Origin of the sequence: Micromonospora sp. NPDC049171 (assembly GCF_040648275.1) — a bacterium.
Lineage (GTDB): Bacteria > Actinomycetota > Actinomycetes > Mycobacteriales > Micromonosporaceae > Micromonospora.
This window is the reverse complement of sequence record NZ_JBEZDJ010000003.1, coordinates 57,672-149,389: the sequence shown is the minus strand read 5'-3', so window position 1 is coordinate 149,389 and position 91,718 is coordinate 57,672. Positions and strand designations below refer to the sequence as shown.

70 protein-coding genes and 1 pseudogene are annotated in these 91,718 nt (G+C 71.9%); 33 read left to right on the top strand and 38 right to left on the bottom strand.

The features are described from left to right. Nucleotides 1–238: 238 nt before the first annotated feature. Nucleotides 239–2,434: an MMPL family transporter gene (locus AB0B14_RS05415; protein ID WP_357521459.1), complete on the bottom strand. Its 2,196-nt coding sequence runs from the start codon at nucleotides 2,432–2,434 to the stop codon at nucleotides 239–241. A gap of 82 nt (nucleotides 2,435–2,516) precedes the next feature. On the opposite strand from AB0B14_RS05415, the gene AB0B14_RS05410 reads away from it, so the two are divergent. The 8 genes and pseudogenes from AB0B14_RS05410 to AB0B14_RS05375 all read left to right on the top strand — a co-directional run bounded on the left by AB0B14_RS05410 (nucleotide 2,517) and on the right by AB0B14_RS05375 (nucleotide 21,501). Further along, a complete protein-coding gene (locus AB0B14_RS05410; protein WP_357064909.1) occupies nucleotides 2,517–3,158 on the top strand; it encodes a TetR family transcriptional regulator in 642 nt (213 codons plus the stop codon). Nucleotides 3,159–3,451: 293 nt separating this feature from the next. Continuing rightward, nucleotides 3,452–12,724 (top strand): SDR family NAD(P)-dependent oxidoreductase, encoded by a 9,273-nt coding sequence (locus AB0B14_RS05405; protein ID WP_357521457.1) that lies wholly within the window; start codon nucleotides 3,452–3,454, stop codon nucleotides 12,722–12,724. Nucleotides 12,725–12,750: 26 nt separating this feature from the next. Further along, entirely contained in the window at nucleotides 12,751–13,020 is a 270-nt protein-coding gene (locus AB0B14_RS05400) for a DUF5988 family protein (protein ID WP_357521455.1), read from the top strand. Then, nucleotides 13,017–14,822 (top strand): methylmalonyl-CoA mutase family protein, encoded by a 1,806-nt coding sequence (locus tag AB0B14_RS05395; protein ID WP_357521453.1) that lies wholly within the window; start codon nucleotides 13,017–13,019, stop codon nucleotides 14,820–14,822. The genes AB0B14_RS05400 and AB0B14_RS05395 overlap by 4 nt, the downstream gene beginning before the upstream one ends. A 50-nt stretch (nucleotides 14,823–14,872) precedes the next feature. Next, nucleotides 14,873–17,011: a methylmalonyl-CoA mutase gene (scpA, locus tag AB0B14_RS05390; RefSeq protein WP_357064977.1), complete on the top strand. Its 2,139-nt coding sequence runs from the start codon at nucleotides 14,873–14,875 to the stop codon at nucleotides 17,009–17,011. After that, nucleotides 17,008–17,970: pseudogene (gene meaB / locus AB0B14_RS05385) on the top strand (methylmalonyl Co-A mutase-associated GTPase MeaB); the annotation flags it as partial. The gene scpA and the pseudogene meaB, both read left to right, overlap by 4 nt. A 60-nt stretch (nucleotides 17,971–18,030) precedes the next feature. Next, a complete protein-coding gene (gene mce, locus AB0B14_RS05380) occupies nucleotides 18,031–18,477 on the top strand; it encodes a methylmalonyl-CoA epimerase (protein ID WP_357064979.1) in 447 nt (148 codons plus the stop codon). 261 nt (nucleotides 18,478–18,738) lie between these two features. After that, nucleotides 18,739–21,501: an AAA family ATPase gene (locus AB0B14_RS05375; protein ID WP_357521451.1), complete on the top strand. Its 2,763-nt coding sequence runs from the start codon at nucleotides 18,739–18,741 to the stop codon at nucleotides 21,499–21,501. A 4-nt stretch (nucleotides 21,502–21,505) separates the two neighbouring features. On the opposite strand, the gene AB0B14_RS05370 is transcribed toward AB0B14_RS05375, so the two are convergent. Continuing rightward, on the bottom strand, nucleotides 21,506–22,345 hold the full coding sequence (locus AB0B14_RS05370) for a metallophosphoesterase (protein ID WP_357064917.1): 840 nt from the start codon (nucleotides 22,343–22,345) through the stop codon (nucleotides 21,506–21,508). A gap of 176 nt (nucleotides 22,346–22,521) precedes the next feature. Here AB0B14_RS05370 and AB0B14_RS05365 point away from each other — a divergent pair, with 176 nt between their 5' ends. Continuing rightward, nucleotides 22,522–23,028: a SigE family RNA polymerase sigma factor gene (locus tag AB0B14_RS05365; protein ID WP_357064919.1), complete on the top strand. Its 507-nt coding sequence runs from the start codon at nucleotides 22,522–22,524 to the stop codon at nucleotides 23,026–23,028. Continuing rightward, nucleotides 23,025–24,410 (top strand): hypothetical protein, encoded by a 1,386-nt coding sequence (locus AB0B14_RS05360; RefSeq protein ID WP_357521449.1) that lies wholly within the window; start codon nucleotides 23,025–23,027, stop codon nucleotides 24,408–24,410. Before AB0B14_RS05365 ends, AB0B14_RS05360 begins: the two co-directional genes overlap by 4 nt. Before the next feature lie 105 nt (nucleotides 24,411–24,515). Here the strand turns inward: AB0B14_RS05360 and AB0B14_RS05355 are convergent, their stop codons facing one another. Further along, on the bottom strand, nucleotides 24,516–25,718 hold the full coding sequence (locus AB0B14_RS05355; protein WP_357521447.1) for a DUF418 domain-containing protein: 1,203 nt from the start codon (nucleotides 25,716–25,718) through the stop codon (nucleotides 24,516–24,518). A 146-nt stretch (nucleotides 25,719–25,864) separates the two neighbouring features. After that, complete coding sequence (locus AB0B14_RS05350) at nucleotides 25,865–26,158, bottom strand: DUF1330 domain-containing protein (RefSeq protein WP_357521445.1); 294 nt, start codon at nucleotides 26,156–26,158, stop codon at nucleotides 25,865–25,867. A 217-nt stretch (nucleotides 26,159–26,375) separates the two neighbouring features. Here AB0B14_RS05350 and fxsT point away from each other — a divergent pair, with 217 nt between their 5' ends. Both fxsT and AB0B14_RS05340 read left to right on the top strand, forming a co-directional pair. Beyond that, the gene (gene fxsT, locus AB0B14_RS05345; RefSeq protein ID WP_357521443.1) at nucleotides 26,376–32,297 is read left to right on the top strand and encodes an FxSxx-COOH system tetratricopeptide repeat protein; all 5,922 of its coding nucleotides are present in this window, start codon (nucleotides 26,376–26,378) and stop codon (nucleotides 32,295–32,297) included. 208 nt (nucleotides 32,298–32,505) lie between these two features. Next, nucleotides 32,506–33,921: an FGGY-family carbohydrate kinase gene (locus AB0B14_RS05340; RefSeq protein WP_357521441.1), complete on the top strand. Its 1,416-nt coding sequence runs from the start codon at nucleotides 32,506–32,508 to the stop codon at nucleotides 33,919–33,921. Between the two features lie 75 nt (nucleotides 33,922–33,996). On the opposite strand, the gene AB0B14_RS05335 is transcribed toward AB0B14_RS05340, so the two are convergent. Both AB0B14_RS05335 and AB0B14_RS05330 read right to left on the bottom strand, forming a co-directional pair. Then, complete coding sequence (locus AB0B14_RS05335; protein ID WP_357064929.1) at nucleotides 33,997–34,233, bottom strand: hypothetical protein; 237 nt, start codon at nucleotides 34,231–34,233, stop codon at nucleotides 33,997–33,999. 226 nt (nucleotides 34,234–34,459) lie between these two features. Then, nucleotides 34,460–35,704 (bottom strand): PQQ-dependent sugar dehydrogenase, encoded by a 1,245-nt coding sequence (locus tag AB0B14_RS05330; RefSeq protein ID WP_357064930.1) that lies wholly within the window; start codon nucleotides 35,702–35,704, stop codon nucleotides 34,460–34,462. A gap of 568 nt (nucleotides 35,705–36,272) precedes the next feature. Here AB0B14_RS05330 and AB0B14_RS05325 point away from each other — a divergent pair. Together AB0B14_RS05325 and AB0B14_RS05320 are read left to right on the top strand one after the other, a co-directional pair. After that, nucleotides 36,273–36,854, top strand: a complete 582-nt coding sequence (locus tag AB0B14_RS05325; protein WP_357521439.1) for a hypothetical protein — start codon at nucleotides 36,273–36,275, stop codon at nucleotides 36,852–36,854. A gap of 248 nt (nucleotides 36,855–37,102) precedes the next feature. After that, complete coding sequence (locus tag AB0B14_RS05320) at nucleotides 37,103–37,783, top strand: lytic polysaccharide monooxygenase (protein ID WP_357064934.1); 681 nt, start codon at nucleotides 37,103–37,105, stop codon at nucleotides 37,781–37,783. A gap of 89 nt (nucleotides 37,784–37,872) precedes the next feature. On the opposite strand, the gene AB0B14_RS05315 is transcribed toward AB0B14_RS05320, so the two are convergent. The 3 genes from AB0B14_RS05315 to AB0B14_RS05305 all read right to left on the bottom strand — a co-directional run bounded on the left by AB0B14_RS05315 (nucleotide 37,873) and on the right by AB0B14_RS05305 (nucleotide 41,650). Further along, on the bottom strand, nucleotides 37,873–40,713 hold the full coding sequence (locus AB0B14_RS05315; protein ID WP_357521437.1) for a M48 family metalloprotease: 2,841 nt from the start codon (nucleotides 40,711–40,713) through the stop codon (nucleotides 37,873–37,875). Between the two features lie 32 nt (nucleotides 40,714–40,745). Then, on the bottom strand, nucleotides 40,746–40,934 hold the full coding sequence (locus AB0B14_RS05310) for a hypothetical protein (RefSeq protein ID WP_357064938.1): 189 nt from the start codon (nucleotides 40,932–40,934) through the stop codon (nucleotides 40,746–40,748). A gap of 83 nt (nucleotides 40,935–41,017) precedes the next feature. Continuing rightward, nucleotides 41,018–41,650: a TetR family transcriptional regulator gene (locus tag AB0B14_RS05305; protein ID WP_357521435.1), complete on the bottom strand. Its 633-nt coding sequence runs from the start codon at nucleotides 41,648–41,650 to the stop codon at nucleotides 41,018–41,020. A gap of 368 nt (nucleotides 41,651–42,018) precedes the next feature. Here AB0B14_RS05305 and AB0B14_RS05300 point away from each other — a divergent pair, with 368 nt between their 5' ends. Continuing rightward, nucleotides 42,019–44,235 carry an MMPL family transporter gene (locus tag AB0B14_RS05300; RefSeq protein WP_357521433.1) on the top strand — a complete coding sequence of 739 codons (2,217 nt, stop codon included), beginning with the start codon at nucleotides 42,019–42,021 and terminating at the stop codon, nucleotides 44,233–44,235. A gap of 89 nt (nucleotides 44,236–44,324) precedes the next feature. Here the strand turns inward: AB0B14_RS05300 and AB0B14_RS05295 are convergent, their stop codons facing one another. Beyond that, nucleotides 44,325–44,885, bottom strand: coding sequence for a hypothetical protein (locus AB0B14_RS05295; protein WP_357064944.1), 561 nt, complete (start codon nucleotides 44,883–44,885; stop codon nucleotides 44,325–44,327). A 127-nt stretch (nucleotides 44,886–45,012) separates the two neighbouring features. After that, nucleotides 45,013–46,860 (bottom strand): glycoside hydrolase family 15 protein, encoded by a 1,848-nt coding sequence (locus AB0B14_RS05290; protein WP_357521431.1) that lies wholly within the window; start codon nucleotides 46,858–46,860, stop codon nucleotides 45,013–45,015. 180 nt (nucleotides 46,861–47,040) lie between these two features. On the opposite strand from AB0B14_RS05290, the gene AB0B14_RS05285 reads away from it, so the two are divergent. Together AB0B14_RS05285 and AB0B14_RS05280 are read left to right on the top strand one after the other, a co-directional pair. Continuing rightward, nucleotides 47,041–47,793, top strand: a complete 753-nt coding sequence (locus tag AB0B14_RS05285; RefSeq protein ID WP_357521429.1) for an MBL fold metallo-hydrolase — start codon at nucleotides 47,041–47,043, stop codon at nucleotides 47,791–47,793. A gap of 341 nt (nucleotides 47,794–48,134) precedes the next feature. Continuing rightward, nucleotides 48,135–48,908 (top strand): hypothetical protein, encoded by a 774-nt coding sequence (locus tag AB0B14_RS05280; RefSeq protein WP_357521427.1) that lies wholly within the window; start codon nucleotides 48,135–48,137, stop codon nucleotides 48,906–48,908. A 64-nt stretch (nucleotides 48,909–48,972) separates the two neighbouring features. Here AB0B14_RS05280 and AB0B14_RS05275 read toward each other — a convergent pair whose 3' ends face one another. From AB0B14_RS05275 to AB0B14_RS05250, 6 genes are all read right to left on the bottom strand, one after another. Next, on the bottom strand, nucleotides 48,973–49,818 hold the full coding sequence (locus tag AB0B14_RS05275; protein WP_357064950.1) for an oxygenase MpaB family protein: 846 nt from the start codon (nucleotides 49,816–49,818) through the stop codon (nucleotides 48,973–48,975). Then, entirely contained in the window at nucleotides 49,815–51,041 is a 1,227-nt protein-coding gene (locus AB0B14_RS05270) for an MAB_1171c family putative transporter (RefSeq protein ID WP_357521425.1), read from the bottom strand. Before AB0B14_RS05270 ends, AB0B14_RS05275 begins: the two co-directional genes overlap by 4 nt. Nucleotides 51,042–51,048: 7 nt before the next feature. Then, nucleotides 51,049–51,573, bottom strand: a complete 525-nt coding sequence (locus AB0B14_RS05265) for a hypothetical protein (protein ID WP_357064954.1) — start codon at nucleotides 51,571–51,573, stop codon at nucleotides 51,049–51,051. Nucleotides 51,574–51,623: 50 nt separating this feature from the next. Next, a complete protein-coding gene (locus AB0B14_RS05260; RefSeq protein WP_357064956.1) occupies nucleotides 51,624–52,133 on the bottom strand; it encodes a hypothetical protein in 510 nt (169 codons plus the stop codon). Nucleotides 52,134–52,469: 336 nt separating this feature from the next. Then, nucleotides 52,470–53,018 (bottom strand): hypothetical protein, encoded by a 549-nt coding sequence (locus AB0B14_RS05255; RefSeq protein WP_357064958.1) that lies wholly within the window; start codon nucleotides 53,016–53,018, stop codon nucleotides 52,470–52,472. Between the two features lie 337 nt (nucleotides 53,019–53,355). After that, complete coding sequence (locus tag AB0B14_RS05250; RefSeq protein ID WP_357521423.1) at nucleotides 53,356–53,781, bottom strand: hypothetical protein; 426 nt, start codon at nucleotides 53,779–53,781, stop codon at nucleotides 53,356–53,358. Nucleotides 53,782–53,854: 73 nt separating this feature from the next. On the opposite strand from AB0B14_RS05250, the gene AB0B14_RS05245 reads away from it, so the two are divergent. Then, entirely contained in the window at nucleotides 53,855–54,355 is a 501-nt protein-coding gene (locus AB0B14_RS05245) for a MarR family transcriptional regulator (RefSeq protein ID WP_357521421.1), read from the top strand. A 329-nt stretch (nucleotides 54,356–54,684) separates the two neighbouring features. On the opposite strand, the gene AB0B14_RS05240 is transcribed toward AB0B14_RS05245, so the two are convergent. Further along, nucleotides 54,685–55,911, bottom strand: a complete 1,227-nt coding sequence (locus AB0B14_RS05240; RefSeq protein WP_357521419.1) for a hypothetical protein — start codon at nucleotides 55,909–55,911, stop codon at nucleotides 54,685–54,687. Nucleotides 55,912–56,076: 165 nt separating this feature from the next. Beyond that, the gene (locus tag AB0B14_RS05235; protein WP_357521417.1) at nucleotides 56,077–56,721 is read right to left on the bottom strand and encodes a class I SAM-dependent methyltransferase; all 645 of its coding nucleotides are present in this window, start codon (nucleotides 56,719–56,721) and stop codon (nucleotides 56,077–56,079) included. A gap of 110 nt (nucleotides 56,722–56,831) precedes the next feature. On the opposite strand from AB0B14_RS05235, the gene AB0B14_RS05230 reads away from it, so the two are divergent. Then, entirely contained in the window at nucleotides 56,832–57,428 is a 597-nt protein-coding gene (locus AB0B14_RS05230) for an XRE family transcriptional regulator (RefSeq protein WP_357064966.1), read from the top strand. A gap of 113 nt (nucleotides 57,429–57,541) precedes the next feature. Here the strand turns inward: AB0B14_RS05230 and AB0B14_RS05225 are convergent, their stop codons facing one another. Further along, a complete protein-coding gene (locus AB0B14_RS05225; RefSeq protein WP_357521415.1) occupies nucleotides 57,542–57,985 on the bottom strand; it encodes a carbohydrate binding domain-containing protein in 444 nt (147 codons plus the stop codon). On the opposite strand from AB0B14_RS05225, the gene AB0B14_RS05220 reads away from it, so the two are divergent. Then, nucleotides 57,915–58,094 (top strand): hypothetical protein, encoded by a 180-nt coding sequence (locus AB0B14_RS05220; RefSeq protein WP_357521659.1) that lies wholly within the window; start codon nucleotides 57,915–57,917, stop codon nucleotides 58,092–58,094. The two genes, AB0B14_RS05225 and AB0B14_RS05220, sit on opposite strands and share 71 nt — an antisense overlap. A gap of 169 nt (nucleotides 58,095–58,263) precedes the next feature. Here the strand turns inward: AB0B14_RS05220 and AB0B14_RS05215 are convergent, their stop codons facing one another. The 7 genes from AB0B14_RS05215 to AB0B14_RS05185 all read right to left on the bottom strand — a co-directional run bounded on the left by AB0B14_RS05215 (nucleotide 58,264) and on the right by AB0B14_RS05185 (nucleotide 66,333). Next, nucleotides 58,264–60,951: a bpX6 domain-containing protein gene (locus AB0B14_RS05215; RefSeq protein WP_357521413.1), complete on the bottom strand. Its 2,688-nt coding sequence runs from the start codon at nucleotides 60,949–60,951 to the stop codon at nucleotides 58,264–58,266. Continuing rightward, complete coding sequence (locus AB0B14_RS05210) at nucleotides 60,948–62,603, bottom strand: hypothetical protein (RefSeq protein ID WP_357521412.1); 1,656 nt, start codon at nucleotides 62,601–62,603, stop codon at nucleotides 60,948–60,950. The genes AB0B14_RS05215 and AB0B14_RS05210 overlap by 4 nt, the downstream gene beginning before the upstream one ends. After that, nucleotides 62,603–63,010 carry a hypothetical protein gene (locus AB0B14_RS05205; protein WP_357521410.1) on the bottom strand — a complete coding sequence of 136 codons (408 nt, stop codon included), beginning with the start codon at nucleotides 63,008–63,010 and terminating at the stop codon, nucleotides 62,603–62,605. The genes AB0B14_RS05210 and AB0B14_RS05205 overlap by 1 nt, the downstream gene beginning before the upstream one ends. After that, entirely contained in the window at nucleotides 63,007–64,158 is a 1,152-nt protein-coding gene (locus tag AB0B14_RS05200) for an AAA family ATPase (RefSeq protein WP_357521408.1), read from the bottom strand. The genes AB0B14_RS05205 and AB0B14_RS05200 overlap by 4 nt, the downstream gene beginning before the upstream one ends. A 77-nt stretch (nucleotides 64,159–64,235) precedes the next feature. Further along, nucleotides 64,236–64,877, bottom strand: coding sequence for a hypothetical protein (locus AB0B14_RS05195; protein ID WP_357521406.1), 642 nt, complete (start codon nucleotides 64,875–64,877; stop codon nucleotides 64,236–64,238). After that, the gene (locus AB0B14_RS05190; RefSeq protein WP_357521404.1) at nucleotides 64,874–65,623 is read right to left on the bottom strand and encodes a hypothetical protein; all 750 of its coding nucleotides are present in this window, start codon (nucleotides 65,621–65,623) and stop codon (nucleotides 64,874–64,876) included. The genes AB0B14_RS05195 and AB0B14_RS05190 overlap by 4 nt, the downstream gene beginning before the upstream one ends. Next, nucleotides 65,620–66,333: an ATP-binding cassette domain-containing protein gene (locus AB0B14_RS05185; RefSeq protein ID WP_357521402.1), complete on the bottom strand. Its 714-nt coding sequence runs from the start codon at nucleotides 66,331–66,333 to the stop codon at nucleotides 65,620–65,622. The genes AB0B14_RS05190 and AB0B14_RS05185 overlap by 4 nt, the downstream gene beginning before the upstream one ends. 112 nt (nucleotides 66,334–66,445) lie before the next feature. Here AB0B14_RS05185 and AB0B14_RS05180 point away from each other — a divergent pair, with 112 nt between their 5' ends. Further along, complete coding sequence (locus AB0B14_RS05180; protein ID WP_357521400.1) at nucleotides 66,446–67,294, top strand: histidine kinase; 849 nt, start codon at nucleotides 66,446–66,448, stop codon at nucleotides 67,292–67,294. Further along, nucleotides 67,291–67,956 carry a response regulator transcription factor gene (locus tag AB0B14_RS05175; protein ID WP_357521398.1) on the top strand — a complete coding sequence of 222 codons (666 nt, stop codon included), beginning with the start codon at nucleotides 67,291–67,293 and terminating at the stop codon, nucleotides 67,954–67,956. The genes AB0B14_RS05180 and AB0B14_RS05175 overlap by 4 nt, the downstream gene beginning before the upstream one ends. Nucleotides 67,957–68,006: 50 nt before the next feature. Here AB0B14_RS05175 and AB0B14_RS05170 read toward each other — a convergent pair whose 3' ends face one another. Then, nucleotides 68,007–70,169: a UvrD-helicase domain-containing protein gene (locus tag AB0B14_RS05170; protein ID WP_357521396.1), complete on the bottom strand. Its 2,163-nt coding sequence runs from the start codon at nucleotides 70,167–70,169 to the stop codon at nucleotides 68,007–68,009. 273 nt (nucleotides 70,170–70,442) lie between these two features. On the opposite strand from AB0B14_RS05170, the gene AB0B14_RS05165 reads away from it, so the two are divergent. Next, nucleotides 70,443–71,393, top strand: a complete 951-nt coding sequence (locus AB0B14_RS05165) for a hypothetical protein (protein ID WP_357521394.1) — start codon at nucleotides 70,443–70,445, stop codon at nucleotides 71,391–71,393. A 149-nt stretch (nucleotides 71,394–71,542) separates the two neighbouring features. Then, nucleotides 71,543–71,761 (top strand): hypothetical protein, encoded by a 219-nt coding sequence (locus AB0B14_RS05160; protein ID WP_357080329.1) that lies wholly within the window; start codon nucleotides 71,543–71,545, stop codon nucleotides 71,759–71,761. A gap of 50 nt (nucleotides 71,762–71,811) precedes the next feature. On the opposite strand, the gene AB0B14_RS05155 is transcribed toward AB0B14_RS05160, so the two are convergent. Beyond that, nucleotides 71,812–72,693, bottom strand: a complete 882-nt coding sequence (locus tag AB0B14_RS05155; RefSeq protein ID WP_357521392.1) for a hypothetical protein — start codon at nucleotides 72,691–72,693, stop codon at nucleotides 71,812–71,814. Further along, entirely contained in the window at nucleotides 72,690–73,910 is a 1,221-nt protein-coding gene (locus tag AB0B14_RS05150) for a hypothetical protein (RefSeq protein ID WP_357521390.1), read from the bottom strand. Before AB0B14_RS05150 ends, AB0B14_RS05155 begins: the two co-directional genes overlap by 4 nt. 158 nt (nucleotides 73,911–74,068) lie before the next feature. Here AB0B14_RS05150 and AB0B14_RS05145 point away from each other — a divergent pair, with 158 nt between their 5' ends. Continuing rightward, the gene (locus AB0B14_RS05145; RefSeq protein WP_357521388.1) at nucleotides 74,069–74,968 is read left to right on the top strand and encodes an S-4TM family putative pore-forming effector; all 900 of its coding nucleotides are present in this window, start codon (nucleotides 74,069–74,071) and stop codon (nucleotides 74,966–74,968) included. Nucleotides 74,969–75,233: 265 nt separating this feature from the next. Here AB0B14_RS05145 and AB0B14_RS05140 read toward each other — a convergent pair whose 3' ends face one another. Beyond that, on the bottom strand, nucleotides 75,234–76,298 hold the full coding sequence (locus AB0B14_RS05140; RefSeq protein WP_357080316.1) for an SMP-30/gluconolactonase/LRE family protein: 1,065 nt from the start codon (nucleotides 76,296–76,298) through the stop codon (nucleotides 75,234–75,236). A 297-nt stretch (nucleotides 76,299–76,595) separates the two neighbouring features. On the opposite strand from AB0B14_RS05140, the gene AB0B14_RS05135 reads away from it, so the two are divergent. Next, a complete protein-coding gene (locus AB0B14_RS05135; RefSeq protein ID WP_357521653.1) occupies nucleotides 76,596–76,979 on the top strand; it encodes a hypothetical protein in 384 nt (127 codons plus the stop codon). 32 nt (nucleotides 76,980–77,011) lie between these two features. Here AB0B14_RS05135 and AB0B14_RS05130 read toward each other — a convergent pair whose 3' ends face one another. From AB0B14_RS05130 to AB0B14_RS05120, 3 genes are read right to left on the bottom strand one after another with little or no spacing between them, the layout of a single operon-like run. Beyond that, nucleotides 77,012–77,656, bottom strand: a complete 645-nt coding sequence (locus AB0B14_RS05130; protein WP_357521386.1) for a response regulator transcription factor — start codon at nucleotides 77,654–77,656, stop codon at nucleotides 77,012–77,014. Nucleotides 77,657–77,707: 51 nt separating this feature from the next. After that, on the bottom strand, nucleotides 77,708–78,817 hold the full coding sequence (locus AB0B14_RS05125; protein ID WP_357521384.1) for a histidine kinase: 1,110 nt from the start codon (nucleotides 78,815–78,817) through the stop codon (nucleotides 77,708–77,710). 13 nt (nucleotides 78,818–78,830) lie between these two features. Further along, entirely contained in the window at nucleotides 78,831–79,970 is a 1,140-nt protein-coding gene (locus tag AB0B14_RS05120; RefSeq protein ID WP_357521382.1) for a hypothetical protein, read from the bottom strand. A 129-nt stretch (nucleotides 79,971–80,099) separates the two neighbouring features. Between AB0B14_RS05120 and AB0B14_RS05115 the strand changes: the two genes are divergently transcribed. Next, the gene (locus AB0B14_RS05115) at nucleotides 80,100–81,236 is read left to right on the top strand and encodes a hypothetical protein (protein WP_357521380.1); all 1,137 of its coding nucleotides are present in this window, start codon (nucleotides 80,100–80,102) and stop codon (nucleotides 81,234–81,236) included. A 157-nt stretch (nucleotides 81,237–81,393) separates the two neighbouring features. Here the strand turns inward: AB0B14_RS05115 and AB0B14_RS05110 are convergent, their stop codons facing one another. The 3 genes from AB0B14_RS05110 to AB0B14_RS05100 form a co-directional block, all read right to left on the bottom strand. After that, nucleotides 81,394–82,473 carry a glycosyltransferase family 2 protein gene (locus tag AB0B14_RS05110; RefSeq protein WP_357521378.1) on the bottom strand — a complete coding sequence of 360 codons (1,080 nt, stop codon included), beginning with the start codon at nucleotides 82,471–82,473 and terminating at the stop codon, nucleotides 81,394–81,396. A gap of 54 nt (nucleotides 82,474–82,527) precedes the next feature. Further along, a complete protein-coding gene (locus AB0B14_RS05105) occupies nucleotides 82,528–84,267 on the bottom strand; it encodes a hypothetical protein (RefSeq protein ID WP_357080359.1) in 1,740 nt (579 codons plus the stop codon). A gap of 250 nt (nucleotides 84,268–84,517) precedes the next feature. Continuing rightward, a complete protein-coding gene (locus tag AB0B14_RS05100) occupies nucleotides 84,518–84,973 on the bottom strand; it encodes a MaoC family dehydratase (protein WP_357080310.1) in 456 nt (151 codons plus the stop codon). Between the two features lie 184 nt (nucleotides 84,974–85,157). On the opposite strand from AB0B14_RS05100, the gene AB0B14_RS05095 reads away from it, so the two are divergent. From AB0B14_RS05095 to AB0B14_RS05085, 3 genes are all read left to right on the top strand, one after another. Beyond that, entirely contained in the window at nucleotides 85,158–86,045 is an 888-nt protein-coding gene (locus AB0B14_RS05095; RefSeq protein WP_357521376.1) for a helix-turn-helix transcriptional regulator, read from the top strand. 103 nt (nucleotides 86,046–86,148) lie between these two features. Further along, the gene (locus tag AB0B14_RS05090; protein WP_357521375.1) at nucleotides 86,149–87,141 is read left to right on the top strand and encodes a hypothetical protein; all 993 of its coding nucleotides are present in this window, start codon (nucleotides 86,149–86,151) and stop codon (nucleotides 87,139–87,141) included. Between the two features lie 24 nt (nucleotides 87,142–87,165). Next, nucleotides 87,166–88,062 (top strand): MBL fold metallo-hydrolase, encoded by an 897-nt coding sequence (locus AB0B14_RS05085; protein WP_357080301.1) that lies wholly within the window; start codon nucleotides 87,166–87,168, stop codon nucleotides 88,060–88,062. 65 nt (nucleotides 88,063–88,127) lie between these two features. Here AB0B14_RS05085 and AB0B14_RS05080 read toward each other — a convergent pair whose 3' ends face one another. Further along, nucleotides 88,128–88,556: a hypothetical protein gene (locus AB0B14_RS05080; protein WP_357080298.1), complete on the bottom strand. Its 429-nt coding sequence runs from the start codon at nucleotides 88,554–88,556 to the stop codon at nucleotides 88,128–88,130. A 195-nt stretch (nucleotides 88,557–88,751) separates the two neighbouring features. Here AB0B14_RS05080 and AB0B14_RS05075 point away from each other — a divergent pair, with 195 nt between their 5' ends. From AB0B14_RS05075 to trpA, 3 genes are all read left to right on the top strand, one after another. Further along, nucleotides 88,752–89,519: a GntR family transcriptional regulator gene (locus AB0B14_RS05075; protein WP_357080295.1), complete on the top strand. Its 768-nt coding sequence runs from the start codon at nucleotides 88,752–88,754 to the stop codon at nucleotides 89,517–89,519. A 197-nt stretch (nucleotides 89,520–89,716) separates the two neighbouring features. Beyond that, nucleotides 89,717–90,856: a tryptophan synthase subunit beta gene (gene trpB / locus AB0B14_RS05070; RefSeq protein ID WP_357521651.1), complete on the top strand. Its 1,140-nt coding sequence runs from the start codon at nucleotides 89,717–89,719 to the stop codon at nucleotides 90,854–90,856. Next, a complete protein-coding gene (trpA, locus tag AB0B14_RS05065) occupies nucleotides 90,853–91,632 on the top strand; it encodes a tryptophan synthase subunit alpha (RefSeq protein ID WP_357080292.1) in 780 nt (259 codons plus the stop codon). The genes trpB and trpA overlap by 4 nt, the downstream gene beginning before the upstream one ends. The last annotated feature ends 86 nt before the right edge of the window (nucleotides 91,633–91,718 follow it).

Below are 91,718 nucleotides of genomic sequence, written 5' to 3'. Positions count from 1 at the left end.
GCCGTCCCCCGCACCGGTCCCTCGGAGACCGGCCACCCCCCCCGCCCCCGCGCCACGCGCCCACACTCAACCCCCCAACCCACCGGCCCGCCGGACGCGATCGCGCCCGGCGGTCCGTTGCTGCCGTGCTGGCGTGGCAAGAGGTGTGGCCCGGGCGCCGATGAGGCGACCCGGGCCACAGGTCGCCGGTCCGGCCACCGGAGGGGGTGGGGGGAGCCTGACCGGCGGTGCGGGCTGGTCAGACCCGCTGGCTTTCGTCCGTCGTGCCGGGCGAGGACTCCGGCGCCGGTTCCGGCTCGCCGCCGGCACCGTCCACCGGGGCGGGGCGCGGCCGGCCGCGCCCGGGGCGCCACCAGGCCGCGTGACCGAGCAGGCTCATCACGGCCGGCACCAGCACCATCCGAATCACCGTGGCGTCCATGATGACGGCGGTGGCCAGTCCGATACCGATCATCTGGATCAACGTCTCCGGAACCGAGACGAAGCTCAGGAAGACGCAGGCCATGATGATCGCGGCCGCGGAGATGACCCGTGCGGTGGTGCCGATGCCGACCACCACGGCGCGGTGTGGATCACCATCCCGGTCGTACGACTCGCGGACCGCGGAGAGCAGGAACACCTCATAGTCCATCGACAGTCCGAACAGGACGGCGAACAGGATCATCGGCACCGCGGACATGATGGGCACCGTCTTGTCGATGCCGAGCAGGTCCAGGCCCCAGCCCCACTGGAACATCGCGATGATGACGCCGAACGAGACACCGATCGACAGCAGCGTCATCACCGCGGCCTTCAGCGCGACCACCGGCGCCCGGAACATCAGCAGCAACAGCAGCATGCCCGCGCCGACCACGGCCAGGATCACCCAGGGCAGCCGCTCACCGACCACGTCGGCCATGTCGATGACCACCGCCGTCGCGCCGCCGACAAGCGCCGTGCCACCGGACGCGGCCAGCGCCTCGGGCCCGATCGTGTCCCGGATGCGGTGGACCAGGTCGGACACCTCCTGGTCCTGCGGGGCGTACCGGGGGATGGCCGTGACCAGCGCGACCCCGCCGCCGTCCTGGCTGAGCGCCGGCGGCGTCACCAGCTCGACGTCGGGGTCGGCGGCGAGCGTGCGGGCCAGCGTGGCCAGGCCCGTCTCGTCCGCGCCGGTCACGGTGAGCACCAGCGGCGCGTTCCAGCCCGGCCCGTAGTGCTCGGCGATCAGGTCGTACGCCTGCCGCTGGGTGTTCTTGGTGGGCTGGATGCCGTCGTCCGGCGTGCCCAGCCGCAGGGACAGCACCGGCGACGACAGCACCAGCAGGAAGGCGGTCGCCAGCACCGCGTAGAGCACGCGGAAGCGTTGCACGTGCCGGCCCCAGCGGTACGTCGGACCGCTCTCGTCGTCCGGATCGGCGGGGCCCGCCGCCCGGGCCCGGCGCGACAGCTTCGGGATGGCCAGCGAGTTGACCCGGTGCCCCAGCAGGCCGAGCAGTGCCGGCAGCAGCGTGATCGCGGCAACGACCATCACTGCCACCGTCACCGCGCCGGCGACACCCATCGCGCCGATGAAGGGAATGCCCGCGAAGCTGAGGCCGAGGATGGCCACCACGACCGTGCCGCCCGCGAACACCACCGCGTGCCCGGCGGCCGCGGTGGCGTGCCCGGCGGCGTGCACCGGTTCCTCGTGGTGGGCGAGATTCGCCCGGAACCGGCTGAGCACGAACAGGGCGTAGTCGATGCCGGCGCCGAGACCCAGCATCACCGCGATGATCGGCGCGGACGAGGGGATGTCGACGAAGAGGCCGACGAGCAGGACGATCGCGGCGCCGACCACGATGCCGACGCCGGCGACGAGGAGCGGCAGCCCGGCGGCGACAAGCGACCCGAACGCGATGATCAGCACGAGCAGCGCGGCCCCGACACCGACGAGTTCGGCGGCGGACGTGGTGGGTTCGGTGCCCAGGTCGACGACCGCGCCGCGGTACTCGACCTGCAGGCCGGCGGCCTCGGCCGGCTTGGCGGCCTCGCGCAGCCGGTCGTAGTGGGTGCCGTCGAGCTCGCCCAGCTCCTTGCCGTAGTCGACGTTGACCAGCGCGGCCCGCCCGTCCGGGCTCGGGAACGGGTCGTCCACCGCCGCCACGTCCTGCTGGCCGCGGATCGCGGTGATCATCTGCCCGATCGCGGCCTGCCGCGCCGGATCCTGCAGGTTGCCGCCCTCGGCGCTCCAGACGATCGTCGCGCTCACCACGCCGTACGTCGGGAAGTGTTCCCGGGCCACGTCGGTGGCCTGCTGGGATTCGGTGCCGGGCACCCGGAAGTCGTTGACGAACGTGCTCCCGGCCGTCTGGCCGACACCGAGCAGCACGCCGGCCGCGAACAGCCAGAGGACGAGGGTCCGCCAGGGGTGTCGCGCGCAGAGGCGACCGAGCCGGTCCAGTGGGCGTTCCATGCCTTTCAGGGATACAGCATTCGGTGCAAATATGCAACGAGTGCGTTTATTTAGCGAGTGCCGGAAGAGTAGGGTTGGTTGCGTGACACAACCATCCGGCCTGCGCGAACGGAAGAAGCAGCGCACCCGTGCGGCGCTGATCACCGCGGCGATCGAGCTCGTCTCCAGCAAGGGGTACGACGAGACGACCATCGCCGAGATCGCCGCCGCGGCGGACATCGCGCCACGCACGTTCTTCGCCTACTTCCCCGGCAAAGAGGACATCCTGTTCGCCGACTCGCAGTCGCGGGTCGACGAGATCGCCGCGCTGGTCGCCGAGCGGCGCGCCGGGGAGACCGTGGCCGACGTGCTGCTGCGCGCGCTGCGGACGGCGGTGACCTCCGGCGCGGCGACCCGCGACCTGACCGGTGACCTGGCCGTCCGCCGGGTGCACGTAGTGCTGTCCACGCCGGCGTTGCAGGCCGGGGTGCTGCGCCGCATGGTCTCCGCGCAGCAGCAGCTGACCGCCGCGTTGCTGACCGCCTTCCCCGGTGAGCTGGCGGAGGGCGACGCGGCGGCCGCGGTCGGCGCCCTGGTCGGCTCGATGGTCACCGTCGCGTTCACCACCTTCGCCCGCAACCCGTCACCGGAGGAGCTGCTGCGGGTGCTGCTGAGCGCCACCCGCGTAGCCCTCGACGGCATCCGCTCCCTTGGCCCCGCGGCGGAGCGACCCGCGGCGGAGTGACCGTCGGCCCGGTGACCCTGGCCCGGCGAGTCCGGCCCGATGACCCCTGGCCAGGTGGCCTCGGGTTTGTGGCCGGTGGCGCGGTGGTGCCTGAGCAGGTGATCCTCAGTGCGGCCAGGGTCGATGTCTGGGGTCTGGCCGGGGGACCGCACTAGGGCTCCGCGTCCCGCCCCACCCGCAGAATCGACTCGCTATCCCACGGTCGCCGTAGCCCGCCGGTCCACCGGCGTCTGCGGCGGCGGCCGGCTTCGGCCGGACGGGAAGCTGAGGGAGACCAGCGGGGAGCTGACGGAATGACGAGCGACTTCGCCGACGCGCACATCGCGGTGACCGGCATCGCCTGCCGGCTGCCCGGCGCGCCGGACCCGGACCGGTTCTGGGAGCTGCTGCGCGCCGGGACGGACGCGGTGACGGCGCCCGGCGCGGGCCGCCGGGACCAGCCGGGTCTGCCGCCGCGGGCGGGGTTCCTCGACCGGATCGACACGTTCGACCCGGAGTTCTTCGGCATCTCCCCGCGGGAGGCCGCGAACATCGACCCGCAGCAGCGGCTCCTGCTGGAGCTCGCCTGGGAGGCGCTGGAGGACGCCGGCGCCGTGCCGGGCAGCCTGCGGGGCAGCCGGACCGCCGTGCTGACCGCCGCGATCTGGGACGACTACCACGACCTGACGCAGGGGCGCGGCGCGGACGGGCTCAACCACCACTCGTTCACCGGCACCCGCCGCGCCATGCTCGCCAACCGGCTGTCGCACGTGCTCGGCCTCACCGGCCCCAGCCTCACCGTCGACACCGGACAGTCGTCGTCCCTGGTGGCCGTGCACCTGGCCGGTGAGGCGCTGCGCCGAGGCGAGGCCACGACCGCGATCGTGGGTGGCGTCAACCTCATCGCCGGGCCGGGCTCCACGGCCACCTCCGCGCGGATGGGCGCGCTGTCGCCCACCGGCCGGTGCCACACCTTCGACGCGCGGGCCGACGGCTACGTGCGCGGCGAGGGCGGCGCGGTGCTGGTGCTGAAGCTCCTCGACCGGGCGCTCGCCGACGGCGACCGGGTGTACGCCGTGCTGCGCGGGTCGGCCGTCAACAACGACGGTGGCGGCGGTGCCCTGGGCGAACCGCAGCGGGCCACCCAGGAGGAGGTTCTCCGCCTGGCCCACCAGCGGGCCGGGACGGATCCGGCCGACGTGCACTACGTCGAGCTGCACGGCACCGGAACACCGGCCGGGGACCCGGTCGAGGCCGCCGCCCTGGGCGCGGTTCTCGGGTCGGCCCGGCCGGCCGGTGACCCGCTCCCGGTCGGTTCGGTCAAGACCAACATCGGCCACCTGGAGGGCGCGGCCGGCATCGCCGGCCTGCTCAAGGTGATCCTCAGCGTGCACCACCGGGAGCTGCCGCCGAGCCTGCACTTCGAACGACCCCGTGCGGACGTCCCGCTGGAGGCGCTCAACCTGCGCGTCCACACTCGCGGCGGCGCCTGGCCGACTCCCGGCCCGGCACCGCTAGCCGGCGTGTCCTCGTTCGGCCTCGGTGGCACCAACTGCCACGTGGTCGTCGCGGGGCACGCCGACGGGTGGCCGGGAGAGGCCGCGACCGCCGAGCCGGACTCCGGCCGGACCGAGCCCTGGGTCCTGTCCGCCACCAGCGCCCGCGCGCTGCGGGGCCAGGCCGACCGGTTGCGACGTCACCTGGTCGCGCATCCCGCCGCGGCGGTGGCCGACATCGGATATTCGCTGGCCGCCACCCGCACCGCCTTCCGCCACCGGGCCGCCCTGCTCGGCGCCGACCGGGCGGAGCTCACCATGGCCCTGGACGCGCTGGCCGCCGGACTTCCCGCGCCCGGCGTGGTGGAGGACGTCGTGTCGCCGGGTGCGGACCGTCCGGTGTTCGTGTTCCCGGGGCAGGGCGCGCAGTGGGCGGGCATGGGCCTGGAACTCGCCGAGGCGTACCCGGTGTTCGCCGAGTCCCTTGCCGAGTGCGCCGAGGCGTTGCGTCCGGTGGTCGGCTGGGACCTGCTCGCGGAGCTGGCCGGGGACCTGTCCCGGGTCGACGTGGTGCAGCCCGCCTCGTGGGCGGTGATGGTGTCCCTGGCGCGGCTCTGGGAGTCCTCCGGCGTACGCCCGGCCGCGGTGATCGGGCACTCGCAGGGTGAGATCGCCGCCGCGGTCGTCGCGGGCGCGCTGTCGCTGCAGGACGGTGCCCGGGTCGTCGGTCTGCGCAGCCGGCTGATCGCGGCACGGCTGGCCGGCAGCGGTGCGATGGCGTCGGTCGACCTGCCCGCCGAGCGGGTCCGCGGCGACCTCCCGCCCGAGGTCGCGATCGCGGTCGTCAACGCCCCCGGCTCGGTGGTGGTCTCCGGTGAGCCGGCCGCGGTGGACCGACTGGTCACCGGCTGGACCGCCGAGGGTGTCCGGGTCCGGCGCGTCGCGGTCGACTACGCGTCCCATTCACCGCAGGTCGAGCCGCTGCGCGAGGAACTGCTCGACGCGCTCGCCGGCATCACGCCCGGGCCGTCGCGAGTGCCGTTCTGGTCCACCGTCACCGGTGGCGTGGTCGACACCGGCACACTGGACGCCGCCTACTGGTACCGCAACCTCCGGCAGACCGTGGAGTTCGCCGGTACGGTCCGCGCCCTGCTCGCCGACGGCTTCCAGGCGTTCGTGGAGTGCAGCTCGCACCCGGTGCTGACCAGCGCCGTCCGGGAGGCGGGGGCCGGCCTCGCGGCCGCGACGTTGCGCCGCGACGACGGCGGCCCCGCCCGGTTCCGTACCGCCCTCGCGGCCGGCTGGGCCGGTGGACTCACCGTGGACTGGCGCGACCGGTATCCCGGGGCCCGGCGCGTCCCCCTGCCCACCTACGCATTCCAACGGGAGCGTCACTGGCTGCCCCCGGCCGCCAACGCCGCGCCGGCCGCCAACGCCGCGCCGGCCGCCAACGCCGCGCCGGCCGCCAACGCCGAGGCGCCCGCCCACACCGAGGCGCCCGCCGCGCCGGTTGCCCGGACCACGTCGGTGCCCGTACCCGCGGACCTGCGCACGCTCGTCCGGGCGCACGCCGCGGCGGTGCTCGGCCTGCCCGGCCCGGACCGGGTCGACGACGCCGTGTCGTTCCGGGACGCCGGGTTCGACTCGCACATGACCGTCGAACTGCGCGACCGGCTCAGCCGGGCGACCGGCCTCACGCTGCCGTCCGACACGCTCTTCTCGCACCCGACGCCAGCGGCGCTGACCGAGCGGCTCCGCGCCGAACTGTCCGGCGCCCCGACCGCGCCGTCCGGCCCCGAACGGCCGGTGCTCGAACCGGGCGAGCCGATCGCCGTCATCGGCATGGCCTGCCGTTTCCCGGGCGGTGTCCGGTCGCCGGAGGACCTGTGGCGGTTGGTCGACGACGGCGTGGACGCGATCTCCGGCTTCCCGGACGACCGGGGCTGGGACCTGGACGCGCTGTTCGATCCCGACCCGGAGCACCCGGGCACGTCGTACGTGCGGCACGGCGGTTTCCTCGACGGCGCCACCGAGTTCGACGCCGGGTTCTTCGGCATCTCGCCGCGTGAGGCGTACGCGATGGACCCTCAGCAACGCGTCCTGCTGGAGACCTCGTGGGAGGCCGTCGAGCGCGCCGGGATCGCACCGGCGACCCTGGCCGGCACCGCCACCGGGGTGTTCGCCGGCGCCATGGCACCGGAGTACGGCGCCCGCCTCGACCAGGCACCCGACGGCTTCGAGGGTCAGCTGCTCACCGGCACCGCCGGCAGCGTGCTGTCCGGCCGGATCGCGTACACCCTCGGTCTGCACGGCCCGGCCGTCACCGTGGACACCGCCTGCTCCTCGTCGCTTGTCGCGCTGCACCTGGCCGCCCAGGCACTGCGCCAGGGCGACTGCGCGATCGCGCTGGCCGGGGGTGTCACAGTGATGTCCAGCCCGGGCATGTTCCTCGAATTCAGCCGCCAGCGGGGGCTGGCGCCGGACGGCCGGTGCAAGGCCTTCGGGGCCGGCGCGGACGGCACCGGCTGGGCCGAGGGCGCCGGCATGCTGGTCCTGGAACCGTTGTCCGCCGCACGCCGCAACGGCCGCCGGGTGCTCGCGGTCATCCGCGGCTCCGCCGTCAACCAGGACGGCGCCTCGAACGGGCTCACCGCGCCGAACGGCACCGCCCAGCAGCGGGTCATCACGCAGGCGCTGGCCGGCGCCGGGATCGAGGCGCGGGGTGTGGACGCCGTGGAGGCGCACGGCACGGGCACCACCCTCGGCGACCCGATCGAGGCGCAGGCGTTGCTCGCCACGTACGGGCGCGACCGTACCGCCGCCGACCCGCTCCTCCTCGGCTCGCTGAAGTCGAACATCGGTCACGCCCAGGCGGCGGCCGGTGTCGGCGGCGTGATCAAGATGGTGATGGCGATGCGGCACCGCCGGCTGCCGCGCACGCTGCACGCCGCCGAACCGACCCCGCACGTCGACTGGTCCGCCGGGCCGGTCGCGCTGCTGACCGAGGCGCGTCCGTGGCACGATCGCGGGCGCCCGCGCCGGGCCGGGGTGTCCTCGTTCGGGATCAGCGGCACGAACGCCCACCTGATCATCGAGGAGGCCCCGCCGGCCGATCCGGTGCCCGCCCGCACCGGGCTGTCCGGGGCGCCGACGGCGTGGCCGGTCTCCGCACCGGACCCGGAGGCGCTGGCCGGGCAGGCCGCCCGGCTCCACGCGTACCTCCGGGCGCGTGCCGACCTGCCGGCGGCCGACGTCGGCCTCGCCCTCGCCACCGCCCGCGACCACCACCGGCATCGCGCCGTGGTGGTCGGGACCGACGCCGGGACGCTGCTCGACGGGCTCGCCGCCCTCGCCGCCGGGGAGACCACGGACACGGTCGTGTCGGGTGTCGCGGGCGCCGGCCGGCCGGTGTTCGTGTTTCCCGGTCAGGGCGCGCAGTGGCCGGGCATGGGTCTGGAGTTGGCGGAGGCGTTTCCGGTGTTCGCGGATGCGTTGGCGGAGTGTGCGGAGGCGTTGCGGCCGGTGGTGGGTTGGGATCTGCTCACCGAGTTGTCGGGTGATCTGTCGCGGGTGGATGTGGTGCAGCCGGCGTCGTGGGCGGTGATGGTGTCGCTTGCTCGGTTGTGGGAGTCGTTCGGGGTGACACCGGCGGCGGTGGTCGGCCACTCGCAGGGTGAGATCGCCGCGGCGGTGGTCGCGGGTGCGTTGTCGCTCGCCGATGGTGCCCGGGTGGTCGGCCTGCGCAGCCAGGTGATCGCGGCGAAGCTGGCCAGCAGTGGCGCGATGGCGTCGGTCAACCTGCCGGCCGCGGACGTCCGGGCCCGGCTGGACGACCGGGTCGCGATCGCCGCGGTCAACGCACCCGACTCGGTGGTGATCTCCGGCGATCCGGTGGCCGTCGACGACCTCCTGGCCGGTTGGGAGCGGGACGGGGTGCGGGCACGCCGCGTCGCCGTCGACTACGCCTCCCACTCGCCCCAGGTGGAGGTGTTGCGGGACGAGCTGCTCCGGACGCTCGCGGGCATCACCCCGCAACCGTCGCGGGTGCCGTTCTACTCCACCGTCACGGCCACGGTCGTGGACACGTCCACTCTGGACGCCGACTACTGGTACCGGAACCTGCGGCAGACCGTGGAGTTCACCGGCGCGGTGCGCGCGCTCGTCGCGGACGGCTACGGGCTGTTCGTCGAGACGAGCACGCACCCCCTACTCGGCGGCGGCATCGCGGACATCGCCGCCGACGCCGGACGGGACGTGACGGCGGTCGGGACGCTCCGCCGCGACGACGGCGGCGCCGCCCGGTTCGTGCGCTCGCTCGCCGAGGCCCACGTACACGGCGGCTCAGTCGACTGGACACCGTGCTACCCCGGCGCGCACCCCGCCGACCTGCCCACGTACGCGTTCCGACGGACCCGCTACTGGATGACGGCGGCCCCCGCGTCCCGGACCGCGCCCGCGCACCCGCTCACCGCCAGCGTCACCCCGCTGGCCGGCGACGGCGGCGCGGTGCTCACCGGCGAGGTGTCCCGGGACACCGTGGCCTGGCTCGTCGACCACGCGGTGGCCGACGCCGTCCTCCTGCCCGGCGCCGCCCTCGTCGAGCTCGCCCTGCGTGCCGGCGAGGAGAGCGGCTGCCGCACGCTCGCCGAGCTGACCCTGCAGGCGCCGCTCGTGCTGCCCGAGCGGGGTGGGGTGTCGCTGCAGGTCGTGGCCGGCGCCGCCGAGGACGGCACCGGTCGCCGGCCGGTCACCGTGCACTCCCGGCCGACCGCGGACGGGTCCTGGACCTGCCACGCCACCGGCGTGCTCGCCCCGGACACCGGGCCCGGTCCGAACCTCGACGTCGCGTGGCCGCCACCGGCCAGGTCCGTCCCGGTCGACACGCTCTACACCGACCTCGCCGGACTGGGGTACCAGTACGGCCCGTCGTTCCGCGGCCTCCGGGCCGCCTGGCGCGACGGCGAGGACGTCTACGCCGAGGTCGCCCTGCCGGCCGGCGAGGAGCTCACGACCGCCGGGTACGCCGTGCACCCCGCCCTGCTCGACGCCTGCCTGCACACCGCGCTGCTCGGCCGGATCGGGGGACCGCACCACCGGCCGGCGCTGCCGTTCGCGTTCACCGGCGTCCAGGTGCACGCCACCGGCGCCGCCACCGCACGGGTACGCCTGCGCCCGGCCGGTCCCGACGCGGTCGCGCTGTCCATCTGGGACGGCACCGGCCGGCCGCTGGCCACCGTGGAGTCCCTCGTCCTGCGCGACGCCCCGGACCTCGCCGCCACGACCAGCGACCTGTACCGCCTCGACTGGATCCCGGTCGATGCGGCCGCCGGCGCCGGCGAGTGGGTCGTGCTGCCCGCCGGGGCGACCGACACCGGCACGCTCACCGGTCCGCCGCCCGCCTCGGTCATTGCCCCGGTGGGCACACCGGACACGGTCACCGGCGCCGTGGACACCGCCCTCGCGCTGCTGCGCGGCTGGCTGGCCGACGAGCGGCTGGCCGGCACCCGGCTGGTGTGGCTGATCGGCGGGGACAGCCCCGCCGAGGCCGCCGTCGCCGGCCTGATCCGTACCGCCGAGCGGGAGCACCCCGGCCGGTTCCTGATCCTGCACACCCCCGAACCGGACCGGTTCCTCGCCGACCACCCCACCGTGCGCGCCGCGCTCGCCACCGGCGAGCCGGAACTGCGGGTCACGGCCGGCCGGCACGCGGTGCCCCGGCTGGTACGCACCGGCCACCGGCCGCCGCTCGACCTGCCGGCCGCGGGACCCTGGCGGCTCGGGCTCACCGGGCGCGGCACCCTCGACCACGTGGCGCCGCTGCCCGCGCCCGCCGCGGCGGCACCCCTCGACGCCGGCCGGATCCGGATCCGGGTGGCCGCCGCCGGCCTCAACTTCCGCAACGTCCTGGTGGCGCTCGGCATGATCCCGGGACACGACGGCATCGGGCTGGAGGGGTCCGGCACCGTGCTGGAGACGGGTCCCGGCGTCACCGGCATCGCGGTCGGTGACCGCGTCATGGGCCTGTTCCCGGACGCGATCGCGGACGTGGCCGTGGCCGACGCCCGCACGGTCGTGCCGGTGCCGCCGGGCTGGACCCTGGCGCAGGCCGCGGCCGTGCCGGTGGTGTTCGTCACCGCCTGGCTCGGCCTCGTCGAGCTCGCCGCGCTGCGGCCCGGTGACCGGATCCTGGTGCACGCCGCCACCGGCGGCCTCGGCCAGGCCGCCGTGCAGGTGGCCCAGCACGTCGGCGCGGAGGTGTTCGCCACCGCCGCCCCCGCCAAACAGCACCTGTTGCGCGCGCTCGGGCTGCCCGCGGACCACATCGCCTCGACCCGCGACCTGGACTTCCGTGACCGGTTCCTGGCCGCCACCGGCGGCGCCGGGGTGGACGTGGTGATGAACGCCCTCAGCGGCGAGTTCACCGACGCGTCGCTGGCGTTGCTGCCCCGTGGCGGACGCTTCGTCGAGATGGGCCGGACCGACGTCCGCGACCCGGCCGACGTCGCGGCCGCCCATCCCGGCGTCGACTACCGGCTCTTCGACCTGCTCACCGAGCCCGCCGACCGGGTGGGCGCGGCGCTGCGTACCCTGGCGGAGCTGTTCGCCGCGGGCCGGTTGCGCCCGCCCGGCATCACCACTTGGGACGTCCGGTCCGCGCCCGAGGCGCTGGAGACGCTGCGCGGCGCCACCCAGCCTGGCAAGATCGTTCTCACCCTGCCCCGGCCGTGGGATCCCGGCCGGACGGTCCTGATCACCGGCGGCACCGGCACGCTCGGCGGCCTGCTGGCCCGGCACCTGGTCACCCGGCACGGCGTCCGCCACCTGCTGCTCACCAGCCGGCGTGGCCCGGCCGCCGAGGGCGCCGCGGACCTGACCGCGGAACTGACCGCGCTCGGCGCCGACGTCCGGATCGCCGCCTGCGACGCGGCCGACCGGGACGCGTTGCGCCGTACGCTCGCCGACATCCCGGCGGACCGCCCGCTCGGCGGTGTCGTGCACGCGGCCGGTGTCCTCGACGACGGGCTCGTCGAGTCACTGACCACCGAGCAGGTGCACCGGGTGGTCCGGGCGAAGTCCGACGCCGCGGCGCACCTCGACGCGCTCACCGAGGGCCTGGACCTGGACGCGTTCGTGCTGTTCTCGTCGGTCGCCGGCACGCTCGGCACCGCCGGTCAGGGTAACTACGCGGCCGCGAACGCCGCACTGGACGCCGTCGCGCGCCGCCGCCGGGCCGCCGGCCGTCCGGCCGTGTCGCTGGCCTGGGGGCTGTGGCGGGAGGCGAGCGGCATGACCGGGCACCTGGCCGGGCGCGACGTCGGCCGGCTGGCCGGCGCCGGGGTGGCGCCGCTGGACTCCGCGACCGGCCTGGCGCTCTTCGACGCCGCCCTCGCCGACGGGGCGCCGCACCTGGTCACCGCCCGCCTCGATCTCGGCGCGATCGCGGCGGACACGGGCGTCGGCGAGCTTCCGGCCGTCCTGCGCGGGCTGGCCGGGCCGGCCCGGCGCCGGGCCACCGCCCCGCCCGCCGGTGCCGCGGAGGCGGACACCGGGCCCGGTCTCGCCGCCCGGCTGGCCGCCGCCGCACCCGAGGACCGGCGGCACGCGTTGCTCGATCTGGTGCGCACGCACGCCGCCACGGTGCTGCGCCACGGCACGGTCCGGGACATCGGACCGGACCGGCCGTTCCGGGAGGTCGGGTTCGACTCGCTGACCGCCGTCGAGCTGCGCAACCGGATCAATACGGCCACCGGGCTGCGGCTGCCCAGCACGGTGATCTTCCGGCACCCCACGCCGGCGCTACTGGCCGACCGGCTCCAACTGGACCTGTTCCCCGCGGCGTCGGACGACCTCGCCGCGGCGTCGGACGGGAGCGCGGCCGCGGTGCTGTCCGACCTCGACCGGTTGCGGTCCCGCCTCGCCGGCATCGTCGCCGACGCGGCCGGCCGCGACGAGATTGCCGACCGGCTCCGGCTGCTGCTCCGCGAGTTCGACGGGGCCAGCGCCGACGCCGCCACGCTCGAGGACGAGCTGGCGGCAGCCACCGACGACGAGATGTTCGCGCTCATCGAGAAGGAGCTCGGCCTCGACTGAGTCCCGACCCCTGCGGAGGTTGTGCTGTGACGTACCAAGTAGATCCCACCATCGACGGCGACGCGACCGCGCTCGGCATCGCCCCCGACCTGATCGACGCCGTCCTGGAAGGCGGACCCACCTCGTTCCCGGCCCATCTGCGCAGCCACCGGGTGCCCCGGTCGGAGCAGAAGGTCAAGATCGCGCACTACGGCGGCTACGAGCACTTCGAGCGTGGCCCGGACACCGGCGACCCGCTGGTGCGCGGCGGTCCGGTGGTGTTCCGGTGGACGACCCGTACCCGGGTGGCCGAGTGACTGCCGCGCCGGTCGGCCCGCCCGTGGACTCGCCGCTTGTCAGCCAGTGGCGGCGGGCGGCTCTGGGCGCGCTGCGCAAGGGCGGCCGGGCGAGTCCGGACGACACGCCCGACGACGTCGAGACCCGGCTGTCGCACACCACCTACGACGGCCTGACCATCGCACCCCTGTACGCCGGTCCGGCCGCCGTGCGCCCGTCCGGCGTACGGCCCGGTGCCTGGGAGGTGTGTCAGTGGCACGCCGATCCGGACCCGGCGGTCGTCGCCGCGGCGATCGCGGCCGACCTCGGCGACGACGTCACCGCGCTCTGGCTGACCGTCGGCGGCGGCGCGCTGGGCCTGGACCGGCTCGGCGAGGCGGCCGACCCGATTCCGCTGGACCGGGTCGCGGTCACCTTCGACGCGGGCGACCAGCCGATGGTCGCCGCGGCCATCTGGCTGGACCTGGCCCGGCGCCGCGGGGTGCCGGGCACCGCCCTGCGGGGCGGGTTCGGCGCGGATCCACTGGCCGAGCACGCCCGCACCGGTGAACCGGGCGACTCCGGCGCGCTCGCCGCGCTGGCCCGCCGGTGCGAGGTGGAACTGCCCGGCATGCGGGCGGCGATGGTCGACACGACAGTGCACCACGACGCCGGCGCGTCGGACGCCGACGAGCTCGCGGCGTCCCTGGCGACCGGCGTGGCGTACCTGCGGATGATGACGGACGCCGGGCTCGGCGCCGCGGCGGCGCTGGACCGGATCGAGTTCCGCTACGCGGCCACCGCGGACCAGTTCGCCACCATCGCGAAGCTGCGGGCCGCCCGCCGGCTGTGGGCCCGGGTCGCCGAGGCCTGCGGCGCCGCCGGGCACGGCCGGCAGCGGCAGCACGCGGTCACCTCGGCGGCGATGATGACCGTGCGGGATCCGTGGACGAACATCCTGCGTACCACGGTCGCCGCGTTCGCGGCCGCCACCGCGGGCGCCGACGTGATCACCGTGCGACCGTACGACTCGTGCCTCGGGCGGCCGGACGAGACCGCCCGCCGCCTCGCCCGCAACACCCACCCGCTGTTGCGCGAGGAGGCCCACCTGGCGCGCGTCGCCGATCCGGGCGCCGGCTCCTGGTACGTCGAGTCGCGCACCGAGGCCCTCGCACTGCGGGCCTGGGAGCGTTTCGTCGAGATCGAGCGGGCCGGCGGGATGGCCGCGGCCGTGGACTCCGGCCTGCTCGCCGGCTGGTACGACGAGACCTGGGCGGCCCGGTCGGCGAACATCGCCCGGCGGGCCGACCCGATCACCGGAGTGAGCGAGTTCCCGGACCTCGGCGAGCGGTTGCCGGTCCGACCGGCCGCTGCGGCGGTCACCCGGGCCGGTGGCGGGTTGCCGGTCCGGCGGCACGCCACGGTGTTCGAGGAGCTGCGGGACCGCTCCGACGCACACGTCCGGCAGACCGGTGCCCGCCCGACGGTGTTCCTCGTGCCGAACGGCTCGCCCGCCGCCCGGGCGGCCCGGGTCGCGTTCGTGACGAACCTGTTCGCGGCCGGTGGCATCGCGGTCACCGAGGCCGACGGTTCCGCCGATCCGGAGACGATCGCCAAGGTGTTCGTGGACAGTGGCCTGCCGGTGGCGTGCCTGTGCGGCCCGGACGCGGACCGGGACGCGGTCGGCCCGATCGCCGCCGCGCTGGCGTCCGCCGGCGCGACCCGGGTGTGGTGCGCCGGCCCACCCGGCGACCATCCCGGCGTACACGGATATCTGTACACCGGCTGTGACGTCGTGGCGGCGCTCACGGTCACCTTGACCGACCTGGGGGTGGCACAGTGATCCCGGACTTTACCGGCCTGGTGCTCGGCGACCGGCCGGCGCCGGTGACGGTGGCCGCGGACGGTGGCGGGTGGCTGACCCCGGAGGGGATCACGGTGCGCGGCGCGTACGCCGCCGCCGACCTCGACGGCCTGGACCTGGCCACCATGCCGGGCCTGCCACCGTACCTGCGCGGACCGTACCCGACGATGTACACCACCCAGCCGTGGACGATCCGGCAGTACGCCGGCTTCTCCACCGCGGAGGAGTCGAACGCGTTCTACCGCCGCAATCTCGCCGCCGGGCAGAAGGGCCTGTCCGTCGCCTTCGACCTGGCCACCCACCGCGGCTACGACTCGGACCACCCGCGGGTGGCCGGTGACGTCGGCATGGCCGGAGTCGCCATCGACTCCATCCTGGACATGCGGCAGCTGTTCGACGGCATCCCACTGGACCGGACCAGTGTGTCGATGACGATGAACGGCGCGGTGCTGCCGATCCTGGCCCTCTACATCGTGGCGGGGGAGGAGCAGGGCGTACCGCCGGAGAAGCTGGCCGGGACCATTCAGAACGACATCCTCAAGGAGTTCATGGTCCGCAACACCTACATCCACCCGCCCGGCCCGTCCATGCAGATCATCTCGGACGTGTTCGCCTACACCGCGGCGCGCATGCCGAAGTTCAACTCGATCTCCATCTCCGGCTACCACATGCAGGAGGCCGGTGCCACTGCCGACCTTGAACTGGCCTACACGCTGGCCGACGGGGTGGAATACCTGCGCGCCGGTCGCCGTGCCGGGCTGGAGGTGGACGCGTTCGCACCCCGCCTGTCGTTCTTCTGGGGCGTCGGCATGCCCTTCTTCATGGAGGTGGCGAAGCTGCGCGCCGCCCGGCTGCTGTGGGCCCGGCTGGTGGGCGGGTTCGGCGCCACCGATCCCCGGTCGCTGAGCCTGCGCGCGCACTGTCAGACGTCCGGTTGGTCGCTGACCGCGCAGGACGTGTTCAACAACGTGGTACGGACGTGCGTGGAGGCGATGGCCGCGACCCAGGGGCACACCCAGTCGCTGCACACCAACGCGCTGGACGAGGCGCTGGCGCTGCCCACCGAGTTCTCCGCCCGGATCGCCCGCAACACGCAGTTGCTGCTGCAACAGGAGTCCGGCACCGCCCGCGTCATCGACCCGTGGGGAGGCAGCGCGTACGTGGAGCGGCTCACCCACGACCTGGCCGCCCGGGCGGCGGAGCACCTGGCCGAGGTGGAGGCCGCCGGCGGCATGGCCGCGGCCATCGACGAGGGACTGCCCAAGTTGCGCATCGAGGAGGCGGCCGCCCGCGCCCAGGCCCGCATCGACTCGGGCCGGCAGCCGATCATCGGAGTGAACAGGTACCGGCCGGAGACCGAGGAGCAGATCGAGGTCCGCAAGGTCGACAACTCTGCGGTCCGCCGCCAGCAGATCGCACACCTCGCCACCCTGCGCGAGCAGCGTGACAACGCCTCCTGCACCGCCGCCCTGGCCGCTCTCACCGGCGCCGCCGGCCGGGCCGAGTCCGGCGCGCGTGGCCCGGGGCTCTCGGACAACCTGCTCGCCCGGGCGGTCGACGCCGCCCGCGCCGGCGCCACGGTCGGCGAGATGTCCGACGCGCTCGAGCGGGTGTACGGCCGGCACGTCGCGCGGATCCGTACCGTGTCCGGGGTGTACCGGTCGGAGGCCGGCGACACCGGCGCGGTCGACGCCGCAAGGGCCGCGACCGACGCGTTCGCGCGCGCCGAGGGTCGCCGCCCCCGCATCCTGATCGCCAAGGTCGGTCAGGACGGCCACGACCGGGGCCAGAAGGTGGTGGCCACCGCGTTCGCCGACCTCGGCTTCGACGTCGACATCGGACCGCTGTTCCAGACCCCGGCCGAGGTGGCCCGCCAGGCCGTCGACGCCGACGTGCACATCGTCGGGGTCAGCTCGCTCGCCGCCGGGCATCTCGCGCTGGTGCCCGAGTTGCGCCGTGAGCTCGTCGAACTGGGCGGACCGGACATCATGATCGTGGTGGGCGGGGTGATCCCGGCGGACGACCACGAGCCGCTGCGCGCGGCCGGCGCCGCGGCGATCTTCGTGCCCGGCACCGTGCTGGCCGAGGCGGCGATGACGCTGGTGGCGGACCTGGCGGCTCGGCTCGGCCACCGGACCGGCGACGTCGCGGGTGGCGATCTCCGGTGACCCGCCGCGCGGTGGACGCCGACGCGTACGCCGCCGGGGTGCTGGCCGGGCAGCGGGTCGCGGTGGCGCGCGCGATCACCCTCGTCGAGTCGGCGCGAGCGGCCGACCGCGACGCCGCCCGGCGGTTGCTCGAGCTGTTGTCCGCACGCCCCGGCCGCGCGCACCGGGTCGGCGTGACAGGTGTGCCCGGCGCGGGCAAGTCCACGTTCATCGACGCGCTCGGCGCCCACCTGACCGGCGCCGGGCACCGGGTCGCGGTGCTCGCTGTGGACCCGTCGTCGGAACGCACCGGCGGCAGCATCCTCGGTGACCGGACCCGGATGGCGCGGCTGGCCGCCGACCCGGCGGCCTACGTGCGGCCCACCCCGAGCGCCGGCGCCCTGGGCGGGGTCGCCCGCAGCACCCAGCACGCGATCGCCGTGGTGGAGGCGGCCGGGTACGACGTGGTGATCGTGGAGACCGTCGGCGTCGGCCAGGCCGAGACGCTCGTCGCCGACCTGGTGGACACCTTCCTGCTGCTGGCCGTGGCCGGCACCGGCGACGACATCCAGGGCATCAAGATGGGCGTCCTGGAACGCGCCGACGTGATCGCCGTCAACAAGGCCGACGGGCCGGGCGCCGACGCCGCCCGGCGCGCCGCGCGGGAGATCGCCGGGGCTCGCCGGCTGTTGCCGCATTCGGCCGGCCGGACCACTCCGCCGGTGTTGACCTGCAGCGCCCGCGACGGATCCGGCATCGCCGAGGTCTGGGAGCGGGTCCGCGGCCACCACGACGGCCTGGCCGCCTCCGGTGCGCTCGCCGGGCGCCGCCGGGAGCAGGCGGTGGCGCGCATGCGAACGGTGCTGCACGCCACCGTCCAGGATCTGGTCAGCACCCATCCGGTCCTGGCCGCCGCCAGCACGTCGCTGGAACGGGCGGTCCGGGCCGGTCAGCTCGGCCCGGCCGACGCCGCGGAACGGCTCGCCGCCCTGCTCGTACCCCCGGATCGCTTTCCCTCAACCCACGAAAGGCCACACCTGATGCCGTACCAGAACGACAACGCCCTGGGCCTGCGCGGCATCGACCATGTCGGTGTCGCGGTGGCGGACCTGGACCAGGCGATCGCCTATTACGCCGACGTCTTCGGCATGCGCTGCGTACACCGCGAGGAAAACCAGGAACAGGGGGTTCAGGAGGCAATGCTGGAGGTCGGCGGGCCGGGTGGCGCGCGCGTGCAGTTGCTGGCGCCGCTCTCCGAGCAGTCACCGATCGCGCGGTTCCTCGACCGGCGCGGCCCCGGCGTGCAGCAGGTGGCCTACGAGGTCGCCGACATCGAGGCGGCGAGCGAGCTGTTGCGGGAACGGGGAGCACAACTGCTGTACGAGGCCCCGCGGACGGGCACGGCCGGCTCCCTGGTCAACTTCGTGCACCCGCGCTCGGCGGGCGGCGTCCTGGTCGAGCTGGTGCAGCCACACCGTCCCGAGTAGCGACCGGTGGATTCCCCGCCCTACCGGATAACCACCCAAATGCGAGGTCGACGGCAAAAGCCGCAGATATGCATTCGTTGTATTGGGCAACAATTCCTGAGGTCCTCCGCGTGGACCGAATCAGAAGTTACCCAAGGGTTTTCCGATCTCGCGGATAGGATCTCCGGAGTACCCGATGCGGGGAACGTGCCGCAGAAAGCGGAGTGATTCGCGTCAAATTGGATTCGACATTCGAACCATGTGCTGCGGGGGGCCCGGAACATGTCACTGAGCGAACGTCGAGAGCAACTGCTGACGTTGGAGGATGCCTACCGGAGTTGCGTCCGCGGACACGGCCGGGTCGTCGTCGTCAGCGGCCCGCTGGCCGGCGGCAAGACCGCGCTGCTGCACGCCTTCGGTAAGACGGCGGTCGAGTCGGGCGCCCGCTACATCGAGGCGAACGCCTCGCGCACCGAGCGGCGGCTGCCGCTGGGCACGGTCGCCCAGTTGTTCCGTGCCACCCGCCAAGCCGGCGTCGAGGCGGCGGAGTCCGGCCGCATGCTCGACGACGGCGTACTGGCCGCGGTCCTGCACGACGGTGAGCCGGAGGCGCTCGAGGAGGCGCTCGCCCCGGTCCTGCGTGGACTCACCCAACGCCTGCTGGCGCTCGCCGAGCACGAACCGCTGGTGATCGGCATCGACGACGTCCAGTACGCCGACGTACCCTCGCTGCTCTTCCTGGCGCAGCTCGCGCGACGTGCCGAGACCGCCCGGGTGCTGGTCGTCGTCACCGAGGGGCTGCTGGTCCGGCCGGGCCATCCGCTGCTCGCGGCCGAGTTGAGCCGCCGTCCGGGATGCGTGTCGATAAGCGTCGGGCCGCTGTCCGCCGAGGGCGTGGCCGGTCTGCTCGGTGAACTGCTGGACGACGAGCGCGCCACCGTGCTCGCGCCGGCCTCGTACGCGCTGACCGGCGGCAATCCGCTGCTGGTCCGGGCCCTCGCCCACGACGTCCGCTTCGGCGCGCCCGGCGATCCGGTCGAGCCGGTTCCCGGCCGGGCCTTCGAACGGGCCGTGGTGTCCTGCCTGCACCGCGGCGACACCCTGATGCGGCGTACCGCGCAGTGCCTGGCGGTGCTCGGCGAGCCCGCGCCCGCGGAGCGGATCGGTCACATGCTCGACATGCCGGCCGACGTCGCCCGGCGCGCGCTCGCCGAACTCGAGCGCGCGGCGCTGCTGGACGCGTGCTGGTTCCGGCACCCGCGGGTCGCCGCGGCGGTGCTCGACGACATGGACCCGGCCGAACGCGCCGACGTCCACGAGCAGGCGGCGGCCGTACTGCGCCGCGAGGGAGCCCGGGCCGGGCACGTCGCCCGGCACATCGCCGCCACCGAGCGGATCGGCGCGCCCTGGATGGCGCCGGTGCTGCGCGAGGCGGCCGAGCACATCCTCACCGCCGGGGGCGACACCGAGGACGCGTTCGCCTACCTGCGGCTGGCGGCCGGCGCCGGGGACGAACGACACCGCGCGACCATCGCGTCGATGCTGTTGCGCGCGGCGTGGCGGATCGACCCCAACGGCGCGATCCGATACCTCGACGACGCGCTCTCGTACGCCCACCAGGGTCTGCTCGACGAATCCGACACCGTCGCCGTTGCCCGCTACCTGCTCTGGTACGGCCGTCTCGACGAGGCGCTGCGCCTGATGGCCGACCTCGACGGCCGGCACGCCGACCCGACCGGAGCCGACCCGACCCGGCAGGACACCCGCCAACTCCCGGCGTTCGCGTTCCCCGGGCACACCGACGCGCTGCGCGGTTGCGCGAGCGGATCGGCGATGCATCCGGCCGCGGCCTCGATGCGGCAGGTCCTCAAGTCACTGTGGACGGTGCTGGAGGACGGCCCGGACGGCTCGACGGTGCAGCTCGCCCTGCAACTGCTCCAGCGCAGCCACTGGGACGGCGCGATGATCGCCGGATCCACGATGACGCTCACCTCGCTGCTGCTCAGCGACCGGCTCGACATGGCCGCGGTCTGGTGTGACCGCCTGCTGGCCGCGGCCACCCCGGCGCGGGCGCAGACCTGGCGGGCGATCCTGACCGCGATCCGGGCCGAGGTCTCGCTGCGCCGGGGCGACCTGCGCGGCGCCGAGTCACAGGCCCGGGCCGCGCTGACGCTGCTGCCGCCGAGGAGCTGGGGCATCCTGGTCGGGGTGCCGCTGAGCACGCTGCTGCGGGCGGCGACCGAGGCCGCCGACTTCCGGCTCGCGGCGGGTCAGCTCAACATCCCGGTGCCGGCGGCGATGTTCGAGACGCCGCTCGGGCCGCACTATCTCTACGCGCGGGGCCTGTACCAGCTGGCCGGCGGGGATCCGGAGGCGGCACTCTCGGACATCGAGACCTGCGGCACGCTGCTGATCAGGTGGCAGCTCGACCTGCCGGCGCTGATCCCCTGGCGGACCGCTGTCGCCCGGGCCTACGCCGCCCAGGGCCGCACCGGCCAGGCGCGGGCCCTGGTGCAGGATCAGCTGGCCCGGCTGCGCCCCGGGCACCTGCGTACCCGCGGCATGTCGCTGCGGATCCTCGCCGCGGTCAGCGACGAGGCGATGCGACCGGCGCTCCTGAGCGAGGCGACAAGTCTGCTCAAGGCCGCCGGCGACCGGCTGGAGCTGGCCTACGCGTACGCCGATCTGAGCGTGGCCCTGGACCGCACCGGGGAGACCCGGCGGGCCGAGCTGGTGCGCCAGCTCGCCCAGCAACTCGGCATCGAGTGCGGGGTGCCGATGCTGCCGCAGCGGTCGCCGGCGTCCAGCCGGGCCCCGGAGGCCCATCCGGGCACGATGCTCAGCCGGGCCGAACGACGGGTCGCGGCGCTGGCCGCCCTCGGCCACAGCAACCGGGAGATCGCCGGTCAGCTGCACCTCACCGTCAGCACGGTCGAGCAGCACCTGACCCGGGTCTACCGCAAGCTGCGGGTGAGCCGCCGCACCGACCTGCCGCCGGGGCTGCACGTCCACGCCCATCCACGGCGAGTACGGAAGGAGAAGTGAGCGGTCAGCTCCGGGGCAGGATCTGCCGCGGCCCCGGCGGGCGCGAGCCCCGCCGGCCCCACTCGCGCGGATAACCGACCGAGACCTCGGTGTGCGGCACCCCGCCGTGCCAGGTGACACGCGGAATGTGCAGGTGGCCGTACACCACCGCGGCGGCCCGGTAGCGCAGGTGCCACTCCGCTGTCCGGTCGGTGCCGCACCACTGCGCGAACTCCGGGTAGTGCAGCACCCGGGTCGGCTCCCGGACCAGCGGGAAGTGATTGACAAGTACGGTCGGCAGGCCGGGGTCGCAGGCGGCGAGGCGGGCCTCGGTCTCCACGACCCGCCGGTGGCACCACGCGTCCCGGCTCGGGTACGGGTCCGGATGCAGCATGAACTCGTCGGTGCAGACCACGCCGGCGTCGTACGCCAGCTTCAGGCCCTCCTCCTTGGTCCGCGCGCCGGCCGGCCGGAAGCTGTAGTCGTAGAGCACGAACAGCGGTGCGACAGTGACCGGCCCGCCCGCCCCACGCCACACCGGGTAGGGGTCCTCGGGTGTGTGCACGCCCAGCCGCCGGCACACCGACACCAGGTGCCGGTAACGCTCCTCGCCGCGCAGCTGCACGGGATCGTCCTTCGTCGTCCACAGCTCGTGGTTGCCGGGCGCCCACACCACTGTCGCGAAGCGCTTGCTGAGGAGTTCGAGCGCCCACTCGACGTCGGCCGCCATCTCACCGATGTCACCGGCCACCAGCAGCCAGTCCGCGCTGGATTCGGGCCGCAGTTCGTCCGCGACGAACCGGCGATTGTCCGCATATGACACGTGCAGGTCGCTGATCGCCAGCAACTTTCCGGGCGCTTCCACCCGGCCACCCTAGCCCGTCGTGGCGGTGCACTCTCATCGCCGTGTAGCCGTCCCGGCCGAGCGGAGTGCGGCGAGGCTCGGATGAGCCTGGATGCGGCTGGCCGCGCGGCGTCGTTCACAAACGGCCACAACCGATAGGGGGCTCGGGCCACTCCTAGTATTGCGGGGAGGCCGGGTTGCGGAGTGAACGAGAGTACGTCGAGTACGTGCAGGCACGCATGCCGTGGCTGCGGCGGCTGGCGTACCGACTGTGCGGACAGTGGTGGGCCGCTGACGACCTGGTGCAGGAGTGCCTCGTCGCGCTGTACCGGCATTGGCGAAAGGCGTCGGCAGCGGACTCGCTCGACGCCTACGTCCGGGCGATGCTGGTCCATGCCTACCTGGCCGAGCGGGAGCGGTCCTGGAGCCGGCGGGTCCGGCTCGTGGCCGACGTGGTCGGGCCCTCGACAGTGCCGCTGTCCGGCGCCGAACACCACGTCGACCTGCTGGCCGCGCTCACGAAGCTGTCCCGCGGGCAGCGCGCGGTGCTGGTCCTGCGGTACTGGGAGGACCTGGACGTCGGTCAGACGGCGGCGGTGCTGGGCTGCTCGACCGGGACCGTCAAGAGCCAGACCTCGTATGCCATCGCGGCGCTGCGCCGCCTGCTGCCGAACTACGTGCCGGGAGGCTCGGACATCCCATGAGAGAACTCTTCGCCACCCTGCCGGATGATCCTCCGCCGTTGCCACCCGGCTACCTGGACGCCGTGCTCACCCGGGGCCGCCGCTCGGTTCGGCGCCAGCGGATCGGCATCGCGGCGGTAGGGATGGTCGTGGTGCTCCTCCTGGCCGTCCTGGTCGTGCCCGGCGTTCAGCTTCCCCTCCAGACAGCAGCCCCGTCGACGAAGCCAAGCCTGCCGGACCGCTTCGCCGGGTACTCGATGCTCACCAGCACCGTCACGTCGGGTCCACCCGGCCGGGCGATCGCTCTGTACGGCTACGGCAACGGCGAGGCGTTCAACATGTTCCAGTCACTTGTCGTCGGGGCCCACCGGGACACGTACCGGCGCGTCGACGCCATGGAGCAGCGGGACCGACCGTCGGCGCTGCTCGCCCCGGACGGCACCCGCGTACTGACCGGCGACGAACGTGGCGCGACCGGCGACCTGGTCCTCGTCGACCTGACCACCGGCAGGCGCCGGTCGATCCCGCTCGGCGACCCGGTCGGGGTACGGCTGCTCGCCTGGTCCCCCGACGGTCGCCACGTCGCATACAGCGCCGCGCCCCTCACCGGCTCCGGCGAGTTCGGCACCGTCAACGTCGTCGAGGCCGAGGTGGCCCGCATCGGCACGCTGCGGCTGCTCGACCTGTCGACCGGACGCAGCACCGAGGTGCCGGCGATCAAACCGGCCTGGACGGCGTCGTTCGCCCCGGACAGCCGCCGGCTCGCCGTACAGGTCGGCCAGGCGGCCCACCTGATCGACATCGACGGCCACGAGTACGGCAGCGTCCAGATCACGGCCGGACGCGAGCTGGCCGCCAACGTCGCCTGGTCGCCGGACGGCAGGTTCCTCGCCACCGTGCCATGGCTCTACGACGGGCCGTTCAACGGCACCACCGGCGGCGACACCGGCCATGGCACCTTCCTGTGGAAGGTCGGCAACGTCGAGTTCCTGCCTCTCACGGGCGCCGACACACCACCGGCACCGGTCACGGACGTCGTGCAACTGCTCGGCTGGCGCTCTGCGGGCAGTGTGGTCGTCGCGGCCACCAACGACGCCGGTCACGCGTCATTGGCGGAGGTGCGACTCGACTCCGGCAACCGCCGGACGATGTCCCGCTTCGACACTGGCCACAGCTGCGAACTGGGCACCCAGCCCTGCCAGCTGTTCGACCTGCACCTCGCCACCGGTCTGCTGCCCGACCTGACCGTCCGGACCGCCGGCCGCCCGCGGCGGGGCCCATGGCCGACGCCCGTGAACGCCGTCCTCGGCGTCGTCGTCCTCGGGGTCGCCCTCCTGCTGTGGCGCCGGAGACGTGCGCGGACGCGTTCCCGACGGCCGGGAGGGGACTCGCCTCGGGCCTAGGGTCTGTGTCAAAGCCCCTGGCCGGCCTGCGGCGGGCCCAGACGACGACCGGCGGAGATCCGGCCGAGCCGGCACCGGGGCGGCAGGCCGCCCCACCGGGACCCGTCATGCCGGGTCCCCGGCCCGCAGGCGTGGCCACCGCTGCTCGGTCCAGGCCCGCAACAGCCACTCCATCGGGCCGTACCGGAACCGGGCCATCCACACCGCGCTGAGGGCGACCTGCACACCGTAGATCGCCACCGCGATGAGGACGACGCCCAGGGGCGCGACGGTACCGGCGAGTCCCAGCCCGACACCGGTGAAGACCAGCACGCAGAGCAGCGACTGACCCAGGTAGTTCGACAGGGACATCCGACCCGCCGGGGCGAGCACGGCGACGACCCGGCGCCCCCGGTCGGTCTGGAAGAACTGGAGCAGGCTGGCGGCGTACGCGGCCGCGAGCAGCGGCGCGGTGAGCACACCCGCCGTCAGGCCGGTCAGGTTGGCGGTGCCGCCGCCCGATGCGAAGATCACCCCACCGGCCAGGCCGACCGGATAGCCCACCTGCTGTACCCGACGCAGGAGCTGCCGGTTCCCGGCGACGTTGGTGAGGAGCCGCCGCCGTCCGGCCGCGTAACCGAAGAGGAAGGCCGAGAGGGCGAGCGGCCCCTGCACGAGGAGGGCGCCGAACATCGCCGGCAGCTGACGTACGTGCTCGGCGATCACGGAGCCCAGCCCGCCCTGTAGTGCCTCGGTGGACCGCTGCCCCGCCGCGAGTGCGGTCGCCGGATCGGTCACCAACTGGGTCCCGGCCGTGGCGGCGAGCGCGAGGACGAAGCCGATCCCACAGGTCACCAGCACGGCGGTGCGCAGCGCGGTCCCGACGCTGACTCGCCGCATGGCGAGCAGGACCAGGCCGAGCAACGCGTACGTGGTCAGGATGTCGCCCTGGAACAGCAGCACCGCGTGCAGGATGCCGAGCACGAAGAGCCCGGCCAGCCGGCGCCGGAACCGTGGAGCGAAGTCGACGCCGCGCCGCGCGGCGGAGTCGAGCTGGAGCGTGAAGCTGTAGCCGAACAGAAAGGAGAAGAGCAGGTACGCCTTCATCGCGAGGAACATCTCGACCAGAAACCGGACCGAGTGGTCGCTCCACGAGTCGTGCGTGGGATCCGGAATGAGCTGGAAGGAATAGCCGGAGGCGAAGTAGGCGATGTTGACGATCAGGATGAATAGCAGCGCCACGGCGCGCAGGGCGTCGACGTCGACGATCCGGGAGAGCGTCCCGGGCGCTCGATTCTCGACGGTCGGGTCTTCGATGGAAGGATTCACGTGACTACCTCCGGAACGGACAGGAGCAGTGTGAGACAACTCTCCTGTGACCCTAGGAAGTGGCCTGTCCGGATGACATCCAGTGAGCGGGAAGGTCGCCGGTGGGGTAGGCCCTACCCCGGCTCCCGGCCAGCATTGGGCGTCGGTCAGTCGACGCCTTCGACGATGCGGAAGTCACGTTCGACGCCGTCGGAGAGGGCGACCAGCGCCTCCTGGTAGGCCGCACTCTCGTATGTCGCGACGGCCTTTTCGAAGCTGTCGAACTCGACCAGGACGGTACGTTCGGCGATCCCGGCGTCGTAGGCGGCGACTCGGCCGCCACGGACGAGGGTCTGCCCGCCCCCGGCCCTGGCTGCCGGACCGGCCAGCTTGTTGTAGGCAGCCAGCTTCTCCGGGTCGGAAATGGTGCGGTAGACGCTGACCCAGTAGCCCTTGGGCATGGAACCTCCAGTGTGGGGATGAGTGCATCTGACTTACGGTTCTCCGGCTCCGGATTGTATTCGCGCGGCGAGAGGATGGTCGTTCGGTTAGGTGTGGGTAACGCGACGCAGCTCGGTGTCTGTTCGCGAGGGATTGTCGGTGACACGTATCCGTTGGCCGTGGTGCGCCATCCGTCAGGTCGATCCCGGGGGAGGTCATCCACGCTAACCTCTGGGCATGAGTGGGCCGGCGTGGCTGGAGTTCGCCGATCACCTTGGCTCCATCGTCGGGGCGGCAGCAGGCGTACTCAGCGTGGTCCTCGTCCTTCTGCACGCCCGGACGGCGTCACCCAGGCGCAGCGCGGTCGCCGCACCGTCACGCTGGCTGTGGGTCAGCGTTGTCTGCGGGCTGCTCGCGCTCCTCGTCGCCGCGCTCCACTTCCTCGGGGGTAGGACGTTCGGGCTCGTGGTGCCGATGTCCGTGGCAGCGCTGGCCCTCGGGGCTGCCTCCACGGCGATGCATCTCGTCGACCGCCGCCGGCCACTGCTCGCCGATCAGCATCCGCTGCGTGCGCTGCTGACCGCGCAGTGGGAGGACGCGGCGACGCACAGGTACCAGTTCTTCTCTGGCCACGCACCGGCCCTGCCGAAGATCTACGTCGAGCAGCGGGCCATGACGCCGGCCGACCTCACCGGCGAGGCGCAGCCCGCGGTGCTGACCGTTCCGCAGCTGCTGGACCGCCCCGACAACGCCCTGGTTGTGGCCGAGCCGGGCATGGGTAAGTCCACGATGGTGGCTCTCATCCAGCACCTGCAGTCGCGGTGGTGGCTCGACGCCAAGCGCGGCACCCGGCTCAGCCGTGCGCCGTTCGGGCCGGTCGTGCCGGTCGCGGTGCCGGCCACCGCTCTGGTCGACAGCCGCCTTCCCGACGCCTTGGCGAGGGCCCACCGGCAGGGGAGCCGGCTCGACGTCGACGCCGTGAACTTCACGGTGCCCCCGCTGCCCGGCACCCGGTGGTTGATCCTCATCGACGGGGTCGACGAGGTGCTGAGCGGCAACGACCGCTCGGACGTGGTCATTCGAATCGCGGGCTGGTTGCACCAGTCAGATCCGGCGCAACGGTTCCTGGTGGCCACCCGTCCGCTGCTCTTCGGCGAGTTGGCCGAGGTCAAGGGCCGTTCCGTGGCGGAGTTCGCGCTGCGCCGATTCGATTCCACCGACCTGGAGACGTTTGCCGAGAGGTGGTTCGCGGCGCGGACCGAGAGCGGTGACGGCGCTGCGGCCGCGCAGCGGTATCTCCGTGCGATCGCGGCGGCCCGGCTTGGCGCCGTCGTCGAGGTGCCGCTCCTGGCCACCATCGCGGCGCTGGTCTTCGAGCATGATCAGCAACGACCGCTACCGAGTAGTCGCACCGAACTGTACGCGGAGTTCGTCCGTCATCTGCTCGCTGGCAGGCCGGCGGCCGTCGAACAGCGCGACCGGATCCGTGCCGAATTCGAGCGCTACGGCGATCCCGGCCGGCAGTTCTGGACCTGGCTCGACAGGCAGCTGAAGAACCTGGTCGAGCACCTCGCTGACGCGCAGTTGACCAACGACACGCTGTCGCTTGTCGAACAGGCCCGTACCTGGGTGCGTGACCACGCGTCGCCGGACACGCTCGACGCGGTCCCCGACTGGGACCGGCACGTCCGCGCGATGCTGACCAGCACGTCCGTGCTCGTCGAACGAGGCTCGGGCCTCGCCTTCACCCACCGCAGTCTGGCGGAGTTCCTCGCTGCCGGTGAGCGGGCGAGGCACTTCGACGAAGCCGCGTGGCTGGCTGACGTGCGGGCCCCCAACCGGCGCAACCTGGCGTTGTTCGTGCTCGGTCGTCGACAGTACGTACCGGCGGACCCACTCGTCGAGACGCTCCTGAACAGTCAGGACACCGACGTCGCCATCGCCGGCGAGATCCTCGCCGAGGGCATCGACGTCGCCGGGCCACTGCGTCGCCGGGTCATCGATGCCCTGCTCGCCCAGCTCGCGGCCGAGGATCCGACCGCACCCGAGGCGCTGCGGGTGCTGATCGCGCTCTGCCGTGACGAGGATGTCGTCGCCGCGCTGCGTGCGATCGTCGCGGACGTCGCGGCGCGGCCCTGGGTGCGGTTGCTGGTCGCGGACGCACTCGACGAGGCAGCCGTGACCTCGGGCAGCGTCCAGTCGCTCGTCGCGGACCCGTCGTTGCCCGGCAGTGTCCGCCACTGGGTGCAGCGGGCCGCGCCGGAGCGGGCCGGTGCTCGTTCCACCGACGCCGAGGCGGCCTCGGCGCCGAGCCATCTCCAGGCGTTCGCGTACCGCCGAGCCCTCACCGAAGGCCACAGCGAGCCGGGATACCGGCTGGCGGTCGCGCTCGAACTCGCCGATGCGGGCGACCCGTCGGGAACCACGGCGCTGCGCGGCTGCTGCGTCGACAGTGCCCTGCGGGTCGACCTGCGGTTACAGGCGGCCCGTGCGCTGCTTCGGGTCGCCGCCGCCGATCAGCTCGATTGGTTGCGCGGGCTGTCCGCCGACGAAAACCGTGAACTCGATTCGCGGGCGGCGGCGGTGACGGCGCTGCTCGAACTCGACGACAACGACGCCGAGCCGCTGGTCCGTCAGCTGCTCGCGATGGACGACACGCTCGCCAGCCGGTTGCCGGCCATGCGCATCGCGCTCGACCCGGCAGCCAGGCCCGGCCGGAGCGGTCGCGACCGTATCGAAGAGGGACTGTTCCGCGTCGGCGGCAGGAGCCTGGTGGACGGCGGCGCCTCCCGGTCCGGGGAGGCGACGGGATCCGGGCAGATCATTACCTTCTACTCGTACAAGGGCGGCACCGGCCGGACGATGGCACTGGCGAACGTCGCCTGGATCCTCGCGAGCAACGGCTACCGCGTCGCCGTGCTCGACTGGGATCTGGAGTCGCCAAGCCTGCACCGGTACTACCGACCGTTCCTACCCGATCAGGCGCTGAGGACGTCGCCTGGCCTGATCGACATGCTTCGCACGTTCGCCGCGACAAGGATGGAGACAGCTGACGACCTCGCCGCGGTGGCGGAGGCGTCGGCCGACGTCAGTTCCTACGCCCTCAGGCTCGGCTGGGCCTTTCCGGACAACGGCCTGATCGACCTCATCCCACCCGGGCGGCAGGACGCCGCGTACTCGAGATCCGTGGCCACGTTCGACTGGAGCTCCTTCTACGAACGGCTCAACGGGTACGCCCTCTTCGAGGCCCTCAGGGCGCACCTGCGCCGCAGCTACGACTTCGTGCTGATCGACAGCCGAACGGGCCTGGGTGACTTTGCCGGTATCGCCACCGTCCAGCTCCCCGACGCGGTGGTCAACTGCTTCACGATCAGCGAGACGAGCGTCGAGGGCGCTGTCGCCGTCGCCCGGTCGATCAGCCAGCAACGGCCAGGTGATCCGGTGCGGATGTTCCCGGTGCCGATGCGCGTCGAGGACGGCGAGCGGGCGAAGGCCGAGGCCGGCCGTGTCTACGCCCGAGCGCGATTCGACCCGATGCTCACGTCGTCGGGCCGCGCCGACCTCGACCGATACTGGGCCGAGATGGAAATTCCCTACAAGCCGTTCTACGCCTACGAGGAGATCCTGGCGGCCTTCGGCGACGTGCCCGGGGTGAGAAGCTCGCTGCTCGCGGCGTACGAGCGGCTCACCAGCGAGATAACCGGCACCCGTCTGAAGCTTCCGCCCATGGATGACCGGGATCGCCTCCGCTGGCTGGCCGACTTCACCCGCTACCCGACGCGATCCGCATCGATGGCATTGACGATCAGCTACGCGGCGTCAGACCGGATGTGGGCCGAGTGGATACGCGCCGAGTTGGAGTCGGCAGGTCAGCCCAGCACCCTGTTCGAGGTCCGCGACTGGAGGGCGGCGATGATTGACGCCGACCGGATGGTGGTGGTGTTGACACGCGACTACCTGGACGCCCCGGAAGCTGCCGATGTCGGGCGCGTCGGAGGCGAGCGACCGCCGCACGGGCCCGCCCCGTATCTGCTGCCGATCCGGGTCGGCGCGGTCCGACCACCGCGCGCCTTCGCCGCCATTCCCTCCATCGACCTGGTCGGCATGTCCGAGGGCCCGGCACGTGAGGCGCTGTTCGCCGCACTGCAACCGCCGAACCCGGTTCGTCGCGTCCCGGGAGCCCTGCCCCGAATGCCCACCGTTGCGCCGGAGGTGTGGCAGGTACCGCCGCGCAACCTCGAATTCGTCGGCCGAGGCACGATTCTGGAGGCGCTGTACGAACGATTGGCCGAGCACGGCACCGCGGTGGTCCAGGGCATGGCCGGCACCGGCAAGACCGAGCTGGCGAAGGAGTACGCCCACCGCTTCGCCTCCGCGTACCGGCTCGTCTGGTGGGTGTCGACCGACGATTCCCGATCCATCCCGGCTCAGCTCGCGCAGCTCGAAGCGGCGCTCGGCCTCACGGGCAACCTTCTGGATCACCTCGGGCGGACTGACCACTGGCTCGTCGTATTCGACAACGTGGACGACCCGGAGACCCTGCGACAGTTCCTGCCCCGTGGCCCCGGCAGCGTGCTGATCACCTCGCGCAGCGCGGCCTGGCGGGACGAAACCGACGTCCTGGACCTCGCCGGATTCGACCGGGCCGAGTCCGTCACACTGATCACGCGCCAAGTGCCTGGCCTCGCGCCGAGCGACGCCGCGACGATCGCCGAACGCCTCGGCGACCATCCGCTTGCGGTGAGCCTTGCCGGGTCGTTGCTCGCCACCACGGCCACGCCGGTGCCGGAGTTTCTGGAGCGCCTCGACAGCATGCCGACCCGCCACGGGGTCTCGTCCACGTTGGGGCTGACGGCTCAGCGTCTTCGTGCGCAGCGGCCGGCCGCCTACCGACTGTTGGAACTCATCGCCTGCTTCGAGCAGGAGACGATTCCCATTCGCGCGCTGTCGTCGCCGGTGTTCCTGGACGAACTCGACAGGTACGAACCCGACCTCGAAGGCTCCACCGCGGCGTTGATTCGCGACATCGCCCGGCTCGGCCTGGTGCGGATCGACACCGACGCCGCCACGGTCAGCACGCATGATCTCGTGCGGCGCGTCATCCAGGAGATGATGCCCGACGAGCAGCTTGCCGCCACCCGAGCCATCGTCGGACGGCTGTCCGCCGAAGGCGCGCCGGAGGACCGCCCCGACCTGTCCGGCGACTTCCAGCGCGCCGTGGAGGTGGCGCGCGACACGTGGGAGAAGCGCCTGTCGACCGGCGGCGTCAACGATCCGCAGACCCTTGCGGCCAGCCACGACCTGGCCGTCGCTCTGCTGCTCCTCGGCGAGCACACCGAGGCGACCGAGAGGGACTGGGACACTTACGGCCGCAGACTGCGTAGCCTCGGTCCGCGGCACGCGGCGACACTGCTGAGCGAGGACAGCTACGGTCGCGACCTGCGCGAGCTCGGCGACTACGACGGCTCGCGCAGCCAGTTGGCCCGGACCCTGGAGATCGCCAGCAGCGAGTTCGGCACCGACCATCCGCTGAGCCTGCGCGTCGCCAGGAACCTCGCGCTGAGCCTGCGGCGTCTGGGAGACCTCGAACAGGCCCACCTCCTGGTCACACACGCGCACGACCGCTGGGCGGCGACACTGGGTCGGCAACACCCCGAGACTGCCGCCTGCGCGGCGGAACTGGCCTGCATCTGCTCTGCCCTGGGCGACAGCCACCAGGCGGAGTGGCAGGCCACTGCCGCGGTCGCGGCGTACCGCAACACGTACGGGAAGGACCATCCGCTCACGCAGGTGGTCGCGAACACGCTGGGTGTCGTCCTGATCGGTGCCGGGGACCGCACGGGTGCCCGCGGGGTGTTGGAGGAGTGCGTGGGGCGCCTCCGCGAACGGCTCGACGAGCGCCATCCGTACGTGTTGGCCGCGGAACTGAACCACGCCGCCACCCTGGATGACAGCGACCAGGCGAGACGCCTCGATGAACAGGCCCATACCCTGCTGGCCGCCCGCTACGGCCCGCACCACCCGCTGACCACAGCGGCCGCGACCAATGCCGCGCGTGCAGCGGATGACCGGGCAAGACTCACTGTCGACCTCGAACCACTTGTCATCGGCAGAGCAACGGCTCCCTGGACCGATCTGGACGGTCGTCGTCGCGGATGATCTACCTTCCGTTCCGGTTGGATACCCGTGCGGAACGCCCCCGGTGGCGACCGGGCCGATGAGGGCTCCGGCGTCGCCGCGATGCCGGTACCGGGTCTGGATGACCCCGCCGGCCGGCCGCGCCACAGTCTTGACAGCGCCGTGGTACCGCCAAATAATTCAGCCGTTGAACAAATTTGGCCGGTGATCGACAACCCCGGGAGGAACGGTGCCACTCGTCGCCGGGGTCGACTCGTCGACCCAGTCGTGCAAGGTCGTCATCCGCGACGCCGAGACCGGGGAGTTGGTGCGCGAGGGCCGCGCACCGCACCCGCACGGCACCGCTGTGCCGCCGGCCGCCTGGGAGGCCTCGCTGTCCGACGCGCTCGCACAGGCTGGCGGTCTGGACGACGTGGCGGCCCTTTCGGTAGCCGGGCAGCAGCAGGGCATGGTGTGCCTGGACGCCGAAGGCGCCGTGGTTCGGGACGCGTTGCTGTGGAACGACACCCGCTCGGCCGGCGCCGCCACCGACCTGATCTCGGATCTCGGTGGGGGCGAGGCCGGGCGGCGAGCCTGGGCGGAGGCGGTCGGCCTGGTACCGGTGGCCAGCTTCACCGTCAGCAAACTGCGCTGGCTGGCCTCGGTCGAGCCCGAGAACGCCGCCCGTACGGCTGCGGTGTGTCTGCCGCACGACTGGCTGACCTGGCGTCTGGGCGGCGCGCCGGGGCTGGATGCGCTGTGCACCGACCGCAGCGACGCCAGCGGGACCGGGTACTGGTCGGCCGCGGCCGGTGCGTACCGGTCGGACCTGATCCGGTTGGCGTTCGGTCGCGATGGCCTGCTGCTGCCGCGGGTGCTCGGGCCGACCGGCCGGGCCGGTCACCTGCGCACCGGCGCGCCGCTGGGTCCCGGCGCAGGCGACTGCGCCGCGGCGGCACTGGGCGTCGGCGCCGAGTCGGGCGACGTCATCGTGTCGATCGGCACCTCCGGCATCGTGTCCACCGTTTCTGATGTGCCGGCCGCCGACGCGAGCGGGATCGTGGCCGGGTTCGCCGACACCACCGGCCGTTTCCTTCCGGTGGTGTGCACGCTCAACGCCGCCCGGGTGCTGGACGCGGCCGCGACCATGCTGCGGGTGGACCACGCGGCGCTGTCCACGCTGGCGCTGTCCGCCCCGCCGGGCGCCGACGGGCTGGTCCTGGTGCCCTACCTGGAGGGCGAGCGCACACCCAACCGCCCGCACGCCACCGGAGCCGTACACGGCCTGACCCTGCGGACCTCGACCCCCGCGCACCTGGCACGTGCGGCGGTGGAGGGCATTCTGTGCGCACTCGCCGATGGGCTGGACGCGATGATCGCGCAGGGCACGACGGTCAACCGGATCATCCTGGTCGGCGGCGGCGCCCGCTCGGAGGCGGTCCGCCGGATCGCGCCCACGGTCTTCGGCTGCCCCGTGCTCGTCCCCCCACTGGGGGAGTACGTCGCGGACGGTGCCGCGCGCCAGGCGGCCTGGGTGCTGTCCGGCGACCAGCGGCCGCCGGCGTGGACGATCGGGCAGGTCGAGGTGTACGACGCGGACGCCGTGCCGGCAGTCCGCGAACGGTACGCCGCCGCCCGCGCGAACGTCTCCGACCGCGCTGACTGACGGCGCGTTCGCCGCGGTCGAGGCTGGTGGGTGGGAGTTCGTCGGCTCAATGATCCGGTGTGGGAGGCGGGGTGGTCAGCGGGGTAGGTCGTCCGGCACCGGCAGGTCCAGCGCCCCGAGAAACCGTGCCGTCCTGACCTCGACGAAGACGTCGGCGTCGTCCAGGTCGTCGTCATCGTCGTCGAGATCGATGTCTGCCGGGTCGAGATCCTCGGCGAGGTGGGCGGCCACCTCGTCTTCCTTCGCGCCGCGCTCGGTGGCGCTGGCCCCGCCACGCTGCTGCGCCCACCAGAAGCTCAGACCGGCAGCCACGGCTCCGCAGGGGGCGGCTGTTCGCCGGGCTCCGGCGTCGTCCACCGGCCCGCACTGAGGAGGTAGGTGCCGAAGAATCCCACGACTGATCTCCTCTGCCGGCCGCGGCGGCTCCTCGGCCCCGAGCACGCCGATCATCGCACGGTGGTGACAACGCCATCGGGGACGGCCGCATCCGTGCGGCCGTCCCCGGCGGTATCGCGGCTGCGCAGGGGTTGCCCGAGGCTCAGCCGTTTACCGTCGCGCCGCCAGCGGCCGGCTGGACCCGCTCGAACCGCACCCGGCTCAGCCACCCCGGGAGGTCACTGAGCACGTACAACTCGCCGTGCACGTCGGGGGCGATCGCGGTCGGCTGGATGGGGAAGTTGCCGATCGTGGCGGACTCGTAGCCGCCGGTGGACTTGGGGCGCACGGCGAAGGCGAGCGTCGAGCAGTAGTCGCTCGCGACGTAGGTCCCCCAGGCCTCCGGGGTTTCGGACCCTCGGTACACCACGCCGCCGGTCACCGAGCAGTTCTCCGTGAGGTAGTGCTCGTACTCGAAGACCGGGTCGGTCAGCCGCACGCCCGGGCGGCACTGCGTCTGGTCGAAGACGGGGGTGCCCTCCCGGCAGGACCAGCCGAGGTTCGCCCCACGCTGCGACGGGCGGATGTGGTTGATCTCCTCGACCAGGCCCTGGCCGACATCACCGATCCACAGTGAGCCGTCGACCGGGTCGACGGAGAACCGCCACGGGTTGCGCAGCCCGTAGACCCAGATCTCCGGCCGCGCGCCCGGCGTGCGCACGAACGGGTTGTCGGAGGGTACGCAGTAGCGCTTCCCCCCGCAGTTGCGGTTGACGTCGATCCGCAGGATCTTGCCGAGCAGGGTGCCGAGGTTCTGACCGCTCTTGAACGGGTCGTTCGCGTGGCCGCCGTCGCCGAGGGACCAGTAGAGGTAGCCGTCGCGGCCGAACGCTACCTGTCCGCCGTTGTGGTTGCCGTACTCCGCGTGCTCCTGGGTGAGCAGGACCTGCAACCGCTCGGGAGCGCTGATGGGCACCCGCGCCAGGGTCAACGCGCCGGCCGGCAGGCTCGTGTAGGCCACGTAGAGGATCCCGTTCCGCGCGAAACTCGGCGAGGGCGTGATGCCGAGAAGCCCACGCTCGTTGTCCGAGGTGTCGATCCGGGCGCTCAGGTCGAGCACCGGCTCGGCCGCCAGGCCGGTGTCGGGGTGGTAGGCGCGGACGGTGCCGTTCTTCTCCGCGATCAGCATCCGGCCGTCGGGCAGCCCGGTGAGCGCGATGGGACGCTGCAGACCGTAGGCCACCTGTTCGGATGTCACGGTCAGTTCGGTGAGTGGAGCGGCGCGGGTATGGGATGGCCCGGCCGCGGCGGCACCGGCCACCGGCGACGGTGGCAGGAGAGACACAGACAGGGCCAGAGCGAGCAGCCCGGCCAGAACGGAGGCCGGGCGATAACGCCGTCGCGACATGTGTGGGCTCCTCAAGCAGGTGGAATGGTGGTGGCAATCTGGGAGCGTTCCCAAGATACATCGACTCCCACGAATGGCAAACCTGCCGCGTCGCTGCCTCCGGTCGGCGGGGGAGCTGCTCGTCTGGGTGGTCGTGCTGCTTGCGGCACCGACAGCACGGCTCCCGGCGGTCTGTCCCTGACCGTCTCGCGGCCGGCCACGCTCGGTCGATGATCAATTGGTGGAGTTACCCCTGCTGGCGTCGAGAGCGGCCCGCGCTGATGCTCGTCGATGTTGCCAGAACGGATCCAAACGTGTTGGAATGGCTCACATCGCCGCAGCGCGGGGGCAACCGCGCTGAGAACGGCCAGCACGGGAGCATCGCAGTGTCGGCAGCGCGCCGCCTTGGCAGGCGCTCGCCTGCCGCATCGCCGGGCCCTCCCCATGGCCGCGGGCATGTCCCGGGTAGGCAGCCCTGGCCGCCGTACGCACCCCTCGGCCGGCGGCCACGCGCTCGACGTCTGACCTGCCGGGGACGTCCGATCCGGTCTGCCAACCACCAGTACCGGCGACGAGGTGAGAAGCAGTCATGATTTCCCGAGAGAGTTTCGCGGGTTGGTACCGAAACCGCTTCGTGTGGGTGGCGGTGATTCTGCTGGTGGTGTCGGTCGGAGCGGTCGTACTGCTCAACCGGGCCGACCCGGCGGCGGAGCCGGCGGATCTGCAGGGGCAGATCACGGCCCGGATGCGTACCACGCTCGAACAGGCGGACCCCGGGCAGCACAACCACGCCGGACACGGTGCCCAGCAGGCGGCCGCCGCGGAGGTGAAGCCGCAGGTGATCTGTGGGGTCCGCGTCTACGGCTACGAGCCGGCCGAGGTGACCGCGCTCGCCGATGTGCGGACGGTGTACGGCTTCCACCTCTGCGGGGTCGCCGAGCAGAAGCGCCCCTGGGACGTGGCGGTCAAGCTGGCCGGCCCGGTGATCATGGACATGTCCACCGACCCCCCAGGCATCCAGGTGGTCGAGGCGACCGCCGACGTCAGGTTCGTCGACCGGCTGCGGGAGATGTTCCCGGACAAGTACGAGGAGTTGGCGCTCAGGGAGGCGCTGACCGAGTCGGAGATGGCCGACCAGCGCCGTCGGTACGACGCCGCAGCCGGGATGTGACCACGCCGGGCCGCCGGGCGTCGCCGTCGTGTCCGGTGAAGCCAGAGGCTGGACAGCTCGCGCACCGGACCCTGCGGTAGGTGTGGACCGTCCGCGTGCCGCGGTGGACGCCGTTGCGGCGATCCGGTCACCTCGATCCACATCAGACCGTAAATAGATCAGTATTGATATCTAAGCTCATAGATGTAACAGTTGGTTTGGGAGCGTTCCCATTGTGATCTCTAGTACCGAAGAGCGGAGGATGAACAGTGCGTTCACACACGTCCGATCTATCCGGCGGGCGAACCCGGTCAACCGTCCGCCGACCCCTCCAGGTGGTCGTCCTGCTGGTCGCCATGGTGATCGGCACGCTGCCCTTCACCGGGGCGGCCCAGGCCCACGGCACCATCATCAACCCGGCGAGTCGTGCCTATCAGTGTTGGAAGACCTGGGGCAGTCAGCACATGAACCCGGCCATGCAGCAGCAGGACCCCATGTGCTGGCAGGCGTTCCAGGCCAACCCCGACACCATGTGGAACTGGATGAGTCAGCTGCGGGACGGCCTCGCCGGTCAGTTCCAGGCTCGCACCCCGGACGGGCAACTGTGCAGCAACGGCCTGACCAGGAACAACAGCGTGAACCAGCCCGGTGCGTGGAAGCGGACGAACGTCAGCCGCAACCTCACGGTTCAGCTGTACGACCAGGCCAGCCACGGCGCTGACTACTTCCAGGTCTACGTCACCAAGCAGGGGTTCAACCCCGCCACCCAGCAACTCGGGTGGGGCAACCTCGACCTGCTCACGACGACCGGGCGCTACGCGCCGGCGCAGAACATCTCGTTCAACGTCTCGCTCCCGTCACGCAGTGGGAACCACATCCTCTTCGTGATCTGGAGGGCGTCGCACCTGGACCAGACCTACATGTGGTGCAGCGACATCAACGTCACCTGATCGGCAAGACCGCGAGCTGTGACACCAATCCGGCCCAGGGCGTTGGCGCCCTGGGCCGGACTGCGGCCGTCTCCCGCACCATTGGGGCGCTAGCGGCTGAGGGCGGCCACCGTCGAAGAGACCGCCGCTTCGAACACCGCCTCGTCCGGCGGCTCCGCGATGGCGGTCAGTTGCACCACCACGAGGTTGTGACCGAGCCGGACCAGGCTGTACAGGGTGGTACCGGTGATCTTGCTCGAGCCGCTGCCGCTCGCGAGGTCGTACCGTACCCGCCAGGACTCCTCTCCCACCTGGGGCGTCGGCTGGGCGCTCACGGTGAACCGCACAGGTGAGCCACCGGGGGTGGTGGCGGTGAACCGGGTGCAGGCGGCGCGGGCGGCCTCGGCCTCGTCGATAAGAGTGTCGGGCACGGGGTGGGCGTACGAGGTGACGATCACGATGACTGTCGACCCGCTGATGCTGCTCGGCGACTTCCTGGTGGCGAAGCCGCGAATCTCGTCGACCCGTTTGTCCGGCGTGATCCGGCGCAGAAAGTCGTCAGTGGCCAACTGCCGGCAGGCCGCCGGCTTGACGACGCTTCGGGATTCACCGGTGTCCTGCTGCTGCGGCTCTGGCTTCCAGAACGCCGGCAGTTTCGCCCGGACCGCGCTGGCGGCGGCGCCCGCCTCCGCGGCGGTGAGCACCCGGCCCGGATCCGCACCGGCCGGCGTACCCGGCGAGGCGTTGGCGCTCGGAGCGACGGTGGTCGGTGACGGCACCCCCACGACCGCCGGGGCGGTGGTCGCCGGCGTCGCGGTGGGCAGCAGCACCGGCCCACCGGGCAGGCCGACGAGCGCCGCGGCCCCGACCAGGAGCGCCGCCGTGACCGGAGCGAGCACCTGCCACACCCGTGCTCGCGTGCCATCCCGGCGGGCCGGCTGTCCGATCGGGCCGGGTCGTTGGCCGAACCGTCCGGCGAGAGCGGAGAGCCCGATCAGGATGGGCGTCGTGAGCACCGCGAGGTAGAACCACCAGATCACCGGCACACCGACATAGAGCCGGAGCAGTGTCGCGTCCACGGTACGACTGGAGACGACCTGGTGCACGAACTGCGAGGTGCCGGTCAGCGCCGCGACGCCCGCCCCGGCGACGAGGGCCCTCCCCACACCGGGGTCACCGCGTCCGACGGCGAGCACCACGAGTGCCGCCCACCCGGCCAGGGTGCAGATCCATCCTCGTTGCTGGAGGAGGGCGACCGCGGCGTCCAGCGTGGCCGGTGGATGCGTGAGCGCCTGTGCCGACGCGAGGCTCGCACCGATCAGCCCGGTCACCGCCACGACGGACAGGACGGCGCGGGTGGCGAGGCGACGCCAGCCGATCAGGGCCACGACCGCCGTCGGCAGGGCCAGGCCCAACCACGGCCACGGCGCGTCGGGCAGCGCGTAGACCAGCCAGGTGCGTATCGAAACCGGCCATTCCAGGCCGGGGGCGAGCCTCGGCAACGGCCAGCAGATCGCCGTGACGGTCGCGGCGGCCGCCAGGTAGGTGAGCCCTCGCCGGAGGCGGGTGAACCGATCCGGGCCCCGGCGGGCCGCCAACCCGGCCAGCACGGTGCAGGCGGTGCCGGCGACCATGCCGGCGAGTGCGGACAGGATCGCGCCCCACAGGCTGACGCCCAGGCTGTTGGTGCCGGTGGGGAACGACGTGCCGGCGCTGGCCGTTCCGGTGGGGAAGACGAATCCGCCCACGGCGAGGCCGGCGGCGGCCGCGACGATCGGGAGCCAACGCCGCGACGGCGCACCGGTGAGCGCCCGGCGGTGCAGCGCGGGGGTCAGCCCGAACCCGAGCAGCACACCGACCAGAGCGGCCGACAGCACGGAGAGGTCCCGGTCGAAGGCCAACGTGAGTGCCGCCGGGGCCGCCGCCCCCGCGACGATCGCCGCCACCGCCCCGGTCACCGCGGCCTGCAGCGGGCCATCCACCGACACCCGCTGCCCGGCACGCAGCGCGGCGGCCCGCCGCTGCGGCGTCGGGTGCCGGGCGAACAGTCGGCGCAGCCACCCGGGGTGCTGCGGTCGGGTCGCGGCGGCGGCCTCCAGCAGCCGGACCAGCGCGGTGGCGTCACCGCTCCGGCTGACCTGCTGATCCGCCTCGTGTTCGCGCAGTCGCAGCACCAGTGCCCGCAGGAGGGCGCTCACCAGCACCAGCACCAGCGCCCGGATGGCCGTGACGACCGTGATCTCGGGCAGCCCCACCGCGCGGATCTCGGAGACACTGGCCACCGCCACCGCCGGCACGACAAGCCACAGCAGACCACGCACGGCGGAGACCCACCGGACGTCCCGACCTTGCACGTGCGCCAGCTCGTGCTGCATGACCGGGTCGAAGCGCGCCGGATCCCGGTAGGCCACCGCCACCGCGGCCGGCAGCACCACGAGTGGTCGGCCGCCGGGCCGGACGGTGGTGAACGCCTGCCGCACCGACGGCCCTGCCACGAACAGTGCGGGCCGGTGCCGGCCGTGCAGGCCGTGCAGGCCCTGCCGATCGCAGAGCTCGGCAAACCGCTGCTCGGCACCGGCGACGGGGCTCGCGAGTCGGTGGCGGCGCAGCCGCCACCGATCCACCACCGGGGTCAGTGCGACGATCAGGGCCAGCCCGGCCAGCACCAGGACGCCACCGGTGAGCATCACCAACCCCTGCACCCGGGCCGGGTCGGACATGCAGGTCAGGTACTGCATCGTCCGGGTGGCATCGAACTCGGCGGGTTTGCTCAGGTCGACGTCGTAGGCCCTGATGCAGCGAAGCGCCGCCTCCCGGTAGGGCTGCGCCAGGGGACGGTTGCCGTGGAAGAACATGCTGCCCACCACGACACCGACGGCACCCACCAACCCGACGACCTGCAGATAGAGCCAGAGCAGGGGGGTTGGCGGCCCGGCGGGCCCCCGGGTCACCGGATCAGCGGGCGGCTGCCCGTCGGCGCGGGTCACTCCGCTGTGGAAACGCGGTCGTGCGGGCGGCGCCCGCCGCGCCACCAACCGGCACCGGCCGCGCTCGCCTCGGCCGGGAGAACGTCGCCCAGACCCGACCTGACGGCCTGCGGAGCGAGCCGGGGCACCCCGGCACGGGCGGCGGCCTCGACGAGGTCGGGCATCCGCGTGTACGTGTCGACCATGCCACCCCTCCAGAGAGTAGGCATCAGGATACGCAACGTCCGCCAACCCGTCGGTGACGACAGTGGACTGTCGGTTCGGCTGCCTACAGACCGAAGCTGCTGTGGGCCTCCAACTCGGCCAGGGTGGAGTCCAGCATGGTGGGGAGGTCCCTGCCTGGATCGTCGGTCACGGTCAGATAGGAACTGGTGACCAGACCCATGACCGCGCCCACCAGGGTCCGCACGGTGATGTCGTCCCTGTCGCGTCCGACGCGCTCCGCGAGGACCTCGGTGATCGCGCCGAACGCCTCCGCGAAGTCGTCGAGGATCCGTGCCCGAAGCTCGGGAACGGAGAGGATCAACGCGTGCCGCTCTCGTGCCAGCACCATCATTCCTGACTGGTCCTGCTGGTACGCCTCGTTCTGGTCGTTCTCGTACAGGGTCCGGATCGCCGCGCGAAGCGCGCTGATCGAGTTGACCGTCTCCGGCTGACTGCGCAGAGCGTCAATGAACAGCGGCGCCAGATCGTCGTGCAGGACGACGTCTTCCTTGGTGGGGAAGTATCGGAAGAAGGTGGTGTGTGAGATCTCCGCGGCCTCGGAGATCTGATCGACGGTCGTCGCGTGATAGCCCTGCTCCAGGAACAGGCGAATCGCGTGCTCCCGGATCGTGGCGCGGGTCTTCAACTTCTTCCGCTCGCGCAAACCCGGTTTGGACGGGGTCCCCGGTGAGGTCATGACGGACGATCCCTTCCTCGGCACCGTATCGGGGACGTCCGCTGGGGTGGGGTTCGGGCACGCCACGTGGGCCGTCGTGGTGCTGGTCCGACAGGGCTGATCTGGTCAGATCACGTTACCCCGCTGGCGCTGTGTCAATGCGAGCCGGTTGCCTCGTCCGGCGAGGGCGTGCGGCAACCGAGGCGGGCGTGGCCCGGTGCCCATCGCCGCGGCAGGCGCCGCACCCGGGCGGCTGTACGGGCTGCTCCGCTGCCGTGGTCGCCCCTCCGGCGGGCCAAAAACGTTATCGACTAACAATTGATACGGGCTAACTAAAGTTAGTAGACTCTCGTCTGGGTGGGCCACGCCTGTCTGATCGGAGGGTCGTCATGGGAGCACTGCTCTACCGGGTGGGCCGCCTGTCGTTCCGGCGGCGAGGGCTCGTGCTGTCACTGTGGCTCGCCGTGCTGGTCGCGTCCGGCGCGGCCGCCGCCGCACTGTCGCAGGAGTCCACCGCGGTGGGTTCCGCCATCCTTCCGGGCACCGAGTCGCAGCAGGCGCTCGACCTGCTCAAGGAGCGCTTCCCCGAGCAGCCCGTCGACGGCGCCAGCGCTCGGGTCGTCTTCGTCGCTCCCGAAGGCGGGACGCTGCGGGACCCGGGGCCTGGCGCCACGCTCCAGAAGGTGATCGAGGCGCTACGGGCCGCGCCGCAGGTGGCGCACGTCGTCGAGCCGGTCGAGGCCGGCGTCCTGTCGGAGGATCGTCGAGTGGCCTACTCCGAAGTCACCTACCGCGTGTCCGGTGACAAGGTGACCGACGAGGCGCGGACCGCGCTGACCGAGGCGGCCGACCTGGGCCGCGAGGGCGGGCTGCGGGTCGAGGTCGGCGGCGACGCCCTGGAGCCGCAGCCCGAGACGGGCCTCCTGGAGATCGTCGGTGTCGCCTTCGCCGGCCTCGTGCTGATCGTCGCGCTGGGCTCGCTGGTCGCGGCGACGCTGCCGCTGCTGACGGCCTTCGTGGGGGTCGGGATCAGCCTGCTGACCATCACCGCCGTGGGTGGCGTCATCAACCTGAACCGCGACGCGGCCGTCCTGGCCCTGATGCTCGGCCTGGCGGTCTCCATCGACTACGCGCTCTTCATCGTCATGCGTTACCGCAACGAGCTGGTCGCCGGCCGTGTGCCGGCGGACGCGGCAGGGCGCGCGACGAGCACGGCCGGATCGGCGGTGGTCTTCGCCGGCCTGACGGTGATCATCGCCCTGGGCGGGCTGGCGGTGCTCGGCATTCCGCTGCTGACGGAGGACGGTCTCGCCGCGGCGGGCGCCATCGCGGTCGTGGTGCTCGTGGCGCTGACGCTGATGCCCGCGCTCCTCGGCTTCGCCGGCCGGCGAGTTCAGGGACATGGCGGCCGGTTCCTCGGGATCTTCCGCGGACCCGGTGCCGGCAGTGGATCCACCCGGACGCTCGGCCAGCGGTGGGCCGAGTTGGTGACCCGTCGACCGGTGGCGATGGTGCTGATCGCCGTGGCCGCGCTCGTGGTGATCGCGGTGCCCGCCACGGATCTCCGGCTGGGCATCCCCGACGACAGCACGGCCGCCGAGCACAGCACCCAGCGCAAGGCGTACGACCTGATCGCCGACAACTTCGGCGCCGGTGTCAACGGCCCGCTCATCGCGGTCGTCGATGCGGCCGGAGCCGGCGGCGCGCAGAGTGTGGCCGAGCAGGCCAGGGCGGTGATCCTGGACCTGCCCGACGTCGCCGACGTCGCGCCGGCGGCGGTCAACGGTCGCGGGGACACGGCACTGCTGCAGATCGTGCCCGACAGCGGCCCGGCCAGCGAGGCCACCGAGAACCTGGTCGCGGACATCCGTGCGCAGGCCGACCAGGTGGAGGCGAAGACCGGAGTCAACCTCTACGTCACGGGCCAGACGGCGATGAACATCGACTCCTCCGACCGGATGGGGGAGGCCCTGCTGCCGTACCTGACGATCATCGTCGGGCTCGCGTTGGTGCTGCTGCTGCTCGCGTTCCGATCGGTGCTCGTCCCCATCAAGGCCGCGGTCGGCTACCTCCTGACGGTCGCCGCGACCTTTGGTGCGGTCGTCGCGATCTTCCAGTGGGGCTGGCTGTCCGGCATCACGGGCATCGAGGACACGGCGCCGATCTACAGCCTGATGCCGATCCTGCTCGTCGGCATGTCCTTCGGGCTGGCCATGGACTACCAGGTCTTCCTCGTCAGCCGCATGCGGGAGGAGTACGCGCACGGGGCGGAGCCCACAGACGCGATCGTCGGCGGCTTCCGGTACAGCGCGCGGGTGGTGACCGCCGCGGCGATTATCATGATCAGCGTCTTCCTGGGGTTCTTCCTCTCCGCGGACCTCTCGCTCCGGCTCTTCGGGTTCACGCTTGCCGCTGCCGTCCTGTTCGACGCCTTCCTGGTGCGGATGACGCTCCTGCCGGCCGCCATGGCACTCCTCGGCCGAAGGGTGTGGTGGCTGCCGCGCTGGCTGGACCGCGTGCTGCCGAACGCGAACATCGAGGGCGGACAGGAACGGCCCGAGACGACGACGCCGCGCCTACCCACTTTCGGCGAGAGCGTGTCCTGAGGCGACCAGGCACCCGAGAGCGCCGCGTCAGGGCTTCGAGTCCGCGCGGGCACTGGCCGACCACCGAGCCTGCGGGGCCAGCGCCGCGCTCAGCTCAACGTGAAGGACACGTCGTCCACGTCGAAGGCCGTGACGCCGTTGCCGGCCGTCTCGCTGGCGAGGAAGCTGGCCGTCGCGGTGCGCTCGGTCGTCGCCGTCCCGGTCGACATCCCGTATTGCCGCCACTGCGCCCCGCCGTCGAAGGCCAGCGAGAACCTCGTCTTCGGCGGCACCCCGGTGACCGCCAGCCCGACGTTCAGGTAGTCACCGCGGCGGGTCTCCGTGGTGAGGGTCCGGACCCAGAAGCGAACCGTCAGCTCGCACCCGGCCGGCACCGTGACGCTGGTGCGCAGCAGGTCGCCACGCGTCACGTCCAGCCCCGCGAAGGCGGCGTACGCCTGACCGGTGTGTGCGGGACGGGTCGCGTCACCGAAGACGACGACGCGAGGGCCGGCGGTCCAGCCGGTGGTGCCGAGCTCGAACCCTGGGTTGGCGTGGATCTGTCCGGTGCAGGGCGGGTCGTCGGCTGCCTGCCGGTCGGATGATCCACCGCCCGACGGCAGGAGGAGCAGCAGGACCGCGGCCGAGACGGCGGAGACGAAGGCTTTCATCAACCCTCCCCAAGGTCAATGCATTCAAGGAAGTCTATTCAAGCTGACGATGCGTGATGGACGCCGGCCCGTCAAGCCCGTCCCAACGTTCGCCCGGTGCGGGCGGCTGACCGGAGCGGCCCCCGCGCTACCGGCGGCGGCGGGCGTCGGCCTCGGTGTCGAGCAGGTCGTTGAGCGTCAGCGCCGAGTTGATCAACGAGAGGTGGCTGAACGCCTGGGGGTAGTTGCCGATCTGCTCCCCGGTCGCGGCGATCTCCTCGGCGTAGAGGCCGAGGTGGTTGCTGAAGGTGAACATCTTCTCGAACGTGAGGCGGGCGTCGTCGAGGCGTCCGGAACGGGCCAGCGCCTCGACGTACCAGAAGGTGCACATGTTGAAGGTGCCCTCGTGGCCGGGGAGACCGTCGGGGGAGTGGACCGGGTCGTACCGGTGGACCAGGCTGTCGGACACCAGTTCGCGCTCGATCGCCTTCAGGGTGGACTGCCACAGCGGGTCGCTCGGCGTGACGAAACCGACCGCCGGCATGGCGAGCAACGCCGCGTCCAGCACGGTCTCGTCGTACGCCTGCACGAAGGTGCCGCGGCCCCGGTCGTAACCGCGGTCCATGACCTGGTTGTAGATGCGGTTGCGTTGCTCGGTCCAGCGGGTCATGTCCCCGGGGCGGCCGGTGCGGGTGGCCAGCCGGATGGCCCGGTCCAACGCGACCCAGGACATCACCCGGCCGAAGGTGTAGTTGCGGGGGTGGTGGCGGCTCTCCCAGATGCCGGCGTCGGGCTGGTCCCAGTGCTGGCAGAGCCAGTCGACGAGCCGCACGGTGCTCTTCCACACCTGGTGCGAGACGCGGATGCCCTGCTCGTCGGCGAGGTGCATGGCGTAGAGCGCCTCGCCGTGGATGTCGAGTTGGAGTTGGTCGGCGGCGCCGTTGCCGATCCGCACCGGTCGTGAGCCGCGGTAACCCTCCAGGTGGTCGAGGACCTCCTCGTGCAGGTCGGACGAGCCGTCCACCCGGTACATGATCTTCAGTGGATCCTGGAGGTCGCCGGCCTCACGGATCCGTTCGTCCAGCCAGTCCATGTACCGGCTGACCTCTTCGGTGAAGCCCAGGCCGAGCAGCGCGTGCACCGAGAACGACGTGTCCCGTACCCAGGTGTAGCGGTAGTCCCAGTTGCGGGTGCCGCCCACCAGCTCGGGCAGCGCGGCGGTGGGCGCGGCGATCATCGCACCGGTCGGTGCGTACGTCATGAGTTTCAGTGTGATGGCGGAGCGCTCGACCATCTCCCGCCAGCGGCCGGTGTAGCGCGAGCGTTCAAGCCAGCGCCGCCAGTAGTCCCGAGTCCACTCGAACATGCCCTGGATCTCTTCGGCCGCGATGATGCGTGGCTCGGTGCCGCCGGTCTCCAGGACCACCCCGCCGGTGTCGCCCTCGTTGAGGGTGCCGTACGCGACGAGGTCGTCACCCTCGAAATGGATGTCGCCGTGATCGGAGATCAACCGCCGGGTGGGGTCGACCGGGTTGAAGGTCAGCGACGCCGACCGGCCGCGGAAGACGTAGCCGTTGGGGTGGCGCTCCAGTTGGTGCCCCTCGCGGGCGTAGTCGAACCGTGGCCGGCACTCCACCTGGAAGCGCATGCTGCCGCGGACCATGGTGACGATGCGGACCAGGCGGTGCGCGTCGGTGGCCCGCTCACCGGTGACCGGCATGAAGTCCATCACCTCGGCCACGCCGTCGGCGCTGATGAACCGGGTGATCAGGATGGGGGTGCCGGGGAGGTAGAGCTGTTTGGTCACGTACCGCACGTCGTGCGGCGCGATCCGGAAGTAGCCGCCCTTCTCCTTGTCCAGGAGCGCGGCGAAGATGCTCGGCGAGTCGAAGCGCGGCGCACAGAACCAGTCGACGGTCCCATCACACGTCACAAGCGCGGCGGTCTGCAGGTCGCCGATAAGTCCGTGATCTTCGATCGCCGGATAGTTGTCCACGTCTCTCCCCGGTTCGGCGGCGTCCTGCGCATCGAACCTAAGGGGTGAATTGTCGAGTTAGGCGAGATTCACGTTTCAGCCACCCTGTTGCGTGCCCCGGTGTGCCCGACCCGCCCGGCGTTACCGCCGGTCGCGTGACCCCGGCTGGCCAGCCGGCTGGAGGTCGGGCATGGTGGGCGGATGCGACAGGTCACCGTGCTCGGCAGCTCCGGTGCCTTTCCCGAGCCGGGCCGTTCCTGTAGCGGTTTCGCGGTGGACTGGGACGGCTACCGCCTGGTGCTCGACCTCGGCTACGCCACGCTGCCGCGGCTGCTCGGGCACTGGCCAGACGGTGCCCTCGACGCTGTCGTCATCACCCACGAGCATCCTGATCACTGCATCGACCTGCACGGGCTGTTCCGGATGCGGCTCTACGGTGGCCACGGTGGGCCACGGCTGCCGTTGTACTGCCCGCCGGGGGTGCTCGACCGGCTCCGCGGCCTGGAGCCGGACGTCGACCTGCACGCGGTCTTCGACGTGCATCCGCTGCCCGGCACCTACCGGCTGGGGCCGATCGCCCTGACCGGGCTGTCGCTTCCGCACCACGTGCCCACCGCGGGCATCCGCATCGAGGCTGACGGGACGGCCCTGGCGTACACCGGTGACACCGGCCCGACCCCCGTGCTTGCCGAACTCGGCCGCGACGCCGACCTGTTCATCGTCGAGGCCACCGACCACGACGGCGAGACCAACCAACCCACCCGCAATCTGATGACCTCCACCGAGGCCGGCCAGTGGGCTCGGCGGGCCGGCGCCCGCCGACTGCTGCTCACCCACTTCTGGCCGGGCAACGACCGAGCAGCCGCGGTGGCCGCCGCGCAGCTGGAGTTCGCCGGTGCGGTGCTGGCGGCCGAGGAGGGCCTGACCGTCCTCCTCGGGGCGGCAGATCACTGACCGCCCCCTCGGCACGGCGTGTACGGGCGCCCGTCATCGATATTGCTGGATCGGCCGCGGGTGTGCTGGAATGGCTCACATCGCCGCGGCACGGGGGCAACCGTGCTGGCAACGGGCAGCACGGGAGCAGCGCAGTGCCGGCAGCGCGCCACTTCGGCGGACGCGCGCCGCATCGCCGGGCCATCGACGACGGGCCGGTGCCCGCCGTACGTGCCTTGACCACGCAGTTCCGCGACACCGAGACGATCGCCCTCGCGCAGCGAAGGCGTCCACATCGTGATGTCCGGAAAATACTCCGGCCCCGCCCGCGCGGTGGGCGCCCCACGTCATGGAGGATGACCATGCGCCGTTCCCTCGCGGTGATCACCGCCGCCCTGCTCCTCGGCACCACGGCCGGCAGCGTCCCGGCCGCCGCGTCGGGCGCCCCCCAGCGCTCGTGCACCCGTGGCCTGCTGTTCTGTGAGGACTTCGAGCGGCTGCCGCCTGGCGGTGCCAGCACGTTGGACTGGGGCGTCGACACCCGCAACGGCACGCTCACCGTCGAGCGCGCCCGGCACGGCAACCAGGTGCTGCACGTCCACACGGTGGACAACGGGCGTGCCTTCCTGCGCGTCGACGACTTCGCCGCACCGGGCAACCGCTTCTACGGTCGGATGCGACTGCGCGTCGATGCCTTCCCCACCGCCCCCGACTGGGCGCACTTCACGTTGGTGGAGGCGACCGGCACCGGGAGTCCCGAGGTCGTCCGTCCCGTCGGCGGCCAGTACGCGCCCACGGTCCCCGGGACCTTCTGGGGTGTGGGCGCCGACGGTGGCCCGACCGGCGACTGGACCAACTGGCGGGAGTCCGCCCCGGTCACCGAGGACACCTGGCAGTGCTTCGAGTGGAAGCTCGACCCCGCGGACAACCGCGTCGCCGTGTGGATCGACGGCGTGGCCAACCCGGAACTGACCGCTTCCACGACCGAGCACGGCGGCAACGACGTGCCCTTCGTCCTGCCGACGGTGAACACCGTGAAGGTCGGCTGGCAGCTCTACCAGGGTGGCACCACGCCGGGCGAGTTCGACCTCTGGATCGACGACATCGCTCTCTCCACCAAGAGACTCGGCTGCTGACGGGTCGCGCTGGGGCGTGTTGTGGACGTGTCGATTCCCCCGACACCTTCCGCAACACGCCCCGTCAGTGCCGCGGACCGAGCTGGCTGATCTCGTACCCGTCGGGGTAGCTCCTGGCGGTGATCCCGTCGGCGAACAGCGCCGTCGTCCGTGGCGCCCCGAACCAGCGTTGCAGCCGCGAGCGCGTCCGCAACGCCAGGTGCAGGCCAGCCCGGACCGGCCACGCCGGCTCGTCGACCTGCGTGGCGCGCCGCAGCGGGGCGTCGTACATGGCGCTGACCAGCGCGTTTCCCAGCGGTGCGAGCATCCGCGGGATCCGGGTGAGCAACAGCATCCGGGTGGCCCGCTCGATGGCCGCCGCATCGTCGCTGGGCCGCAGGTGCGCCGCGTCGTGGGCGGTGAACCAGGTCTCGAACTCGTCGTAGGACCCGGGGATGTCCGTGATGCCCATCCGCCGGCCGAGCTCCCGGTAGAACAGGTAGGTGGCCTGCCGCTCGTGGCAGCAGGGCGGGCGCCACCCGTACTCCTGCAACCACCGCGTCGGGACCACGACCAGGCAGCCGAGGACGTAGCGGAAGTCGTCGTTGCCGATGTCGTACGGGCGGTGGATCTGGTTGACGCGCCGCAACGCGTCCCGGCCACGAGGATTCTCGAACCCGTTGAGCACCATCTCGTACATCAGCAGGCCGGTGTCGTCGATCCGCTTCTGGGTGCGCTCGGTCAGCTCGCCGGTGGCCGTGTGCACGGCGGCGATGGCGGGGATGGAGAAGGACCTGTTGAATGCCAGGTTGAGCCCGAGCTTCATGTCCCACGGGAACTCGTAACGCAGCATGGTCTGGTAAATGTCCAGGTAGTCGCGCTCCGGCAGCAGAGCACGGGTCCGGGTCAGGTTCGCGTAGCGGCCTCTCATCGGCGGGTGTCTCCAGCAGTGGGATGCGGGGTGCTCTCGTCGGTGGCGGCGAGTGTCTGAGCCACCACCGGCGAACGGGCGTAGGCGTCGGTGACGAGCGTCAGCCACGCGACCTCGCCAGCGTAGCCACCGTCCGGGCGGTGCAGCTCGTCCGCGGGCTGTGGGACCGCGGCCACGAGACCTGCGCCATGCCGACGCAGCGCGCAGGCCAGGTGGGCGGCCTCGACAGCCGCCTGCCGCTCCTGCGTGGTCAGCGCGGCCCGCTCGGCGAACTGCTCGGCCAGCGCCGTCACGCCGACGTCGGTGTAGGGGCGGAGCGCCAGGCGGCCGTCGCGGATCTCGGCCACCCGGCGGGTCAACGCGTAGTCGATGTCGCCCAGCGCCGCGAGAGTGCGGCGCAGGGCGGGATCGAGTTCGAGTTCGGGCAGGGCCGCGATGAGATCGCTCCAGAGCGGTTCGAGTCGTCGGTAGGAGTGGAAGTCCTCCCATCGCCGGCTGATCTTGAGGGTGGGTCCCCACGCCGGCATGGTGAGCCCGATGGTGATGAGCAACGCGCCGATGGTCACCAGGACCGCGGCGATCTGCCGCTCGCCGCTCGGTTGGTGGCCGGCCCAGTAGGCGATGAGATACACGATCTTGTTCGTGCTGTAGAGCAGCGCGAAGGCCGCGCCAACGGCGGTGATGCGAAGGCCACGGCGCAGCCAGGGCCGCCCGCAGATCTTCGCGAAGCTCCAGCACAGCCGGGTGATGTCGAAGCAGTAGGCGAAGAAGCCGAGCAACAGGAAGATCAGCAGGTAGGCGGTCACGACGGGGTCGGTCGCGTACTCGACAGTCAGCAGCACCGGGTCGTCGTAGGTCAGGGTGTACGCGAAGAGACCGGCCATGACGAGGAAGGCGAACCCGGTGACCCACACCCAGACGCGGGCGCGAGCGGCGGCCTTCGCCGGGGGAAGCGCGAAGTGCAGGAGCATGATCTCGGCATTCGCCGAGATGGTCAGCGCGCAGCCGTGGGAGATGACCTTGGCCAGGTTGGGTAGGCCGGCCGCCTGGTCGATCGCGGCGGCGATCGGCGGGATGGCGGCGGTGATCCCGGCGGCGAACGCGCCAAGACCCAGACAGATCGCACGGCGGGCCTGGCTCGGGTGCCGGCGTTGGAGGCGCACCATGTACGCGACGGCGATCCAGCCGGCGACGGCGCAGACGGTGTACAGGACGGTATCCATCGCCGCGCTACCAGTGGGGGCGTTCGAGTGAGTGCCGCAGCCGGCCGTACAGCTCGGCGTCCTGGCCGTCCAACGGTTCGTCGTCGCCGTCGCCGAGCCCGCCGCGGAGCCGCCGGAGGAGGAGCGAGCCGATCATCTCGGCCTCGCGTTCCTCGGCCGCGGCGTAGTTGCTGCGGCCGAGGCTGCGCCGGACCAGCTGCGGGTCGAGGTCCGGCAGCAACAGCCGGGAGGCGTCCGCGTCCAGCACCTCGGTCGCCTGGTGGCCGGCGAGCAGGTGACCCAGCTCGTGGCCGATGATCAGCTGTTGGTGCAGCGGCGAGGTGTCCTGCTCGAAGAAGATGGCGTCGAAGTCGCCGGTGGGCACGCACATCCCGCACACGGTCTGCGCCGGCAGCTTGATCGGCACCAGGTGGATGGGCCGCCCGCGGCGTTCGCCGAGGGCACCGCACAGCGTGTGGATGTCGAACGGTGTCGGCACCTCAAGCTCGGCGACGATCCGCTCGCAGCGCTTGCGTAATCGGTACAACCTCACGTCAGCGTTCCCCTGCTCGTCGACGTACTCCCACCGGAGGATGTGCACGGCTATTTGCGCTCGTCAGGCGTGGAACTGCTCGCACCAGCCTCGGCCACGGCCCGCAGGCGGACCACCATCTGCTCGATGAGCTGGGTGTCGGTCGCGGAGAGGCCGTTGTCGGCGAGCACCTGGCGCAGCGCCACCTGCTTGACGTCCATTCGACGCAACTCGCTGAGCAGCGTGATCTGGTCCTGTATTCGCCGTGCCGCCGCGTCGTCGACGAAGTAGCCCGAGTTGACCCCGAAGGCGGTGGCCAGGGCGCGGACGTGTGAGGTGCGGGGATCACTTGCCACACCACGGCGTAACTCTCCGATGTAGGCAGCGCTGATCGTGACGCCTGTTTCGGCCGCCGCTTGGTTGATCTTGTCGGCGATTTCCCTGTTGGTGTACTTGCGCCCGGGCTCGTCGGAGTCGCCGAGCTCGTCCCGGGTGGGGCGGATCTCGTCGAACAAATATTCGAGCCTCGCCGCCAGCGTGTCGAGGGGTGGCAACTCCTGCTCCGTGTGCCGATCCACCATGATCCTTCACCCTCCAGCGACCGAAACGACAGTGTCGCAGATGCGTGCCGCAGCGAAACAGACGTTGACACGTGAACCGAACGTGAGCGTATGCTCGCTCCTGTTTGGAGCAACGGGCGTTGAGCCGAAAGCCAATCTGCTCAACACCTGTTGTGCGGCGGACGGGGTTGAGGTCCGACCAGCCAAACCGAAGGTGCCGTGGGAGGGGTCAGCTCCGCAAGGAGCACAACGGGGGGACTCCTCCTGCCGCACTGGTCGACGTGCTGGCGCGGGGCCAGGTGACCACCACCTCTGCCCGGCTGCCGCGGATGCGAATGCCATGACCGTGCCGCCGAGTCAGATCCACGTCCAGGGGCGGATCGCGCGCCAGGCCCGCCCGCGCCACCGAGCCCGGCGCGGATGGAGGAAGATCAGGATGTCGTCCAGCGCGTTGTCGGCGGTGGCGCGGACGTGTGGCAGTGCGCGCGCCCGGCGCAGGGCGGTGACAACCCGGCGTTCGTCCAGTTGGCGGTAGACCCTCGCGAGATGCCCCAGGCACGTAGCGGCAAGGGCGCTGACCTGGTGATCCTCGTGGTCGAGCAATCGCAGATGCAGCTCCTGCAGGTCTTTCCAGTCTCCGTCGCCGTACAGGGCGGTGCCGACCATCGCATCCAACGCGGCGGACAGATCACCACGGTCGAGCGCGGCGTCCACCTCGGTCGGTGTCGACGGCGGCGGATTCTGGAAGACGTGATGCTCATGGCGCACCGTGCCATCCTCCCGCATCCGGGCGGGGGCGAGTGACCCGGCGGTGTCAGGCTTACGGTCGTCCGGTGGAGGGTGCCCCGGGTCAGCGGTCGACAGACCAATGACTAGCTTCGGCAACAGGTAGGCGTCCGCGACCACCAAGATCTACGAGACAGAGCCTGGGCGGTATGAGCGGCCCGTGACAGCGCAGCTCGCCGCCATCGGGCAGCCCTGGGTTGACGAGCCCATCGATGTCGAGTCGGATTCCTGGTTCGTCAGCTCAGCGCACGTCACTGCTTGACGCGAGTCGTTGGGTCAGCGGAGCCAGATGACGGCGGCGATGAGGGCGAGGTTGGACCGGTGGGCGGATGCGCGTTTGGCGTATCGGGTGGCCAGGTCGCACCACTGCTTGAGGCACGTCGAAATGTCCGGAGAACCGTCCCGTTCTGCATGACGACGCAGTCCGGGCTACTGGCCGGACTGCGTCTGCCGCTGGTCAATGGCTGCGTAGTCGGGAGCCGCCGGCCGCCCACAGTAGTGTGGCAATGGCGATGGTGAGCAGCGCGCCCAGCACGAGGATGGCCCGCACCCAGGTGTCGGTGATCGCGGCGAAGACGAAGAACCTGCCGACGAGTTGGACGCCGAGCAGCGCGGTCAACAACACCCGGTGCCAGCGTCGGCCAGCGCGTAGCCGGAGCGCCAACCAGGCGTACGCGATCCCGAAGCTGAGGTGAAACGCGTGCGGAATCCCGAGTTCGTAGGGCGGGGTCACCAGCGCGTACATGTGCTCGACAGCCAGTGCCCAGGTCAGCGCGATCGCCGTCCGTAACCGGGCCGAGCGCCCCTCGCGCCCGGATGGACGACGCGCGTCTGGACCGGTTGTCCGGGCGGTCGCAGTAGCCCCGCTCGTCGCGTCTGGCACCACAGCTCCTCCAGTAGGCCCGATCGAGAAATTCTCGATCGAGCCTATCTGGTGGCGGCCCTATGATCCAGACATGAGTGCTGCACGATCCCCGGCCGACGCCTCGCGGCTCACCTTCCTGCCGGCCGACGTCATCACGGCCATGCAGATCAGCACCATTCACCGGCGGAGTCAGAAGATCTTCAATGAGGCGCTGCGGCCACTGGGATTCGAGGAACGCCACTTCGCGGTCTTGGCCGTCCTCGACGGCCGTGGCCCGCTCACCCAACGCCAACTTGCCCACTTGCTTGATCTCGACAAGTCAGCGCTGGGCCGGATCGTCGACGATCTTGAGCGGCAGCGGTTGGTCGAACGCCGAGCGGTGCCGACCGACCGTCGTGCCCACACCATCCATCTCACCGACCTTGGCCGCCAGCGCATCGACGAGGCGCAGCGGATCGCCGGCAACGTGGGCCGGCAACTCTTTGCGCACCTTGCCCCGAGCACTCGACGGGCGTTCGACCAAGCCCTGCGACAACTGCTGGACGGCCCCGAGGTCGACCCCTCCACCCCAGCCACAGAGGGCCAGCCCTAAACGGCCCGCCGCCGGGCGCGACCTCCCCCGGATCTGGCGGTGGAGTTCGCGGCCGGCCGCCCAGTGGGCCGCGACGAGGCGCTGGCGCCACGGCCGGCGGCTCGGACAGTCTCGGCATCCCGGGTTACTGCGCGGTCGGTGGTCGGTCGGATCAGCACCGCCCGAGGACGATCGTCGCGGTAAGCCGCCGAGGGCTCGGTCAGGCGGCGTGCGGGCACCCTACCGCTCAGACGTCTCCTGCAAGTATCGAAGGCCTTGGGCTGTCCGGGGGCTGGAACGGATCGCCGCCCGGACTCCGCCTCGGCACGACCGCCCTCATGAAACAGGCCTTAACCGCCGAGGAACGGGAACGCCCGCCGCACCTCCGTCAGGAACTCGGCTCGCCGAGCGGCGTAGGTGGTGACGGCGGCCCAGAGCGCCTCCAGCGCTGCCTGCAACGGATCCGGCTCGCCAGCGGCAGTGAGCGCCGGCACCGCCATCGCGACCGGATTCACCGGGGCGTCGAGAAGCGCACCGAGCGGATCGGCCGGGGCCCAACCCGCCGAGCGCAGCGAGACCGTGGCGAACGTGACGGCCGGCTCACCCCGGATCCGTGCCCACAGCGCCATCGGGTCGGCGAATTCGGCGGGTAGCGGCTCGCCCCGATCCAGCGCCGTCCACGCCGGCCTCATCCAGTCGAGGTCCGCGACGCCCGCGACGGTGAACGCCTGCCGCGCCGCCCAGACCGCGATCTGCCGCTGACTGACGGCATCGGCCTCGGCCACCCTGTCGACCAGGTCTCGGTCGAACCGCACGATGGCATGGATGTTGCCGTGGACGCGCCGGAGCCGCTCACTCGGCAGGCGTCCGCCCCAGCGCCGTAGCTCATCCCGCATGCGGTACGCCTGGTCGCGGCGTTCCCGTTCCAACCGCGCGAGCATCTCGGCCTCGACCTGCTCCCACAGGGTGAGCGGGGGCGGCAGCGCGCGGGCCCAGGTGTGCCAGTAGGCGGCGGCGCCGCTGGTCTGGCGAAGGATCGCGTCGGAGCGCGTCCCGCCGGCACTCGGGTCGCCGCCCGTATCGCCTTCCGGCCACAGGCACAGCAGGTACCGGTCCGGCCGCCGGTCCAGGTAGGTGTCGTCATCCTCGTCGAGCTCGTCCGGGTCGAGCCCGCCGAACGGGTCGCTTCCCTCGGCCATGCCCGTGGCGCAGTACCGGACGCGGTAGACCGGCAGCCGCCCGGTGTCCTGCCCCTCGGGGATCAGCGGCAGCCGGGCGAGTGCCCCGTCCCCCCACGGGACCAGGTCGACGACCCCGGCCCTCAGCAGGAACGGCGCCTCCACCACCTCCTCCCACATCTCCGCCGCGGCCGGCGGCTCGCCGTCGTGCACCTCGATCGTGAAACGGACCCGCCCGGTGTGGGTGCCGGTCATGAGGAACAACGCGCCGGGCTGACCGGCCCCGCAGAGGCCGTTCACCTGCCCGGCGAACGCCCTGTCCATGTCCGGCAGCTCACTACTCGCCACGTAGATCTGCCCGTAGGCGACAGGTGCCTCGCCGTCGAAGAGAACGCGCATCGGCCGATCCTGCCATCGACAGGTGGCCGCCCGCTGTCCGTACGTCGTGCGGGCGGCCGTCCCCAATGGACCCCGTCGGGCCTCGGCTCGCCCTGCGCAGCGCAGGCGTGGCCAGGCGCTGACGGGCAGGCGGTGGGGCCAGGCGCGGACGGGCAGGCGGTGGGGTCAGGAACGGCGGCGGGCTCTGACGACCACATCGTGGATGGAGACGTCCCGGCCGCCGTGCCCCGTCACGGCCCGGTGCGACTCCCGGGCGGTCACGACCTCCCACACCAGCGGGTCGAGGCGTGCGGTGATGTCGACGGCTGTCACCGAGGCCGAGGCGGGCGGTTCGGTCCCGCCGTGCCCATGTCCGGCGCCGGCGGCGTGATCCTGGTGGTGGAGGTGGCCGACGATGAGCAGGGTGCCCGCCGGGGCGACCCAGGACGCGATGCGGTCGTAGAAGTCCAGCTGCGGCATCGCGGGATGCGCGTAGTGGGTGGTGACCAGGTCGTACCGCGCGTCCGGCTGCCACGTGGACAGGTCCGCCCGCACCCATCGCACCCGTGCGGCGACGCCGCTGGCGGCGGCGCGCTCGGCCGCGCGGGCGAGCGCGGCGGGGGCGATGTCCGCCGCGGTGACCTGCCAGCCGCCGGTGGCGAGCCAGACGGCCTCGGCCCCGGCGCCGCAGCCGGCGTCGAGGGCCGTCGCGGGCGTCAGGTCACCGACCTCCCGCATCAGGTGCGGGTTGGGCTCGCTGGCGGCCATTGCCCCGGCACGATCGCCGTCCCAGATCTGGTCCCAGTAGTCCCTGTCGAACGAGTGCGTCATCGCGCGTCTCCGGTGGTGGTGAGGGCGGGGCCAACGCGGCCACGGCCGCTCAACAGTGACCAGGAGCGGACGGATCCGCAAAAGTTTTTGCCAAATGGCAAACTGGGGTCATGGACGAGTCGACTGACCGCACCCTCGACGCCGTCGGGCCGCGGCTCAAGCACCTGCGGCAGCGCCGCGACATCACCCTCACCGACCTCGCCACGGAGACCGGCATCTCCACCAGCACCCTCTCCCGGCTCGAGGCCGGCCTCCGGCGTCCCACCCTGGAGCAGCTGTTACCCCTGGCCCGCTTCTACGGCGTCACCCTGGACGAGCTCGTCGACGCGCCGCCGACCGGCGACCCCCGCATCAACATGCGCCCGCTGGTCACCAGCGACGGCTCCACGGTCCTGCCCCTGACCCGCCGGCCCGGAGGCATCCAGGCCTACAAGTTCGTCCTCCCGACCGGGCGCGACGACGCCCAACCCGACCTTCGCACCCATGAGGGCTACGACTGGGCCTTCGTCCTCAACGGCCGACTCCGACTCGTGCTCGGCGAGCACGACCTCATCCTCGAACCGGGCGAGGTCGCCGAGTTCGACACCCGCACCCCGCACTGGTTCGGTGCGACCAGCGCGGGGCCCGTCGAGTTCCTCAGCCTCGTCGGCAAGCAGGGTGAACGCGCGCACATCCGTGCCGCTCCCCAGCAGCACGAATCGAGTTAGAGACGCGTACGCGACGGCGGAACAGGAGCCGAAGGTCGCGTCATCAGCCCCTCGCTTAGCGGCGGCACACAGCGCGCCAGGGCGCGCTGCGGCTCCGCGGGGGAGTCGAGCCCCTACCAGGTGTCCCCGGCCACTCGGATCTTGACGGCATCGAGGTGCGCGGTGCCTGGGGCCGTGGGATCCGTATTGCCGACGTATACCCGCACCACCTGGGTGGCGACGCTCGGCGAGGTGAAGTCGACTGCCACCGGAGCCCAATCGGTGGTCGCGATTGGCACGTCCGCCAAAATGGTCCCGGTCGTCTCGTTGAGCACCCACACACGGCCTCCGGCCGCTCCGGCGACCTTGCCGACAAAGCTCAGGGTGTACGTGGTGTTGGCCCGCCAACCCTCCCAGCCCTGATTCACCTGCTGGGCGGCACCGCCCACGGAGCGAACGGTCAAGCCGTAGCGGCCCTCGTACGCGTTCGCCGGGTCGCGGAAGGCCGTGCTGGCGCTCGATCCGGCCCTTGCCCACTGCGCCGGCTGGGTCGCGTCGAAGCTCGTCGCTAGGGGCAACTACCAGGTCAGCGCAAGCGGCGGAGCCGGTTTTGGCACCCCGCTGAGCGTGTCGATGGGGACGTCCTGCTCCGATTCCTTCTACATTCCGTTCCTGAAATTCCGCTGACGGGACAACCGGCCTGCCAGCTGAAACTTCTGGATTTGGGCAAGAGAATCTCGACCGAAGCCGGTCCGCTGAAACGGTGCCGCCTCAGCGGACCGGCTTCGCGTACGCCTCGCTCCGCATTGCCTCCCCGGCCTTCGCCGCTGAACCGCGTGCCGGAGCGTTGCCTCGCTCAGAGACGCGTACGCAGGCGGGCGACGGCCTGGCGGCGCGTGAGGTCGACGACGACCAGCCGACCGTTCTCCTCCCACACGGTCAGGGTGTCGGCGTGGCGTCGCATGCCGATCGCGCCGGCGGCGGGCGGAAACACGACACGCAGGTTGCCGTCGGCAAACTCCACTGTGGTGTCGGTGGGACGGTCGATGCGTATGCCCCCGCCGGTCAGCAGCGTCGGCTGCGCATCCATCGTCCGGGCCGCCGGGCCGTGCCCGGTCACGTGATAGGTGTCGGTGTGCTCGACGTAGCCTGTGGTGATCAGCTTCGCCGACGCCAACAGCGTGAGGCCGTCGAGGCCGTCGAGGTCGACCGTTCGGCGTATCCGCAGCAGGATTGCGGGCAGGTCCCAGCGCCACACCTCGGTGCGGGTAATGGCGGAACCTGGCTGGTGGGTCACCTGGACCAGTGCGGCGAGGCTGGTCGGGCTCCGGGCGATGTCGAGTACCGCGACGCTTGGGTCCAGTTCGCGCCACGTGATGCGGGGAACGTCGGCGCTCAGGTCGACGAAGGCGATGCCGTCGTCGTCGACAACGGTGAGCAACGCGCCGTCGTAGCTGGGCAGCACGTAGTGGGCCGCGATGGCGACGGGTGGCCGCAGCCGGCGGGTGCTCAGGTTCAGGCCGCGGATTTCGTGGGAGGGGCCGCGGTGCGCGACGAGCAGGACGTTGGCGCCGTGATCGGCGACGACAAGCTGGTGTGCGGGTACGTCCCACCTGGCCCGGGTCCGGCCGTCCAGGCCGAGCAGGCGTACCCCGAATTCGCCGTGCGCGGTCAGGATGGTGCGCCCGGAGAGCAGAACCGCGTCGTGGATCGGCAGTTGCCCGGCCTCGCCGGCCGCCGTGATGTCGACCCGGGTGTCCGGGGCGGGCTTCCCGCTCGCGGGCAGCGGTGGAAGGTCGGCGGCGGCCAACCGGTCGGCCCGGTCCCGCAGCCGCCCGGCGATCCGCCTGCGCTCGCCGGCATCCCCGCCGGGGTCAACTGCCGCACCGCGAACCAGGAGACGCAGCGCGGCGGTGCAGAGTCGGCGGTCCTCCGCCTTGTCGGCGCAGGGCAGCTCGGCCAGCGCCGCCACGAAGCCGCGCTGGGCCGGTGCCAACTCCTGGTCCCGACCGTCGAGCAGCGCGATCGCGGTGGTCATGCTGGTGGTGGTGGGGCGCCAGGTGACCAGGTGCGCGAAGAGGTGCCCCGCGGTGTGGCCGCCGAGGGCCATGCCGGCCTGGATGTTCGTCACCGCGAGCGGGCGCAGCGCGTCGTCGGGCCAGGCCGCCTCGACGGCACCGAGATGATCGTCGGCGGCCTGCCGGGCGCGTACCCACTCGGCGCGCAACTGCCTCGCCGCCGCGACATCGACGCGGGCAAGGCGCTCGACGGCCGCCGCGAATGCGCCCCGGGTCCGCGCCACCCGCAGCGCGCGGTCGCGGTCGCCGGCCCGCCACCAAAGCCGCACCGCCAGGTCCGGATCGAGGTCCCGTCCCTCGGCGAGCGTCGCGGCGAGCCGGTACGCACGGTGTCGCTCCAGCAGCGCGACCGCCTCGATCGGCAGGCCGAGCAGGTCCGCGAGGACGAACGCGGCTTCCTCGACCCGGCCGACACGGTCGAGGTCCGTGGCCGCCTGCCGGTAGAGCGTCCGCAGGTGCTGCTCGGCCCCGACGCCGAACGGCATCCCCGGTCCGCCCGGCAGGCGCGGGTGCGGCACCAGGTCGCCGGTGCGAGGCCGGGGGAGCCGAAGTGTGGGGCGCCCGCCGGAGCCATCCACCGCGATCGCCGCTCGCAGGGCCTCGTCCCAGTCCCGACGCTCGAACGCGGCGGTGAGCCGCCGCACGTAGCGGTGCTGCGCGTCGCGAGCCAGCCGAGCGGCGGGGCTGGCCAGCACGAGCCGGGCGAGCAGCGCACCCCACCGTCCACCCGACGACGCGCCGCGACCCGCCGGCGGTGCGCCGACGTCCGCCGACGTCGCGGTGCCCCGGGCGATCAACCGGGAGATGCCCCAGAGCAGGCCCGCGCCGGCAATGACAACAAGCATCGGGTGCGGCGCGGCGACAAGCGCGACGAGGCCGTACGCGAGGATGGCCGCGCCGATCGCGACGGTCTTCGCCATGACGGTGTGGGGGAGTTGGTGCCAGTGGCGCGATCGGGTGGACGCGGACATCAGCCGGCGGGTCCGTCGCGGTGGGGACGCGACACCGGCCACCGCGCGTAGGTCGGGTGCCGGTGGGGGTGGCTGCCAGGGCGCTGGTGTCGCCGCCGCGACGACCGGGCGGTCCAGTGCCGCGAGCGGCTCGATCCGCAGGGCGGTCAGGTCGATCCACGAACTCCTGTCGACGAGGGCCAGGGCCGCCCGGCGGAGCCGGGTCGTCGTGCCCTCGCGCGGAATCAGCACGTCCCCGGCCTCGGCGTCCTCGACGGGTGTGCCGTGCGGGTGCAGGACGCCGCCGGTGTCGACGAGGACGAGACCGGGTGCCAGCTCCGCGCGTACCGGGACCGGCTGGTCGACCTCCAACAGCCACGCCCCGCCGGGCAGGTCGAACAGCGTGGCGCCCGGCTGCCAGGCCTCGACGACCCGCCGGCGCGCCTCGGCCTCCCCGAGCAGGGGTACGTCGATCAGCAGGGCGCGGGCCGGCAGTTGGCCGCGGAACGCGCTCATCCGGTGCTCCGGACCGTGCGCAGGACCTGGTTCGTGGCGAGGTCGGCGATCTCGATCAGCCCGTCCGGCCGTGGTACGGCCAGCCACGGCTTGCTCGGATGCAGGGCCGGAGCGCCCACTCCGCCCGACCAGCGGGTGAGTGTCCGGGTACCGGCCGGCGAGACCAGGCGGACGATGAGTCCGCTGCTCGACAGGGTCACCAGCTGTGGGCCGCCGATGTCGACGAGACCGACGACAGTCGTACCCTTCTCGATTGTCACGTCGCCGACCGGACCGGACGCGGCGTGGATGTGCCAGGTGGCGTCCCCCACCGACCAGGCCGTCCTCGACCCGGCACCGAGGACCACGCGGGCGGTGCCGGGGATCCGGACCTCGACGGGCAGGCCGGCGGCCCGGATGTCGGTGCCGCCCCGCCAGGCCAGGCGGGGGCCGTCCAGCTGGCGGCCGGGAGCTACCGCCACATAGGACGACAATGCGCGACCGGTGGACAGGTTCCACCAGACGCCACCGAACGCGCACAGCAGGTCACCACCGTGTAGGTGGAGCGGCGACAGCGGCCCTTGCGCTGCCGTCTCAACATCGGCGGCCGACCGGCCGATGGTGGCCAGCGGCACCGCGACGTCCTGCGTGTTGCCCAGCGCCTTACCGATCACGATCGGGCGCAACATCTCGTCGACACAGCTCAGAAGCACGAGCCGCTGCCCCAACCGGGCGGCGGCCAGCGCCGGACCGGGCAGGTGGTGTCGTCGCAGGCGCCCGGTCGGCACCCGGACCGAGACGACCTCGGCCGGGCCGTCGCCGCGGGCGATCAGGTACGGCGCGCTGCTCGGGAACGTCGGTGTCCGCAACGACCCCACAGCGTCGCCGACGGGGGCGGAACGGAACGCGGTGCCGCGCAGAACGCGCAGCGCGATCTTGACGGGCGGCAGCGGGAGATCGAGGTGCCGATCGCCGACGACGGCCCGGACGCGTGTCGCGCCGTCGGCACCCCACTCCTGCTCGTCACTGACCAGCATCCGATGCCGGTCGGGCAGCTCGCTGGCGAGTCGCGGCCCGGTCAGCAGCCAGGCCTGGTCGGCGGAGTCGAGCTGTTCCGTCCACTCCCGGACGGTCGACGGTTCCGGGTCGGCGGGCCGGCGGGCGACCAGCCAGCCGGCGAGCTGTCTGCTCAGGTCACCGTCGCGCCAACTGCCTGGTCGTTCCCCGAGCACGCCGAGGACCAACGACCGCCCCTGGCTGGCGGCCTGCCGATGCAGCACGACGAGCGCGGCGAGCTGCACCAGCCGGGCGGCGCCCAACTGGCCCGGGCCGGTATCGACGAGGACAGCGACCCGTCCCCGTGCGGCGGCGGATCGGTGGGCCGACGCCAGGTACAGCAGCTCACCGCCAGCGGCGCGGCGGACGAACTCGTCCGGTAGCTCCTGCAACAGCTGCACCTGCGACGGAAGGAGCCGCTCGATGGTGCCGCGAGGTGCCAACCCGTCGTAACCGTCCGGTTGGCCGTCGTCCGTGGCGGTGTCCTCCGCGCCGGAGACCAACTCGTCGATCCGTCGGACCAGCGGACCCATGGCGAGCGCGACGTCGCTGGTCAGAGCGGACAGCGCCGAAGCCCAGGGAGCCAGCGACGCCGGGAGGGTCCGGTGGTCGGTCATCAGGGGGCCAGCCGTGCGGGGTCGAGCGGCTCCTGCGGCAGCGGACCGGCCAGGACCAGCCCGGGCAGCAGGGCGATCAGTCCGGCCCGCTGGTCGGTGCGGCGGCGCAGCGGCTCGCGCAACAGGTCGGCGCACGGCCAGGGCTGGGCGAGCGTCGGCACCAGCACGCCACCGTCCCACCCGAGGTAGACCGCCCCGTCGGCCCACGGCAGATCCGCCGGGTCACCGAGCACGAGCAACCAGCTCTGCTCCCGGCCCGCGCAGGCGCGTAGGTGCGCGCCGGCCGCTACCCGCATCAGCGTGTCCGCGCGCAACTCGGCCGCCACCGCGGCCCAGGCGGCGACGGCGGCAGCGGGGAGCGGGGCGTCGCGCCGACGCCACCGCAGGGGCAACGGAGGTACGTTCACCGCTGGATCGCGGCGACCAGGAGGCCGCGCGTGTCCTGTAGCGCCCGTGGCGCATCGGCCAGGACGAACCCCGCGTCGATCTCGCGCAGCGTCGCCTCGAGGCGCAGCCGGTCGTCGTGCGTCAGCGGCCCGGTGCCCACCTCGTCGAGCAGCCGACTGCCGGCGTCGACAAGTCGAGCCGCACGGGCCTGCTGACCTCGGGCGAACTCCTCGGCGGCGTACACCAGACTGGCGTTTCGTCCCCGCGTCACCAGGTCGGACAGCACCTCCCGGGCCGACGCCTGGGCGTGCGGGGTCGGCGCGATCAGCGGAAGCACCCAGAGGTCGTCGGCGGTGGCCGTGGTGCGTCCGTCCATGGCCGCCGCGGCGGCCACCAGGCGCTGCGACCGCACCACCCGGCGGTCACTGAGCGGTACGTCCGCCTGGCGCAACTGGCGGATCGCGGAGGCCAGCAGGTCGCGCACACCCTGAAGGTCACACGCGTCCGCCGCCCGGGACAGCCGATCCAGTGCCGGCAGCAGCGACCCGGCCCGCTCGGACGGTCGAGAACCGGCCCTCCACCCCACCTCCAACAGCTCGTCGAGGCGCGCGTCCGGGACCGGAGTGACGAACACGCGGGCCAGGAACCGGTCCGCGAACGCGGCGAGAGCCGGATCGTCGGGCAGGGTGTTGGCGGCGCCGACGCAGACCCGCAGGGGGCACGTCACGAGAGTCGACCCGCGCCGGAACACCCGCTCGTTCAGGATGCCCAACAGGGTGTTGAGGACCGCCGTCGAGCCGAGGAAGACCTCGTCGAGGAACACCACCTCCGCCTCGGGCAGCATGCCCGCGGTCTCGAACTCCACGAACCCCTCGCGCAGCCGGCGCAGGTCGACCGGGCCGAAGATCTCACTCGGCTCGGTGAAACGACCGAGCAGGTACTCGAAGTACCGGCCGCCGAGCTGGTCGGCCGTACGCCGGACGGCCTCGGACTTGGCGGTGCCCGGTGCGCCGATGACGAGCACGTGCTCGCCGGCGACGGCGCACAACGCCACCACCTCGGCGACCACCTCGCGGTCGACGAGACCGGTCCGGGCCCGCGCGATGGCCTCCCGCACCACGACGGCGTCCGTCGACAGGGGAGCCGGCTGCGGGGGGATCGTCTGCACCGGCGAAGTCTACGGAAACGGCACGTCCACGGCGCACCAGATACGGCGTCGTGGGCCTTCCTCGCCGCGCGTAGGTGTCACGCGTCGCGGCGTCGGAACGTCAGCGCGGCCAGCGTCAGGGCGAAGAACGTCCACGCGATCGTGGCGGTGGTGCCGTGCGACGGGTCGAGGGCGGCGGTGTCCGGCAGGTACGCGGCGCTGGCGTTCGGTCCGGCCCGCAGCAGCGGGCCCGCGACGAAGTAGAGACCGAGCAGCAGGATCGCGGCGGGCACCGCGCGGCGGACGACGCTGGCGACCGCCGCCGCCAGCAGCGTGGTGAGCGTCAGGTACGCGGTCGCGACGGGTGTCCAGGCGGCCCCATCGGCCGGCAGGGTGCTGGTGGCCGCCGTCGCGGCGGCCACCGGGAGCGTCAGCGCGGCGAGCGCGAGGGCCTTCGCGCCCAGCAGGGGCAGGCGCCGGGGCATCGCGAGCAGGGTGGCCCGGATCTGGTCGCCCTCCTCGTACTCGGACGTAGCCGCCAGCACGCCGAGCACCAGGAAACCGGCCTGGGTGTAGCCGAGCGGGGCCAGGGCGACGTTGTCGCCGAGCGGCTCACCGCGGGACTCGGCGGACGCGTACGCGGACATCAGCAGAAGGTTGGCGGCCCAGGTCAGCAACACGGTTCGGCGCAGCGACGGCAGGGTCAGCAGTTTGCGCAGTTCGGCGCGGACGGCGTTCACGTATCGCGCCGCTGGAACAGGAGGGCGCCGACCGCGAGCAACAAGACGATCCAGGCCGTCATCACCAGCCCTGCGGTCACCGGGGCGACCTCGACGGGGAAGTCCCCGCCGCGGATGAACATCTGCGCTCCGACGATGTCCGGCAGGTAGGAGGCGAGGTCGGTGACCTTTGTCAGCAGGTACGACACGGACACCACGGAGCTGTTGATGATCAGCAGGGTCAGCGGCACGATGCCGTTGCGGGTGATCAACGTGATCGCGTACGCGAGGAGTGCGGTGAGCGTCCAGTAGAGGATCGCGGCGGCGACTCGCGCCGGGGCGGCTGCCGGCGCGTGCTCGCCGTGCAGCACCCGGGTGAGGGCGAGCGTGGCGGTGGTGGTGACCGCTGCCTGTGCCGCGACGACAAGCACCAGCGCGGTGGTCTTCGCCAGGAGCAGACGCAGCCGGTTGGGGACCGCGGCGAGCGTGGTGGTGAGCTGGCGGGCGCCGGGGGAATCCTGACCGGTGGACGTGTACTCGCTGCTCACCACGATGACGCCGAGGACCATCGGACCGATCAGGCCGATACCCAGGTCGCGTAGACCCAGGTCGGACGTGTCGGTGAGGGTGCCGGCGGCGATCGCACGCCGGGTGTACGGCGCGTTGAGCAGCACCACCACCGGCGCCACCAACGTGCCCAGCACCAGGCCGACCCAGGCGGTGGGCAGGCCGAGCAGCTTACGGAGTTCGGCGCGGACCGCGTTCACCACGCGCCACCCGCCTCGGTGGTGGTCAGCGCGAAGAAGGCGTCCTCCAGGGTGGGGTGACCACCGGTGACGTCGGCGAGTCCGCCCTGGATCACGATCCGGCCCCGGTCGATGATGACGACGTCGTCGGCGATCTCGGCCAGTTCGCCCATCAGGTGGCTGGACAACAGGACCGTGCGGCCCTGTGTGGCGCTGTCACGCAGGAATCCGCGCATCCAGCGGATGCCGGCCGGGTCGAGACCGTTGACCGGCTCGTCCAGGACCAGCACCTCGGGGTCGCCGAGCAGTGCGGTGGCGAGCCCGAGCCGGCGGCTCATGCCGAGGGAGAACCGGCCGGCGCGCTTGCGCGCGTCGGCGGTCAGGCCCACCAGGTCGAGGACCTCGTCGGCGCGGGAGTCCGGCAGGCCGTTGCTGGCGGCCACCCAGCGCAGGTGGGCGCGGGCCGTGCGGGCCCGGTGCGCGCCGCTGCCGTCGAGCAGCGCGCCGACGGTCGTCAGCGGGCGGGCCAGATTCCGGTACGGGCGCCCGCAGATCAGTGCGGTCCCGCTCTGCGGACTGTCCAGGCCGAGCAGGATCCGGAGCGTGGACGTCTTGCCGGCTCCGTTCGGCCCGAGGAAGCCGGTGACGCGGCCGGGTCGGGCCTCGAAGGTGACGTCGGACAGGATCCGCGCCCCGCTCCTGGTCTTACTGACGTGATCGATCGTGATCATAAGGCGAGTCAACAGGTGCTTCGGCGCGCACACATCGGACCGTTCTCGCAACCGGGCGGCCGGGTCGGCCCACGGACCGTCAGACCCTGGTCTGAGAACTACAGTCGGGGTGGTGAACGCCCATCCGCGCCCCTCCGGACGGTCCAGGGTCGTGCCGGTGGTCGCCGTGGTGATCAGCGTGCTGGTGATGGCCATGTGCACGGTCGGCACGCAGGGACCACTCGCGGTCGTACTGCCGCCGTTGCTGGTCGGCGGTGCTGTCACGGCCGCGCTGTGGGCGGTGCGGCGGTCCCGCGCCGACCGCGCCGCCTACGAATCGAGGCTGACGGCGTGGGCCGCGTCCGAGGCGGTGCTCGCCGAACGGTTGCACATCGCCCGCGACCTGCATGACATCGTCTCGCACGGCCTGGGTCTGATCACGGTCCGCGCGGCGGCCACCCGGCACCTGCCCAAGCCGGCCGAGGTGGCGGTGGCGCTCACCGATATCGAGGACGCGAGTCGGCACGCGACAGCCGAGCTGCGCCGCATGCTCACCGTCCTGCGTGAGCCGTCGGCCGCGAGCAGCCGTGCGCCGGTGGACAACCTCGACGACCTCCCCGACATCGTGCACGGCGCGTCGCTGGCCGGGATCCGGGCAGGGTTGACTGTCGAGCCGCTGGGCCCGGTGTCGCAGGGGGCACAGGTCGCCGTCTGCAAGACCGTGCGGGAGGCGCTCAGCAACGCGGCGCGGCACGCCGGCCCGACGGACGTGCGGGTGCGGGTGTACCGGGACGGGACGTACGTGGTGGTCACGGTCGCCGACACCGGTCCGTCGGTCGACGGATGGCGAGCGTCGCCGGGCGCCGGCCACGGGCTGGCCGGGCTGCGGGAGCGGGTCGGCAGTCTCGGCGGCACCCTGTCGGCCGAGCGGGTCGACGCGGGTTTCCGCCTCACCGCGCGGATCCGGGACGAGGCGGCGTGAGCGACATCCGGGTGCTGCTGGTGGACGACCAGGCGTTGCTCCGACACAGCCTCGCCATGATCATCAACAACGAGCCGGACCTGACCGTCACCGGCGAGGCCGGTGACGGTGCCCGGGCCGTGGCGTGCGCCCGTGCCGCCCGCCCCGACGTCGTCCTGATGGACGTCCGGATGCCGCATCTGGACGGCCTGCAGGCCACCCGGCGCATCTGCGCCGACCCGGTGCTGTCCACCGCCCGTGTCCTGGTCCTGAGCATGTTCGAGCTCGACGAGTACGTCTACGAGGCGTTGCAGGCGGGAGCGTCCGGTTTCCTGCTCAAGGACGCCCGCCCTGAAGAGCTGATCGAGGCGATCCGCCGCACCCACCACGGTGAGTCGCTGTTCGCGCCGTCGATCCTCACCCGGCTCGTCGCGCACTACGTCACGTCGCCCCGACCGGAACGGCCCACTGCGGCACTGCGGCGGCTGACCTCCCGTGAGGTGGAGGTGCTGACGCTGATCGGCGGCGGTCTGTCGAACGACGAGATCGCCACCGCCCTGGTCATCTCGGTGAAGACGGTGAAGACGCACATCACGCACCTGATGGCGAAGCTCGCCGTGCGAGATCGGGCCCAGCTCGTGATCGCGGCGTTCGACGCGGGCCTGGTGCGGCCACGCCGCTGAACCGCGGGCCTGGTACGGCCACGGCGGTGGACCGACGGGTTCTGCGTCAGCTATGCCGGCGGTGTGAGGATCAGCTGCCCGAGTTCCTGGGTGCAGCGGGTGAGCGCGACGTAGAGGCCGTTCCAGCCGCGCGGTTCGGCGGCGATGCCCTGCGGGTCGACGAGGAGCGTCGCGTCCCATTCCAAACCCTTGGCCTGCGCCGCGGTGAGCACCGGCACGTCGCTCAGCACGGCCCGGAGTCCGCCGACGCGGTCGGCGGGGGCGATGACGCCGACCGTGCCGCCACGCCACCGTTGCCGAAGCTGTCGCACCGCCTGGGCGGCGGCGTCGGCCAGCTCGGTGGGCGTGGTGGTGAGCTCCCAGGGCGCGATGCCGGAGGAGCGCACCGCCCGTGGTGGCGCGTTGTGGCTGCCAGCCCTCCTCAACACCGGCCCGGTGAGATCCATGACCTCACGCGGGGTCCGGTAGCAGATGGTCAGCTCCGCGGCGGTCCAACGGTCTCCGAAAACAGCCCGCACCGCGTCTGCCCAACTGCTGTGTCGGTGCGCCGCCTCCGCCTGGTCGATGTCACCGACCGCGGTGATGGACCGACTGGGACAGCGCCGTACGACCATCTGCCACTGCATCTCGGACAGCTCCTGCGCCTCGTCGACGCAGACATGGCCGTACACCCAGCCGCGCTGTCGGCGAGCGCGGTCGGCGACGAACTCGCCCTGAGGTTGCGGGGCTTCGACCTCACCCAGCAGGTCGGCGAGGGCGTCGAGCAGGGCGATGTCGCTCGATGCCCACGGGGCGGGCTCGGCCGCGACGGCGGCGATCTCCTCCCGGGACAGCTCCGGGGCGAACCGGGCCAGCAGGGTACGGTCGGTCAGGAGAGCACCCAGCAGGGTCTCGACGTCGAGGGTGGGCCACCACGCCTCGACGAACCGGGCGATGCTGGCGCTTCCGGCGATCCGAGAACGAAGATCCTCCACCTCCTCCTCGGAGAGCACGCCGTCGACGTCACTGCCGCTGGCGGCCCTGCCGAGGTGGTGCTCGCGCGTCAGGTCCCGGTCGACGCGGGCGAGGATGTCCTCGAAGCCCTCTTCCATCTCGTTCATCAGCGTCTCGCGCTGTTCGACGACGGCGTCGGCGAGGAGGTGGTGCAGCTGCTCGGCGAAGACCGCGCGGGCGCGATGATACGGCCGGCCCTGCACCGCCGAGGCGAGCGCCTGCGCCACCGTCGCGGCGGCGATGCCGTAGAACTCGCCCTCCCAGCGCAGCCTCAGCTCCCGGGGCCGGGGGAGCAGCGACGTGACGTAGTTTTCCAGCGCGGTTTGCCAGAGGGCCCGGCCCTTGATCTCGGCGAGCTGCCGGCTCTCGTCGCGGCCCACCCCGATCCCCGGCAGCAGGGTGTCGCAGGTCGCCGAGACGACGGCGGTCTCGCCGAGCGCGGGCAGCACCTGGGCGATGTACTGGAGGAACCGCGGCGAGGGGCCGAGGACCAGGACCGCCTGGTCGGCGATCGTCCGGCGGGCGAACAGCAGGTACGCGACGCGGTGCAGGGCGACCACGGTCTTGCCGGTGCCGGGGCCACCCTGCACGATGAGCGGGCCGGTCGCCTCGGCCCGGATGATGTCGTCCTGCTCGCGTTGCAACGTGGCGATCGCCGTCGACATGTGGCCGGTGCGTCGCTGGTCGAGGGCGGCCAGGAGAGCGCCCTCACCGACGAGTTCCGCCGACAGGGTCCCGTCCAGTGGCTCGTCGTCGACCCCGACGACTGTCGATCCGGTCGTACGGATGTGCCGGCGCCGTGCCTGGCCCTGCGGGTCGACGGCCGTCGCGGTGTAGAACGGCCGAGCCGCGGCGGCACGCCAGTCCATGAGCAGGGGCTCACTGTCCTCACCGTCGTCGCGCAGACCGATGCGGCCGACGTGTCGCACGGTGCCGTCGAGGCCGTCGAGGCGGCCGAAGACCAGCCCGTCCTGTGCCCGCCGTAGCTCTTCGTAATGCTGGCGGAGCATGCGCTGCCGGGCCTGTTCCACCGGGTCCAGGGCGTCGGTGGAAAGCTCCACCCGGAGGTGGTCGGCCAACCTGTCGCGCCGGGCCGTGGCCAGGTCGAGAAACGCCTGTTCCTCGGCGACCGCGGATCGGCGGGCGACGTCCTCCGCGCCGGCGGGTGCCCCCTCGCTGACGCCAGCGGTGCCGTTGTGCAGAGCAGAATCCTGGCGCATTCGCAATCCCCGTGCTGCTGGTCCCCGTGCCGCGGATGAGCCGCAGCCTGTTCCGGGGCGAGCATAGAGTTCTTTCTCCTCGTCGCCCAGGAATCCCGTCGCCAGAGACGGGAATCTCAACTTCTTGCGAATCCGGTCCGCCGGTGGCCTCGTTCAATCCGTATTCGCTCATTGACAGTTCGGCCATTACCTGATCTGAACGCGGACACCCCGATTGGCCCCGCGGTGACCGGGGGCACCTGCCGGTCGATCGAGGTGACTAACATCCCCGGAGTGATCGAAGAGCTGATCGAGAAGGCCGCCGTCGACGACGAGGAGGCCATCGAGGAGCTGTCCGCGATCGCCGACACGGACCCGGGGAGGCTGACTCCGTACCTCGGCAACCTGCTCGATCGGGACGTGCTGTGGCCGGCGAAACTGTACCGAGCTGCCGAGGTCGACCTGGTCCGCCGGATCATCGAGCGGATCGACGACGGCCGGACACCGGACGACCTCAATGGCCTGCTCGTCATCCTGGCGCACACCACTCACCCGCTGGCCGAGAGCGCCCTACGTCGCTGGACGACGCAACCGCCGGCCGGCGCGGAGGAACTGCACGTCAGTGCACTGGGCTACGCCGAAGAGGGCGGTTGGACGATCGGCCCGGACGGCAGCCGCCGGGATCTGTGCGGCGGCATCGCGTACCAGTGGGTCATGCGCGAGACGCCGCGGCGCGTCGACGGGCCCACCTGTCCGTGGTGCGCGTCGCCGCTGTGGACCGCCGCGGACCTCGACACCGCGGACCCGGCCGTCCGCGCCGCGCTGGCCCACACGGGCTGGTCCGGCCGGCTGATCATCGAAACCTGCCATTTCTGCTCCGGCTACGCGACGCTGTACAGCCAGGTCACGCCGGCCGGCGCCACCACGTGGTGGCCCGGCAACACCCGCCCGAGCTGCATCGGGTCCACCGAGCCGGAGGACCCGCCGACGCTGGCGCCGGTCCTGGGTCCGGCCCGGCAGAGCCCCTACCAGGCCAGTGCGTGGGATCGGGGCGGTTCGACGCTGGGCGGCCGGCCCGAGTGGATTCAGGACGCCGAGCACGCCGCCTGCCCCGGTTGCGGCCAGCCGATGGACTACGTGGGCCTGGTCGGCGGCGCGGACCTGGACGAATACGGCGAAGGTGCCTACTACCTGCACCTGCACCAACCGTGCGGGTTCGCTGCCGTGAACTACCAGCAGAGCTGACACCGTGCGCTGACCGACGCGAACGGGTGACCGTCGCCCGCACGGGCCCGGCGTTGCGATAGTCTCCAGGCGCCCACACCCGGGTCGAGCAATCCGCGTCCGTCGGCTGTCGCTGGTCGAGAGGGCGCCCCAGATCCAGGGAGAAACCGATGCCGGAGCCTGAGCCCGCTCACGACGACCACGAGGCGGATGCCGAAACCACGGCCGAGGCCGAGGCTGACCAGCCCGCCGAGCCCGCGAATCGGGCTGCCCGACGCGCGAAGGGCAAGGTCGCCTCACCCCAACCGCACGGGAAGGGTCAGCACTTCGGCGGCCGGGGTGGCTCCGTCCAGGGCCCGCGGCAGTGGGGTAACCGGCGTAGCGGCTGATCCGTTCGTGACGCGACAGTTGCCAGCTGGGCGGATCATCGCCGAGCACATCAGATGCCGAAGACGTAGCAGCCGCGAAGGATGCTGACGTCGTCGTCCGACTCGGGCCAGGCGATCAACGGCTGACCCTGGACGTGCAGGTCGGTGGGCCATCCCGTCCACACCGGGTCGATGCTCAGCTCGGCCGCGACCTGCGGCGCCCCGCATTCGGTGACGAAGTCCCACAGAACGTCGGTGTCGAGCCGTTCCGGTGGCCCGCTGAGACCGAGGCGGGCCAGGGCGCGCTGTTCGACAGGCAGGGGCTCACCCGTCGACGTCTCCGGCTTGTTGCTGCTGTAGCGGCGGACGATCTGCCCGCGTGAGCCGACCAGCCACGCGTCGCCGTCGCCCTGGCTGCCGTAGAAGTAGGCCTGTGCGTCGCCGTGGCGGGAACTCAGCTCTCGGACCCACCCCTCAACCTGAGGTTCGTCGTCGGGATCGCAACTCGGGCCGTAGACCACTGTCCACCCGTTGAGCAGCGGTGAGATGAGGACGTGCCGCCACGTACGCGAATCGTCGGGCCCGCCGTGGCCGAGGTGGGCGACGAGCGTCTCGCCCAATTCGTACGTGGTGGGCGCGGACCGGGCCAACCCGAGCACCCGCATGATGTCCTGCTGGTCGCCGCCGCGGACGGCCAACCACGCGTTGAAGCAACCATCAATCGAGCACGGCCGATCAGTGGGGCGTTTGATCTCGATGAGCCGCCGCAGCACGGCCAGGTCGGCGGGGTCGAGCGCCCGCTCGCCGCCGAGGTGCAGCAGAGCGAGCAGCGCGGCCCGCCGAGCCCGTGCGGGGCCGTCGCGGCGGATCGCGCGCAGCTCCGGCAGCAGGGAGGCGTCCAGGTCGCCGAAGCCCCTGTCCGCCGCGTCGATAACCAGGTCCGCGAGATTCACGTCGGCAACGTTAACCCCGGGGTGTGACGGGCCGTCTCGTCCGTCGGTGTCGAATGCGCCGACCGTGTTGCCCGGCCGATCTCCTCGTCGCGGGCCCGCTGCTCGCGGGCGTGGAGTTGCCGGTAGTGGTCGAGGAGGTGGGGCTGCCCGCTGTGCTCGGCGGCGGCGATGGCGGCGTCAAGCACGCCGTCCATCCAGAGCCTGGACACGCCGCGCATCTGCCGGGCACCCTCGTCCAGGAGGCGCTGGGCGAGTTCGGGGTTCGGTGCCAACGGGACGAGAAGGAAGTGCTCCTTGACGAAGTAGCGCCACAGCCCCGCGTCCTTCCAGAAGGGGTCGGCCGGCATGGCGTCGCCGCAGTCACGCAGCGCCTGCCGCGCCTCGGCGAAGTGGCCCGCCGTGCGGTGCAGCCGGATCAGGGTGAGCAGGGCGCCGGCCTTGCCGGAGCCGGCTTCGCAGACGGCGACCGCCTCGGTCTGTACGTCGATCGCCTCGTCCAGGAAGCCCAGGTGGGCCAGGCCGAATTGCAGGCTGTTCAGCATCTGCTCCGTGCGGAGCTGGGTGGCAGCCCACTGCAGCAGGAAACGGCGCGCTGCCTCGCGGTCACCCAGCAGTGCCGCGTGGTCGGCCCAGTCGCGCGGGTTTTCCTCGTCCGGGTGGTCCGGAAACCGGGTGCGCTGCGCCGCCAACCAGTCGTCGACGGCGTCGTCGGTGAAGTGTGGCGTGCCGTCGTGGTTGCGGGCGGCAGTTATCTCGTGCGCGATCCGGTCGCGGTCGGGGTGGGCGCTGGCCCGCACGGCGGCGACGGTGGCGGCGACTCGCGCGGTGAGCAGGTGGTGGGTGCGATAGCCCAGGGCGGTGTCGAAGGTGACCTGTTTCGCCTGCCAGTGCAACCACACGTCCTCGGGTTGGCGGTGTTCGGCGACGAGCAACCCGGCCAGTTCCAGGCCCCGCCCCAGCCCGATGGGCGCCGTCTCGCGGTAGCGCCGGGTCTCCTGGTCGAGGAGGAACCGCAGCAGTGGCAGGTCGTCCGGACGCCTGTCGTACTGCGCTGCCCACAGGACACCGAATCGGGCGGTGCGGTTGCGGTCGACGAGCTGGCCATCGCCGGTGGGCTCCGGCACGAAGGCGAGTCGTGCCCACGTCGACGTGCTGCGGCGGGCCGCGGCCAGGTCTCGTCGGGGAGTCCGCAACAGTCGGTCTCGGTCATCCGGCACCTGCCCAGTCTGTCGCTCCCGGCCCACCAGGGCCAGCGGGGGAGCCCGGTCGTCGGCAAGCAGCGGATGTCAACGATCGAACGCACGGTATCGTCTCGATCGCTGATCGTGTCACCATCTCTGGGCAGGCGTGGAGCGCTGGCCCCTGGGAGGTTCGATTGGCAGACACCCGGCGGATCGACGAGTTGCAGAACAACGCCCGTTCCCTGCTCCTCTTCCGGGCCATCGCGGTGGCGCACAGTTACACGCAACGCGCCCAGACGGTCAGTCTGCTGATGTCCCTTGTCGTCGCGAGCCTCGGCGTGGTGGCCAAGGTGGCGCAACCCGCGCTGCAGCCCGCCGCCTCGGTCGTCGGTGCGCTCTGGGCCGGCGTCTACGCCGTCGTCCTGGCCCCCCAGATCGGTCGACACCTGCGCACCAGCGCGACATTGCAGGAGATGCTGGACACCGATCTGTTCGGTTTGCCGTGGAACGCGGTCCTGGTCGGTGAGCGACTGTCCGAGGACGAGCTGAGCCGCCTCAGCCGGCGCTACCGCGGCGACGACGCGCGGCTGCGGGACTACTACCTGGTCGCGACAGTCGCCGCCCCGTACGACGTGCTCTTCTGTCTGGAGCAGAACCTGGCGTGGGGTTCGCGGGTCCGGCGACGCTTCGCCGCCGGCCTGCTCGGTGTCGTCGCGGTTTGGTGCGCGGGGGGCGTCGCCGTGGGCCTGCTGACCGAGAGTACGGTCGCGAGCCTGGTCAGCGTGTGGTTCGTACCATCGTTGGGTCTGCTGTTGGCCTGCTCCGACATGGCCCGCGCGCAGATCCTGACCACTCAGGACCGCATCCGGGTGCTCGGTCTGGTGCGCGCGCGGATGGAGGAGTCGTCTCGCGCGACCGCCGATGACCAGGCGTTCGCGGTGTTCGCCCGGCAGGTGCAGGATGTGCTGTTCGTCGCCCGTCGGCAGCAGCCGCGGATGCCACAGTGGTTCTTCCGCCTCCTCCACGACGACGATCTGGCCGACTTCCGCTACAAGATGCAGGTGCTCGAGCAGCGGGTGGGCGTCAACTCCTAGCGTGAGTCAGCGCTCGCGGGCCTGTGCGTCTCTCGCTGGGGTGACCCGGGTGCCCGCCGATGGTCAGTCCGGGACGTCGCCGCCCAGAACGGCCTGCTGTTCGTTGCCGGCGGTGGTGGCTTCCTGACCCTCGCCCTCGGTGCGTCGGCGGACGAGGATCGGTGAGCCGGCAGCTCACGCAGGTGTCTGGACGGCGACGTCACGGAGACCGGTCACGCCATCTCGACTCGGTCGGCGGTCTCGGTGCGCTACCCGCCTACCTCGGTCAGTAGGGGTACCCGGGCACGTTGAGTCGCACACTGTAGAGGCTGGAGTCGCCCCGTGGGCCCGAGGTGATGTAGAGGGTCTGCCGGTCGGCGCCACCGAAGGCCACGTTCGTCGTGCCGGTGTTGCCCGGCCGGATCGTGCCGAGCTGGGTGCCGGTGGGGGAGTAGACGTGGACCAGGGAATCGAAGCCCGACGTCCAGTACACGTTGCCGGCGCAGTCGATCGTCCCGCCGTCCGGACCGCCGATGTAGTTCACGAAGACACTGCGGGAGCCGATGCTGCCGTCGGGCTGGACCGCGTACTTGTAGATCTTGTTCTCGCCGTAGGCGCCCACGTACAGGGCGCTCCCGTCGGGTGAGAGCGAGATGCCGTTGGGCTGGCGCAGTCGGTCGTCCACAAGTGACACCTGACCGCCCGAGACGCGGAAGACGCTGGTACGTCCGTTCATCTGGTCCGGGCGGTTGCCGCGCTGGAAGTTGGGGTCGGTGAAGTAGACGACGCCGTCGGAGCGGACCGCGACGTCGTTGGGCGAGTTGAACGCGCGACCCTGGTAGTTCGTCGCGACGGTGCTGCGGGCCCGGTCGCCCAGTCGGTACGCGGACACGCTGCGCTGGTCGTGGGTGGCCGCGACGATCTGCTGGCCGTCGGCGCTGAGGGCCAGGCCGTTGCTGCCGGCGTTGGCGATGAACGTGTCGAAGGTCGCCGGTGGGGTGAACCGGCGGATCGTGGACGGCTGGACGTTGTACGGGCCGGTGCCGGGGGCCATGTCGGACATCAGCAGGTAGCCGCCGTCGGCGACCCAGACCGGCCCTTCGAGGAACGAGAACCCGCCCTGGATCCTCGTGGCCGACAGGGAGCTGGCGGGCAGCGGTGGGCCGTATCCGACCCCCGCCGGGCAGACCCCGGGTGGTGCCCCGGGCGGACCGGCGAGCGTGGAGTGAGCGCTAACATGAGCGGTGTCGACGGCTGTCGAGGGTGCCGCGGCGGCACCGGTGGCGAACGGTGCGGCGGTGGCCGCGAGGCACAGCCCGGCCAGTGCGGCAATTGTTGGACGCCAGGTCATCGAATACTCCAATCGACGTCGGCCGTTGCGAGGCCGGCGGTAGGAGGTCGCGGCGGCCGGCACGGAGCGGGTGCGGTCCGTCGATCTGTCACCAGGCAGCCTAGGTGACGAACGAGGGAGTCGCATCGGGTTCGTGCCGGTTGATTCGCCCGAGATTACAAAGACGCTGGTCAATGGGTAAAGCTTTCGTAAAATGTTCTTCCTGTCGTACCCGCGGTCCAGATCGTTTGAACCGCCCCGGACCGTGGGTACGCTCCCACCCGCTGATCCCCCGATCGACGGAGACCTATCGTGATCATGGCTTTGCTGCTCGACCTCGCCAACATCGTCGGCGGCTTCCTGCTCGCCGTCGCGGTGCTGCGGCTGCTGCCCCGGGTCGGCGACGACCTGGGTCGCCTCGCCGGTCGGGTCGCCCCGATCGCGTGGGTGGTCGGCCTCGTGGCACTGGTGACCGGCGGCTACTACCTCATCGTGCACCTGGTGTCCGGGCCGCGGGTGTTCCACTTCGAGGTGGTGGGGATCGGCGTCGGGGTCGCCCTGTTGTGGGACCGGCTGACCGGGCGGCCGGCGCCACGCGACGCGCAGACGACCGGAGCGACCGGGGTCCGCCTGTTGCTCGCGATCTTCGGGCTCATCGCGATCGTCGTCGGCATCCAGGGCCTGTTCACCCCGGACGGCTGACCGAGCCGCCCGCACCCGACGCGGCCTCCCGGTCAGGGGCGGGACACGAGGCCGGATTCCCAGGCCCAGGCGGCGATGCGTACGCGTGTGACGTTTCCGAGCTTCGTGGAGATGTGGGCGACGTGGGTCTTGACGGTGCCCGGCGAGACGTGGAGTTCCGCGCCGATCTCGTCGTTGCTCAGCCCGCGCGCCACGAGCGTGGCGACGTCACGTTCGCGGGCGGTCAAGGGCGGGTCCGCCCTGCGGGCTTCGCGGTCGGTGTTGAGCCGTTGCAGCAAGCGGACGGTGACCTCGGGGCTGATCAGGGCATTGCCCGCCAGCGCGGCGCGGACGGCCTCGACGAGCAGCCCAGGTGCCGACACCTTCAGCAGGAAACCGCTCGCCCCGTTCCGCAGCGCCCGGCCGATGTACTCGTCCTCGTCGAAGGTGGTCACGACGATCACCTTCGTGTCCAACTCGGGGGCGGTGGTGACGCGGCTGACGAGGTCGAGGCCGTCGATGCCGGGCATCCTGATGTCCGCCAGCAGCACCGCGGGGCGCAGACGGCGCACCAGGTCCCAGGCCAGGTTGCCGTTGCCGGCCTCACCGACGACCGTCAGGTCGGGCTGCGCCGCCAGCACCATGCGGAAACCGTGCCGGACCATGTCGTGGTCGTCGGCGATCACCACGGTGGTCATGACGTCGCCTTCCCGAGGCCCAGCCGCAGGTGCGTCGGCGTGGGCATCGACTCAGTGTAGGGGGAGCTTCACGCGTACCTGCCACGATCCCTGCTCGCAACCGGCACGCATGGTGCCGTCGAGCGCCTCCACCCGGGCCCGGAGGGAGGCCAGGCCGGTGCCCTGACCCGCGACACGTGGTGGCGTCGCTCGGGTCGTCAGATCGTTCGCGACCACGATGTCCAGGTGCCCGTCCAGTTGGGTCACCGACACCCGCACCGCAACGGCGGTGCGGGCATGCCGGGCGACGTTCGTGAGTGCCTCGACGATCACCCGGTACGCCGTGGCCTGGATCGCGGCGGAGATGTCGCCGTGTGCCGCCACCGCCATTGTCAGCTCGGCCGGGAGCGGGTGGGCGCCGACGAGGTCCGGTACGTCGGCGAGGCCGTACTGGTGGGTCGTGTGCTCGTCGTCGTCCCGCATCAGCCGGATGCTGTGGTCGAGCCGTCGCAGCGCCCGGGTGGCGGCCTGCTCGACCTGCGCGATGAGCGCTCCGGGGTCGCTCTCGCCGGCCACCCGTACCGACTGTGCCACGACCGCGATGCCGGCGATGTCGTGCGCGACGTAGTCGTGAAGGTCCGCGGCGAGCCGGCGGCGTTGCTCGGCCCGGGCCTGCTGCACGACCGTCACCCGCAGCTCGTCGAGGCCGCGAAGGTAGTGACCGAGCAGTGCTCCGGCCAGCACCGTGGAGGCACCCAGCGCGCCCAGGAACAACTGCTCTCCGATGGCGGCGTCGGGCAGGAGTCGCAGTCCGACCGCCGACCCGGGCAGCAGCAGGAGCACCCCGGTCAGCCGGCTGGCCCGGCCGGCGCCGCGGGTCAGTGCGACGGCGAGGGTGGTCAGCGCGCCGACCTCGATTGTGGTCCACAGCAGGAGCTTGCTGGAGTCGTTGCCGTCGTCGACGAAGCCGTAGCCGAGCAACCGCCAGGCCCAGAGGCTTCCGCCCAGCGAGACGACGGCCGCGGTGGCGGCGAGCGGCACCCGGGGCAGTCGGGGCGACGAGATCGCCAGGGTCGCGGCGAGGACCGAGACCCAGGCGGTCAGCCGCAGCGGGGCCGGCTGGCCGTACCAGGGCGCCAGGACGGTGACGACCCCGGCGGCCAGACCGGCGAGCCGCTTCACGCCGGTCAGCATCTCACGGTGCGACCAGATCAACTGTCACGCCCGATTCCACGACGATCGCGTCGGCGGTCGCACCGTTGACATGCTGATCGAAGAAGCTGGCCAGCGTGCGGCGGACGGTGCGGTACGCCAACGCGTGCACCTCCCCGATGTCCCGCCGCACGACTGGTTCGGCGCGTGGGTAGCGCTGCGCGATCTGTGCCAACGTCACCCCGTCGTCGGTGAGCGACCGCAACGGCGCGCCGGGGATGGTGACTGTCGCTCGCCAGCCGGAGCGCGGGAGGTCACGGTGCGTGCCGATGGGCGAGCCTCCGATGATGAGCAGGGGCACCCGACCGGTGTCGGCGACCTCGGCGGTGCCGCTCAGGTCCGCGATGGCGGAAACACCGGGCAGACCCGTGAGGTGCGCTCGTTGTGCGGCGTTTGCGCCGGTCCAGCCGAAGAGGCCGACCCGTCGCAGGTCCAACACACGGCTCACCTGCCGATCCAGGCCGGAGAGTTTCCTCGTGACGTACTCGAGGTCGGCGACCCTTGTCGTGTCGGCCTCGACGCGCCCGACGGTGGCGACGGCGTCGGTGGGTTCGATCACCCGCCGGGTGGGGTAGAGATCGACCACCGGCGCGTCGAACGGGTGGTCGACGGTGACGACCACGTATCCGCGGCTCGCCAACTCCTCGGCGATGCCGGTGTACGCCGACCGCATCACCCCGGGTGGTGGCGAGCCGACCAGGACGGGGAACGAGCCGGTGGCCGGCGGCGCCCACTCGTGGGAATGGGTGCGGAACATCCAGTTGACCTCGTCCGGCAGCAGTCCCAGGCGTCGCTCTTCGCCGGGTGCCCAGGCCAGACGGCCGAACTCGGTCAGGGCCGACGCCACGGCGTAGTGCGCCAACGGCCGCGACCCGGCGTCGGCCGGGTAGTGCACGTCGAGCATCAGCATCCGGTCACTGTCCGGGCGCCACGGATCGCGGCGGTCCTGGTCCACGAGCCGCATCCGTCGTACGCCCACGTCGTGCGATCCGGTCGGCGCTGGTAGGGAAGGGCTGAACGTGGCTCGCCAGCCTTCGGTGTCGCCGTAGCGGGGTAGCACCACCATGGCGGTCCCGGCGAGAAGGAGCCCCACGAGCGCGGATGTCAGCTGTCGCCTTCGCATGGGTCGATCCTGCACAGGCGACGAGTGCTCGCGCGTCTCCCGACAGGTAGAGGCCAGGTGGTTCGACGCCTTCGGTCCACCCCGTACGGCAGATGTCGAGCTCATCCCGGGTGCCCGACACTGACCGCCATGACAGCCTTGACAGCATCGGCGGCACGAAACGGCGGGCGGCGGTCCTGGCGGCGGTGGGCGGCGGCCGCGGCAGGCGGGTGGGCCTGGTTCCTCGTCGTGCTGGGTATCTTCTGGTCCTCTGGCGGTGCCGGCTACCCGTTCGGCCACAACGACCGCACCGGGCCGGACTACTCGTCGCTGCTGGCAGGCCTGGAGCGTGCCGTGGGTGGCCCGCTCGTCACGGTGTTCGGTGTGACGGCGCTCGTCGTGGCCTGGCGGCTCGACGGACGTGACCGCCGACCGACTCGACGTCGAGCCGGGATCGTCGGCGGTGTCGTTGTCGCGGCGGTGATCGTGGGCGTCGTGCTGGACGGACGGATGATCATCATGTTGCCGCCGCTGGGCATTCTCCCGATCGGTTGGCTGCGGGCGGACTGGCCCACGCTGTTCCAGGTCGTCGCGGCGGCCGGCGCGGCCCTGTTCCTCCTGGCGAGCGTCGCCTACGCCGACGGCACGAGTGACCGCGACCCGCGTGCTCTGCGACGTCGCCGCGCCGCCTGGATCCGGGCGGGGCGGATCGCTACCTACGTGGCGATCGCCTGCCCGTTGCCGTACGCGCTGATCCGACTGGCCTGGTCCCGGGGCTGGGCTGTCGGGGCACCGGAACCCTTCGTCCTGTCCCTGCTGCGCAACCAGCCGGAGAACGTGTACATCGAGCCGACCCTCGCGTCATTCGCGACGGGGGGCGCTGTGCTGACCGCTGGGCTGCTCTGTCGCTGGGGCAGGGTGTTTCCACGCTGGATCCCGGTGCTGCGCGGCCGGGTCGTACCGATGTGGTTTCCGCTGCTGCTCGGCGGGTCGGCCGTCGTCGGCATCTTCGGGTTTGGTCGTGGACTGCTGCTGGCGCAGATGGGCGTGCACCTCCCTGGTCAGCTCGACACGTTCCAACTGTGGGGAGAACCGGTCGACGACTGGGCGTACTGGGGGGCCGGAGGGCTGGGCTGGTGCCTCTTTCCGCTGTGGTCGATCTCGTTGGCGGTCGCACTGACCGGCTACTACCACCGTTACGCGCCGTCAGCCCGAGAGATGCCGAGCGCCGCAGCCGATTCTGCGGCGACGTCCGGGGGTGGTGGCGACGGAGACGCGGCGTCGTAGCCGCGGACGCCCGGCGGCGAGCCGGCCGACGTCGTCGGCCGGCTCGCATCGACGTTCAGCTCGCATCGACGTTCAGCTCGCATCGACGTTCAGCTCGCATCGACGTTCAGCCCGCATCGACGTTCAGCTCGCATCGACGTTCAGCTCGCATCGACGTTCAGCCCGCGTCGTCGGGCGTGGCCTCTCCGGTGGCCGGCCGCTGGGAGGGCCGGCGGAACGCCTCCTCCCGTGCCGCCTGCGGGCCCCGATCGCTCGACCGCGCCGCGGGCTGCGACGGCATCCGGGGCGACTCGCCGCTCTCGGTGACCAGGCGCTCGGTCTCCTGCACCAGATAGTGCGGTCGGCGCTTGGTCTCGTAGTAGATCCGGCCGATGTACTCCCCGATCACACCCAGGATGGTCATCTGGATGCCGCCGAGCCCGATCACGCTGACGATGATGGTGGTGTAACCGGGGACGTCGATGCCCTTCTCGATGGCGTCCGCGACCACCCAGGCCATGTAGACAAGTGCGATGAGGGTGAGGAACATGCCGCCGTAGATCGCCAGACGCAGCGGTCGGTTGTTGAACGACAGCAGGCCGTCGAACGCGTAGTTGAACAGCTTGCCGAACGTCCACCTGCTCCGCCCCGTCTGCCGGGCCTCGTTGCGGTGGGCCACCACCACCGTGCGGAAGCCGATCCAGGAGAACAGCCCCTTGGAGAACCTGTTGTATTCCGGCATCGCCAGGATGGCGTCCACCGCGAGGCGGGACAGCAGCCGGAAGTCACCCGCCCCGTCCTGCAGGCGTACGTCGATCCACCAGTTGATCATCCGGTAGAAGGACCGCGAGGCGACCATGCGTACGAACCGGTCACCGCGCCGGTCCCGGCGGGCGATCACCTGGTCGAAGCCCTGCCGGTACAGCGCCACCATCTCGGGCAGCAGCCGTGGCGGGTGTTGCAGGTCGGCGTCCATGATGACGACCGCGTCGCCGGTGGCCCGTTGCAGGCCGGCGAGCATCGCCGCCTCCTTGCCGAAGTTGCGGCTCAGCGACGTGTAGCAGACCGCCGGGTCGGCGGCGGCGAGCCGGCGCAGCGCCTCGAGGGTGCCGTCCTCGCTGCCGTCGTCGACGTACACCACCTCGACATCCAGGTCCGACAGGTCGGCGAGAGTGGCCGTGACGGTCTCGTGCAACCGCTCCACCGACGATTCCTCGTTGAAGCAGGGCACCACGATGGACAACCGCATCCTGCTCACCCCGCCCCACCCGGACCCGGGCATCCACCGGCGGCGTCCGCGCCGCGTGCCCGCTCAGAGGCGGTAGAGCAGCGTGCCATCGAGATCCTCCCGGGTGATGCCCAGCCCGTCGATGGGCCGGGCCGCGATGCCATCCCACGGCGTCCCCGCGGTGCGGTCCGGCAGGGCGACCACCGACCGCACGCCGATCCCCCGCAGGTACGCCACGCTGCCCTGGTCGGGGAACGATGCTACCGCCGCCCGGGTCTGTGCCTGGCTGACCGGCTCGAACCCGGCCAGCCCGTTGGTCACCCGGGGGAACCCGTCGGTCGTCCACAACATGTACGTCAGATCGCCCACACCCCCGGCGGGCAGCACCAGGATCGGGTCCTGTGCGGCCCCCATCGCGGCCGGGGGCGGGGTCACGGTCGGGTGGGGTGTGCGGTTGACGCCCTCCAGGGTCACCAGGGTCAGCGGCACCAGCAGGACCAGCGGCATGAGGACCCGCGTCCAGCGGCGGGCCGAGGCCTGGCCCGACGACTCGGCCAGCGCCGTCACCGCTCCGGCGGCCAGCAGCGCCAGCAACAGGCTGGTCCAGTGCATCATCCGGCCCGGCGTGCGCAGCGCGTCCCAGCCCGGCAGGAGCGTGGACAGCGTCAGATAGCCCGGGTCGCCGTCGCTACCTAGGGTCGAGCCAAGGCCCAGCAGCACCGTGCCGAGCACGCCGAGGCCCAGCGCGATCCGGTGCCGGCCCGCGTACACCGAGACGAACAGGCCCGCCGCGGCCAGAGCGATCACCGTCAGCCCCGGCAGCAGCGCCATCTCCGGTGGCCAGGACAACTGCTCGCGTGCGGCGGCGTGCCGTTCACCCCACAACCACGAGTCCGCTGGTGCGGTCACGAACCCGATCAGCGGAGGGGAGAACATCCTGGTCCACTCCAGCCCCCGCTCGGCCTGCGGATTGATGTCGACAACGCGCAGGTAGACCAGGCCCAGCAGCAGCGTCACGGCACCGAACACGGCCCCACCGGCCAGATCGGTGAGCAGCAACCGCCGACCGAACGGCGGGCGTTCCCGCTTGCGCCACCAGGACCACCCGAAGCAGCCCGCCGCCACCAGCACCGCGGCCAGCAGGAAATACACCAGTGGCAGCCCGATGCCGAAACCCAGCGTGACCTGCCAGGCGGCGACGAGCCACCCAGCCATCGCCCAGCCGGGCCGCCGTCGCTCCGGCCGGTAACCGTGACGCAGCGACCAGCCATGACCACGGGCCAGCATCGCCAGGGACAGCGCGATCCCCCCGCTGGACAGGATGTTGAGATGACCGGCGTGGGCCAACCGCCAGGGCGCGAACGCCCACGCGATCCCGGCGACCGCGCCGCCCCACCGGTTCGCACCGAGCTGCCGCGCCAGCACGTACGCCCCGAAGGCCGCCAGCGCGTGCAGCAGCACGTACAGCACGTTGTATCGGATCAGGGCGGCCTCGAAGCCGGAACCGATCATCCCGACCGGGGCGTACCCGAGCAGGGTGTCGCTGTAGGCGTACGTGTACTTCTCGGGGAAGAACGTGTTCGAGTCCCAGAGGCCGGCCGGATCGCTCAGGAGAGCATGCCCGGACCAGGCGACCTGCCACGCCTGCAACGTCGGGTCGCCGATGTCGTTGGGGATGGTGCTCGCCGGATGCCGCATCGTCGGCCAGGTCAGCAGCACCGACAGCAGGAGGCTGCCGAGTGCGGCCAGGATCCATTCGGGGCGGGCCCAGCGCCACCGATCCCATCCGGTCGGCGTCCGGTCGTCGGACGTCTGGTCGGGGATCGCGTTCTCGGCGGTCGGTGCGGCGCCGGTGGACCGGGTATTCACGGGATAGATCCTCTCCGATGCTGGGGACCTTGTCCATCAGCTGTCCACGGCGTGGCTGCGCGCGGTGACGTGTGTAGGGCGGTCTCATTTAACCCTGTCGGGCGGCGTCGGTGGGCGAGGCACGTCCCACGTCCGCAGCCCCTTCGGTGTCGCGGTGCCGACGTCGATGAGCTGGCGGGAGACGCGCGGCGCGGTGACGCGGGGATCAGTCGTTGAACACCAGGACCCAGTCGGCGACACAGGCCGGCTTGGTCTCGCCCTCGATCTCCACCCGCACCTGCACCACCACCCGGGCTCCGGCGGCCATCCGGCGGGCCTCCAGGAGGGTCGCGACGCCGCGCACCCGTGCGTCGACCGGGACCGGTGCGCGCATGCGCACCTTGTTCAACCCGGCGTTGATGACCAGGCGGACGCCGTCGACCTGCACCAACTCGGACAGGAAGGTGGCGCAGAGCGAGAGCGTGAGCATGCCGTGCGCGATGGTGGTGCCGAACGGACTCTCCGCCGCCGCCCGCGTCTGGTCGACGTGGATCCACTGGTGGTCGCCTGTCGCGTCGGCGAACGCGTTGATCCGGGCCTGGTCGACGAGGTGCCATCCGGTGGTGCCGAGCGGCTGGCCGGTGCGCTCCAGCAGGGCGTCGATGGTGTCGTATCGGCTCACCGGGTCCACCTTTCCGGCGCCGAGGGCCGATCCGCAACCCCACGTGCCGATACCGGCGGCGGATCACCGACCGCGGGGCCGGTGCCCGGCTGGTCGCGACGACCGGCGCGACGTCTCGGGCGCCGAGCTGCCTATCCCTGCCAGGATGTGGTTGCGCCACGGCGAGGTCGCAATACTTCGAGTCATGAACGCGAGAGGACAGCTCGGCGACTTTCTCCAGGCCCGACGCTCCCAGCTCAGGCCGGAGGACGCGGGCGTGGTGACGTACGGCGACCGGCGTCGCGTGCAGGGGTTGCGCCGGGAGGAACTGGCCCTGCTGGCCGGAGTGAGCGCTTCGTACTATTCGCGGTTGGAGCAGGGGCAGGCCGTCAACGCCTCCCCCGAGGTCCTTGAGGCCCTCGCCCGGGCACTACAGCTCGACGAGGCCGAACGTCGCCACCTGAAGGAGCTCGCCGCCGGGACCCGCCGTCGGCCCTCGGTCCGGCGTCCGCCGCCGGAGCGGGTGAGCCCGGCGGTACGCCAGCTCGTCGCGACACTCGGTGACGTACCCGTGGTGGTGCTCGGTCGTCGTGCCGACGTGCTGGCCTGGAACGTCGGGGGTCATGCCCTGTTCGCCGGTCACCTGGACGACACGCTCCCCGAGCGGCCCGACCAGGGCCCGAACATGGCCCGGCTGGTGTTCCTGGACGCGCACACCCGCGACCTGTACGTGGACTGGCCCGCCAAGGCCCGCGCGGTGGTGGCGACGCTGCGGATGGTCTCCGGGCAGCATCCGAACGACCCGTCGCTGGCCGCGCTGGTGGGGGAGCTGACGGTACGCAGCCCGGAGTTCGGTGCCATGTGGGCCGACCACCGGGTCAAGGCCGGCGGCAGCAGCGTCTACCAGATGCGCCACCCGCTGGTCGGCACGATGGCCGTCACCCAGCAGGCCCTGCGGACCGAGGACGGTCAGACGGTCGTCGTCGCCACCACCGAACCCGGTTCGGCGTCGCACGCCGCGATGACGTTACTCCTGCACGGCGCCGTCACCTCCCGCGCCGACCTTCGGCAGTCGCCGGCCATGCGCGAATAGCGCCCTTTTCCCCATCGGCTCGAAACGAGGTGCTCCGCAAGGAGCGCCGGACCCTTCGCGCCCGCATCAGCCGAATTCCATCGGTTTTCAGAAAGGAACAGAAATGCGCAGGAGAATGATGACTCTCGCCGTGGCACTCGCGGCGGTCGGGGTCGGCGTCGTGACGGTCCCACCGTTGGGCGTCGCCCAGGCCGGGATCGCACGGGCCACCGTCGTCGGACCGGCCGCGCCGCTGTCCGCGCGGATCGCGGTCCACTTCGATCTGGCGAACGGGCAGATGCCGGAGAACATCGCGCTGGCCCCGGACGGCACCGCGTACGTCACCTTCGCGGCCGCCCGTCAGGTTGCCGCCGTCACCCCGTCCGGCGCGACGCGGATCCTGGCGACCATGCCCGCACCGGCCGACGGCGGCGTCAACACACCGGTGCTGAAGTTCGCGCTGACCACCGGCATCGTCCGGATGACCGACGGCACCCTCTACTTCCTCTACGCCAGCGGCGACGCCGCCACCACCGGCCTGTACCGGCTGATCCCCGGCAAGGCCCCGCAGCGCATCGCCGCCCTGCCGGCCGCCGGACTGCCCAACGGCCTGGCGTTCGACGCGGTGGCGAGCCGGTTCTACCTCACCGACTCGGTGCTCGGCACGATCTCGACGGTCCCCCTGCGGGGCGGCCGCGCCGAGGTCTGGTCCTCGGCACCCGAACTCGCCTCGACCGGCTTCCTCGGCGCCAACGGCATCAAGGTGCACGCCGACGCGATCTGGGCGAGCAACCTCGACCAGGGAACGTTGCTGCGCGTCCCGCTGCGGCACGGCCGTCCCGGAGGTGTCCGGGTGGTGGCGACCGGCCTCGTCGGTATCGACGACTTCACCTTCGTCGGCACCGGCGACCACCAGGTCGTCGCCGCCCTCAACGGGCCGAACACGGTGGTGGGCATCGACGCCGCCGGCCGTTCGCGAACGCTGCTGGGCGCCGCCGACGGGCTGCAGAACCCGACCTCGGTGGCCGTGCGTGGCCGCACCCTCTACGTGCTCAGTGCCGCGTACACCACCGGCGCCGACCCCAACCTGGCGCTGGCGACCCTGCCGCGCCGCTGACCCGTCACCCTCCAGGAGATCCCCTTGCTCGAGATCAAGATCGGTGACGTCAGTGTCACCCGCGTCGAGGAGACGCACGGCCCGATCATGCCGACCGGTGCCTTCTTTCCCACCATCCCGACCGATGCCTGGCGTACGGGCCGGGAGCTGCTGACCCCGGACCACCTCGGCGTGGACGACGACCTCGTGCACGTCGCCATGCAGAGCTGGCTGCTGCGCAGTGCGGGCCGCACCATCCTCGTCGACACCGGCGTCGGCAACGACAAGAACCGGCCCGCCGTCGAACCCTGGCACCAGCAGCGGGTGGACTACCTGGGCCGGCTCGCCGAGGCGGGAGTCCGGCCCGAGGATGTCGACCTGGTGGTCAACACCCACCTGCACGTCGATCACGTCGGCTGGAACACCCGCCTCGTCGACGGTCAGTGGCTGCCGACGTTCCCGAACGCCACCTACCTGATGCCCGCCGTCGACTTCCGGCACTGGAACCCCGCGAACAACCCCGGCATCGCCGGCAGCGTCAACGAGAACGCGTACGACGACAGCATCGCCCCCGTCCACGCCAACGGTCAGGTCCAGCTGTGGGAGGACGCGTACCTGATCGACGAGAATCTGCGCCTGGAAGCCGCGCCGGGGCACACACCCGGCCATGCCGTGATCACGTTGCACTCGGCCGGCGAGCGGGCGCTGTTCGCCGGCGACATCCTGCACACTCCGCTGCAGTTGCACCACCACGACCACAGCAGCTGCTTCTGCGAGGACCCGACGCAGGCCGCGCTGACCCGACGACGCCTGCTCGACTGGGCGGCCGACACCAACGCACTGGTGTTGCCGGCGCACTTCAGCGGTCACTCCGCCCTCGAGATCGAACGGCGTGGTGGGTCGTACACCGTCAAGCAGTGGGGTCAGTTCCCCCGTTACTGAACGCCCGGGTTGCCCGCCGCCGTCGCACGACGGCGGCGGGCGCTTCGTGCGCCAAGGGCTTCCCGTCATCGGGTCGGGTTGGTGGTCGCGGGGCGCCAGGCCAGCCAGCCACGGCAGAGTACGTAGGCCGTCGCGACGACGGCGACCAGCCCGAGGTCGATGAGGGCCGACAGGCGTGCCTCGGAGACGTCTCCGATCGTCATGCCGAACACGACGAGGGCGGTCTTGCCGGCGAGCAGGATCTCCCAGACGCCCGCCGACCGGCGTGGCCGGAACGCGAGCAGGGCGAAGAGCGCGGCGAAGATGGCGAAGCTGGAGACTCGCCAGCCCTCGATGAACAGGCGGTCGTCGGGAGCGTCGAGGGTCAGCAGGATGCCGTTGACGAACGCCACGACGGTGGCGAGCGCGGCGACGGCCGCGAACCCGCGACCGATGCGGTCGGCCAGCGGGGCGGGGGCGGTGGTGTGGATGCGGGAAACGGTCGCGGTGGTCATGAGAACTCCATCTCTGCGCTGCGGAATTGAACTTACAGCCGTTAACTTACGCGCTTACCTAACGCCTGTAAAGTGAAGGGCGATGGCGAGGGGAAGTCGTCGGCCATACGCTGGCACCGGTAGAAGGACGTGGAGCTGCGCACCTCATCGGGCGGAGCGACCCGCTCCGTCGCGACTCTCAGGGCTGGGCAGTGCATGCGCGTCATTCCGGGTAGGACTCCGAAGTACATGGTCATCCGCGACGACCTGATCAGGCGGATCGGCAGTGGTGAGTTCGCTCCCGGCGACGCCCTGCCCGGCCAGCGGCACCTGAGCGAGGAGTACGGCGTCAGCCTCATGACGTTGCGGCAGGCTCTGGACGAGCTCTGCGGTCGGGGAGTGGTGGAGCAGCTTCCCGGCAAGGGCACCTACGTGCGGGCGACGCCGGTCCCGTACTCGATGGGCAACCTGCGCAGCCTCGCCGACGACCTGCGGGCGCACGGCATCGAGGTGCTGACCCGGGTGCTCGGCCGCGAGATCGTCGCGGTATCGGACGAGATCGCCGCGCGGTTGGGGGTTCCCGCGGGCGACAAGGTGCTCCGGCTGGAGCGGGTCCGGGTCGTCCGGGGCGCGCCGCTGATCCACCAGCTCTCCTATGTGCCGCAGCCCTTCGGTGACCTGGTCAAGGGCGTCGACTTCGCGAGGCACGAGCTGTACGCCGTGCTCGCCGAACGGGCCGGCGCGGTGGCCGTGCAGGCCGAGGAGACGATCTCGCCGGTGCTCATGCCCGAGCGCATCGGCGCCCTGCTCGGCCTGCCGGCCGGCGAGCCGGCGATGCGCAGCGAGCGGATCACCCGCGACGCCGACCGACGCGCCCTGGTTGTCGACGTCGCCATCCTCGCCGGCAACAGTGTCGTGATCATGAATATTCGCGAGGCCAGCGGCCAGCAGGTCAGCTACGCGGTCGGCGCCCCGCCGGCCTGACGTCACCCGCGGCGGTACGCCCCCGGCGGGGTGCGCCGAAACTGTTCTAGAACTATCTCGCCACAGGTCTAGAACTCCACCCGGGTGCCCTGTTATAAAGACGGTGTCGTTCTAGAACTGTTAGGGGATGTGTCGTGGACCAGCTCTTACGCTCCACCCGCCCGGGCACCCAGGCCGACCCCCGCCGACCCTCGGGGCTGGGCAGGTTCGGCGAGTACGGGGGACGCTTCGTTCCGGAGTCGCTCGTGCCGGCCTGTGCCGACGTCGAGCGCGCCTTCACGCAGGCCTGGGAGGATCCGCAGTTCCGGGGCGAACTGAACCGCCTGCTCTCCGTCTACGTCGGCCGGCCCACGCCGCTGACGCCCGCGACGCGACTCTCCGCCGAGTTGGGCATCGACCTGCTGCTCAAGCGGGAGGACCTCACCCACACCGGCTCCCACAAAATCAACAACGTGCTGGGTCAGGCGCTGCTGGCGCGGCGGATGGGCAAGCGGCGACTGATCGCCGAGACCGGCGCGGGCCAACACGGCGTGGCCACCGCCACCGCCGGGGCGCTGCTCGGCATGCCCACCACCGTCCTCATGGGCGAGAAGGACACCGAACGGCAGCGGCTCAACGTCTTCCGGATGAAGATGCTGGGTGCCGAGGTGGTGCCGGTGACCTCCGGCAGCCGCACCCTCAAGGACGCGTGCAGCGAGGCTCTGCGGCACTGGGTCACCTGCGTCGACGACGCCTACTACTGCCTCGGCTCGGTGATGGGCCCGCACCCGTACCCGTGGATGGTCCGCCAGTTCCAGCGGGTCATCGGCGACGAGGCCCGCGCGCAGTGCGCGGCCGACCTCCTCACCGGCACGCCCGACTACGTCGTGGCCTGCGTCGGCGGCGGGTCCAACGCCGCCGGCACGTTCGCCGGCTTCGTCGACACACCGGCCCGGTTGGTCGGCGTCGAGGCGGCCGGTGGCGCCGCCATCAGCGCCGGCACCCCCGGTGTGCTGCACGGCTTCCGCTCCCTGGTGCTCCAGGACGAGCACGGGCAGATCAGCGAGGCCCACTCGATCGCCGCGGGTCTGGACTACCCGGGTGTCGGGCCGGAGCACGCGCACCTGGCCGACTCGGGCCGGGCCAGCTACGTGACGGTGGACGACGCCGAGGTGGTGGCCGCCACCCACCGGCTGGCCCGCGCCGAGGGCATCCTCTGCGCGCTGGAATCCGCCCACGCGGTCGCCTGGGTGATCCGCGCCGCCGGCGATGGCACGATCCCCCCGGGTTCGACGGTGCTGCTCACCCTCTCCGGTCGGGGCGACAAGGACATGGCGACCCTGATGGAGCTGTCGTGAACGCACTGGAAACCCGGGCCCGCGCGGCCAAGGCCGCCGGCCGCAAACTGCTCGTGCCGTACGTGACCGGCGGCGTCACCGAAAACTGGACCGACCTGTTGCGGGCCGCCGTGGACGCCGGCGCCGACACCATCGAGATCGGCCTCCCGTTCTCCGACCCCACCCTGGACGGACCCGTCGTGCAGGAGTCGTCGTACCGGGCCCTGCAGCGGGGCACCACCACCCGGCGGATCCTCGACGAGGTCGCCCGGCTGGCGCTGCCCATACCGCTTGTCGCGTTCACCTATGCCAACCTGGTCCTGCACGACGGCGCGGACCGGTTCTGTGCCGCGCTCGCCGATGCCGGGATGGGCGGCCTGATCGTGCCGGACCTGCCCGTCGACGAGGTGGAGCCGGTCGCCGCCGCGGCGGAAACCCTGCTCGACCTCGTGTTGCTCGCCTCCCCGGTGACCGCGCCGCAGCGCCGCGACGAGATCGCCAGGCGCAGCCGGGGCTTCGTCTACGCGGTCAGTGTCATGGCGACCACCGGCGAGCAGTCGACGGTGGGCGCGGCCGCCGAGCGGTTGGTGACGTCGCTGCGCCAGGCCACGGATCTGCCCGTGGTCCTCGGCTTCGGGATCTCCGGTCCGCGGCAGGCGGCCGAGGCCGCCGGGTACGCCGACGGGGTCGTGGTGGGCTCGGCGCTCATGCGTCGCGTGCTCGACGGGGCCTCGGCGGCGGAACTCGGTGATTTCCTGGCGCAGCTCCGGACGGCGCTGGACGAGACCGGCCGGTGAACTCTTAAGATTCTTTGAAGTTCTGCCGCTCGGCTTGGTGGCTGACAAACAGGCTTACTAACCTCATCCCGTCCGGATCATCCCCA

Bases quoted from the DNA above. Each gene is read 5' to 3' on its own strand.
- AB0B14_RS05415 (WP_357521459.1), bottom strand. From the start codon at position 2,434: ATGGAACGCCCACTGGACCGGCTCGGTCGCCTCTGCGCGCGACACCCC.
- AB0B14_RS05405 (WP_357521457.1), top strand. From the start codon at position 3,452: ATGACGAGCGACTTCGCCGACGCGCACATCGCGGTGACCGGCATCGCC.
- mce (WP_357064979.1), top strand. From the start codon at position 18,031: ATGCCGTACCAGAACGACAACGCCCTGGGCCTGCGCGGCATCGACCAT.
- AB0B14_RS05375 (WP_357521451.1), top strand. From the start codon at position 18,739: ATGTCACTGAGCGAACGTCGAGAGCAACTGCTGACGTTGGAGGATGCC.
- AB0B14_RS05360 (WP_357521449.1), top strand. From the start codon at position 23,025: ATGAGAGAACTCTTCGCCACCCTGCCGGATGATCCTCCGCCGTTGCCA.
- AB0B14_RS05350 (WP_357521445.1), bottom strand. From the start codon at position 26,158: ATGCCCAAGGGCTACTGGGTCAGCGTCTACCGCACCATTTCCGACCCG.
- fxsT (WP_357521443.1), top strand. From the start codon at position 26,376: ATGAGTGGGCCGGCGTGGCTGGAGTTCGCCGATCACCTTGGCTCCATC.
- AB0B14_RS05330 (WP_357064930.1), bottom strand. From the start codon at position 35,704: ATGTCGCGACGGCGTTATCGCCCGGCCTCCGTTCTGGCCGGGCTGCTC.
- AB0B14_RS05325 (WP_357521439.1), top strand. From the start codon at position 36,273: ATGATTTCCCGAGAGAGTTTCGCGGGTTGGTACCGAAACCGCTTCGTG.
- AB0B14_RS05310 (WP_357064938.1), bottom strand. From the start codon at position 40,934: ATGGTCGACACGTACACGCGGATGCCCGACCTCGTCGAGGCCGCCGCC.
- AB0B14_RS05305 (WP_357521435.1), bottom strand. From the start codon at position 41,650: ATGACCTCACCGGGGACCCCGTCCAAACCGGGTTTGCGCGAGCGGAAG.
- AB0B14_RS05300 (WP_357521433.1), top strand. From the start codon at position 42,019: ATGGGAGCACTGCTCTACCGGGTGGGCCGCCTGTCGTTCCGGCGGCGA.
- AB0B14_RS05295 (WP_357064944.1), bottom strand. From the start codon at position 44,885: ATGAAAGCCTTCGTCTCCGCCGTCTCGGCCGCGGTCCTGCTGCTCCTC.
- AB0B14_RS05285 (WP_357521429.1), top strand. From the start codon at position 47,041: ATGCGACAGGTCACCGTGCTCGGCAGCTCCGGTGCCTTTCCCGAGCCG.
- AB0B14_RS05280 (WP_357521427.1), top strand. From the start codon at position 48,135: ATGCGCCGTTCCCTCGCGGTGATCACCGCCGCCCTGCTCCTCGGCACC.
- AB0B14_RS05275 (WP_357064950.1), bottom strand. From the start codon at position 49,818: ATGAGAGGCCGCTACGCGAACCTGACCCGGACCCGTGCTCTGCTGCCG.
- AB0B14_RS05270 (WP_357521425.1), bottom strand. From the start codon at position 51,041: ATGGATACCGTCCTGTACACCGTCTGCGCCGTCGCCGGCTGGATCGCC.
- AB0B14_RS05260 (WP_357064956.1), bottom strand. From the start codon at position 52,133: ATGGTGGATCGGCACACGGAGCAGGAGTTGCCACCCCTCGACACGCTG.
- AB0B14_RS05245 (WP_357521421.1), top strand. From the start codon at position 53,855: ATGAGTGCTGCACGATCCCCGGCCGACGCCTCGCGGCTCACCTTCCTG.
- AB0B14_RS05240 (WP_357521419.1), bottom strand. From the start codon at position 55,911: ATGCGCGTTCTCTTCGACGGCGAGGCACCTGTCGCCTACGGGCAGATC.
- AB0B14_RS05235 (WP_357521417.1), bottom strand. From the start codon at position 56,721: ATGACGCACTCGTTCGACAGGGACTACTGGGACCAGATCTGGGACGGC.
- AB0B14_RS05230 (WP_357064966.1), top strand. From the start codon at position 56,832: ATGGACGAGTCGACTGACCGCACCCTCGACGCCGTCGGGCCGCGGCTC.
- AB0B14_RS05215 (WP_357521413.1), bottom strand. From the start codon at position 60,951: ATGAGCGCGTTCCGCGGCCAACTGCCGGCCCGCGCCCTGCTGATCGAC.
- AB0B14_RS05210 (WP_357521412.1), bottom strand. From the start codon at position 62,603: ATGACCGACCACCGGACCCTCCCGGCGTCGCTGGCTCCCTGGGCTTCG.
- AB0B14_RS05185 (WP_357521402.1), bottom strand. From the start codon at position 66,333: ATGATCACGATCGATCACGTCAGTAAGACCAGGAGCGGGGCGCGGATC.
- AB0B14_RS05170 (WP_357521396.1), bottom strand. From the start codon at position 70,169: ATGCGCCAGGATTCTGCTCTGCACAACGGCACCGCTGGCGTCAGCGAG.
- AB0B14_RS05160 (WP_357080329.1), top strand. From the start codon at position 71,543: ATGCCGGAGCCTGAGCCCGCTCACGACGACCACGAGGCGGATGCCGAA.
- AB0B14_RS05140 (WP_357080316.1), bottom strand. From the start codon at position 76,298: ATGACCTGGCGTCCAACAATTGCCGCACTGGCCGGGCTGTGCCTCGCG.
- AB0B14_RS05135 (WP_357521653.1), top strand. From the start codon at position 76,596: ATGGCTTTGCTGCTCGACCTCGCCAACATCGTCGGCGGCTTCCTGCTC.
- AB0B14_RS05130 (WP_357521386.1), bottom strand. From the start codon at position 77,656: ATGACCACCGTGGTGATCGCCGACGACCACGACATGGTCCGGCACGGT.
- AB0B14_RS05120 (WP_357521382.1), bottom strand. From the start codon at position 79,970: ATGCGAAGGCGACAGCTGACATCCGCGCTCGTGGGGCTCCTTCTCGCC.
- AB0B14_RS05115 (WP_357521380.1), top strand. From the start codon at position 80,100: ATGACAGCCTTGACAGCATCGGCGGCACGAAACGGCGGGCGGCGGTCC.
- AB0B14_RS05095 (WP_357521376.1), top strand. From the start codon at position 85,158: ATGAACGCGAGAGGACAGCTCGGCGACTTTCTCCAGGCCCGACGCTCC.
- AB0B14_RS05090 (WP_357521375.1), top strand. From the start codon at position 86,149: ATGCGCAGGAGAATGATGACTCTCGCCGTGGCACTCGCGGCGGTCGGG.
- AB0B14_RS05080 (WP_357080298.1), bottom strand. From the start codon at position 88,556: ATGACCACCGCGACCGTTTCCCGCATCCACACCACCGCCCCCGCCCCG.
- AB0B14_RS05075 (WP_357080295.1), top strand. From the start codon at position 88,752: ATGCGCGTCATTCCGGGTAGGACTCCGAAGTACATGGTCATCCGCGAC.